This window comes from Flavobacterium crocinum (genome assembly GCF_003122385.1).
Taxonomy (GTDB): Bacteria; Bacteroidota; Bacteroidia; order Flavobacteriales; family Flavobacteriaceae; genus Flavobacterium; species Flavobacterium crocinum.
Window position 1 is genome coordinate 4,959,743 of sequence record NZ_CP029255.1, and the last position, 115,343, is coordinate 5,075,085.

87 protein-coding genes, 1 tRNA gene and 1 pseudogene (2 of these 89 running past the window's edge) are annotated in these 115,343 nt (G+C 34.2%); 48 read left to right on the plus strand and 41 right to left on the minus strand.

What is annotated here, in order from left to right; genetic code table 11:
- The 3 genes from HYN56_RS21125 to HYN56_RS21135 all read left to right on the plus strand — a co-directional run.
- Positions 1–301, plus strand: the 3' end of a protein-coding gene (locus HYN56_RS21125; RefSeq protein WP_109194007.1) for an efflux RND transporter periplasmic adaptor subunit. It extends 788 nt beyond the left edge of the window; only the last 301 of its 1,089 coding nucleotides appear in the window; its start codon lies beyond the left edge, outside the window; its stop codon occupies positions 299–301.
- Between the two features lie 33 nt (positions 302–334).
- Positions 335–3,439: an efflux RND transporter permease subunit gene (locus tag HYN56_RS21130; protein ID WP_109194008.1), complete on the plus strand. Its 3,105-nt coding sequence runs from the start codon at positions 335–337 to the stop codon at positions 3,437–3,439.
- A gap of 201 nt (positions 3,440–3,640) precedes the next feature.
- Positions 3,641–4,063, plus strand: a complete 423-nt coding sequence (locus tag HYN56_RS21135) for a hypothetical protein (protein ID WP_109194009.1) — start codon at positions 3,641–3,643, stop codon at positions 4,061–4,063.
- A gap of 30 nt (positions 4,064–4,093) precedes the next feature.
- Here the strand turns inward: HYN56_RS21135 and HYN56_RS21140 are convergent, their stop codons facing one another.
- The gene (locus HYN56_RS21140; protein ID WP_109194010.1) at positions 4,094–4,906 is read right to left on the minus strand and encodes a mechanosensitive ion channel family protein; all 813 of its coding nucleotides are present in this window, start codon (positions 4,904–4,906) and stop codon (positions 4,094–4,096) included.
- 239 nt (positions 4,907–5,145) lie between these two features.
- Between HYN56_RS21140 and HYN56_RS21145 the strand changes: the two genes are divergently transcribed.
- The 8 genes from HYN56_RS21145 to HYN56_RS21180 all read left to right on the plus strand — a co-directional run bounded on the left by HYN56_RS21145 (position 5,146) and on the right by HYN56_RS21180 (position 10,770).
- Positions 5,146–5,613 (plus strand): hypothetical protein, encoded by a 468-nt coding sequence (locus HYN56_RS21145; RefSeq protein ID WP_146194624.1) that lies wholly within the window; start codon positions 5,146–5,148, stop codon positions 5,611–5,613.
- Between the two features lie 353 nt (positions 5,614–5,966).
- Positions 5,967–6,311: a hypothetical protein gene (locus HYN56_RS21150; RefSeq protein ID WP_109194012.1), complete on the plus strand. Its 345-nt coding sequence runs from the start codon at positions 5,967–5,969 to the stop codon at positions 6,309–6,311.
- A gap of 245 nt (positions 6,312–6,556) precedes the next feature.
- Positions 6,557–7,111: a LemA family protein gene (locus HYN56_RS21155; RefSeq protein WP_109194013.1), complete on the plus strand. Its 555-nt coding sequence runs from the start codon at positions 6,557–6,559 to the stop codon at positions 7,109–7,111.
- Positions 7,111–8,064: a DUF3137 domain-containing protein gene (locus HYN56_RS21160; protein WP_109194014.1), complete on the plus strand. Its 954-nt coding sequence runs from the start codon at positions 7,111–7,113 to the stop codon at positions 8,062–8,064. Before HYN56_RS21155 ends, HYN56_RS21160 begins: the two co-directional genes overlap by 1 nt.
- Positions 8,065–8,096: 32 nt before the next feature.
- On the plus strand, positions 8,097–9,017 hold the full coding sequence (locus HYN56_RS21165) for a hypothetical protein (RefSeq protein ID WP_109194015.1): 921 nt from the start codon (positions 8,097–8,099) through the stop codon (positions 9,015–9,017).
- A 134-nt stretch (positions 9,018–9,151) separates the two neighbouring features.
- Positions 9,152–9,736, plus strand: a complete 585-nt coding sequence (locus tag HYN56_RS21170) for a hypothetical protein (RefSeq protein WP_146194625.1) — start codon at positions 9,152–9,154, stop codon at positions 9,734–9,736.
- 77 nt (positions 9,737–9,813) lie between these two features.
- Positions 9,814–10,317 carry a hypothetical protein gene (locus HYN56_RS21175; protein ID WP_109194017.1) on the plus strand — a complete coding sequence of 168 codons (504 nt, stop codon included), beginning with the start codon at positions 9,814–9,816 and terminating at the stop codon, positions 10,315–10,317.
- 108 nt (positions 10,318–10,425) lie between these two features.
- Complete coding sequence (locus tag HYN56_RS21180; RefSeq protein WP_109194018.1) at positions 10,426–10,770, plus strand: hypothetical protein; 345 nt, start codon at positions 10,426–10,428, stop codon at positions 10,768–10,770.
- A 2-nt stretch (positions 10,771–10,772) separates the two neighbouring features.
- Here HYN56_RS21180 and HYN56_RS21185 read toward each other — a convergent pair whose 3' ends face one another.
- On the minus strand, positions 10,773–11,210 hold the full coding sequence (locus HYN56_RS21185) for a cupin domain-containing protein (RefSeq protein WP_109194019.1): 438 nt from the start codon (positions 11,208–11,210) through the stop codon (positions 10,773–10,775).
- Between the two features lie 1,583 nt (positions 11,211–12,793).
- On the opposite strand from HYN56_RS21185, the gene HYN56_RS21190 reads away from it, so the two are divergent.
- The 17 genes from HYN56_RS21190 to HYN56_RS21270 all read left to right on the plus strand — a co-directional run bounded on the left by HYN56_RS21190 (position 12,794) and on the right by HYN56_RS21270 (position 33,758).
- Positions 12,794–13,387: a TetR/AcrR family transcriptional regulator gene (locus tag HYN56_RS21190; protein ID WP_109194020.1), complete on the plus strand. Its 594-nt coding sequence runs from the start codon at positions 12,794–12,796 to the stop codon at positions 13,385–13,387.
- 246 nt (positions 13,388–13,633) lie between these two features.
- Positions 13,634–14,851 carry an efflux RND transporter periplasmic adaptor subunit gene (locus HYN56_RS21195; RefSeq protein ID WP_109194895.1) on the plus strand — a complete coding sequence of 406 codons (1,218 nt, stop codon included), beginning with the start codon at positions 13,634–13,636 and terminating at the stop codon, positions 14,849–14,851.
- 12 nt (positions 14,852–14,863) lie between these two features.
- Positions 14,864–18,028 (plus strand): efflux RND transporter permease subunit, encoded by a 3,165-nt coding sequence (locus HYN56_RS21200; protein ID WP_109194021.1) that lies wholly within the window; start codon positions 14,864–14,866, stop codon positions 18,026–18,028.
- A gap of 317 nt (positions 18,029–18,345) precedes the next feature.
- Positions 18,346–19,764 carry a TolC family protein gene (locus tag HYN56_RS21205; protein WP_109194022.1) on the plus strand — a complete coding sequence of 473 codons (1,419 nt, stop codon included), beginning with the start codon at positions 18,346–18,348 and terminating at the stop codon, positions 19,762–19,764.
- Positions 19,765–20,141: 377 nt separating this feature from the next.
- Positions 20,142–20,747: a Crp/Fnr family transcriptional regulator gene (locus HYN56_RS21210; protein WP_109194023.1), complete on the plus strand. Its 606-nt coding sequence runs from the start codon at positions 20,142–20,144 to the stop codon at positions 20,745–20,747.
- A 71-nt stretch (positions 20,748–20,818) separates the two neighbouring features.
- Positions 20,819–21,550: a GNAT family N-acetyltransferase gene (locus tag HYN56_RS21215; protein WP_109194024.1), complete on the plus strand. Its 732-nt coding sequence runs from the start codon at positions 20,819–20,821 to the stop codon at positions 21,548–21,550.
- 385 nt (positions 21,551–21,935) lie between these two features.
- Entirely contained in the window at positions 21,936–22,316 is a 381-nt protein-coding gene (locus tag HYN56_RS21220; protein WP_109194025.1) for a DoxX family protein, read from the plus strand.
- A 12-nt stretch (positions 22,317–22,328) separates the two neighbouring features.
- The gene (locus tag HYN56_RS21225) at positions 22,329–22,538 is read left to right on the plus strand and encodes a hypothetical protein (RefSeq protein WP_109194026.1); all 210 of its coding nucleotides are present in this window, start codon (positions 22,329–22,331) and stop codon (positions 22,536–22,538) included.
- Between the two features lie 176 nt (positions 22,539–22,714).
- Positions 22,715–23,224, plus strand: a complete 510-nt coding sequence (locus tag HYN56_RS21230) for a DinB family protein (protein ID WP_109194896.1) — start codon at positions 22,715–22,717, stop codon at positions 23,222–23,224.
- 28 nt (positions 23,225–23,252) lie between these two features.
- Positions 23,253–23,720 carry a DUF1440 domain-containing protein gene (locus HYN56_RS21235; protein ID WP_109194027.1) on the plus strand — a complete coding sequence of 156 codons (468 nt, stop codon included), beginning with the start codon at positions 23,253–23,255 and terminating at the stop codon, positions 23,718–23,720.
- 351 nt (positions 23,721–24,071) lie between these two features.
- Complete coding sequence (locus tag HYN56_RS21240; RefSeq protein WP_109194028.1) at positions 24,072–26,342, plus strand: glycosyltransferase; 2,271 nt, start codon at positions 24,072–24,074, stop codon at positions 26,340–26,342.
- 255 nt (positions 26,343–26,597) lie between these two features.
- Complete coding sequence (locus HYN56_RS21245) at positions 26,598–27,356, plus strand: MlaE family ABC transporter permease (RefSeq protein ID WP_109194029.1); 759 nt, start codon at positions 26,598–26,600, stop codon at positions 27,354–27,356.
- 2 nt (positions 27,357–27,358) lie between these two features.
- Positions 27,359–28,138, plus strand: a complete 780-nt coding sequence (locus HYN56_RS21250; RefSeq protein WP_109194030.1) for an ABC transporter ATP-binding protein — start codon at positions 27,359–27,361, stop codon at positions 28,136–28,138.
- Between the two features lie 22 nt (positions 28,139–28,160).
- Positions 28,161–29,006 carry an MlaD family protein gene (locus tag HYN56_RS21255; RefSeq protein WP_109194031.1) on the plus strand — a complete coding sequence of 282 codons (846 nt, stop codon included), beginning with the start codon at positions 28,161–28,163 and terminating at the stop codon, positions 29,004–29,006.
- 194 nt (positions 29,007–29,200) lie between these two features.
- On the plus strand, positions 29,201–32,023 hold the full coding sequence (locus HYN56_RS21260; RefSeq protein WP_109194032.1) for an AsmA family protein: 2,823 nt from the start codon (positions 29,201–29,203) through the stop codon (positions 32,021–32,023).
- Between the two features lie 2 nt (positions 32,024–32,025).
- The gene (locus tag HYN56_RS21265) at positions 32,026–32,562 is read left to right on the plus strand and encodes a low affinity iron permease family protein (RefSeq protein WP_109194033.1); all 537 of its coding nucleotides are present in this window, start codon (positions 32,026–32,028) and stop codon (positions 32,560–32,562) included.
- Entirely contained in the window at positions 32,559–33,758 is a 1,200-nt protein-coding gene (locus HYN56_RS21270) for an NAD(P)/FAD-dependent oxidoreductase (RefSeq protein WP_109194034.1), read from the plus strand. Before HYN56_RS21265 ends, HYN56_RS21270 begins: the two co-directional genes overlap by 4 nt.
- A gap of 77 nt (positions 33,759–33,835) precedes the next feature.
- Here the strand turns inward: HYN56_RS21270 and HYN56_RS21275 are convergent, their stop codons facing one another.
- Positions 33,836–34,789 (minus strand): bifunctional helix-turn-helix transcriptional regulator/GNAT family N-acetyltransferase, encoded by a 954-nt coding sequence (locus tag HYN56_RS21275; protein WP_109194035.1) that lies wholly within the window; start codon positions 34,787–34,789, stop codon positions 33,836–33,838.
- Positions 34,790–35,013: 224 nt separating this feature from the next.
- Complete coding sequence (locus HYN56_RS21280) at positions 35,014–36,039, minus strand: helix-turn-helix domain-containing protein (protein ID WP_109194036.1); 1,026 nt, start codon at positions 36,037–36,039, stop codon at positions 35,014–35,016.
- A 193-nt stretch (positions 36,040–36,232) separates the two neighbouring features.
- Between HYN56_RS21280 and HYN56_RS21285 the strand changes: the two genes are divergently transcribed.
- Positions 36,233–36,718, plus strand: coding sequence for a DNA-deoxyinosine glycosylase (locus HYN56_RS21285; protein WP_109194037.1), 486 nt, complete (start codon positions 36,233–36,235; stop codon positions 36,716–36,718).
- A gap of 297 nt (positions 36,719–37,015) precedes the next feature.
- Complete coding sequence (locus HYN56_RS21290; RefSeq protein WP_109194038.1) at positions 37,016–37,450, plus strand: DUF6526 family protein; 435 nt, start codon at positions 37,016–37,018, stop codon at positions 37,448–37,450.
- Between the two features lie 153 nt (positions 37,451–37,603).
- Here the strand turns inward: HYN56_RS21290 and HYN56_RS21295 are convergent, their stop codons facing one another.
- The 3 genes from HYN56_RS21295 to HYN56_RS21305 all read right to left on the minus strand — a co-directional run bounded on the left by HYN56_RS21295 (position 37,604) and on the right by HYN56_RS21305 (position 40,919).
- Entirely contained in the window at positions 37,604–38,770 is a 1,167-nt protein-coding gene (locus HYN56_RS21295; protein WP_109194039.1) for a hypothetical protein, read from the minus strand.
- 191 nt (positions 38,771–38,961) lie between these two features.
- Positions 38,962–40,380 (minus strand): MATE family efflux transporter, encoded by a 1,419-nt coding sequence (locus HYN56_RS21300; RefSeq protein ID WP_109194040.1) that lies wholly within the window; start codon positions 40,378–40,380, stop codon positions 38,962–38,964.
- Between the two features lie 62 nt (positions 40,381–40,442).
- Positions 40,443–40,919 carry a MarR family winged helix-turn-helix transcriptional regulator gene (locus HYN56_RS21305; RefSeq protein ID WP_109194041.1) on the minus strand — a complete coding sequence of 159 codons (477 nt, stop codon included), beginning with the start codon at positions 40,917–40,919 and terminating at the stop codon, positions 40,443–40,445.
- Positions 40,920–41,092: 173 nt separating this feature from the next.
- Between HYN56_RS21305 and HYN56_RS21310 the strand changes: the two genes are divergently transcribed.
- Positions 41,093–42,007, plus strand: a complete 915-nt coding sequence (locus HYN56_RS21310) for a hypothetical protein (RefSeq protein ID WP_109194042.1) — start codon at positions 41,093–41,095, stop codon at positions 42,005–42,007.
- A gap of 404 nt (positions 42,008–42,411) precedes the next feature.
- Here the strand turns inward: HYN56_RS21310 and HYN56_RS21315 are convergent, their stop codons facing one another.
- The 6 genes from HYN56_RS21315 to HYN56_RS21340 form a co-directional block, all read right to left on the minus strand.
- Positions 42,412–44,430, minus strand: coding sequence for a glycoside hydrolase family 97 protein (locus HYN56_RS21315; protein ID WP_109194043.1), 2,019 nt, complete (start codon positions 44,428–44,430; stop codon positions 42,412–42,414).
- A gap of 25 nt (positions 44,431–44,455) precedes the next feature.
- Positions 44,456–45,700, minus strand: a complete 1,245-nt coding sequence (locus HYN56_RS21320) for a glycoside hydrolase family 71/99-like protein (RefSeq protein ID WP_109194044.1) — start codon at positions 45,698–45,700, stop codon at positions 44,456–44,458.
- Between the two features lie 280 nt (positions 45,701–45,980).
- Positions 45,981–47,492, minus strand: coding sequence for a RagB/SusD family nutrient uptake outer membrane protein (locus HYN56_RS21325; protein WP_109194045.1), 1,512 nt, complete (start codon positions 47,490–47,492; stop codon positions 45,981–45,983).
- 27 nt (positions 47,493–47,519) lie between these two features.
- Positions 47,520–50,537, minus strand: coding sequence for a SusC/RagA family TonB-linked outer membrane protein (locus tag HYN56_RS21330; protein WP_240622608.1), 3,018 nt, complete (start codon positions 50,535–50,537; stop codon positions 47,520–47,522).
- 122 nt (positions 50,538–50,659) lie between these two features.
- Entirely contained in the window at positions 50,660–51,742 is a 1,083-nt protein-coding gene (locus HYN56_RS21335; protein WP_109194046.1) for a hypothetical protein, read from the minus strand.
- An 8-nt stretch (positions 51,743–51,750) separates the two neighbouring features.
- Positions 51,751–52,272, minus strand: a complete 522-nt coding sequence (locus tag HYN56_RS21340; RefSeq protein ID WP_109194047.1) for a DUF5004 domain-containing protein — start codon at positions 52,270–52,272, stop codon at positions 51,751–51,753.
- Positions 52,273–52,753: 481 nt separating this feature from the next.
- On the opposite strand from HYN56_RS21340, the gene HYN56_RS21345 reads away from it, so the two are divergent.
- Positions 52,754–54,352, plus strand: coding sequence for a DUF6377 domain-containing protein (locus HYN56_RS21345; RefSeq protein ID WP_109194048.1), 1,599 nt, complete (start codon positions 52,754–52,756; stop codon positions 54,350–54,352).
- A 168-nt stretch (positions 54,353–54,520) separates the two neighbouring features.
- Here the strand turns inward: HYN56_RS21345 and HYN56_RS21350 are convergent, their stop codons facing one another.
- The 9 genes from HYN56_RS21350 to HYN56_RS21385 all read right to left on the minus strand — a co-directional run bounded on the left by HYN56_RS21350 (position 54,521) and on the right by HYN56_RS21385 (position 63,121).
- A complete protein-coding gene (locus HYN56_RS21350) occupies positions 54,521–55,744 on the minus strand; it encodes a sterol desaturase family protein (protein ID WP_109194049.1) in 1,224 nt (407 codons plus the stop codon).
- 123 nt (positions 55,745–55,867) lie between these two features.
- Positions 55,868–57,154, minus strand: a complete 1,287-nt coding sequence (locus HYN56_RS21355) for a Glu/Leu/Phe/Val family dehydrogenase (protein ID WP_205727638.1) — start codon at positions 57,152–57,154, stop codon at positions 55,868–55,870.
- 453 nt (positions 57,155–57,607) lie between these two features.
- Entirely contained in the window at positions 57,608–58,462 is an 855-nt protein-coding gene (locus HYN56_RS21360) for a DMT family transporter (protein ID WP_109194051.1), read from the minus strand.
- Between the two features lie 413 nt (positions 58,463–58,875).
- Complete coding sequence (locus HYN56_RS21365) at positions 58,876–60,339, minus strand: magnesium chelatase (RefSeq protein ID WP_109194052.1); 1,464 nt, start codon at positions 60,337–60,339, stop codon at positions 58,876–58,878.
- 153 nt (positions 60,340–60,492) lie between these two features.
- Positions 60,493–61,611: a vWA domain-containing protein gene (locus tag HYN56_RS21370; protein ID WP_109194053.1), complete on the minus strand. Its 1,119-nt coding sequence runs from the start codon at positions 61,609–61,611 to the stop codon at positions 60,493–60,495.
- A 106-nt stretch (positions 61,612–61,717) separates the two neighbouring features.
- Complete coding sequence (locus HYN56_RS21375; protein ID WP_240622609.1) at positions 61,718–62,116, minus strand: YchJ family protein; 399 nt, start codon at positions 62,114–62,116, stop codon at positions 61,718–61,720.
- Complete coding sequence (locus tag HYN56_RS21380) at positions 62,088–62,321, minus strand: hypothetical protein (protein WP_057116258.1); 234 nt, start codon at positions 62,319–62,321, stop codon at positions 62,088–62,090. Before HYN56_RS21380 ends, HYN56_RS21375 begins: the two co-directional genes overlap by 29 nt.
- 117 nt (positions 62,322–62,438) lie before the next feature.
- Complete coding sequence (locus HYN56_RS25115; protein ID WP_167398337.1) at positions 62,439–62,579, minus strand: hypothetical protein; 141 nt, start codon at positions 62,577–62,579, stop codon at positions 62,439–62,441.
- The gene (locus tag HYN56_RS21385; RefSeq protein WP_109194055.1) at positions 62,579–63,121 is read right to left on the minus strand and encodes a hypothetical protein; all 543 of its coding nucleotides are present in this window, start codon (positions 63,119–63,121) and stop codon (positions 62,579–62,581) included. Before HYN56_RS21385 ends, HYN56_RS25115 begins: the two co-directional genes overlap by 1 nt.
- An 85-nt stretch (positions 63,122–63,206) precedes the next feature.
- Between HYN56_RS21385 and HYN56_RS21390 the strand changes: the two genes are divergently transcribed.
- The 6 genes and pseudogenes from HYN56_RS21390 to HYN56_RS21415 all read left to right on the plus strand — a co-directional run bounded on the left by HYN56_RS21390 (position 63,207) and on the right by HYN56_RS21415 (position 67,733).
- Entirely contained in the window at positions 63,207–63,452 is a 246-nt protein-coding gene (locus HYN56_RS21390; RefSeq protein ID WP_109194056.1) for a hypothetical protein, read from the plus strand.
- A gap of 371 nt (positions 63,453–63,823) precedes the next feature.
- Entirely contained in the window at positions 63,824–64,264 is a 441-nt protein-coding gene (locus tag HYN56_RS21395) for a KTSC domain-containing protein (protein ID WP_012026316.1), read from the plus strand.
- Positions 64,265–64,525: 261 nt separating this feature from the next.
- Complete coding sequence (locus HYN56_RS21400) at positions 64,526–65,287, plus strand: DUF4369 domain-containing protein (protein ID WP_109194057.1); 762 nt, start codon at positions 64,526–64,528, stop codon at positions 65,285–65,287.
- A gap of 18 nt (positions 65,288–65,305) precedes the next feature.
- Positions 65,306–65,692, plus strand: a pseudogene (locus tag HYN56_RS21405) (peroxiredoxin family protein); the annotation flags it as partial.
- 485 nt (positions 65,693–66,177) lie between these two features.
- A tRNA-Tyr gene (locus HYN56_RS21410) sits at positions 66,178–66,258 on the plus strand.
- A gap of 188 nt (positions 66,259–66,446) precedes the next feature.
- Positions 66,447–67,733, plus strand: coding sequence for an MFS transporter (locus HYN56_RS21415; protein ID WP_109194059.1), 1,287 nt, complete (start codon positions 66,447–66,449; stop codon positions 67,731–67,733).
- Positions 67,734–67,968: 235 nt separating this feature from the next.
- Here the strand turns inward: HYN56_RS21415 and HYN56_RS21420 are convergent, their stop codons facing one another.
- A complete protein-coding gene (locus tag HYN56_RS21420) occupies positions 67,969–68,739 on the minus strand; it encodes a DUF2490 domain-containing protein (protein WP_109194060.1) in 771 nt (256 codons plus the stop codon).
- 9 nt (positions 68,740–68,748) lie between these two features.
- Positions 68,749–69,468 (minus strand): carbonic anhydrase family protein, encoded by a 720-nt coding sequence (locus tag HYN56_RS21425; RefSeq protein WP_240622610.1) that lies wholly within the window; start codon positions 69,466–69,468, stop codon positions 68,749–68,751.
- Positions 69,469–69,938: 470 nt separating this feature from the next.
- Between HYN56_RS21425 and HYN56_RS21430 the strand changes: the two genes are divergently transcribed.
- The gene (locus HYN56_RS21430) at positions 69,939–70,517 is read left to right on the plus strand and encodes a TetR/AcrR family transcriptional regulator (protein WP_109194061.1); all 579 of its coding nucleotides are present in this window, start codon (positions 69,939–69,941) and stop codon (positions 70,515–70,517) included.
- A gap of 58 nt (positions 70,518–70,575) precedes the next feature.
- The gene (locus tag HYN56_RS21435; RefSeq protein ID WP_109194062.1) at positions 70,576–71,367 is read left to right on the plus strand and encodes a glucose 1-dehydrogenase; all 792 of its coding nucleotides are present in this window, start codon (positions 70,576–70,578) and stop codon (positions 71,365–71,367) included.
- A 128-nt stretch (positions 71,368–71,495) separates the two neighbouring features.
- On the opposite strand, the gene HYN56_RS21440 is transcribed toward HYN56_RS21435, so the two are convergent.
- The 3 genes from HYN56_RS21440 to HYN56_RS21450 all read right to left on the minus strand — a co-directional run bounded on the left by HYN56_RS21440 (position 71,496) and on the right by HYN56_RS21450 (position 75,955).
- Entirely contained in the window at positions 71,496–72,551 is a 1,056-nt protein-coding gene (locus tag HYN56_RS21440) for a hypothetical protein (RefSeq protein ID WP_109194063.1), read from the minus strand.
- 220 nt (positions 72,552–72,771) lie between these two features.
- The gene (locus HYN56_RS21445; protein WP_109194064.1) at positions 72,772–74,289 is read right to left on the minus strand and encodes a carbohydrate-binding domain-containing protein; all 1,518 of its coding nucleotides are present in this window, start codon (positions 74,287–74,289) and stop codon (positions 72,772–72,774) included.
- A 196-nt stretch (positions 74,290–74,485) separates the two neighbouring features.
- Entirely contained in the window at positions 74,486–75,955 is a 1,470-nt protein-coding gene (locus HYN56_RS21450; protein ID WP_109194065.1) for a M28 family peptidase, read from the minus strand.
- Between the two features lie 341 nt (positions 75,956–76,296).
- On the opposite strand from HYN56_RS21450, the gene HYN56_RS21455 reads away from it, so the two are divergent.
- The 8 genes from HYN56_RS21455 to HYN56_RS21495 all read left to right on the plus strand — a co-directional run bounded on the left by HYN56_RS21455 (position 76,297) and on the right by HYN56_RS21495 (position 90,147).
- A complete protein-coding gene (locus tag HYN56_RS21455) occupies positions 76,297–76,884 on the plus strand; it encodes an RNA polymerase sigma factor (protein WP_109194066.1) in 588 nt (195 codons plus the stop codon).
- Positions 76,885–77,120: 236 nt separating this feature from the next.
- Entirely contained in the window at positions 77,121–78,161 is a 1,041-nt protein-coding gene (locus tag HYN56_RS21460) for a FecR family protein (protein WP_109194067.1), read from the plus strand.
- 260 nt (positions 78,162–78,421) lie between these two features.
- On the plus strand, positions 78,422–81,838 hold the full coding sequence (locus HYN56_RS21465; RefSeq protein WP_109194068.1) for a TonB-dependent receptor: 3,417 nt from the start codon (positions 78,422–78,424) through the stop codon (positions 81,836–81,838).
- A 10-nt stretch (positions 81,839–81,848) separates the two neighbouring features.
- Positions 81,849–83,219, plus strand: coding sequence for a RagB/SusD family nutrient uptake outer membrane protein (locus tag HYN56_RS21470; protein WP_109194069.1), 1,371 nt, complete (start codon positions 81,849–81,851; stop codon positions 83,217–83,219).
- A 63-nt stretch (positions 83,220–83,282) separates the two neighbouring features.
- Positions 83,283–84,233 (plus strand): ABC transporter ATP-binding protein, encoded by a 951-nt coding sequence (locus HYN56_RS21475; protein ID WP_109194070.1) that lies wholly within the window; start codon positions 83,283–83,285, stop codon positions 84,231–84,233.
- A gap of 15 nt (positions 84,234–84,248) precedes the next feature.
- A complete protein-coding gene (locus HYN56_RS21480; protein WP_109194071.1) occupies positions 84,249–86,510 on the plus strand; it encodes a Gldg family protein in 2,262 nt (753 codons plus the stop codon).
- Between the two features lie 11 nt (positions 86,511–86,521).
- Complete coding sequence (locus HYN56_RS21485; RefSeq protein WP_109194072.1) at positions 86,522–89,335, plus strand: M16 family metallopeptidase; 2,814 nt, start codon at positions 86,522–86,524, stop codon at positions 89,333–89,335.
- Positions 89,336–89,565: 230 nt separating this feature from the next.
- Complete coding sequence (locus tag HYN56_RS21495) at positions 89,566–90,147, plus strand: tetratricopeptide repeat protein (RefSeq protein WP_109194074.1); 582 nt, start codon at positions 89,566–89,568, stop codon at positions 90,145–90,147.
- 132 nt (positions 90,148–90,279) lie between these two features.
- Here the strand turns inward: HYN56_RS21495 and HYN56_RS21500 are convergent, their stop codons facing one another.
- The 14 genes from HYN56_RS21500 to HYN56_RS21565 all read right to left on the minus strand — a co-directional run.
- On the minus strand, positions 90,280–90,519 hold the full coding sequence (locus tag HYN56_RS21500; RefSeq protein WP_240622611.1) for a hypothetical protein: 240 nt from the start codon (positions 90,517–90,519) through the stop codon (positions 90,280–90,282).
- A 330-nt stretch (positions 90,520–90,849) separates the two neighbouring features.
- Positions 90,850–92,967, minus strand: coding sequence for a cation:proton antiporter (locus HYN56_RS21505; protein ID WP_109194076.1), 2,118 nt, complete (start codon positions 92,965–92,967; stop codon positions 90,850–90,852).
- Between the two features lie 3 nt (positions 92,968–92,970).
- Complete coding sequence (locus HYN56_RS21510) at positions 92,971–93,546, minus strand: hypothetical protein (protein ID WP_109194077.1); 576 nt, start codon at positions 93,544–93,546, stop codon at positions 92,971–92,973.
- A 192-nt stretch (positions 93,547–93,738) separates the two neighbouring features.
- Positions 93,739–94,341 carry a murein L,D-transpeptidase catalytic domain-containing protein gene (locus HYN56_RS21515; protein WP_109194078.1) on the minus strand — a complete coding sequence of 201 codons (603 nt, stop codon included), beginning with the start codon at positions 94,339–94,341 and terminating at the stop codon, positions 93,739–93,741.
- A 308-nt stretch (positions 94,342–94,649) separates the two neighbouring features.
- On the minus strand, positions 94,650–97,118 hold the full coding sequence (locus tag HYN56_RS21520; RefSeq protein WP_109194079.1) for a glycoside hydrolase family 95 protein: 2,469 nt from the start codon (positions 97,116–97,118) through the stop codon (positions 94,650–94,652).
- Between the two features lie 152 nt (positions 97,119–97,270).
- Positions 97,271–99,250, minus strand: coding sequence for an alpha-L-arabinofuranosidase C-terminal domain-containing protein (locus HYN56_RS21525; protein ID WP_109194080.1), 1,980 nt, complete (start codon positions 99,248–99,250; stop codon positions 97,271–97,273).
- A 126-nt stretch (positions 99,251–99,376) separates the two neighbouring features.
- Positions 99,377–100,816: a glycoside hydrolase family 28 protein gene (locus HYN56_RS21530; RefSeq protein ID WP_109194081.1), complete on the minus strand. Its 1,440-nt coding sequence runs from the start codon at positions 100,814–100,816 to the stop codon at positions 99,377–99,379.
- A gap of 205 nt (positions 100,817–101,021) precedes the next feature.
- Entirely contained in the window at positions 101,022–102,551 is a 1,530-nt protein-coding gene (locus tag HYN56_RS21535; RefSeq protein ID WP_109194082.1) for a glycoside hydrolase family 28 protein, read from the minus strand.
- 204 nt (positions 102,552–102,755) lie between these two features.
- Positions 102,756–104,393, minus strand: a complete 1,638-nt coding sequence (locus HYN56_RS21540) for a sodium/sugar symporter (RefSeq protein WP_109194083.1) — start codon at positions 104,391–104,393, stop codon at positions 102,756–102,758.
- A 223-nt stretch (positions 104,394–104,616) separates the two neighbouring features.
- Complete coding sequence (locus HYN56_RS21545; RefSeq protein WP_109194084.1) at positions 104,617–105,759, minus strand: acyltransferase family protein; 1,143 nt, start codon at positions 105,757–105,759, stop codon at positions 104,617–104,619.
- A gap of 166 nt (positions 105,760–105,925) precedes the next feature.
- A complete protein-coding gene (locus tag HYN56_RS21550) occupies positions 105,926–109,060 on the minus strand; it encodes a glycoside hydrolase family 2 TIM barrel-domain containing protein (RefSeq protein ID WP_109194085.1) in 3,135 nt (1,044 codons plus the stop codon).
- A 300-nt stretch (positions 109,061–109,360) separates the two neighbouring features.
- Complete coding sequence (locus tag HYN56_RS21555) at positions 109,361–110,248, minus strand: inositol oxygenase family protein (protein ID WP_109194086.1); 888 nt, start codon at positions 110,246–110,248, stop codon at positions 109,361–109,363.
- A 993-nt stretch (positions 110,249–111,241) separates the two neighbouring features.
- Positions 111,242–115,276 (minus strand): hybrid sensor histidine kinase/response regulator transcription factor, encoded by a 4,035-nt coding sequence (locus HYN56_RS21560; protein WP_109194087.1) that lies wholly within the window; start codon positions 115,274–115,276, stop codon positions 111,242–111,244.
- A 52-nt stretch (positions 115,277–115,328) separates the two neighbouring features.
- Positions 115,329–115,343 carry the final stretch of a metallophosphoesterase family protein gene (locus tag HYN56_RS21565; protein ID WP_109194088.1) on the minus strand. It continues 1,815 nt past the right edge of the window, so the window shows 15 of its 1,830 coding nt (coding positions 1,816–1,830); the start codon falls outside the window, past its right edge; the stop codon is at positions 115,329–115,331.

A 115,343-nucleotide genomic window follows, 5' to 3' on the forward strand; every position in this document is an offset into this window, starting at 1 on the left:
GAAAGCCCGAATTGTAATGGAAAACAAAAACTTAAAGCTAAAACCCGGAATGACTGCTGATATCACAATCGACAAAAGTCTGGGCGGCGAAATGTTAGAAGCTGTTCCTGCAAAAGCAGTAATTTTTGATAACAACCGCGATCATATTTTAATTTATAAAAACGACTGCACAATCGAAACCAGAGAAATTAATCCGGTTATTAAAAACAACAACTGGGTTTATTTTAAAGACGGAGTTAAAGAAGGCGAAATGGTGATTACCAAAAATCAGCTTTTGATTCACGAACGATTAAAAAACTAATTATCTGTCATACAGATAAACACAATACAAGACATGAAAAAATTTGTACAAGGTTTAGTTGCTTTCTCGCTAAAAAACTCCCTCATTGTTTTTTTCCTGACAGCTATATTGCTAGTTGCCGGTATAGTGAGTTATATTCATACACCAATTGAAGCCTTTCCCGATGTAACCAATACAAGGGCAAGAATTATTACACAATGGCCGGGAAGAAGTGCCGAAGAAGTAGAAAAATTCATTACGCTTCCCATTTCCAAACAAATGAACACCATTCCGAAAAAAGCCGAAGTACGTTCTATTTCACTTTTTGGATTATCGGTTGTAACGGTATTATTTAATGATGGCGTAGAGGATTTTTACGCACAGCAATATGCCTCCAACCGTCTTAACGGGCTCGATCTTCCGGAAGGTGCCGATGTAGAAATCGATCCGCCGTCCGGGGCAACGGGCGAGATATTTAGATATGTAATCAAAAGTGATCTGCCAATCAAGGAAATCAAAGCCATTCAGGATTGGGTTATTGAAAGAGAATTAATTGCTGTTCCCGGAGTTGCCGATGTGGTAAGTTTTGGAGGTGAAGAAAAAATGTTCGAAATCAAAATTAATCCAACACAGTTAGAAAATTATAATCTTTCGGCTTTAGATGTTTACGAAGCCGTTTCAAAAAGTAATATCAATGTTGGCGGAGATGTCATTCAGCGTGGCGATCAGGCTTATGTTGTTCGTGGTGTGGGATTAATTAATAAAGTCGAGGATATTGGCAATATTTTAATCGAAACCAAAGGCGGAGCTCCCGTTTTAGTAAAACACGTAGCCGAAGTTTCGGTTTCCGCAAAACCAAGATTAGGACAAGTTGGCTTAGATGGAAATGATGATGTGGTTGAAGGAATTGTAGTCATGCTTCGCGGAGAAAATCCGGGTGAAGTAATCAAAAAACTTAAAGAACGTTTAACCGAACTTAACGAAAGAGTTTTACCCGATAATGTAAAAATAGTTCCGTTTATCGATCGTACTGAATTGGTTAATACAACTGTAAAGACGGTTTCCAAAAACCTTGTGGAAGGTATTTTACTGGTATCGCTAATTGTGTTTATTTTTCTTTACAACTGGAGAACATCTTTGATTGTGGCATCTGTAATTCCGCTTTCGTTTTTATTTGCCATTGTTATGCTTCGAATTCAGGGACTGCCGGCGAATTTAATTTCGATGGGAGCTTTAGATTTTGGATTATTGCTCGAAGGAACGCTCGTTATTGTCGAACAGGTCTTTGTCTCGCTCGAAAAGAAAGCGCATAAAGTAGGAATGGAACGCTTTAACAATATGAGTAAAATGGGATTGATCAAAAAAAGTGTCGGCAGTGTAGCGACCTATATTTTCTTTGCCTTAATCATTTTGATTGTCGCGTTAATGCCTATTTTCTCTTTCACGAAAGTGGAAGGAAAAATGTTTTCTCCCCTCGCCTTTACCTTAAGTTATGCGTTGTTAGGATCATTGCTTTTGTCTCTTACGTACGTTCCTGCAATGTGTAAAGTCATGCTGACCAAAAACATTGTCGAGAAAGAAAATATGATTTCGCGTTTTTTTAGAGAAAATCTTTTTAAACTGTTTCAATGGAGTACCAAACATCGTAAAACTACTTTTTATGCATTTTTGGCATTATTAACGATTTGCTGTGCAAGGTTTGCTTTTTACGGATCAGAATTTATTCCTAAACTGAATGAAGGAGCTATATATGTAAGAGCGACATTGCCAAACAGCATCAATCTTGATGAATCAGTGCGATTGACGAAGGAAATGAAAGCCAAAATCAGGAAGTTTGAAGAAGTAAAATTCGTGCTTTCGCAAACCGGAAGACCAAACGACGGAACAGATCCAACCGGATTTTTCAATATCGAATTCCATATCGAATTAAAACATAAAGACGAATGGAAACACAATATCAGCAAAGAGGAATTAATTGCCGAAATCAAAAAAGTACTGGATGTATATCCCGGAATTGCCTTTGGTTTCAGCCAGCCTATTCAGGATAATGTAGAAGAATATGTTGCCGGAGTCAAAAGTCCGCTGGCTATAAAGATTTTTGGAAGTGATCTTTTTCAGTTGGAAGAAATGGCAGCAAAAGTGGCCAATTCAATTAAAGATGTAAAAGGAATTGAAGATATTAATGTCTACAAAAATATTGGTTTGCCTGAATTAAGAATTCAGCTTGACGATGAAAAAATGGCGCGTTATGCCGTTACCACTGCCGATGCGCAGGCCGTTATCAGAATGACGATTGGCGGACAGGCAGCAACCAAATTTTATGACGACGAAAAGATATTCGACATCACTTTACGTTTTGAAAAAGAATATCGTGATTCTAAAGAAAAAATTGAAGGTATTCTTATTCCAACCCTAAATGGCAAAAAAGTACCTTTAAAAGAAATTGCAACGGTAGATTACAAAACAGGTCCAACTTTTATTTATCGTGAAGGAAACAGCCGTTATATTGCCGTAGGTTTCAGTATTCAGGGACGAGATTTAGGAAGCACGATTGACGAAGCTCAGAAAAAAGTAGCTGCCGAAGTAAAACTTCCTAAAGAAAACGTCATGAAATGGGCAGGAGAATTTGAAAGTAAAGAAAGAGCCACCAAACAATTAGCCATGATTATACCTGTTGTTTTGGTATTAATTTTATGTCTGCTGTATTTCAACTTTGGAAATTTCAAAGATACCATGATAGCTGTAACGGCAATGCCTTATGCTTTTATCGGCGGATTCCTTTCTCTTTGGGTAACAGGTACTGTTTTCGGAATTTCGGCGGGAATCGGTTTTATTATTCTATTTGGAGTGAGCGCGATTGACAGTATTGTCCTCATTGGAATGATTAGAGAAAATATGCGAAGCGGAATGCATTTAAGAGATGCCATTTCAAACGGAATTCACAGTAGAATTCGTCCTATTGTGATGATTGCCCTTATGGGATCTTTAGGATTACTTCCTGCTGCTTTGTCAACCGGAATGGGTTCTGAAGTGCAAAAACCATTAGCTATTATGATTGTGGGCGGTTTAATAACGTGTATGATTTTATCACTTACCGTTTTACCACAAGTATTCTATTGGTTTTACCGCAAAAAAGACCCAAGCAACTCAGAATCTTAATCTTACTTCTGTATAAATTTAAAAAAAGCACCTTTAGACATTTTGTTTAAAGGTGCTTTTATTGAAAATAAAACGAATCGAAAAAATACCTTATAATGATACAATTAAAATTTTTACAGGCAGAATATTTCAAAAACTCATTTTAATAAAACCCTGATTAAGCGATTTAAAACAATAGTATTCTTTTTAAATTTTCTTTTTATGAAACAGAAAGCCGACCATCAAAAAGCTGAAGACATATCAGAAACGGAGTTACTGCATCATGTCAGACTTAGTATCAATCCGAAATTCCAGGATTGGGTTTTGTTTAAAAACGGAACGTATATCATTTTTGAACAAGTCAATGAAATTTCCAGTCTGGAAAGTGAAGCTCTAAAACTTATACATGAGTTTGGTCCTGTTTGCAAAGGAGAACGATCTGAAGATTTTGATGTCACCGATCTAAAAAATACAGAAGGCTGGATTGTTTCCGGATATGGTTACGGAATATACACTTATGTAAGTCCGCAGGAAATAAAATCAAAAAAAACAAATACTACAATTGGTTTATTTGGTCGCGGAAAAAGAGATTTGGACAGCAAAAATCCTGTTATAATACATATAAATAGAAAATTGAAGTCGTAAATAAATTTCATAAATATTTAAAATCAAACATTATTTAAGAACAAACCCATTTTCTTTCAAAGTATTCAAAACTTCCGCAATAATTTTAGAACGGCATTCTGAGTTTTTGTTGTTTGGTCCCGTTTTTACCCAATACCGAATGTTAAGCTGAATAACGCCTGCTGCCGCAACATCTGTAATAACAGCGGAATCTGCGTAGTCTTTATCGGTAACATCTTCGTTTTTGTGGAGGACTTCTTTTACGAGTTCAATGGCACGATTGTAATCGGAACCATATTCAAGTCCAACAGTAAAAGTCTGGAGTAAAAATCCGGCACTGTTGTAATTGATGAGCGTATTTTTAATTAAAAGCGCGTTGGGAATGTAAATGATTTTAGAATCGCTTTTTACTTCGGTATCACGTAGATTCAGGTTGATGACTTCGCCTTTTACACCGTTGCTTTCTATAATATCGCCAATATTAAAAGGACGTTTAAAAGCCAGCAGAATTCCAGCAAGAAAATTTTCACCAATGTCTTTAAGCGCAAAACCAATTACAAAAGCTGAGATTCCCGCGCCGGCAAGCATGCTTTGCGCCACTCCGTCAAGACCAATAATTTTAAACATAAACAAAACTCCTATAATAATCAAAACCGATTTGATTAAACGGGCAATAAAAACAGCCAAAAGTCGGTCGTGCATTTTGGCTTTGAGTCGGTTTCCCGCAAAAATACCAATGCGGGTCGCAATAAACCAAGAGACAAGAATGACAACAATGGCCAGAATAAATTTTGGCGTAAGATCAACAATACTGTAATAATAATTTTCTAAATGTTTAAAAACGTCCTGAACAAAATCTTCCATAATAATCGGCGTAAAATGTAACTCTTTAAAATTAAGTTTTCAAAAACAGAACTATTTACAGGATCTGCATGGATTTTTATAAAATCTGATGTAGCAGTTTATGCGAGATAATTTATCTGACCATTCTAAAATTTAAACTTTTTATATTGTTTTTATAACTTTTAAGAGCCATTGTATCAATATTTTAAAACCTAATTTTACAGAATTCGTAAATTATAGAGTACTTTAAAATAATGCTTATGGAAACGATACAAAAAGTTATTGAATTACTATCCAAAAAATACAAAGCACGTATTTCTATTCTTAGCAACAATCTGGATGGCAGATTTAATTCTATGCTGGATACTAAAAACGGTACCATGTTTTCTGTTTCTTTTGATTCTTTGTATGTTTTCAAAGATTCTAATAATAATTTCTGGTCGACTACACCAAGGTCATTTGTTTATAATGACAAAAAATATTATCCAAAAGCAGGACAAGAATACACAAGACATGACGGTATTAAATACACTTTTACTACCCGAGAAGAAGTTCTGGAAAAAGCAATGGCCTATTTTGAAAAATTTATTGATCCGAACTACGGAATTAAAATTGTAAACCAAAAGCTCTTTTTTTATGAAGGACGCGACAAAACAGAAGTTTTGAACCTGCAAAAGTTTAAATCGCGACTGTTTGGCAAAATTGATACTTACATTTCATTTAATTAAAAATATACTGGTAAACGTTTACCAGTAAAGAAACTAAAAGGAAGCAGTTTTGAAACGAAATAACCTGCGTTTTGCTTTTATTTTAGTAATTACTTCAACTGTACGCATTCTTCTGAATGCCGCATTTTAAAATTTTGATTTGGTTTTAAAATGCAAAATTACAATTTACTCAAAGGACAACACACTTATATAGTCGTTGTCCTTTTTTATTATAATTATTCTTAAAGCCTAAAAATACAAGCGTTACTTCTTAAAAAAAAGCTTATTTTAATACAAAAAAAACTTTTAGTGGCTAAAACGATAAATTTCGTAACTTTAATTTTACTGTTTCAAAGACAAAAAATCCACATGTTATGCCACTAACAAAAAAAATTACAGACTTATTGTCTAAAAAATACAATTCAAATATTAGTATTTTAGGCACTTACACCAGCAGTAAATACACTTCTATTCTGGATAATGATAACGGAACAATCTTTATTGTATCGGATTCTGATTTATACTCTTTTAAAGATCAGGACAGCAATCTCTGGGTAAACGTTACAGATTCTTTTCATGCAAACGGACAAGAACATCAGCCTGAACACGGGAAATCGTACACACTCGATCACGGAGTACAATACAGTTTTACAACAAAAGAAGCCATTGTAGAAATGGCTGCCGACTATTTCGACAAACACCAAAACGATATCGTCTAAAACGAATAACATCTTATTTCTAAACAAATAGTCCCGATAGCTATTGAGACTATCAAAATTTCTATTTTCTATAATCTATTCTCTATAATCTATTCTCTATAATCTATTCTCTATAATCTATTCTCTATCATCTATTCTCTATCATCTATTTTCTATTCCCACAACCTATATTTCCTACAAAAAAAGAGTCAGACTTATTTCCTTTTATATATATTTGCTTCCTAACCAATTAATATTTTTAAGTTATGATTATTGTTATAATACTTGTTGTATTCCTCTTTATTGGCGTATTAATTTATAATTCGCTTATCGGAAAAAAGAATCAGGTTACTAATGTTTTTTCGGCAATAGATGTTATGCTGAAAAAACGTTTCGATTTAATTCCGAATCTTGTTGAAGTAGTAAAACAATACACCAATTACGAACAAAGTACTTTAACTAAAATCACAGAATTGCGTGCGCAAGCCAATTCCGGTTCTTTAACTGAAACTGAAAAAGCTGCTCTGGATACTCAATTAAGTACCGCTGTAAAAGGTTTGATGGTAACCATAGAAAATTACCCTGACTTAAAAGCCAACACCAACTTCCTGAATCTACAATCGACCTGGACCGAAAGCGAAGAACAAATCGCGGCGGCAAGAAGAACTTATAACGCAGCCGTAACCGATTATAACAATGCTATTATGATGTTTCCCGGAAATATGTTCGCAGGAATGCTGAATTATACCAAAATCGATGTTTTGGAAACATCGGAAGAAGAACGTAAAAATATTAGTGCAAAAGAGCTTTTTAATAGTTAATGGGTTCTGAAAATACTACCAAAACCTTGCGGGATGTTTTAAACACTTTAGAAACGGACCGAAAAAAAATAGCCGAAACCTACAAGACCACTTACATACTATTTGGTCTTGCAGGGATTATTTTAATTGTTGGTTTTCTTATCCGTTTTCCCGCTTTAGCCGTATTTGGCGCCCTTGTTCCTGCTATTATCGGCATTGTAATGTATTACAGAATAGGAGACGATGCCAATGCGTACAAAGCTGCTTATAAAACCAATGTGGTCGGATCGGCATTAAAAGAGATTAACCAAACTTTGACGATTACGCCTCAAAGCGGATTACCACATTATGAGTTTGTAAGTTCAGAACTTTTTACAATCCGACCGGATCGTTACAAGACACAAGATCTGATAGAAGGAAAAGTCGATAAAACTTCTTTTTGGTTCTCTGAAGTCCATGCCGAATACAAAACCGAAACACGCACCAAAAACGGAACCCGAACAGAATGGCATACCATTTTTGAGGGAATTATTTTCGTAGCCGATTTTAATAAAAACTTTAATGTTTCGACCGTTGTGCGTCCAAAAGGCATTGGTGACGCTATTGGTTCCTGGTTTTCTAAAAACGTTTTCAGTTTTGGAAACTCTGAGTTAGTTACCTTAGAGAACAACGTTTTTGACGATATCTTTGTTACTTATTCTAAAAATCAGATTGAGGCAAGATATATCTTAACGCCCGCCATGATGGAAAGAATACTGGATTTAAACAAAAAATCCGACGATACGATTTCGATCTCTTTTATACATTCTAAAATGTATATCGCCTTTCCGTTATCTCATAATTACTTTGAACCTCCTATTCACTCTTCGCTTTTAGATCCCGATTTATTGACCAGCGATCTTTCGCTTGTGCGGTTTATGCAGGATATTGTTCAGGAACTGGATTTGAATACGAGGATTTGGGGAAAGGAATAGATTCTTAAAACTATAATAATTCAAAGAAGCTTATGAAAAAAATTATACTCTTACTACTTCTTGCACTTTTTTTCTCTTGTAATCAAGATCCTAAAAATGAGAAATATGAAAATAAATCTGTTGAAAATAAATATTCCTTACTAATTCCTGAAACACTTTCGCAAACAGATCAATTAAATAGTATTGCTTCAATACAATTTCAAAGTACTGAACAGGATTTTTACATTATGGTAATTGAGGAAGTCAAAGATAATTTTGCAAAAGCTATTCAGGAAAAAAAAGCTAATATAACTCCGGATCTTGAGGGTTATTATAATGTCATTACAAAACATTTTGAAGAAATAACAAAGGATTTTAAAATTTATGATTTAGAAAAAAAGAGAATTAATTCTTCTAATGCCATTGTTTTTTCCATGTCAGGAATAAACGATGATTATCCTGTTTTTTATCGATATGCCATCATCGAAAGTGATAAAACATTTTATCAGATAATGTCCTGGACCAATACTTCACAAGAAAAAAAGTATATCGACAGAATGAATAAAATTATTGATTCATTTGATATTGAAGAAGCTAATTATTCAAAAAAAAGTCATCTTGCTAAAGACAAAACAAAAGAGAATTCCGGAAAAATGAGCACTTCAAAACTTGATAAAGAAATTCAAGCAATTGCTAATCTTTACAGACCGGAAATGATGAAGCAGGAAAAAATTGAAATAAAAAACGGGAAAAGCAACTATCAGTATACGCTGTTTAACAGTGATTTACTAGATAACGATTTAAAAAACACAAAAAACTATTCCAGAACTATAGCCGGCATTTATTACAGCTTTTTAAAAAGGATAAATTCTCCTTTTAGTTACAATAAAATTATTATAAAAATAGTCCATCGAAATGGTGCAATTGATAATTTTGAATATTCTGAAAAAGACATGACAGAAATTGTAAAATGAAAATACAGGCTTATAATTAAGAACTTAACTAAACCTAATTTACAAATATGAGGGATGCCTACGATAAATTATTTGAACATATTGAAAAAGATCTTTTTTTTAAAAACAGTATAGATGATATTATTTATATCGAAATGGATAAGATTGATTCTAACTGGGATAATCTAAAAAAAGATGTTTTTGGAAATAATACAATTTATATCCGGGGATATGGTCGTGATGCACAAAAAACGAAATACTTTATTGCTCTTTATAAACATCTTTTTGGAAATGAAAAAATAATAAAAGACGCTACAAATAATGCTCAACCAACCAAACTAATTAAATGTCATACCAATTATTGCAAAAAAACTAAAGATGGAAAAAATGGAAAAGAACTGATAAGAAATTATCAAATTTCTCACCTTTTCGGAAGAACAAAAAATCCTCTTTTGTTTAATTGTGCCTGGAATATAGCATATATTCCTAAATATTTGGATCCATTTACTGGCCATGAGACACAAGGAGAATATAGTTCCGAATTTAAAGGATTACTTTTACCTGTATTAAAACAAAAATTTGATTTTTATATAAAAGATTACAATCAACTTATTGAAGATAAAGTTCTCAATAAAATTGATTATTCTTTAAAAGAAGTAAAAAAAGATTTTAAAATGAATAACACAGAATTTAAACGTTTTGAACAAGATGCAAAAAATGAACTGGCATTAATCCTCTAATATTTCTTCATTTATGTTCTCGATTATTCCAGATCGCTTAAAATAAGTTTATTCATGAAAAAACTAAATCTTATCTTTTGGTCATATTACTTGCTTCCTGCAGTAGCGATGAAAATCCGACACCAACTCCTGAGCCTTTAACTTTTGATGAAAATTTATTGCTCAAAACCTGGACTTATGATACTATATTATTTGAAGGAACTCTTTATGCTTACAATCATAATCCTGATTGTCAAAAGGATCGTTTTGTTTTTAGAAACAATGAAGGACAAGTGTATCAATATGATGAAGTATATTTTACCAATACTTATTGTACGGGTAATCAAACGATATTAACATGGAAACCTGTAGCTGATCATATTGATTTTTATTGGGATACAGTCAAAATCGACGAATATAAAATAATTTCTTTAACCAAAGATCATTTCACTTTTGCTATTGACAGAGATATGGATAATGATGGTAAAAAAGAACATTTAGTCGTAACTGCAATACCAGATGCAGCTTTTAATTCTTCTAAAATTACAAGCAACAAAAAATCAAACTTAAAAACATTTGCAATTAAATTACCTTTAAAATAGAGAGAAAATACAATCTGAACGTTAAAGACTTTATGGAAGTCATAATTATAATCAGAAAGATTAAAGACCAAACATATTCAAATTTTAATTAAGATAATTTTAAAAAAAATGAGCAGATTTAATTTTAGTAATAAAAAATTCGCACTAATTCAGAATTCAGATAACGGACAAGTAAATACTGAAACTGTTTTTAATTATAATCAGGAAGAAAATCTTGTAACTGCTGACTATTTTGGAGGAACAATCAAATACGGGAAAATTATTGCTGATTTAAAAGACAGTGAACTCCATATGCTTTATCAATGTCTAACGACAGATAACCAGCTAAAAGCCGGTAAAGCAATTGCACAAATTACGTTAACCGAAAACAACAAAATAAAATTATCCCTAGATTGGGAATGGTTGACAAATGGAAACGAAAAAGGAAAATCTGAATATATCGAAATTGATTAAAACTATCTCAAATCTTTTTTTATTACCAAATACTTTAAATCTGTCTTTCCTGCATTACTAATTCCGTGCTCCGCATTTGGAGGACAATAAAAACTAGTATTTGGGCCAGCTGTAACTTTTTCTCCGTTTAAGAAAAATTCAGCAGTTCCTTCTAAGATATAGAAGAATTCTTCTTCGGGATGATGATGTGGTGCGTGCGTTGATTTTCCAGGTTCAACAATACTCATCTTTAATGTGTTTTCCTGAGTAAAATCTTTATCTGCAAACCAATATTGATATCCTACTTTGGTTTTCTTTGCTTTGTCCAGTTCAAAATGATTGACACAGTTCTCGATTGTATATTGAGGCTGTGCAGTTTCCTTTTTGGTTTCTTGTGCAAAGGTTATTTGTTGCAAAAATAAAATTGCAAGGGTGGTTTTTATAGTAGTTAGTGTCTTCATTTTTTTTGTAATGTTACGAAAAATATCAATACGGCTAATTGCAACGATGTTTTTATGATAATAAAGAAGTAGAATTAAAAATGAAAATGTGTCGTTCCTATGGAACTCTCTCTCAAGATAACAATTACTCATCCAACGGATTGAAATCCGTTGCTACAATATATTTCATTCCTAACGGAATTTTTACCGCAAGAAAAAGCCATAGGCTCGACACATATGGTAGGGCTGGATTTTAATCCAGTTATTCAGAATCCAACCATTTAAAAAAGATCTATAGGATAAAACATATTTAGACGTATTTTAAATATGTGTCGTTCCTACGGAACTCTTTCATCATGACGATCACTCATTCAACGGATTAAAATCCGTTGCTACAATATATTTCATTCCTAACGGAATTTTTACCGCAAGAAAGAGCCATAGGCTCGACACATATGGTAGGGCTGGATTTTAATCCAGTTATTCAGAATCCAACCATTTAAAAAAGATCCAGAGGATCGAAACATATTTTAGAAACATTTTTATATGTGCCGTTCCTACGGAACTCTTTCATCATGACGATCACTCATCCAACGGATTAAAATCCGTTGCTACAATATCTCCCTTCCTAAAGGAATTTCCACAGCAATAAAGAGCCATTGGCTCGATACATATTGTAGGGCTGGATTTTAATCCAGTTATTCAGAATCCAACCATTTAAAAAAGATCCAGAGGATCGAAACATTTTTTAGAAACATTTTTATATGTGCCGTTCCTACGGAACTCTTTCATCATGACGATCACTCATCCAACGGATTAAAATCCGTTGCTACAATATCTTCCATTCCTAAAGGAATTTCCACAGCAATAAAGAGCCATTGGCTCGATACATATGGTAGGGCTGGATTTTAATCCAGTTATTCAGAATTCAACCATTTAAAAAAGATCCAGAGGATCGAAACATATTTTAGAAACATTTTTATATGTGCCATTCCTACGGAACTCTTTCATCATGACAATTATTCATTCAACGGATTGAAATCCGTTGCTACAATCTCTTCCATTCCTAACGGAATTTTTACCGCAAGAAAGAGCCATAGGCTCGACACATATTGTAGGGCTGGATTTTAATCCAGTTATTCAGAATCCAACCATTTAAAAAAGATCCAAAAGATCGAAACATATTTGATACGCATTTTTTATATGTGCCGTCCCTATGGAATTCTTTTATTTTAATAATTACTCATTCAACGGATTGAAATCCGTTGTTACAATATATCTCCATTCCTAAAGGAATTATTCGCACTAAACTTTGTCAAAGTTCTAATAAAAAATATACTTTCTCTCCTAGCCCTGATCGAAACGGCATCCTTTTGTGGTGGGGTTCACCACAAAAGATATAGTGGAGAGCAGGACAAAACGTTCTTAAAAACCGAAAAACATTCTGCTCCTGAAAAATATTAAAAGCAAAAACATCAGTAAAATCAAACCTTTTCAATCAATCTATGGTACGATAAGAAAATATTATGATAAATATATTTTGTAATTCGAAAAACCGCCATACATTTGCCTAACAGTGTTAAACGATTTAATACTTGAATACAATGGCTAGCAAAGATCGAATTTTAAGACAAAAAGAAGAGACAAGAAATAATATTCTTGGCGCTGCTTATGATATCGTAAAAGATGAAGGCTGGAATGGTTTGAGTATGCGTAAAATTGCCGACAGAATCGAATATACTGCTCCTATTATTTATGAATATTTCTCGAATAAAGAAGCAATTTTAGAAGAACTGACCGGTAAAGGTTTCGTTAAACTGACTAAAGAGTTACAGACTGCAATAGACAAGTTTGAAAAACCCGAAGATCAATTGGAAGCCATGTGGATGACTTACTGGGACTTCGCTTTTACTAATACTGAAATGTATCAACTGATGTTTGGTGTTCAAATGACTTGCTGTGCACAACGATGTTCGGCTCAGGAGGGACCTTACAAATTATTTACTCAGGTAATTGCTGAAGTAATGAAAGACAGCAATCCGAGTCAAGATATCATAAAACAAAAGTACTTCACTTTCTTTTCTGTTATTCATGGTTTAATTGCCATCAACATCATTAACAAAAGTGATATTTTAGAAACAATTAATGCTCAAATTTTGAAAGATGCCATTGGTGGTATCATCAAATCCATACAATAAAAAAATTTTCAATTTTACTTAACAGTGTAAAATGATTTAAACGGGATAACATAGAATCCTTTTTTTTATAACTTTCACTTAACACTGTTAGAAAATTTAATTAAAGTAATAAAACTCTTTTTTTAGACTTTTACTTAACACCGTTAAATATTTTAATACTGATTTAAGAACAGAATTGAAAATGATTAAAGTTTGGAGTTTGTGCACTTTTACTTAACAATGTTAGATAATTTAATTCAATTAAATATGAATCCCGAGAATGCCAGAATGCCCAAAGAATTAATCCGAGAAAATGTTCAACCAATTAAAACCACAATGAAAATGAAAAATGTAATTATAACCAGTTTTATTCTGGCCCTAGTACTAAGCAGCTGTGCTGATAAAAATCAGGCGCCAACTGCTCCGCCTCCACCGGTTTTACCAGTATTGGCTATCACGAGTGCAAACACTACTACAGACAATGAATATCCTGCTTCTATACAAGGAACTGTTGACGTTGAGATTCGTCCGCAGGTAAGCGGAAACCTTGACAGAATTTTTGTCGACGAAGGGGCTTATGTAAGCAAAGGACAGACTTTATTTAAAATCAATGAGCGTCCGTTTCGTGAGCAGTTAAACAATGCTTTGGCTAGTCTTCATGCAGCTGAAGCGGCTTTGATCAACGCCAACTTAGAAGTTGATAAACTGACTCCGCTTGTACAAAACAAAGTAGTTTCTGATTATCAGTTAAAAACAGCTAAAGCTTCTCAGAAAATCGCAGCAGCGAATATCGAACAGGCAAAAGCGATGGTTGGTTCTGCAAAAATCAACTTAGGATATACAAATGTAACAGCTCCAGTAAGCGGCTACATTGGAAGATTGCCTAAAAAACAAGGAAGTTTAGTTTCTGCTTCAGATATTGAGCCTTTAACTACACTTTCAGATGTTCACGAAGTATTTGCTTATTTCTCTTTAAGTGAAACGGATTTCATCAACTTTAAATCGAAATACGCTGGAAACTCTTTAGGAGATAAAATCAAAAAACTGCCTCCGGTTAACTTGATTTTAGCTGATAATACTGATTATCCAAAAACCGGAAAAATCGATATGGTTGACGGTCAGTTTGATAAAACTACTGGTGCCATCACTCTTAGAGCGACTTTCCCAAATGCAAACGGAACGCTTCGTTCTGGAAACACAGGAAGAATCCGTTTAGGATTAAATCATGACGATGCGATTTTGGTTCCGCAGTCGGCTACAGTTGAAATGCAGGACAAAGTATTTGTATTTACTGTAGGCAAAGACAACAAAGTAACCAAAATGCCTATTACAGTTGTGGGTAAAAGCGGAACTAATTATTTAATTAAAGAAGGTGTAAAAACAGGCGACCAAATCGTATTAAGCGGTATTGACAAGCTTCAGGACGGACAAGCGATTCAGCCTGAAAAATCAACTAAAGTTGCCGAAGTAACTAATCAAAAATAATTCTAAAACACAATGTTCAAAATATTTATACAAAGACCTGTACTTGCAACCGTAATTTCCATTTTATTGGTCATTCTGGGGGTATTAGGTTTAACTAAACTGCCTTTACAACAGTTTCCTGATATTGCGCCTCCATCGGTTTTGGTAACGGCGGTATATCCGGGAGCCAACGCAGAAACGGTTTTACGTTCTGTGGCGCCTTCTCTGGAAGAGTCTATAAATGGTGTAGAAAACATGACTTATATGAGTTCTACTGCCAGTAACGATGGTACTTTGGCGATTACTGTTTTCTTTAAATTAGGAACAGATGCCGATCAGGCTGCGGTAAACGTGCAAAACCGTGTAGCACAAGCGACAAGCCAATTGCCTGCAGAGGTTGTACAGCAAGGTGTGATCACGGCAAAGCAACAGAACTCTTTCATCATGGCCATCGGTATGTACACGGATGATGAAGCAAAATACGATCAGACTTTTGTTGCCAACTATGCGCAAATTAATATTATTCCGGAATTAAAACGTATTCCGGGTGTAGGTTCTGCCAGTATTTTTGGTGGTGTAAAAGACTACTCTATGCGTGTTTGGTTAAACCCAACACAAATGGCAACTCATAATGTTACACCAAGTGAAGTTATGGGGGCAATTCAGGACAAAAGTTTGGAAGCGGCTCCGGGGAAATTTGGAGAGCGAAGCAAAGAAGTTTTTGAATACGTTATTAAATACAAAGGTAAACTTACTAAACCAGAAGATTATCAAAATATCGCGATTCGTTCCAACGCAGACGGTTCTGTTCTTCGTTTGAAAGATGTAGCGAGAGTTGAATTGGGTGCTTACTCTTACAACAGTTTAACTCGTCTGAATGGTAAAAAAGGAATTGTAATTGGTGTGATTCAGTTAGCAGGTTCTAACTCGAATGATATTCAGATTGCAATCAATAAAATGATGGAAAAAGCTTCTAAAGATTTTCCAAAAGGCATTAAACACAATATATTTTACAGTACAAAAGTTTCTCTTGATCAATCTATCGAACAAGTTGAACATACTTTGATCGAAGCTTTTATCCTTGTATTTATTGTGGTATTTATTTTCCTTCAGGATTTTAGATCAACTTTAATCCCGGCTATTGCTGTACCTGTAGCAATTTTAGGAACGTTCTTCTTCATGCAGTTATTCGGATTCTCGATCAACCTTTTGACGCTTTTCGCATTAATTCTGGCGATTGGTATTGTGGTCGATGATGCCATTGTGGTAGTCGAAGCGGTGCATGCGAAAATGGAGCATAAACGTTTGTCTCCAAAAATCGCAACCCATGAAGCAATGCACGAAATAACGGGTGCTATTATCTCGATTACGCTGGTAATGGCTGCTGTATTCCTGCCGGTTGGTTTTATGGAAGGCTCAACAGGAGTTTTCTATCGTCAGTTTGCCTTTACGATGGCAATCGCCATTGTAATTTCGGCTGTAAATGCCTTAACATTGAGTCCGGCTCTTGCTGCATTATTCTTAAAAGATAATCACGGATCTAACGATCACGATGCACCGTACAAGAAAAAAGGATTTAAAGAAAAATTCTTTACCGCTTTTAACAGCAGTTTTGAATCGTTGACAAATCGTTATACAGGCGGACTTAAATTCTTAATCAGAAGAAAATGGTTAAGTTTAGGCGGATTAGCATTAATTACTGCTGCCACTATTTTGATGGTAAAAACAACTCCTGCAGGGTTTATTCCAACAGAAGATCAAGGATTTATTGCGATTGCCGTAAATACGCCATCTGGAACATCTTTAGATGGAACGCAGAAAGTTATGACAGAAGCGGAGAATACTTTAAGAGGTTTAGACGCTTCAAGATTCGTAACAGCGATTTCAGGTTTCAACTTATTGACCAATTCAACAAGTCCATCTTCTGCGGTTGTATTCGTATTGCTTAAGCCAAACGAAGAACGCGGAGAAGTAAAAAACATTGACGAAATCATGAATCAGGTTCGCGGTAAACTTGGATCCATTTCAGGAGGAAGTTTCTTCGTATTCAGTTTCCCAACAGTTCCTGGATTTAGTAACGTTGAGGCTTTGGATTTGGTTCTTCAAGATAAAACGGGAGGAAAACTGGATAAATTCAGTGGAATCTCTCAGAATTTTATCGGCGAATTAATGAAGCGTCCGGAAATTGCAGTTGCCTTTACCTCTTTCAAAGCCGATTATCCACAATTGCAATTGGAAGTTAACGACGAAAAAGCAAATCAATTGGGAGTTAATGTAAAAGACATTTTACAAACCATGCAGGCTTATTTTGGTAGTGCTCAGGCATCAGACTTTAATCGATTTGGTAAATATTACCGTGTTGTAGTTCAAGCCGATATCGATGACAGAGCCGATCCAACTGCAATTGACAGAGTCTTTGTAAAAAACAAAACAGGCGAAATGGTGCCAATAAATACTTTAGTGAAACTAACCCGTATTTATGGTTCTGAAACCGCTTCCAGATACAATTTATTTAATTCAATTTCGATTAATGCCATTCCGAAACCTGGATTTAGTTCCGGAGATGCCATTAAAGCCATTGAAGAAGTAGCAGCACAACAATTACCTGCAGGTTACGGGTTTGAATTCTCGGGCCAAACTCGTGAGGAGATTTCTTCCGGAGGTCAGTCGGCTACAATTTTCTTACTGTGTTTGATATTCATTTATTTCCTACTTGCTGCACAGTATGAGAGTTATATCCTTCCTCTAGCGGTTATTTTATCAATCCCTGCAGGTATTTTTGGAGTATTCGTTGCTATTGGTTTAACTGGAATCGAAAACAATATTTATGTACAAGTTGCACTTGTCATGCTGATCGGACTGCTTGCTAAAAATGCCATTTTGATTGTGGAATTTGCGGCGCAGCGAAGAAGATCAGGACAAGGTTTAGTAGCAGCTTCAATCATGGCAGCAAAATTACGTTTGCGACCAATTATCATGACGTCTCTTGCTTTTGTGGTTGGTTTAGTACCAATGATGAGTGCCAAAGGTCCATCAGCACAAGGTAACCACTCCATCAGTATTGGGGCAGCCGGAGGTATGCTTTCAGGAGTAATTCTAGGTTTGTTTATCATTCCTGTTTTATTCATCATCTTCCAGCATTTACAAGAAAAAGTGAGCGGGAAACCAATCGCTGTAATTCATAACGAAGAAAAATAATAAATGGAAAACTATATAACGACAATCCTTGTAGCCATCATATTTGGCATCGGATATATATCATACAGAATCTCAAGAGATCTTGAAACCAGAAAAGATACTTGTACAGAGATATAATCTGTTGAGAAAAAAATTAAACACATACAAACATAGCTTTTTGTATCGAAAAAAGAGATTAGAAGAAACTAGTTTCAACACATAGAACTATATACATTTAAACAAGTGAAACGCCTTTTAAATCTGCAAAAAACTATGTCTCTATGTGTTTCAAAAAATTACACCCAAATGGGTTAAAGGAATTTTAATAAAAAGACTAAATGAAAAATCATATAACCAAAATCGTGACCTTCGCCATTCTGATCACGACTTTAATATCCTGTAAAGTCTCAAAGGATATTGAAACTCCAAAAGATGCATTTCCTGAGAATTTCAGGAATGCATCGGTTTCGAGTGATACAACAAGTATTGCCGATGTGGAGTGGAAAAACTTCTTTACAGAAAAAGATATTATAAAATTAATCGACAGTGCCGTTGCGAGAAACAACGACCTTCAGATTGCCGAAAAGAACATTGAAATTGCACAATACCGTTTTACACAATCCAAATGGGGAAATGTACCTCAGGTTAACTTATTTGTAAACGCAAGCACAAGCAATCCGTCAGACAATAGTTTTACGGGATTGAACTTAAATCAGGCAATTGGAGCTAAACATATTGACGACTATTCTGCTGGAGCTTCTCTTTCTTGGGAGGCTGATATTTGGGGAAAGATCAGAAACCAAAAGAAAGGGGCTTACGCAGGATATCTTCAGTCTGAAGAAGTAAAAAAAGCATTGCAGACTAATATTGTTGCCAATGTTTCAAGAGGATATTACAATCTTTTGATGCTGGATGCGCAATTGGATATTGCCAGACAAAATCTTCGTTTAAATGATAGTACAACCAATATTATCAAATTAAAATACGATGCTGGTCAGGTAACTACTTTAGCGATTCAACAATCGGAAGCACAAAAATTAAACTCCGCGCAATTGATTCCGTTATTGGAACAAAATATTGCGATTCAGGAAAATGCTTTAAGTGTTTTAACAGGTTCTTTTCCAAATTCTAAAGAAAGATCGGTTCGTTTAAGTGCACTTGAAGTAAAACACAATACAGCAATTGGAATTCCGTCTGCTTTAGTCAGCAGAAGACCAGATGTAAAAAGTGCCGAATTAGCCCTAAAAGTCGCAAACGCAAACGTAGGAATCACAAAAGCCGATTTATATCCAGCCTTAAGAATTACGGCTCAAGGTGGTGTAAATTCTTTTGAAACCAGCAATTGGTTCAACATTCCGGCTTCATTATTCGGAACTGTTGCGGGAGGCTTAACACAACCGCTTTTAAACAACAAAAGAGTGAGAACGCAATATAATATCGCTGTCGCAGAAAGAGAAAAGGCGGTTTTAGCTTTTAGACAACAAGTTCTAGTTGCGGTAAGCGAAGTTTCGGATGCTTTGGTTAAAGTAGAGAAATTACAGCAACAGGAAACGTTCTTAAAAGAAAAAGTAAAAACGCTACAACAAGCTATTAAAAATGCTAACCTTTTATTCAAAAACGGTATGGCAGAATATCTTGAAGTTTTAACCGCTCAGGCAAATTTATTGCAAAGCGAATTGGAACTTGCTGATATCAAAAGACAACAACTTACAGCCAACACAGATTTGTACCGCGCTCTTGGCGGAGGCTGGAAATAATACCCTTTACATTACCCGTTAATTATTTATTTTTTGAGAGGAGAACGCTGTGGAACTTAGGTTTCATGGCGTTTTTTGTTATTTAACCGCAAAGAACGCGAGGATTTACGCAAAGGGCGCAAAAGCTTTTTTTAGTTTCTCGCAAAGACGCAAAGTCGCAAAGGTTTGTTTTTCACGCAGATTTAAAAAGATTTTAGCAGATTTGCGCAGATCTTTTATTTATTATTAAAAAATAAATCTGCTTAAATCTGCAGAATCTGCGTGAAACAAATACTAAAAAAACTTTGCGCCTCTGCGACTTTGCGAGAGCTATTAAATCAGCTTGCACCAAACAAAAAACTTATCTAATTTTATTCTTTCGCAAAAGCAAAAATAAAATGACATCTGATCAACAGAAATACCTAAATCAATTAAAACAAACCATCAAAAGCTACTATCCTGTTTCTGAAAGTTCGTGGAAATTGATTGAGGAAATAGCAGTATTTCAAACCCTTAAAAAAGGAGAAATTATTCTGCAAAACGGAGAGATTGCCAAAAACCTTCATTTTATTGCAAAGGGAATTTTAAGGGCTTTTATAACCGATCAGCAGGGAAATTTCTATAATAAAAACCTTTTTATGGAAAATTATTTTGCGGGGTCTAAAGTTTCTTTGATGCTCCAAACTCCTTCTAATTTTACACTTGAAGCTTTGGAAGATTCCATTATAATCAACATCAACTATAAAAGATATATGGAGCTGATCTATCAAAACGACGATCTCAAAAACTTCTACATCGCTAAAATGGAAAAAAACTGGATTATCGAAAAAGAACAAAGAGAAGTTGCCTTGGTTATGCAAAATGCAACCGAAAGATATATCAGTCTTCTGGAAAAACATCCTAGCATTGCCGATCGTGTTCCGCTACTGCATATTGCCTCGCATTTAGGTATTACGCCAACACAGTTAAGCCGAATTAGAAAAAGTCTGGAAAAAGATTTGTAAATCAACATATGTAAAGGCTTTTCTGAAAGAACGGATTTATCTTTGTTCTACAATTTAAACTCGTCACAATAATGACCACTATAAACCTCATCAAAGACAATATTGACAATCTTACCACGCTGTGGAAAACGGTTGCAACTCCCCTTCTATCTTATCATAAAAATGATCCTTTTGAATTTTCTCAGATCAAAAACTCTGGCTGGCCCAATAGATTATGGTCTCGAGAAGATATTACCGAAGAAAATTTTCTGAAGATTCAGGAAATTATGGCGAAAAATCCAGGTTTGGTTGTTCCATACTGGGATATCTTTGGAAGTAATTCTAAAGATTTTTTTGAAAAAAACGGCTTTCATGTCCGCATTCAGCTTATAGCGATGGCACTAAAACTGGGAGAAAAAGTGCCGATTCAACACAATCTTAATTTCAAAAGAGTTTTAAATGAAGAAGATGCTAAAACCTGGTCTGATATTTATCCGTTGTCTTTTAGTTATAAAATCAGTAAAGAAACTTTGGTTGCTAATTACGAAAATGCAAAGTTTTATTTAGTTCATTTTGAAGGAAAAGCGATTGGAACCTTGACTCTTTTTCAAACAGAAAAAACGATGGGAATTCACGGTGTCGGCGTTATTCCGGAAATGCGCAAAAGAGGCTTTGCGGAAGAAATCATGAAATTTGCTATCAACGAAGCTATTGATGCTGATTGTGAATATGCACAACTGCAAGCTTCTGCTTTAGGAAAAGGCATTTATACGAGATTGGGTTTTGAGGATTTGTTTACGATTACGAATTATCAATTGGGGTAAATTCCAAATTTTAAAATCCAAATTCCAATTAAGCAGCTAATTAATTCTCTCTCAAAGACGCGAAGTCGCAAAATTTTATTTTTAAGCCACAGATTAAAAAAGATTAAAGGATTTTTTTCTCGCAGATTTGGCAGATTGAGCAGATTATTTATTTCTTGCTTAAAAATCTGCTCAATCTGCCAAATCTGCGAGAGCTAAAAAAACTTTTGCGCCTTCGCGTCTTTTTGAGAACTATTCTCAATCTAAAAATCTACTTTCTAAAATCTAAGAATTCAACAAATGTCCCAAATGCCCCCAAAATAGTCATAAATAGGTATTTTACAGAAAAATAAGAATAGTACATTTGTAATACATTAACTAATAACTATTTAAAAACAAATACCCAATGAAGACAACCAAAATCATTTTCTGGACTACTACTATCCTTATCTTTTTATTTGAAGGCGTTATGCCGGCTTTAACTTCTCAAACTGAATTAGCCAAAGAAGGAATCAGACATCTTGGTTATCCTGAATATTTCGGAAATGCATTAGTCGTGTTTAAAATTCTTGGCGTTTTAGCATTAATTATTCCGCAAGTTCCGGGGCGCATTAAAGAATGGGCTTATGCAGGATTTGCTTTTGATTTTATTTTTGCTTCCATAAGCCATTTTGCTGTGGACGGAATTGATTTTCAAGGCTTCTTCCCGCTTATTGTCCTTGCTATTTTAATTGTTTCTTATGTGACTTATCATAAAATACAGCGTTATAAAAATATAGCGCTCTAAAACTCAAACTTTATGATTGAAGTTTTTAAAACAAATGTTCAGGAAGAATCTCAATGCCAGATTATCATTGAGAAACTTCTTGAGCATTATCCCAACAGTTCAATCAACTTCGATTTAGAAGATTGTGACAAAATTTTACGTATTCATGCCAATGAAATTTCGAACACCAAAATCATTTCTGTTTTAAATTTTCACGGCTATTTTTGCGAAGTGCTTCCTTAAATTTTAACAGCTCACAAAACACTCATCTGTAGTATTTTAATATTTTTTATCGTATATTTGAAATACTATCATTCCCCTAATTCTATAAAATTTAATTGAACAAAAAATGTACTCTGGGTTCTTTAAACTCATGGTTTGCATTTGCTGTTGATTTTCTAATTTCTAAATTAAACAAGATGAAAAGTGCAGTCCAAAATACTATTTTAGAAACTTATAGTAAACTGAATGATATTCTTTCCGCATTTACAGAGGACGAAATTAATGTAGTTCCATTTGAAGGGAGCTGGACAGGCGGACAAACGGTACAACATATTATTTTAGCGTGTTCCGGTATTCCAAAGTTATTTGCCGGAAAAACAGAAAAAACAACTCGCAAACCCGACGAAAATGTTAAACAATTGGATGCCATCTTTCTTGATTTTAATACAAAATACCAATCTCCCGAAAATATAAAACCTCCCGAAATTGATTATGACAAAAACACTTTGTTGACTTCAGTAAAAAAAATACAAGATGACTTATTTGAAGCCGCAGAAAAATACGATTTAACACTGACTTGTCTGGATGCTCAAATTCCCGGTTTTGAAAATTTCACTATCTACGAATGGTTGCATTTTGCTATTGTGCATACCCAGAGACATACCAATCAGTTAAAGTCGATTTATGAAACTCTCAAGAAAAAATAAAACTAGCATTTAACTAAAACCCATTTTTATGAGATCAAAAGTTAAAACCATTGTTTCATCTGGTTTAGTAGCCGGTACCTTAGATATTACGGCAGCGATTTTAATTTATTCCGTGATTCTTCATAAAACAACAGCCGAAAAAATTCTGCGTTCGATTGCGAGCGGAATATTTAAAAAAGAAGCTTATACAAACGGATTAGAAATGACTTTTCTTGGATTGGGTTTACATTTTTTAATTGCCTTTATTTTTGCCTGGTTTTACTTTAAGATCTTTCCTTATATTCCGTTTTTTAAAATAAATACTTTCTTATCCGGAATCACTTATGGTTTCTTTATCTGGGTGGTAATGAATTTAATTGTACTTCCAATAGTTTTTCCGGTATTACCGGAAAAGAATTTAGATTTTGCTCTTCTACTTTCTATACTAATAGTTATTTTTTGTGTGGGAATTCCAATAGCTTTTATAACACGTAAATATTATGCGAAATGGTACTAAAATCTTAAAAAAAAATCATTTTCTCAACTTCTCTAATTCTTACAAATAGCATTTCTAGCAAAAGCGTGTTTTTTTAACATAAATTATTGCAAAACACCTGTTTTATAAGCACTTTCAGTATTATTCCCAATACTTACAGAATTACCATGTTTACCCTTTTGAGTTAATTTTTTGATCGATTGGATTAAAACTCGCTATAGTCCTAAAGTAATTTTAGATAAAATTTTTTACAACGCTTGAAAAAGCAAAAAACTGTATTAATTGTATATCTAAATATGGCGCTGCCAATAATACTATTGTGGCGGCATTAAGAACCTCAACGTGTTATTAACCGAACAAAAATTAGTCCTCATGAAAACAATATCAAATAAATCAAAAATAGTTTTTTTATCCACTTTTCCGCCAACACAATGCGGCATAGCCACCTATACTCAGGATACCATTAAAGGAATCACAGATGTTTACGGTAAATCCATTCAATGCGAAATATGCGAACTTGTCGATAAGCCAAAAGAACATAAAACACAGGCATTTACTTTAAACACAAAAAATAGAGAAGAGTATGTTAAAGTAGCGGAAGAAATTAATGAGGACGAAGCGGTAAAATTAGTTCACATTCAGCATGAATTTGGATTGTTTTCCGGGAATTACGGAGATCATCTTTTAGATTTTTTAAATGCAATAAAAAAACCGGTTACCTATACTTTTCATAGTGTAATTCCTAATCCGAATGACGAATTAAGAACATTTGTAAAACTGCTTTTGACTTATAGCAATTCAGTTTTTGTAATGACCAACAAGTCCAAAGAAATATTAATTACCGATTACGAAATTGATGAAAAAATAATTACTTGTGTACCACACGGAACTCATATTGTTGTTTATGAAACTCCGGAAACGGCAAAAGAAAGATTGAATATTCAGGACAGATTGGTATTATCTACTTTCGGACTTTTAGGCGAAGGAAAAAATATAGAAACAGGATTGCAGGCACTTCCTAAAATCGTCGAAAAAGCACCAAATGCCTTGTATTTAATTATTGGCAAAACACATCCTAATTTAATTAAAGACGGGAAAGATCCTTATCGTGATACATTGGAAGGCATCGTTAAAGAATTAAAGCTTGAAAATAATGTTCGTTTTGTAAATCAATATTTAGATACTGATGAGCTTTTAGAGTATCTGAAAGCTACAGATATTTATATGTTTACTTCTAAAGACCCTAATCAGGCGGTTAGTGGCACTTTTTCTTATGCGATGGGTTGTGCTTGTCCAATTGTCGCTTCTAAAATTCCGCATACTAAAGAGGTGTTAACCGAAGATTCTGGAATTTTATGTGATATTGGAAATCCAGATCAATTTGCAGCAGCGGCGATTAAACTTATTGAAGATGAAAACTTAAGACATGAAATGGGGATTAACTCCTTTACTAAAATGAGAGCCTCTTCCTGGGAAAATGTTGCTATAACACAAGTGAATACTTATAAACAATTAATTGAAAATCCTTCAGAAATTAAATTTAGTTATCCGGATATTCAATTAAAACATATCAAAAGACTGACTACAGATTTGGGTATTATCCAGTTTAGTAAAATTTCTATTCCGGATTTGGATTCAGGTTACACATTAGATGACAATGCAAGAGCTTTAATTGCTTTTTGTATGCATTACAGACAAACTCAGGATAAAGAAGATCTGGGCTATATATTAATCTATTTGGATTTTATCTTACGCTGCCAACAGCCAAAAGGAGATTTCATCAATTATGTAGACCAGGAAAATCGCGAACATGTAGAACAAAATGCCGAAGTGAATTTAGAAGATTCCAATGCAAGAGCCATCTGGGCTTTAGGAACTGTAGTTTCGATTTCCGACATTCTTCCTGAAGCAATCTATAAAAAAGCAGCAAAATGTTTGTTACACTCTTTAAAATGGGCAGAAAATATTCAGTCTCCCCGTTCTATTGGTTTTGCTACAAAAGGTTTGTATCTGTATCATTCAACTATTCCGAATTTGTATGTGGCAGCCATTATTAGCAAACTGAATGCAAAATTACTGGCCAATTACGAAGATACTGCAACAGAAGACTGGCAATGGTTTGAAAATTATTTAACGTACGGAAACGGAATTCTTCCGGAATCTATGCTGTACGCCTATTTAATTACAGACAAACCTGTTTACAAAAAAGTAGCTTTAGATTCATTAGACTTCCTGATTTCTAAAACATTTGTCAATGGTAATTTCAAAGCTATATCCAATCAGAGCTGGCACCATAAAGGTTCTGAGCCACACGAATATGGAGAACAGCCAATTGATGTAACGTATACTATTCAGACTTTAAACGCTTTTTATCAGGCATTCAAAACTCCAGAATACAAAAAGAAAATGAAAGCAGCATTCAATTGGTTTTTAGGTAAAAACCATTTAAATCAGATTATGTATAATCCCGTAAGCGGCGGCGGTTATGACGGACTTGAAAAATACAATGTAAACCTGAATCAAGGCGCTGAATCAACAGTTTGTTATTTAACCGCCAGATTATTAATGGAAAAATTGGCTATGTCACAATCTAAAGTTATTCCGCTAATGAAAAGTCGTTCGGGAATTGCTATTAATTCATAAAACATAAAGAAGAAGCTAACCAAATACTTCTCTTTTAAAACCTGGAAAATCCCTTTCTTATTGAAAGGGATTTTTTGTTTACGAAAAAACGGAACGTCAAATCGCTACAATTATTATGTCTTTATGAAAATTATATAAGGCTATGTAAAATTTGTGTAAAATTTTTTAACAAGTATTGAGCTAACTTTCCTCTATAATTCAATAAGTCCGAAAAACTGTTAAATAATTGATTTTCATTTTAAACACATAAACATTTTGATTCTCAACCTAAAAAATACATTTGCCGAAATTGGAGAAACGACTTTGTTTGCTAAGAAGTTTTTTAAGGAGGTTTTTATTCCGCCTTACGAGACCAAAGAGTTTTTAAAACAATGTTATGTCATAGGCTATAAATCGCTTCCACTGGTTGCGATTACGGGTTTTATTATGGGTTTGGTACTTACGCTGCAGTCAAGACCAACTTTAGTAAAATTTGGTGCCGAAAGCTGGCTTCCGGGAATGGTCGCGCTTTCCTTAATTAGAGAAATTGCTCCGGTAATTACGGCCTTAATTTGCGCAGGAAAAATTTCATCGGGAATTGGTGCCGAATTAGGATCTATGAAAGTTACCGAACAGATAGATGCTATGGAAGTTTCAGCTGTTAATCCCTATAATTATTTAGTTGTAACGAGAGTATTAGCCTGTACTTTAATGGTGCCAATTTTAGTTTTTTTTGCTGATGCGGTCGGAATTATTGGCGGTTATGTCGGGATTAATATTCACGGCGATGTCAATTTTTACCGATATCTCACTCAGATTGTTCAGTCGTTGGAATTCTTAGATCTTTTTCCTGCAACTTTAAAAACATTCTTCTTCGGATTTTTTATCGGAATGATTGGATGTTATAAAGGATTTAATGCCTCAAACGGAACAGAAAGTGTTGGACAGGCTGCAAACTCTTCAGTGGTTACAGCATCATTAAGCATATTTATTATTGATATGGTAGCTGTTCAAATAACCGACTTATTCTTTTAGAAATGGAAAAGGAAAAATTACATAAAGAACCGAAGACAAAAGAAAAAAATCAGACTCCGATTATTGAAATTAAAGATCTGCACAAAACTTTTGGAAAAGATAATAAAATTCTGAAAGGCGTCAATCTGACTTTGAATAAAGGTGAAGACTTAGTGGTTTTAGGACGTTCAGGTTCTGGAAAATCGGTTACTATAAAATGTATCGTCGGTTTGATTGAACCTGATAAAGGCGAAATAAAAGTATTTAATGAAAACGTACTTCATATTTCCAAAAAGGAACTGAATGAAATCAGAGTCAGAATTGGGTTTCTTTTTCAAAGTGGTGCTTTATACGATTCAATGTCAGTTCGGGAAAATCTTTCTTTTACATTAACCAAGCATAAAAGAGATTTAAGTGCCGAAGAAATTGAAAATGAAGTAATGGAAGCACTTGAAAATGTTGGTCTGGCCGATGCTATAGACAAAATGCCTTCTGAACTTTCAGGCGGTATGAGAAAAAGAATCGGTTTGGCACGTACACTAATTCTAAAACCAGAAATCATTTTATACGACGAACCAACAACAGGTTTGGACACCATAACATCAAGAGAAATCAGCGAATTGATTTTGGATATCAAACACAAACAAAAAACATCGTCAATCATTATTACGCACGATATGGCTTGTGCAAAGTTAACAGCCGATAGAATTGTTGTTTTAAAAGACGGTGTAATTCATGCCGAAGGAACTTACGAAGAATTAGAAAAAGATGAAGACGAATGGGTACGCTCATTTTTTGAATAAAGCAAAATAAATAATAGAAATCATGGAAAAGCAATCGGGATATACTTGGAAATTAGGAATGTTTGTAACAATAGGTTTACTGCTTTTTATAATGGCCGTATATTTTATTGGAAAACAACAAAACCTCTTCGGTTCTACCTTTCATATCACTTCTCAGTTTAAAACAGTAAGCGGACTGGAGGTTGGAAATAATGTTCGTTTCTCCGGAATTAATGTTGGAACTGTCGAGCAGATTCAGTTAAAAAATGACTCAACTGTTTTAGTGGTTTTAGTAATGAAAGAAGATGTTCGAAAATTCATTAAAACCGATGCTACAGCCAGCATTGGTTCTGATGGTTTGATGGGAGACAAAGTTTTGACTATTTCTCCAGGAACAAAATCCACAAAAATTATAGAAGATAATGGACAACTTGCTTCAATCGACGGAATCGAAATGCACGATATTATGAAAAGCGTTAAAAAGAGCGTGGATAATATTGGTGTGATTTCAGACGAAATAGCCATTTTTAGCCATAGCATGAATAATGGAAACGGCGCTCTAGCCCGTCTGGTTAAAGATGATAAAATGGCAAACAGCGTTTCAAACACACTTTCCAATTTAGAGACGGGTACAAAAGGTTTTAGTGATAATATGGAAGCTGCAAAAAGCAATTTCCTGTTTAGAGGTTACTTCAAGAAAAAAGAAAAAGAAAAGGCTCAGAAACAAGAAGAAAGAAAAGAGAAAAAAGAAGAAGCCAAAGAAAAAGCCGCTAAAGAAAAAGAACAAAAAGATAAGGAACTGAAAGAGCAACAAGAAAAAGCTCAAAAGGAAAAAGAAGAAAAACAAAAGCAGGAAGAAGCCAAAAAAGCGGAAACCGAAAAAAAATAATCTTAGCTATAAAATTGGAATCTGGAATTTGAGGATTGAGATTTGGATTTTGGGATTCGGATTTTGGGATTCGGATTTTGGGATTTCATAACATTCATAACTCACAGTTCTATATTACAACTTTTGAGTTTAAAATTCTGACAAAAACACTATATTTTTAATATCTGTTTTTAGACAGCAAAAACTTACATTATATGCCTTTTACATTTAAACATACCGCCTTAAAATTTTTAAAGATTACCGGAATAACTATTGCGGTAATCTTGTTTTTGCTATTTATTATTCCGTTGTTGTTTCCCGGGAAAGTAGCTTCAGAAGTAAAGAAAATTGCAAACGAACGCCTGGACACTAAACTGGACTTTACAAAATCCAAGCTTTCCTTTTTTACTCATTTTCCGTCACTGACTGTTTCCTTAGATAATTTGTCTTTAACGGGTTCCAAACCTTTCAGTAATGATACCTTGTTAAAAGCAGATGAAGTGGCTTTCGGAATCAATTTAAAACGACTGATTTTTGATAATGAAGTAAAAATCAATAAACTTTATGTCTCTGATGCTTTAATCAACGTAATGGTTAACGAAAAAGGTCAGGCCAATTATAACATTTATGTTGCTCCGGAAGATCGTAAAAATGAAAAAGAAGATCCAAACGCTCCGGAGGAAGGAACTGCAATTCGACTAGAAAGAATTGACTTAAAAAACTGTCATGTAAAATACAACGATCGTTCGGCTAAGATTTTAGTCGATGCAAAAGGCTTTAATTATGTTGGAAAGGGAAACCTAAGCGAAGATATTTTCGATTTGGCTACAGATGCCAGAATTGACAACTTAGATTTCTTTTACGATAGAACAGGTTATTTAAGAAGAAAAAAAGTCCAAGCCGATTTAATTACCCGAATCAATACACATTCGCTTTCATTTATTCTTCAAAAAAACGAATTAAAAATCAATAAATTACCTTTAAAATTTACAGGTTTATTTACCATTTTAAGAGACGGATACAAAATCAATATTAAAGCCGCTTCAGAAAAAACTACGGTTAAAGATTTGTTGTCTGTAATGCCGCCGGAATATTTGACCTGGCTGGAGAAAACTGAAATTCAGGGAAGAAGTGATTTGGTATTGACTTTTAAAGGAGATTATAATGTTCCGAAAAAGCAAAAACCAAATTTAGCTTTTAATCTAAAAATTAATGACGGTTCGGTAAATTATAAAGATGCACCCGTTCCTTTAAAAAACTTTCAGATGGATTTAAATGCAATACTTCCATCGTTGGATACCGAACAACTATTGGTAAATCTTAGAACAATGAAATTTAAAGTAGGCGAAAAAGATTATTTCAATGCTTATTTACATAGTAAAGGTTTAAGTGAAATGAACATCAATGCCAGCGTAAAAGGTGCTTTGGATCTTGCTGTTGTTGATGCTGCTTTAGGACTAAACAGTATAGATTTAAAAGGAATTTTAAAAACAAATATACAAGCCCGAGGACTTTTTAGCACATCCAAAAAATTGTTTCCAAAAACCATTGGAGGTATTTCGTTACGCAACGGCTGGCTGAAAACCGAATATTATCCGAACCCAATTACCGATATTACTTTTGTCGCCAATATGCTAAACAAAGCAGGAACTTTTCAGGATTTGATTGTTTCTGTTGCTCCTGCCTCTTTTACTTTTGAAGGAAATCCGGTGTATGTAAATGCTACTCTATCTGATTTTAGCGATTTGGCTTATAATGCAAAAATCAAAGGCGAACTGAATGTGGGAAGAATTTATCAGGTTTTCTCCCAAAAAGGTCTGGATTTAACTGGTTATGCCAAAGCCGATCTTTCACTAAAAGGAAAACAAAGTTATGCCACAACCGGACAATATGATAAACTGGACAATAGAGGAACTATACTTCTAAAAAATATAAAAGCAACTTCAGAATTGTTTCCGAAAGCGTTTTTCATTAAAGAGGGAAATTTTCGCTTTCAAAACGAAAAAATGTGGTTTGAAAAATTTGATGCATCTTACGGAAAATCTGATTTTGCTATCAACGGCTATCTGTTGAATACCATAAATTACTTTTTAGAATCAAACGGAACGTTAAGTGGTAATTTCAACTTAAAGTCAAAACTGATAAACGTTGATGAATTTATGGCGCTTGAAGAGGGTGAAAATAAAGATAAAAAAGTGGAGATTGAATATGCCAAAGAAGATCACCCAAAAATGAGTGGCGTTGTTATGGTTCCTAAAAATCTCAATGTCTCTTTAACTACAAATGCAGACAAAATAGAATATAACAAACTGATTTTTAATAAATTATCAGGAAAAATAGGTGTTAAAAAAGAAGGATTTTACTTAGAAAATACTACCTTTAATATCATTGATTGTATTCTGGGAATTAATGCCTTTTATAAAGACGAATCGCCAACATCTGCACATTTTGATGCACATTTTACGGCTAAAGATTTTGATGTGCAAAGGGCTTACAAAGAAATTCCAATGTTTCATGATATGGTTACTGCTGCCGAAAAAGCACATGGAATTATTTCTGTCGATTATAAAATAAAAGGTGATCTGAACGGAAATATGGGGCCAATTTATGAATCTTTAGAAGGTGGCGGAACAATAAATTTACGCGATGTAAAAATTAAAGGCCTGAAATTATTTGACGGAATTAGTTCGAAAACAGGACAAAATGGTTTGAACAATCCTGATATGAAAGGGATTGAAATCAAATCGACAATAGATAAAAATTTAATCAATATTGAGCCATTCACCTTTTCTGTAGCCAGTTTTAGACCTACAATAAAAGGAACTACAAGCTTTGACGGACTTTTGGATCTTAGAATGCGTCTTGGACTTCCTCTTTGGGGAATTATCGGATTTCCGATTGTTGTTACGGGAACACATGAAGCTCCAAAAATTAAAATTTTCAGCAAAACCGGACAGGAAATTAATCCTGCAGTTTATGATGAAAAAAATAATAAAGTAATTCGAAAAGAAAAAGTCAGCAAACCTAAAACAAAATAGTAATGAAATCTGAAGCTCAGCATCATCATAATTCCTTTGAGAAATTTGCAACAAAAGTTTCCAAAGCTGCCGGAAGTACTACTGCCTTTATTGGTGCTTTTATTATTGTTGTTGCCTGGGCGGTTTCGGGACCTATTTTCGATTATTCTGAAACCTGGCAATTAGTTATCAATACGGGAACTACGATTATCACTTTTTTGATGGTGTTTTTAATTCAGAAAGCACAGAATAAAGATTCGCTTGCTATTCAGTTAAAATTAAATGAACTCGTTGCATCCAGTGAATCGTCCAGCAATAGTCTGGTTGATATTGAAAGTATGACCGAAGAAGAAATGATCATTATTCAGAAATATTATCATCGTTTGAGCGAACTGGCTAAAAAAGACGAAAGCATCAGAACGTCTCATTCTATTGCTGAAGCCCATGAACTTCATAATAGAAAACAGCAAAAGAGAAATAAACCTGCCACTAAAAAAAATATAAAAGATAATACCAAAAATACCACTAAAAACACCCCTAAAAACAACACCAAAAAATGAAATTAAGTTCTACCGAAACTTATTGGCCTCTAAAAGACGCTATGAAACATAGCTATCCCTCAATTGATTCTGATCTCAATACAGATATTTTAATCATTGGTGGAGGAATTACGGGAGCTTTAATGGCTTATAAACTAGTAAATGAAGGAAAAAGAATTATCCTTCTGGACCGGCGTGATGTCTGTGGAGGCAGCACGTCAGGAAGTACAGCATTGTTACAATATGAAATTGATGTCCCGTTACATCAATTAATTAAACTTCGAGGCGTAAAATGTGCCGTAGACAGTTATCAAAATGGTAAAAAAGCCATTTTTGATCTTCGCAACATTATTGACACTGTAGGTTCTAACTGCAACTTCGAATTCAAAAAAAGCATCTATTTTACAACACTGAAAAAAGATGTTCCTTATTTAAAGAATGAATTTAAAATAAGGAAACAACACGGATTTGAAGTTAGCTGGCTCAGCAGATTTGAATTGCAAAAAATGGGCTTAAACGCCATAGCAGCTATAGAATCTAAAACCGCTGCCGTAATGGATCCGTATAAATTGGCCACCGATTTACTGCATTACTGCCATCAAAAAGGCATGCAAATTTATGATCGAACCAATGTTACTTCCATACAACATCAAAAGGGTAAGATTATAGCTCATACCGATTCAAAAAATACGATAACAGCTTCTCATATCATACATTGTACGGGTTATGAAAGCACCGAAACCTTAACCGAAAAGGTAGTCGATTTAAAAAGCACTTATGTGATTACTTCTGAAAGTCAGCCTGATCTTCCGGAAAACTTTAAACATGCTATTTTTTGGGATACCGCATCGCCTTATCATTACATAAGAACTACCGAAGACAACCGCATTATTATGGGAGGTGGTGACGAAGATTTTAAAGACCCTAAAAAGAGAGATAAATTAATTCCGAAAAAAGAACAATATCTTCTCAAACAATTCTCTAAACGTTTTCCGGATCTCGATTTTAAAATTGATTATTCCTGGGCTGGAACCTTCGGAGAAACCAAAGACGGACTTCCCTATTTCGGAAAGCCCAATTCCAGACGAAACGAGCATTATATTTTGGGTTTCGGAGGCAACGGAATTACTTTCAGCGTTCTGGGAATGAATTCTATTCTGGATTCTCTTCACAATAAAAAGAATCAGGATTTGGAGTATTATAGGTTTGGAAGATAAAAAAAAGATACTGAGATGCTGAGATACTAAGATTCTAAGTTTTTTTTAGAGTCTTAGTATCTTAGAACCTTAGCAACTTAAGAAAGAACTAACTCCATCTGGATATTACATCTCTTATATGGTGTTTCTAAGCCAAATACTTTTTCAAAACCTAGTTTATAATACAGGTTTATAGCAGGTTTCAAAATGGTGTTACTCTCTAAATATATTTTTTTTGCTCCCATTTCTTTTGCTTTATCTGTAATTGCTTTTCCCAAAAGCCAGCCAATACTTTTTCCTTGCGCTCTGGGTGAAACAGCCATTTTTGCCATTTCGAAATCGTAATCCGGGTTTTCCATTTTAATAAGTGCACAAACACCTGCCGGTTCATTTTCATACAAAGCAACCAGGATTTTTCCGCCTTTATCAATGATGTATTCTTCAGGATTGTCCAATGCTTTATAATCAGATTCTTCCATTTCAAAATATTTCGAAATCCATTCTACGTTTAGAGCTCTGAATGCTTCCCTGTATTGAGAATCATATTCTACGATTTCTACATCTTTGCTTTCGCGAAGTTTCTTCTGATCGCTTACTCTTTTAAACATCGATTTTTGACTTAATAAAAACTCCCATTCGTCGAGCGCTGCCCAAAGATTATGTGTTGATTCTGAAATTAAACCGTCAATAGCAACATCAATATCTTTTAACTGCTGCTGAATTGTTTTAGAAAGCAAAATCCCTTTCGCAGTCAAAACCACATTGTTTCTTCTCTTATCATCAGTTTTTAAGCTTTCTTCTACTATTCCTGCTGCCGTCATTTCCTGAATTATTTTGCTTACAGAAGGCTGTGAATGACCAATTTCATTTGCAATTTCGGTTATAGTCAATTCTCTTTCTTCTGTCAAAACATAAAAAACAGGAAACCACTTCGGCACAAAATCAACGCCGTATAATTCATAAATTTTAGAAGCATCATCGGTTATTGCTGCTGTCATTAAACGCAAACGACTCCCCAAAGCCGCTTTACCCACTTTATCAAAAAATTCCATAACAATAATTAATTATATAACCAGTTATGTAAATGTATAATTTTTTTTAGATACTAAGCAACTAAGGTTCTAAGATTCTAAGTTTTTCAACTTAAAATTCTTAGAACCTCAGTGTTTATATATCATGCTTTAGAGCTAACGACTTTATATTTAATTCTGTAGTATTATTACAATTCAAAAAAACTTAGGATCTCAGCATCTTAGAACCTTAATAACTTTGGCGTTTACGCCGTAATAGCCAAAGAATTCAAATTAAACTTATACTCCTTTGGACTACAATTGAATTTTTGTTTGAAAATTTTAGAGAAATAACTTCTGCTGGTAAAACCAATGCAATACACAATTTCGGAAATATTCAAATCAGATGTTCTGATAAGGATTTCTGCTTTCAATACACGCATATGCGTGATGTAATCGTTGACAGTACGATTGTGAATCATTTTAAACCCTTCCTGAAGTTTGTTTGGAGACAAACCTGATTTTTTACTTAATGATTTTATTGAAAAAGCTTCTTCCGGACTTGTTTTGATAAACTCTGAAAGTTCTTTGATTTCTTCCATTTCTCTTAAAGTCAATCCGTTTGAATCGTTTGCAAAAGAATGCAAATCGTCTGAATGCTGCTGAATTTCCATCGCCAGAATAATTCTCATAATTCCTTCTTTCAATAAATTTCTAACAATTCCGGTTTGTGTAATTGAATTAAGCTGTTCGATTTTTTCGGCAATCTGCAAATTATACGAGCCAATATAAAAGAAATCCTGAACCAGATTATTCTCAAAAAAAGTATCCTTAACCTGCTGATTTAAAGAATGGGCCTGAGCTGTAGCATCAACCTGAGTTCCAACGATTATTAAGGTCAGTTTCGTTTTTTTTCCTTTTTCAAAAAATAAAACATTATCCTGGTTTTGTTTAGACGTTACAATGGCCGTCTGGAATGTTTTTAATTTTCGTTCCTCTCCATTCAGTCCAAAACTATGAGATAAATTTCCTTTAGAACAATAAGCAAAATAAATAGGAGACGATTTTACATTCAGAATATCCAGTCGCACATCTGTTGAAAATGTCATATCAAACTGCACATAAGAAATATTATCATTAAAGGAAGCACCTACAATTGAGCCTTCAGCAAAACTATTTTCTACTTCCAGTGAATATTCATCTAAATCAAAAGTTACCTTCCCGCCAAAATTAGCTTGAAGTTCATCAAATATATTTTGAGTTTGTTCTGTATTTATGGTAATAATTTTCATGGCTACGGAATTTAAATTCGACAATTTGCGAAACAGATTTTAAACAAATTACATCCTGATTCATTTCTAAAAATCTGTGATTCAAAGTTCGTTTAATCACAAATCAATAATGTTATATAATTTTCGCGTTTTGTTTTATAATTCCTTATTAATGATTATTTTAACTTAGCTCAAAAAATATCGATTACTTAATATGAAAAGTTTCTCTTTTGCTCCCATAAGTTCAAAAAATTCTAAAATACTCATCTTAGGCACAATGCCGGGAATAAAATCTTTGGAACTCAATCAATATTATGGACACAATCAAAATAACTTCTGGAAATTTTTATTTTCAATACTGAACGAAGAATTTTCATACGATTACGAAACAAGACAAAATTTATTGATCAAAAAAAATATTGCACTTTGGGATGTCTTACAATTTTGTGACCGGGTTGGAAGCTTAGACAGCGCCATCAAAAATGAAATAGCTAATGATTTTGAAAATTTTATGGAAAAACATCCTCATATAGATACTATTCTTTTTAATGGACAAAAAGCAGCAGCCTTTTTTAAGAAATATGTTCATTTAAATAAAGAATATAAAAAAATCACACTTCCGTCTACCAGTCCCGCCAATGCTGGCAAGGGTTTTCAGGACAAATTGAATGAGTGGAACATCATTAAAACCTTATTGTAACTGTTCTTTTTTTATAGAATTTAAATCCAAATATTGGAATCATGTAACTTTTTCCGATTAAAGTATAACAAATTACGACTACTCCTGAACTAATTTTACATCAAAGAAAAATAAGTCCTATTGAAGATTTGATTAACGAAGAGGGAAGGCTTTATTCTTACTAAAATTATTTAGAAAACTGTAAAAGGTTTATACTATAAAGAGAACATTGGTTATGTTAGTTTATTTTTGGGAAAAGGCTGCTCTATAATTTTATAGAGCAGCTTTGTTTTTTACAGTATCTTTAAAAGAAAAAACATGAAGATTCAGACCTATTACAATCATATAAGGTTTTACAAACCACACCATTTTATATATTATCCTGTTTTAATAGTATTCTTAATTTGCAGTATATATTTTGCGTTTACAACAGAAGATTATTTAATTTGGTCCTTTATAAGCGTTGCATTTATTTTCTTGTTTGCCGTTGCCTACATGCTTCGTCAACATTACGCATTGACCCTGCAAAACAGAATTGTACGTCTGGAAATGCGTTATCGCTATTTTACTTTAACCGGTAAAAGATTTGAAGAATTTGAATACAAATTAACAGACGATCAAATATTTGCTTTACGATTTGCTCCAGACAACGAATTGATTCCACTTATCGAAGACGCCCTGAAAAATGGCTTGAGCGGCAACGCTATCAAAAAAGCAATCGTACACTGGAAAGCCGATTATCATAGAGTTTAGCAATTTCAAAAATTAATGGTAAAAATCAATGGCAATGGCAATTACAAAAATCAATAGCAATACCAATGAGAACAACAAAATTTTTATTGTCATTGATTTTTGTCATTGCCATTGATTTTTATCATTGCTATTGATTTTTATCATTGCTATTTGTTATTGCAATTTCTTTTTATTGAAAATCAAGTAGAAAAGAAATAATAAAATCCAAACCGAAACAATTACTGCAAAGTATATGGCAATGATATTGGGATGAAGATAATTTGGCTCATAAAATAACCTCTCTAAAACGGAAAACTTTTCTGTTAAAGCCTTTCTGTCAAAAGTATTTCTTATGCCGCTTATAGGATCATCATGATTGTCTCTGAAGCGATAAATATCTTGTGTTAATTCTTTTGGAACTATAGTCGTCTCAATTTTATATTTTCTAAAAAGCGTATCTAATTTCTGGAACTCGTAAGTCAAAGAATCTTTTTTAGACTGATACAATAATTTATAGCGGTCTTTAGCCGACTGATATTGCTGTTTATAAACAGAATCTCCTTTAATTGGTTTAAACAATGATTTGTTCTGCAAAAAGATACAAATGTCGTCATCATGTTCCGGACGCACCTGAACACTTTTGAAAATAATTTCTGTACTATCCTTAATCACTTTTTTAGAAATGATTCTTTTGTATAATTCTTCTTTGTCAAAACCAAGAATATCTAAAATACTGTCTGTTTTATTGGTTGTTTTATCAAAAGTATTGGTTAAAGCTTTGATGGTATCGACACTGTAATAATTGGTTTCAATTATCGGATACTCTCCCGGGACAATTGTGTCTTCTTGTTTTATTACTGGATAAGGTTTTGGATATAATATGTTCTCGTAATTAAACAATTTCTCTGAACTGTAAGAAGTAAACCAATACAAAAACGGATTAAGAACATTCAACATTCTTTTGTCTTTATTTAAATCACTTTCAGACAATTCTGTTTTCAGTTTGGCATTCATACCAAAACTATAACTGATAAAAAAGGAAAATGTCAAAAATGAAATTACCAATAAACAGCCTGCAATCTGAAACAGACTTCCGCCTTTATAACTTTGTCTGGAATGATTTTTTATTAAAAAAATAAGAAAGAAAAGCAAAAACAAGCCACTCACAAAAAAGTGCGAAATCGAAACATCATCGTAAAATTTAAAACGGTAAAACTCTGTATATGTATCAATATTTGCTATTCCTTCAAAAGTAAAATAACCGTATAAAAAATAAACTAAATGAATTAAGGCTAAGAAAATTAAAGATTTTAAGAAATAACGTTTTAGATTTTGGGTCATTTTTTTTAAAGTTGATAAGGTTCTGAGATTCTAAGATACTAAGTTTTTTCTTAAAAGGGACAAAGGGACAGAGAAACAAAGGGACAAAGTTTTTTTTTGCTAAACCCTGAAAAAAAAAGACGCACTGCTGTGCGTCTCTACAAAACCTTTGTTTCTTTGTCACTCTGTACCTTTGTAACTCAAAACCAACCTTATTTAACCTCAAACCCTTCCTTTACGATTTCGCTATCTACTTTATCAATTAATTTGTTGATTTTTCCGGTTAGTTTTTCTTTTTTCCAATCGCCTTTTACATACATTACAACTGTAATTAAAGCTGTTACAACTGAAGCAATTGGGAAAGCCCACCAAATTCCGTGTTTTCCTAAAGGTGTGTTATGAGACAAAATAAAAGCCAATGGAAACTGAATTACCCATTGTGAAACCAAAGTCAGAATCATAGGAAGTTTAGTATTTCCAACGGCACGGAAAACACCGGTTAAACAAAGCTGTAATCCTAAAAATCCCCAGGAAAGACAGGTTATTCTCAGCAATTCTGTACCTCCTTCAATAACCGCCTGATCTCTTGGAACGAAAAAAGCAATTAAATAAGGTGCAAAAATGAAAGCTATAATTCCTAATCCCGTTAATAATCCAAAACCCAGATAAGCTCCCAGTTTTGAAATTTCGGCAGCGCGATCTACATTTCCGGCACCAATATTTTGTCCGACCAAAGTGGCAATTGCCATTGAAAGCCCTAAAGCCGGAATCAAAATTAGCTGAATTAAATTGGAACCTGCACCATACGAAGCTACAGTTGTTGTCCCAAAGCGAACTATCAGAAACGTGATTGCCATCATTCCTAAAGCACGCATAGATTGTTCTATAGAAGATGGAAATCCTATTTGGAAAGCTCTTTTAATATGATTCCAGTCCGGTTTGAAATCCTGAATCCTAAGATGAATTCCGTGTTTTCCTCTAAATAGGATCGCAAATCCAATAATAATCGCCAAAAGCTGAGTCGATAATGTCGCTAATGCTGCGCCTTTTACGCCCATTGCCGGAATAAAATTCCATCCATAAATAAACAACGGATCTAAAGCAAAGTTCAAAATTACCGTTCCCAAAACAATATAAACCGGTAACGTTACACGTCCAACTCCACGCATAATGGATTGGAAAATCATAAATCCAAAGCTAAAAACCAAACCTACAAACGCTACTCTCATAAATCCTAAAGCATCGATATAAACCTGAGGTTCGACTTTCAAAAGATATAAAAAGTATGGACTTAGAATATATCCAATAATAGACAATACAACCGAAACGATAATAACCATAGACAAAGTCTGCGCCGCCACATGATTGACCATTTCCTGATTTCCTGCGCCAAAATACTGTGCAATTAAAATAGATCCGGCAATGGCAAGTCCGGTTCCTAAAGCTATGGTTAAGAAGATTACCGGTGTACTCACAGAAACGGCAGCTACAGCATCTCCGCCCAAACGTCCAACCCAAAAAGCATCAACTAACTGATAAGCCGCCTGCAAAAGATTGGCAATCATAATTGGAACTGCCAGTTTTAATAGTGAAGAAAGAATTGGTCCTTCTAATAATTCGTTTTTTTTCATTTTCTGTTTAAAATAATCATTTAAAATAAGTTGACATATCAACTTTTAAATCTTAAAAAAAATTAAAGTGTTTCTAATTTGTCTGCGTAAAATCTCACTGCGTTCAAAGCTTCAATTCTTTCTTTTGGTGTAAATACAGACATCACCTCTTCTTCCGCCCTTTTCATAAGAGACCGAATACTTTTAGCCAAATTAACTCCTTCGTTCGTAAGACTTACGATATTCTTTCGTTTATCCGTTTTATCTTTTACAACCTCAACCAGATTCTTCTTTTCAAGAGCGTTAATACTTCTAAGAATCGAAGATTTATCACGCATCGTTTTGTCTGACAATTCTCTTTGTGAAAGGCTTTTTTGATTTAAAATCATTAAAAGCGGTAATTGTTCTAATTGCAATGTAATTCCTGCATCAGTCATTAACGCGTTTGTCCGTCTGAAAATTGCTCTTTTAATTCGATGAATCTGAAAGAAGAAACTATCTGATATTTCCTCTTTCCAAAAATTTGAAAAATTCTCTTTATTGGTCTGTGTTTTTTCCATGATGCAAATTTATGAAAAAGAGTGACATGTCAACTAATTTTAAACAAAATTTATATTTTACTGATTACCAAATACTTCAAAATAAATAATCTAGTTTAAAACCAAAATGAAAGAATATTTTCACTAACTTTAATTGTTAAAAATTGCCTAATAAAAATTAAAAAACTACTCTGATGAAACAATTATTTATTTTTTTGGTAATGACATTTTTTTGGATTCCGTTAAATGCTCAGACATTTGCAGAAAACACTTTAATTGAAAATTTAACGACTGTAAAAACTGAAAGTGAAAACTTTCAGGACAATTATGCAGATGATCTTCCGTGGCACGCAAGAAGATTTAAAGTAACAGCCGGAGTTTTTTTTCCTGTTAATAATACAGAAGTTAAAGTCGGTAGTAATAATGGTCAATTTGGAAATATAATTGATTTTGAAAAAGACCTTGGCTTTAACAAAAGTACAACTTCTTTTTTTGGTGCTTTTGAATGGAGAATTTCCCGAAGATCAAGACTTGGTGCAGAATATTATTATTTAAGTAGAAATTCTACTAAAACACTACAAAAAGAAATCGAATTTCGTGATCACGTATATCCTGTAGATGCTACAGTTTATGCATTCATGGACAATCATATCGGAAGAATTACTTATGGTTATGCATTTGTATCGAAACCTAAATATGAAATCGGAGCTCTTATTGGTGCACACGTTTTATTTGGCGATGTGGGAATAGGACTGGCTGGCGCAACAGCAAATTTAGAGGTTAAAGATAATTTTGGCTTTACTGCTCCTCTTCCGGATCTTGGTATTTGGGGAGAATTCGTATTAGGACGAAAAGTGGGTCTTTATGCTAACTTTAATTATTTTGCTATTAAAATCAATGATTTTGATGGAAGATTATTGAGTTACAATTTATCTATTTTGTATAATGTCTATCAAAACTTCAGCTTAATGGCGGGTTATACTGGACTAAATATTAGAGTGGATATGGAAAAAGAAAGACTAAATGGTTTCTTCAAATGGGGCTATAATGGTCCAACTTTAACCGCAACTTACAGCTTCGGTAATCATGTGAAGCTTTATAAGCATTAGTTTTTTTGAGTTGCTAAGATTCTAAGGTTCTATACTTTGAGTATATTTTTTTTACCTCAATCCTGATAACTGCTTTGCTATCGTTTTTTTTTACCGCAAAGCACGCAAAGATTTACGCAAAGTTTTTTTTAAAAGAAATATGTTTACCAACATAAAGTTCGCAAAGCTGTGTGTTGATATAGCTTTGCGAACTTAATATTATCAAAACATAACACACAGCAAAAATACCTTTGCGCTCTTTGCGGTAAAATTATGTTCAAAGCTAAGAAAACTTGAAACTTTAAACCTGAAACAAAAAACAAACCCGATAACTGCTCTGCTATCGGGTTTATTACCAAACTTAAACTACTTAACTCAAAAAACTCAGTATCTTAGAACCTTAGCATCTTAGAAACTGAAAAAACTTATTTCTCGATTGGAGAGAATTTTATTGCTGTTCCTCCGCCAGCAGCCAACTTAATGTTTAAAACGGTTTTGCTGTTTACTTTTTGTTTAGAGATTGCAACCGGATACGGATTGGTTTTATAATTGGCTCCTGCTCCGTCTGCATAGATTTCTGCTTCGTATTCTTTGTTTTGATCTAAGAATGATAAAGCTACTTTTAAGTTACGTGCATTTCTGTTTGTAATGGAACCTAAATACCAGTTTTTCTCATCCCAGTCTTTACGGGCAATTGTAGTGTATTCTCCAATTTTTGAATCTAAAACTTTAGTATCTGACCAAGTGCACGGAACATCTTTTATAAATTGAAATTCCGGTTTTCCTTCATAATTTTCAGGTAAATCTGAAGCCATTTGCAGCGGACTGAAAATAATAACATACAATGCCAATTGATTGGCCAAAGTTGTCTGCACTTTTGCTCCTGATGGTGTTTTATAATCAAAATTGAAATTCCCCGGAGTATAATCAAAAGGTCCGGAAAGCATTCTGGTAAAAGGCAAAGTCGTTAAATGCTCCGGAGTATTTCCTCCATCTACAGACCATGCATTGTATTCCTGTCCTCTTCCGCCTTCTTGTGACATAAAGTTTGGATAAGTACGCTGCAATCCCGTTCCTTTCATTGGTTCGTGATTATCAATCATAATATGATATTTGGCAGCCGTTTCGATTACTTTTCTGTAATGACGTGCCCCATACTGGCTGTCGTGCCATTCTTTTTTATCCAGATATTTATTTACGTAACCTGTTTTAACCGAATTCACTCCCATTTTCTGATACAATTTGAAAGCATCTTCCAGTTGATTTTCATAATTTTTAGTTGCTCCAGCCGTTTCGTGATGCCCGATTAAACGAACATTTTTCACAGCAGCATATTTTGTAATTTCTTCCAAATTAAAATCCGGATAGGCTTTTGTAAAACTAAAAGCAGAACCATCCGCAGTCCAGTCGCCATCCCAGCCTTCATTCCATCCTTCCACTAAAACACCGTCAAAACCATTTTTCGCAGCAAAATCGATGTATTCTTTTGTGTTTTTGGTTGTGGCACCATGTTTGGGTCCTTGACCCCAAGTGAATTTGTCCAAATGCATTCCCCACCAGATTCCAATATATTTTGAAGGCGTAATCCATGATAAATCTTCAATTTTTGAAGGTTCGTTTAGATTCAGCATAATAGTTGAAGTAGCTACTTCTCCCGGATTTTTACCTACCACAATTGTTCTCCAAGGCGTTTTAAAAGGCGTTTCTGCATATACTTTCACACCATCAGCCCAAGGCACCAAATCACTTTTATATTGTTTATCTGATGTTTTTAAAAGAGTCATTGAAGCGAAATCTGTTAAATTGGCTTCATGAATCGCTACGTACAATTTATCTTTGGTTTCAAAAGTTGCCGGTGTATTTATCGTATCTGTTTTACTCATTAACGTTTTACGATATTCACTTTCGTAATAACTGTTTTCGCGATGAACAGGAATCCACCAGACTTCATTATTATCTTTAAAAGTAAATTGTGTTACTTCATTTGAGATTTTGACTTTTCCTAAATTAGGCTGTTTCGGAAATTCGTATCGAAAACCTAAACCATCATCAAAAACCCTGAAAATAATATCAACCAATCGTTCCTCACCTTTTGCTTCTTTTAAATGGACAATCAGCTCATTATGATGATCTCTCACTTTTTTGAATTCACCCCAAGGCTGTTCCCATGTTTCATCTGCCGATTTTTCTTCTGTTGAAACGACTTCAAAACCGTCCGTCATTTTAGCTAATCCCTGAAACTCAAATCCCATTAATGAAGGCTCAATAACCGATTTTCCGTTAGAAGAAAAACTATATTGAGGCTGACCTGAAGGCGTTAATTCAAAAGTAAGTTCAGAGATCTTTTCAGGAGAACTGATTTTATATGTTTTTTTAGTACTGCAGGCAAAAATCAACAGGGATGCCAGCGCGACTATACAGTATCTATATTTATTGTTTTTCATTATGTAAATTGTATTAATTACAGCTTTATTTAATTTCGCTCATTATCTGTTTTGCTTTAGCAGACTGCATCGAAACAAAATAATTAAACGCTTGATCGAGTTTTTTCTGGGCATCGACATTACCTTTTTTCTGTACGCGTAAATCATACAATTTGCTGATATCGGGAAAAACATTTTCTGTACTTTTTACTCCGGCAAAAGCTTTTATTTTTTCGATATAGGAATATCCAAATTCAACAGTTGGTTCAAACATAGTTCCTTCTCCGAAATCATTCCACGTAATCAATTGAAGGTAATTGATATTGGCATTTTGTGCTAAAGCAAGCGTAGCATCTAAAGTTGCTCCATTGTTATGTTCGATTGTCCATCCAATTGCCGCTCCGCCTCCACCTTCAGCATAAAAATCTTTAAACCCAGGATAAGCGCTTCCCATTGCAACTCCCAATTTTGGTTTGGTATTGGTATAAAAATTAGTCAAATAACTATTGTCTTTATAAACCCATGCATACTCTCCCGCAGCATTATCCCCTGCTTTAGATGAATGATCCCAAAGGGTTAAAAATGTTGGTTTTGTAGTTAAAGTTCCGAATACATTCGTCCATTCAGCAGCAGTCTGTAGGACAATTGGACCAAAATTCATTAGAAGAGGTTTTCCATTAATTTTGATATAATTAGCATCAGTAAAATAATTATTTTGTACATAAGCTAAATCTGTTTTTGCCGCGCTGGTTACCGAAATTGCTTTTCCAGCATTGACTACATTGGTTAAAAATCGGTCTTCATAAACGATCGCATATTCTAAACCTACTTTATCCAGCATTGCAATTAACTGCTCTGTATTTTCTTTGACCATGCGGTAATCATTTACATCATAGGTGCCGTACCAATCGATCAGAATACCATCAATTCCTGAATATTTCATCAGTAATAAATGATTTTCTATCACATTTTTATCGCCTGAATGATAAGGCCCAATCAGCGGATAATAATAAGATGCAATTTCTCTACGGCCGTTTGCTCCTACATTGTTCGGATTTTTGTTGGCCATTGTCCAGTGATATCCCCATTTTTTATCGGCACTGCTTTCGTTGGTTTCAAACCACGGCATGTAATGCATATAAATTTTGGTACTGTTGGTTTTCTCAATCGCAACAGGTGCTGTTTTTTCCGGTTCTGTTGGTTTATCTGAGCCTTTGTCATCGCTGCTGCATCCGGCAACCATCACAATATTCATTAAACCAAAAACCAATGATGTGATATATCTTTTCATATTGTTGTGCTTTATATTTTGTTTTTGCCACAGATTATAAAAATTACAAGGATTTTATTCTTGGGTAATTTATTTCACGCAGATTTAAAAAAGATTTAAGCAGATTCTTTTTTATGATATTTAAATTTAAATCTGCTTTAATCTGCAGAATCTGCGTGAAATAAAATCACTTTTTAAATCCTAAAATTCAGTAATCAACCTTTTAGCATCTGTTGCAAAAAATTAAAAACATGTCAGCCTTCCACGACTAACCAACATGGAAGACTGACATTCTAGTAACCTAATTTGGATACCCAGGATTTTGTTTTAAGTTTTTATTTGTTGTTAAAACAGTGCTTGGAATTGGGAAAATCGCTCTGTATTTCTCTGTTGCTCCTTTTGACCACCAAGGCAGGAAGAATGTTCCGAAACGAATATTGTCTGTTCTTCTTCTTCCTTCGAAAGTGAACTCTTTCAACAATTCCTGATCAATAAAGGCCAAATCAATTGTTGTTGGCATTTCTTCTCCAGCGCGTGCAGTCACTTGTTGTACAAATGGTCTTGCCAAATCCGGAGAACCTAAACGCACATAACATTCTGCCTGCATCATTAAGATTTCTGAATAACGAATCAATACAAAATCGTGATCACGCTCCCATTGTTCTCCTGCTTTCATTTCGTATTTAGCCAAACGTACTCCTTCATTTTCTTTAGCATCTTCTAAACTTGTCAGATTCTCAGTATAAGTTAATGGCTCTCCATTATCCATAATAATTACAGAACCTGTTGCCAGATTGATCTGATCGCCTTCCAGCATACATTTTTTTCTTTTGTCTGTATCGGCGAAAGCAGAATAAACTCCAGGCTGCGCGCACATTCCGTTAGCACTCCATGGATAATTGTTTGGTATTGCGGAAATAGCCAGTTTTTGATTATAATGTGCAGACATTGAATTCATATAGTTTCCAACTGTTCCTGCTTTTGAATCGTAAGGAATAGCAAAAATAATTTCAGGCGAAGTCTGATTCTCTGTTATGAAATTGGCAAAGAAATCCGGTGTTAAACTATAACCTGTAACTTTCTGACAAGCATCTAAACAATCCTGCCAGCGTGCCACACCAATAAATGCTTCTGAATTAAGATATAATCTTGCCAGAATTGAATAAGCAACATTTCTGGTCAATTTAGAATATACCACATTTGGATTTAGATGCGGAATCGCATCTGTCAATTCTTTTTCAACAAAATCGTAAACCTGTTTTCTGGTTGAATTCGAAGGCAGATCTGTGTCTTCAAAATTGGTTACGATTGGCACATTTCCAAATAAATCCAAAAGATTGTAATAGTAATAAGCTCTAAGCGCTTTTAATTCGGCAAAAATGGGCTCTTTAGCTTTATCAGACAAAGAAGATTTATTTACCTGATAAATGATAGCATTAATCTTGGCAATTCCGGTATAATTGTAACGCCAGGCCGAAAGAATCATTCTGTTGTCTGCTTTCCAGGTATGTTTTTGCGCATCCTGATATTGACCTCCATCATACCAGTTGGTTCCTCTGGTTGGAATTGTAGCTTCGTCTGAAACTACTTCATTCAAAAAGAAAACATATTCGCAAGTTGGATAGTTGTTTGAAATTCCGTCGGCAAAACCTCTTAGAGATGAATAAGCTCCACCCACAAGTGCGTCAACTTCTTTGGTGGTATTTCCAAAATTTCCATCTTCAACTCTATCATACAACTGTTCATCCAAATCAGTACATGACACCGCAAAAAACATGCTTAAAAGTATGGCTGCTGTTATTTTGATTTTCATTTTTAATATTTTAGGTTATCAATTCGCTTAGTTATTCAGCGTAAAATTTAATCCAACAGAAATTGTTGTTGGTCTAGGATAATTGTTATATCTGTCAATTCCAGGAGCAGCCAATCCAGTTGTGTCCATAACTCCGGTCTGATTAATTCCGTCCTGAGCATTTAATCCAATCTCCGGATCTACACCTTTATAACTTGTGAATACAAAAAGGTTTTCTCCCATTACATAGAATCTTACTTTAGATTTTTTGTATTTCAATGGCAAAGTATACCCTAGAGATAAAGTTTGAATTCTAAAGAACGAAGCATCTTCTATCCAATAATCAGAATATTTTGGAGCAGAAGTGATACCGCTGCTTAAGAAATCATCCGGCACATTAAATGATGGTAATCTGTTAGGATCGTTTAACATCATGTTGGTTGCATTTAAAGCTTTTTGTCCAAACATTCCATATCCTGAAATTCCAAGATCAAAATTTCCATAAGTAAAATTCATCGCAAGACCTAAAGTTAAATCCGGCTGAATATTTCCTAAGTCTGTTTTATCAGCATCAACCAAAGCGCTTTCTTGTACAACCTGTCCAGAAGCATTGTAATATTGTATTTTACCATCCGCATCTAAACCTGCATTTCTGAATCCCCAGAAAGTCCCAACCGGATATCCTTCAGCAATAATCTGAGAATATTGTCCGGACATTCCAGCTAAACCATGTAAAGAACCACTGTAGATTACATCAGTTTTATAAGTTGGATTCGAAAGTTTTTCGATTTTCTGAACGTTATGTCCTAAAGTCAAATTGGCATTCCAGTTGAATTTATCTCCTTTAATGATATCTGCATTTAATGTCAATTCCACACCTTTGTTCGACATTTCACCTACGTTAGCCAACATAGTTCCCACTAAATACGGAGGCTGAGGCACTTCATAAGTGTACAATAAATCTTTTGTTGTTTTAGAATAATATTCGAAAGATCCTGTAATTCTGTTGAAAAGGCCGAAGTCAAAACCAACGTTAATTTGCTCTGTAGATTCCCATTTCAAATCAGGATTTGGGTTTTGTTTTGGCGAATAAGCCAAGCTCCATGTTTTAGTAACTGGATCGTAGTAACTGTCGTTTCCAACTCCTAAAATAGAAAGCGATTTGTACTCTCCAATTCCGTCCTGATTACCTGTAACTCCGTAACCCACTCTCAATTTCAAGTTGTCTAACCAGCCTTTTGAAGATTCCATAAAATCTTCGTTAGAAATTCTCCACGCTGCAGAAGCAGAAGGGAAAGTTCCCCACTTATTGTTTTCACCAAAACGGCTTGATCCGTCACGTCTTACAGTTGCGGTCAATAAATATTTACCATCGTAACCGTAGTTAGCACGAGCATAAAAAGAAACTAAATTTGATTTTCCTTTGTATGAATACACGTCTCCCAAACGATAATTGTAACCTGCTCCTAAATTATTGTAGCTGAAAGCATCTGTTACGAAACCGCCTCTTTGTGCTCCGAATCCTTCGTAGATATTTTCCAGATAAGAATATCCGGCTAAAGCGCTGATGTTATGTTTATCAATTATTTTACTGTAATTCACATAAAGTTCTCCTTGCGCATTGGTGTATTCTGCATAAGTTCTTTGTGCAAAACCACCTTCAGTCTGACCTTCCATAACGGCATAAGATGGTTTGTACGTTCCTCCTTTTACGGCATTGTGCTCTAACGAAATATTGGCTGTAGCCGTAAAATCGTTTAAGAATTTCACATCTGTTTTGAAATAACCTAAAAGTCTGTGTCTTTCATTATCAAATGTTCTGTTGGTTAAAATCTCCACAGGGTTTTGATAAATATTTCCTGTTACAGAAGAAAATGATCCATCTTCGTTGTAAACCGGAATTGTTGGATTTAAGTTATAAGCTCTTTCAAAAATTCTGTAATCAATTGGGTGCCATTTGTCGATATTCGCAAATAATCCCATATCAAATTTTACATCTTTGTTATCTCCAAGAAACTGATAAGCGCTAACATTTCCGCTGATTCTTTCCAATCCGGATTTTTTGATAACACCTTCATTATTTAAATATCCGATAGAAGTTCTAAAACCACTGTCTGCTTTACCGGAATTGATGCTTAAAGTATGAGATTGAGAAATCGCTGTCTGCTCGATTGCTTTCTGCCAATTGGTATTTCCACCGTAATCTACAGCATCTGCATTTCCTGTCTGACGAACATAACCTCTCCATTGATTGGCTGATAATAGATCTAAATTATCTGTTACGTAACCAATGCTTGATAAACCATTATAAGTTACAGAAACTCCTTTAGTTCCCGATTTAGTTGTAATCATAATTACCCCATTTGCTCCTCTGGAACCATAAATTGCTGTTGCAGAAGCATCTTTCAAAACGTCAACCGATTTAATATCTGCCGGCTGTACCACGTTGATATCTACACCTGCAATACCATCCACTACAATCAACGGACTATTGCTTGCCGTTAAAGAAGTTCCTCCACGAAGACGGATTGTAGAACCTGCTGCAGGATCTCCGGAAGGACGAATGATATTTAAACCTGCTACTTTTCCTTGTAAAACCTGCTCTGTAGAAGAAATAGTTCCTTTTACTAAATCATCGGCTCCAACAGTTGAAACAGCTCCGGTTAAATCTGATTTTTTTACTTTACCGTACCCTACAGAAACTACCTGAACTTCTGCCAGCGCGTAACCGTCATTTTGCAAACGCACATCGTAATTTGAAGTATTGGCAGTAATCTGAACTTTCTGTGTAGTGGCTCCAATAAAAGAAACTTCGATTGCACCTCCTACGGCTACCTGAAGACTAAATTTACCATCAAAATCTGTTGTAGTTCCGTTTTTTGTTCCTACTTCAATGATAGAAGCTCCCGGCAAAACGTTGCCTGTATTGTCGTAAACGGTTCCTGATATTTGTTTTTTCCCTTGTGCAAATAAACCAGCAGAAAGAAAAAGCATAAATATCATCAATACCGCTGCTTTAGCAGTCCACATTTGATGCAGGACGCTTTTTGTATTTTTACTATTCATATGAAACTATTTATTGTTTTTTTATATGTCATATGTAATTCGCATATCAACTATTGGTTTTACTACCAACTTTTCATTTATGCTCATTTCATTAGAATTGGTGTTTTAATTTAATAGTGAATTTATTTGTCTAAAGTCTTAAGCGGAATTGTAGTATCTGAAATCGTTTTGTCTTTATTGTCTTTTACCAAAACGTGGATTTCGCTTAAATTCGGAAGGCCGTTTAGTTCTGAAACTAAATTCACAAAGCCTTTAATTTCCGTTGTTCCTCCAGAAAACTCACCTGAGAATGTTTTTGTTCCTGCCGTGATTGTGTAAAGCAATTTGTTTACGCCCACTTCGTTATTTTTTCTAGACATCCCAAGAAAATCTTTCTGACTAATTTGCAATGGAAAAAAGCTGAAGCTTGGCGGCGGCGGCGGAATAAATTCTCCTGCATAAATAATCTGATCACCGGAATTTGTTGTCCAGTCTTTTGCTACCATCAGGAAAGTAATGTTTTCCATAACAAAACCTGCCGGCGGATTATAATACTGCTGCGGAATTAAATCCATTCTATAAAAACCATTTCCTAGATCTTTCAATTTTGTTTTTTCAGATACATCCGGAAGCCATGCCTGATACTCTTGTAAAACTGCCCAATTGTTTAGACCACTATGAAAATGAACACTTGGAACACCTGCAAAACCATCTTTTAAATTTGAATTGAATAAAATACTAACCGGTTTATCTATCAAAGGTTTTGACGGATACGATCTGATTAATTCATTTGCTGTATAAAAAGAAGAAAAATCAGTGTAAGGCATATTAGCTACATCACTTTGTTTCGATCCGTTAAAGTTTTTTAAACGAAACCAAAAGCCTGCACTTGCAGCAATTTCAGCCGGAGTTTTAGAAAAATAAACCGTTGGAGTTAAAGTAAAACTCCAGATTTTATTTCCTTCATATTTCAGTTTTGCAAAGCTCGAAGAATGTTCCCAGTTTCCTGCATCCGGTTCAGATGGAGACCAGATCCAGATGTATAAATCTTCTGTTTCTGCAAATGTAGTTCCTGATAAATCAAAATACCACGTAACTTGTTCATCATATTTGTACACAACAGGATACGATGACATTGGCCCTACAGCTCCGGCAGCCTCTTGTGCCTGAATAAAATTAGGAGCCATCAACAAGGCAAGTAAAATTGTATATATAAACTTTTTCATATTACTTTTTAATTAATAGCATTTAATTTAAAGATGTAAGACACAAATGGAGTACCGCCTGAAGAACGCACTAACTGAAGCTGCATTTCTTCATTTTTCCCAGGAACAGACATTAATCGAAGTTCATCTGTTTTCTGCGTTTTTTGTGCATCACTGTACAGATAGATTTTTGTTGCACGGTCATTTGTTTGTTGGAAATCTGAACTTAGTTCCCAATACCCTTTTGGAGCAAATAAAGGCGGAACATTTCCAGTTACTTCATAACTTGTTGGCCTGTTTTTTTCATCTACGTTAAAGTTGATTTTAAAATCTTCGTAGTTAAAATAAGTGCTCAAGTTTTCTTCACTCGGTTCGATCTTATTTGCTTTCGCAGTTTCATCGACCATTTTCAAATTTGCTAATTGCCAATTGCCATTTACTTTCTCATAAATAGTAATCGGATCTACGTAGCTTCCATCTTCTGTGTTGTCACAACTAAGTGCAAAAAAACACATTAAAAGAGCTAACCAATAAAAGCTTTTACATTTCATAAATTTTGGTTTTTGTTAGTTTGTTACCCCTTCAAAAGGATAGAGCGAAGCTAGAAGTTAAATAAATCTTAAAAAAAATATCTGAGAAAAATCAAGATAAAATCAGAAGAATAAAAATACTAACAATTTAAAAATCAATATTTTATAATTATTTTTACAAATAAAAAATCAAGATGCTGTTTAGATAAAAATCAGTACTTTTTTAATGGTTAAAATGACAATATGTAAAATATTTGGTATTATTTTTTCACTATACATATATATAACTGGTTTTTATTGTATAATTGCAAATAATTTACTCGTTTTTAACATTTACAGCTTATTTTTGCTTCAAAAAACTCCTTCTAAAGCGATGTTATTAAACAATTTACAAGATTCTAAGATTTTAGGTTTTATCTAATTTCAAACTTATTTTTAATTTTAAAAACGAATTAACTAACTATATCTATCAATCCATTTACTCTTAAACCAAAACCAAATCATGCGAAGAATATTGATACTGCTTTTCTTCATAGGAGGTTTTTCTCTAACTGCGAAAGAGACAAATCCTTATTTAGAAGAATTAGATCAGGTACTTTTAAAAAAAGACATCTATCTAAAAAAGAAATATCGAAAAATTGAAGTTTTAAAGAAAAATATAGCCAAGTTTACACTCAGTCAAAATAATGAAGAGTTATATAACTGTTATATGTCACTTTTTGATGAATACAAATCTTTTAAATACGACTCGGCCTATTACTATCTGGAACAATCTAAAATCAAAGCCAAAGTTTTAAAAGATCCTAAGTTTTTATCCAAAAGCCGAATTAAAGAAGGTTTCGTATTGCTTTCCTCCGGATTATTTAAAGAAGCCATTGATACTTTAAATGTTATTGATGATACTAAACTGGATCTCAAAAACAAATTCGAATATTATAATATAAAAGCCCGCGCTTATTATGATTTAGCCGATTACAACCGTGATCAGCGTTTTAATATTCATTATGTACAACAAGGAAATCATTTTCTGAAAAAGGCTTTAGAATTAATAGGAACCAATACTAACGAATATTGGGCTGCAGAAAGTTTGAAACGTCTTAAACAGCAAGACTGGCGTGGTGCCGAATTTGCATTTAGTTATTGGATTAATAACTATACTCTTCCTCCTGATTATTACGGAATTGCAACTTCTAGTCTTGGTTATATTTATTCGGAAAGAGGTTATACCAAAAAAGCTATTCAATATTTAGCACTGGCTGCAATCGCCGATGTCAAAAATGCGACTAAAGAAACCGTTGCACTTCGAAATTTAGCCAATGAGCTCTTTAAAATGGGGTATTTGGAGAAAGCCAATGAATATATCAATATTGCAATGGACGATGCGACTTTTTATAATGCCAGACATCGAAAAATTGAGATTTCATCGATTCTTCCAATTATAGAAAAAGCACAGTTAAACAATGTAAAAGACAAAAATGATAAACTGGAAAAGATCATTATTCTTTTAACCATTTTGACTGTTATCATATTTGTTTTCCTGGGAATTATCTTCAAACAATTAAAAGAGAAAAATAAAGCCCGTAAAACTATGGCGGAATCCTATTTAAAACTTCAGGAAATGAATGTAAGTTTAAGCGAAGCCAACGCCATTAAGGAGGAATATATTACGTATTTTATCAAGGCAACTTCGGTTTTCATTAATAAAATAGATCATATTCAGAAAAGTACGCTTCATAAAATCATCACTAAAAAAACAGATGAAGTTATTGCGAGTTTAAAACGTTATAATGTAAAAGAAGAAAGGGAAAATCTATTTCACCAATTTGATGAAATCTTCTTGAGATTGTTCCCAACTTTTGTAACGGAATTCAATAAATTGTTTCCAAACGATCATAAATGTATCGTCAAAAAAGGCGAACTTTTGAATACCGAATTACGAATTTTTGCTTTGTACAGATTAGGAATTCAGGACAGCAATCAAATGGCCGAATTCCTGGAACTTTCTGTGGCTACAATCTATACGTACAAAACCAGAATCAAAAGCAAATCTGATTTTAAAGATACTTTCGAGCAGAAAATTATGGAGATAAAGACTATTTAAGATGCTGAGATTCTAAGATGCTAAGGTTCTAAGATTTTTTCACAATCTTGTCATTTCGACGAAGGAGAAATCACACTAGAAATTCCGCAAAGAAATGTCTTCAAACTTTGTCGAATCCCGCGTGTGGTTTCTCCTTCGTCGCAATGACAAACTAACTTAAAAATATTTTTACTCAACAGGTTCCAACTGTAAAATGGTATTTTGATAAATGGTACTTAATGAGAATAATTGCTCTACGAAAATCATAATTGCGATTGGCACGAAGAAAAACACCAGCAAATCTTCTTCGTATAAAAAATAAGTAGAAATCATAGCAAGTCGTGCATATTCCAGATAATAAATCCATTTTCGTTGTTCTAATAAAGCACCACAGTTAATTAAAGTGAGAATAACCGACGAAAGCACAAATATCTTATCATAACTTTCTAAATAATCAAAGTAATACGTAAAAGCAGTTAGAATCAAAGTGCAGATTCCTAATTGTATATACAGGTAATTTTTAAATCGGAGTCTTTGATTTGGAGAGGCTTTATCTTGCAGAAAACGCTTTTCGAGAACTGGTCGAATATCCTGATCCATGTGTGCCGGACTTCCAAAAACGGCTTTCCATTTTGCTTTAAAGCCGCTGGAGCGTTTCCATAATTCGTAAATTTCAAAGTAATAATGAAAATGCTGCCACAAGAAACTATAACTTTTTAGCGGATGCGTTAAACCATATTTCGGTTTTTCTTCTTCGGTTTGAAAAGTTCCGAAAAGACGATCCCAAAAGGTAAACATATCGCCGTAATTTTTATCCAGATATTTTTCGTCAGAAGCATGATGAACACCATGAACAGAAGGCGTTACAAATATATATTCCAGCCATTTTATTTTACCAATTAATTGAGTATGTGTAAAGAAAGAATAAGCACCATGAACAATTAGCATTGTAATTACCATTGTGGGATGAAAACCAATTAAAGGTAAAACACACCAAAATCCTGTCCTGATTATGGCCTGGAAAGTTGTAATTCTGGCTGCTGCAGTAAAATTAAACTCTTCGCTGTGATGATGCACTATATGCGCTGCCCAGAAAAAATTCACTTCGTGTCCTAATCGATGATACCAGTACCAGACAAAATCTGTTGCAAGAATTAATGCAAACCAAATGAATGCATTTTTCGGAATTTCGAAAATCCTGTAATTATCATAAATAAAATAATACAGCTGATAAAAACTGGCTGCTATAAACAAGTTAATCAAACGCTCGGCAATTCCGATACTAATATTAGAAACAGAACTTTCATAATTAAAAATTTCAGGCCTTTTTTTGCGTTGAGCAAGCTTATATTCTAAAAATAAAAAAAGAAAAAAGGCCGGCATGGCGAAGGCTAGAAAATTAATGTTTTTCATCTTTTCAATACTTTATAATTGGAGATTTTAAATTAAACGAAAAGACACTTCCGTCAATTAAGCCTTTATAGGGAGAAAAAGCAAAATCAACGAAAATGATCTTTTACCAAGTAAACCTGATTATTAATTCTGTTTATATTGAGGAGCTTCCAACGCAATCTCTTTTACAGATTGTGTCTCGGCCACTTTTTTCAAAGCAATAATATAAGCAGCAATACGAGGCGTTACGTTGTGTTTTACTGCCACTCTAAAAACAGTATCGAAACCTTTCTCTAAAATATCCTCCAGACGTTTATTAATCTGGTGAATTCTCCAGGACTCCAAAAGTGAATTCTGAAGCCATTCGAAATAAGAAACGGTAACACCGCCCGCATTAGCCAAAATATCAGGAACAACTAATATATTTTTATCATGTAAAATCTGATCTGCATCTGAAGAAACCGGTCCATTGGCACCTTCAATAATAATTCTTGCTTTAATATCACCGGCATTCTTTTGCGTAATTACATCTTCCTTGGCTGCCGGAATCAACAAATCGGTTTCTAAAAGCAATAAATCTTCATGTTTAATCGCAACCGAATTTGGATAACCTTTTATCGTTTTGTTATTGAGATTGTAATACAAAATCAATTCTGGGATATTAATTCCATTCGGATTGTAAAAAGCTTCCGAAACATCACTCACCGCAATAATCTTTACCCCTTTTTCATATAAAAACAAAGCCGAATGCAGTCCAACATTTCCAAATCCCTGAATTACTGCGGTTGCTCTCGCAGGTCTGATTTTCAGTTTTTTAAGGGCCAAAAGACTAATAATACTTACCCCTCTTCCCGTTGCTTCGACTCTTCCTAAAGACCCTCCCGAATGAAGGTGTTTTCCTGTAACAACGGCATGAATTGGTCTTCCGTGCAATAGAGAAAACTCATCCATCAGCCAGCCCATTTCGTCCGGACCTGTTCCCATGTCTGGTGCCGGAACGTCTTTTTCCGGTCCGAAAATATCGGATAAAGCTTTGGTATAAGCTCTTGTAATTTTTTCTAATTCGGTTTTAGAATGTTTTCTCGGATCGCAAATAATGCCGCCTTTTGCTCCACCAAACGGAATTCCAGTTACAGCAGATTTCCAGGTCATCCAGGCGGCAAGTGCTTTTACTTCATCCAGATTTACAGCAGTATCATAACGAATTCCGCCTTTTGAAGGTCCTAAAGCCGTGTTGTGAATAACTCTGTAACCTTCAAAGTTTTGAACTTCTCCGTTATCCAAAGTAATAGAAAAGTTTACTGTAATCTGTTTTTCTGGTCGCTGCAGTTTTTGTTTGATAGAATCATCTAAATTCAAAATGTCTGCCGCTATATTAAATCGATCAATCATCGATTGAAAGGGATTGTGTTTTATAATTTCTGAACTCATACTATATAGTTTTAGGTTTGGGTTATCTTTTATATTTTATATTTATTCCTCTTCTTTCGAAGAATCTTCTTTTTCTGTTTTTAAGATTTACTGCAACACAGAATTTTTATCAAACCGCTGTGCATTAAAATCTTTCTGTTTCTATTGGTTCTCATATTTTCATTTTTTAATGATTCAAAAAAAAGCCTTTCATGGTGCAATGAAAGGCTAAAAAAAAAAATAACTAACAAGTACTTTCTCTATTAACGCCATTTCAAAACGTAGTTCATCATGCAGCACATCGCAAAGCTGCATTGGAAAGACGTCTTAATATTTCGGCTAAAGTTTTTCATTGTTGAAGCAAAGCTACAAATTAAATTTATAAATTCTATAGAATTAGTAGAATTTAATTTAATAAATTTACAATAAAATATAAAATCAACTGTAAATTAAAGGATTAGAGATTAAAAAAATTTACTGCAATTGCGATAAAAAGATAAAAACAATCGCAATTAAAGCCAAAAACAGTCCGAAGACATTAATTTTAGAAAGCTTTTCTTTGAAGAAATAAGCGCCAACTATCGTTCCTAAAACAATCACTCCCATATTCATTCCGGCAAAAACCGTTGACGGATTTTCAGCAAATGCTTTATGTGCTTTCAGGTAAAACAGAATGTTACAGAAATTGAAGATTCCGACCAAAATACCAAACGGAATATTTTTAGCTTCAAATTTCTCTTTATTGATTAAAAGTTTATACGCTACAATAGCTATAGAAACTGCAAAGGCAATTAGAAATACAAAAAACAAAGAGGTTGTATAAGGCACAACAGTGTACAATGCGATTTTCTTAAAAAGAATATCAACAATTCCGAAACCAAACAGTACCATTGCAGGATAAACCCATTTATTTTCCTGATTATCTGATGGCTTTCTTAGAATAAACAAAAGTGCCGCAAAACCAATTACAACTCCAATAACCTTATAAGTATTAAAAGCTTCATTAAACCACAACCAAGCTGCGAGAATCGGAATAAAAAGGGATAAACGCTGTGCAGCATCCGTTTTGGCAATTCCCATAAATTTTATCGAAAGTGCCAAAAATAAAAAGACAATTGGAAGCAAGATTCCAACAGCCGTGTAAATTTCTAAAGGAGCATTATTATCTAAAGCATTTAAATCAGGACTAAAAGTAAAATAACAAAGCGCTATTGCTGCAATGTAATTGAAAGAAATAATCTGAGAAGGATTGGCATTATATTTTCTGGAAATTTTGAAGATAACCCCAACAATAACACTGCATAAAATGCTTAGAATAAGAAATAACATAAATTTATATTTGAACTGTAAAAGTAATCTATTGTAAAATAAAATGGTCCAACCGGTTTTAAAAAACCAGCTAGACCAGATTAAGTTTTAATGCAAATTGAATAAAATTTAATTTAAACACATAGAAACATAGATTTAATTTGTCTGTAAGAAGGCGTTTCACTTGCATAAATACACATAGCTATTTCAAGGCCTACATCTTTTTACAAAGATTAACGAATTTCTATGAGCAGCTACTTGTGTCCTTCGACTTCGCTCAGGATGACAAACAACAATAAATCTATGTGTTAGAAACTAGTTTCTTTCAATTGTCTTTTTACTAATTTAAAAATCCTATGTTTCTATGCGTTTAAAAAAACAAACCCAACAGATTTTAATATCTGTCGGGTTCAACTTTATTATTAAATATAGTTTTAGAACTTACTAATATAACTTCCGTAAATATCCCTAAACTGATTTCCTTTGTCAAATCGGTCTTTGCTTAACTTTTTATATTCAACCAATCCCCAAAGAACAAATTCTTTCAAAAAGTAAAGATCTTCTTTTGCCGTTTGAGGCTGATATTTTTTAATTAAAACATCTAAAGGTGTTACTTCGTCCAGAATAGCTTTATATTCTTTGTCTGAAGCATCGTCTAATAATTCGAAACCACTTTCGGCAAAAAACCATTCCACTATATCAGAATATGGCGTTTTTTCGTCCGGTTTTTCTAATTTTTCAATTTTCGGAAAATATTCCGGAAACAAAGTTCGAATCGCAGAACCAATCAGCGTTTCTGCTACCACATCGGCTCCCTCCTGCTCTCCTTCATAAACCAATTCTACTTTTCCGGTAATAGCCGGAATAATTCCGATAAAATCGGATAAACGTAAAGTGGTTTTATCTGCTCCTGAAATTAAAGCGCGGCGTTCTGCTGTACTAATTAAATTCTCAAAAGCAGTAATACTCATTCTGGCACTTACGCCACTTTTATTATCGATGTATTCACTTTCACGGGCTTCAAAACTAATCTGCTCTAAAATATCTCTCGCCAGACTTGGAACATAAACAAGATTAGTTTGATTTTTATCCAGTTTAGATTCCTGTTCTGTAATCGTTCTGGCAATAGCAATAGTTTCAGGATAATGTGTCAGAATCTGAGAACCAATTCTATCTTTTAAAGGCGTTACAATACTTCCTCTATTCGTATAATCTTCCGGATTTGCTGTAAAAACAAACTGCATATCCAAAGGCATTCTCAATTTAAATCCTCTAATTTGAATGTCACCTTCCTGCAGAATATTGAATAATGCTACCTGAATTCTAGCTTGTAAATCCGGTAATTCATTAATCACAAAAATACAACGATTGGCTCTTGGAATCATTCCGAAATGAATTACGCGGTCATCTGCATACGATAACTTTAAATTTGCGGCTTTAATTGGGTCAACATCTCCAATTAAATCAGCAACCGTTACATCAGGAGTTGCCAGCTTTTCAAAGAAACGTTCGCTTCTGTGCAACCATGAAATTGGCGTTTCATCACCTTTTTCCGCAATTAAATCTTTTGCAAAACGAGAAATCGGATTTAACGGATCGTCATTGATTTCTGAACCTTCCACAAACGGAATATATTCATCCAACAATTCAACCATTTTGCGAGCTAAACGTGTTTTCGCCTGTCCGCGAAGTCCTAGTAAATTGATATTATGACGAGATAAAATAGCTCTTTCTAATTCGGGAATTACCGTATTCTCAAAACCATGAACCCCTTCAAAAACAGGTTTTCCGGATTTTATTTTTTCTCGAAGATTATTTCGCAATTCATCCTTAATGCTTGTACTCTTATATCCAGCGGCTTTTAACTGACCTAATGTCTTTATAGTATTTATTTCCATTTTATTGAAATATAGATTGTTTAATATTTTTAATGACAATGCATTGTGCCATTACTGTATGTAGACGCACTCCGATGCGTCTCTACGGTATACGTTCTGTTTATCATGTGCAAAGAAACCTTAGTATCTTAGAATCTTAGCAACTTAGAACCTTTATTTAATTCTCTTCTTCCTATTCGCTTCATAATCTTCAAAAATCATTTCACCCAAACCTTTCAGTCCAGTATAAAATGCTTTTCCCTGATTGGCTTCCGTAAACTGATTCACAAAACGCTGTAAATATGGATCTCTTGCAATCATAAAAGTAGTGATCGGAATATGAAGCTTTCTTGCCTGCTGCGCTTGTGTGTAACACTTATCCACAATATATTCATCCAAACCGTTACTATTCATATAATAAGAACCATCGCGTTCGCGAACGCAACTTGGTTTTCCGTCAGTAATCATGAAAATCTGTTTGTTCGTATTTCGTTTCCTGCGCAGAATATCCATTGCTAATTGCAAACCTGCAACGGTATTGGTATGATACGGTCCAACCTGCAAATACGGTAAATCTTTAATTGGAATTGTCCAGGCATCGTTACCAAAAACCAAAATATCTAACGTATCTTTTGGGTATCTTGTTGTAATTAGTTCCGCCAAAGCCATCGCAACTTTTTTCGCCGGCGTGATTCGGTCTTCGCCGTACAAAATCATACTGTGACTGATATCAATCATTAAAACCGTACTCATTTGTGCTTTGTACTGCGCATCTTCTACAATCAAATCATTTTCTGTCAGCATAAAATTATCTACGCCATTATTGACCTGAGCATTTCGAAGGCTTTCAGTTAATGAAATTCTTTCCAGGCTGTCGCCGAAATTATATTCGCGGAATTCGCCCGTATGTTCATCACCGCTTCCGGCATATTTGGTTTTATGATTTCCGCTTCCGGATTTTTTCAGATTTCCAAAAATCTGATCCAAAGCCTGCTGTCTGATCGCTCTTTCGGTTTTTGCAGTAATTCCAAAACCGGAACTTCCATCGCCTTTTACTTCATCTCTGATGTAACCTTTCTTTTTTAAATCTTCGATAAAATCGTCTATAGTGTAATTCTCGTCGGTTAGTTTGTATTCTTTATCCAGTTCCCTAAGCCAGTTTATAGCTTCATCAAAATCACCCGAAGTATGGGTGATCAACTCTTTAAAAATCGTAAAAAGTTTATCAAACGGAGACTGAAAAGGAGCTTCGTAAGTCTTAAAATAAAAGCCTTTTTTAAATTCGTTTTTCATAAATCTAAAATTACATCTTTTTAGAATTATGAAAAACGAATCGTTTATTAATTTTTAGTTAAAATATTCAACTAAAAACCGAAGTTAACAATGTTAGATATGTTAATTATTCAAACTTTCCATCCAAATAATACCAAGCTCCATTTTCGAATTTAAAAGCAGAAAATTCATAATGTGTCTGAGGTTTATTATCCGAATCCAAAAAGTAAGCTTTGAATTCTACAGTATTTTCAGTAAAACTCAGAATTTCCAGTTTCTCCCATTTATTAGAAACAGCCCATCTTAAAATTTCAGGTTTCGAATAGTATTTTCTTTCTGAAACATAAGTGGTTTCCATTAAATAATCGGCATTATGAGTTGCATAAGCAGAATATCTTGAGCGCATTAAACTTAATGCTGAAGGTGCTTTTTGACTTCCGTTTAAATACAATCCGCAGCAGCTTTCAAAAGGCAATCCTGTATCACAGAAACATTTTTTATTCTCCATCAACCGGTTCTTCTCCATTAATTTTTACATGAAGCTGGTTCAATAAAACCTGATAACGAGTGATCTCTCTCACTTCTTCATCTTCTTCAGCAAAATCAATCATTTCGTCCAATGTTTCACTTACTTCTAATAGTTTATTATTAGCTTCTCTGTCATTTTTTGCGGCGATTAAATCAATAATTTCTTGTACGCTCGCTTTTAAGGTTTCGAATTTACTATTCATATGGTTATTTTTTTTTAGCCGCGAATTACACTAATTTCCACTAATTTTTTATTTGCTATCGAACATAAGCTTTAAAAAAAATTCGTGCTAATTCGTGAAATTTGTGGCAACTAATATCTACTCTTTACTTTCGTTAAATTTCTTAACGATTTCTTTTAATTTTTCTTTTCGGGCAATTTCGGCTTGTTTTGCTTTTGCCTGGGCTTTGTGCAATTTATCGTTATGCTTTTTGATATTCTTTTCGTTATTGCGTCCCATTACACTTCTCTTTTAATTTGTTCTAAAGTTTTCTCTGTGAAAATCAATTCGTTGATAATTTGCTTTCGTAAATCATCAATATCTTCATAATCAAAATGTTTAGCCCAATTTGTCAACTGCTGCAGGTTTCTTATTTGTTTTAATCTTTTCGTAGTTTCCAAACTTGTTCTCAAAACCGCTTTCCCATCATATTGAGGATTATTTTTATGCTGATAATTGGCTAAATTATTTTCGAAATCGGCTTCTATATAATAGAGTTTATCCGTTGCATTATCCGGATAAAATTCAGTCCATTTGGCAAAACCAATCTTCGTTTTCGATTCGGTTTCGGGATCACGTGCAACTAAACGCCATTTGCTGTTTGCCAGCCTTCCCCAATGATTAGAAACGCGATACATTCCTTCTTCAGTATAATAATAAGTACTTCCGGCTTTACTTTCAAATTGTTTCTTTAATCCCTGAATCATTTCTGGAAGTACTTCATGAAATGCACAAAAGGTATTTTTAAAAGAATTTGGATGTGGCTTAAAGTTTTTTTGCATGCTGCAAATATACTGAGTTTGTACAGAACTCCGAAAACAATCCTTAATTGCTTACCTTTGTCTTTTAATTTTAAAACAGAGAATCATGTCTAAAGATGCACAACAAAAAATGCCGCAAAAAGGAGTTTATACCGGTATTATCGAAAAAGATGAAAACAACAATTATTTCTGCGGTGAATATCTTTTAGACTATAAAATGGTTCAGGCAAAGTTTAATGTCGGCGATTGGATTACTATAAAGTCAATTATAGAAAACCCAAGTGATATCAGCTACAAACAATATCCTAAGAAATCCAGAAACTTCGACAAAGCGAATCATAAGCCGGAATAAGTTATTTGTTTCAGTTTTGTTGGAACCTGGAATTTTACCGCAAAGAACGCTAAGGTTTTATTTATTGGAGATATAAACTGAAAATATTTAAGTTCGCAAAGCTTTGTCAACACAAAGCTTTGCGAACTTAATGTTTATAAACATATTACTCAAATAATTCTTTGTGAACTTTGCGTAAATCTTAGCGATTTTTGCGGTAGAAAAAATCTTCGCGCTGTTTGAAGTGAAAATAAACTTACGGTTAACTTTTTTCAATATTTTTTCTATCAAAACTGAAAAGTTAAAAAAAAGTGTACCTTTGCAAAAAATTTGTCGATTTGAACTAAAACAAAACGATTTCAAACTAATAGACAAGTAGTTACCTTTTATTTATGAAAAAAATAGTTGAATACCGCAAGTTACTAAACGTAGAAAAAACTGCAGAATTAAAAGATTTAAAAACAATTTATCGCAATGCGATGAAAGAATCTCATCCTGATAAATTCGTTGGAGATGAAGCTGGTCTTAAAGCTGCAGAAGAAAAAAGTAAAACGATTATCGAAGCTTACCACTTTTTAGTAAGTATTCACCCTGATACTATCAAACTTAATTTACCTGAGTACACAGAAACAATTTCAACTTGTTCTATCACAGATTTTAAATTTGTTGAAGGTCGTTTAATTATTGATTTTTCTAACGGAAGTGTTTACGAATACATTAGTGTTCCTAAAGCAACTTACGTAAAAATGGTAAATGCTGATTCTCCTGCAAGATTTGCAAAAAGACATATTTTAAATGCTTTTACCTGGAGAAAAAAAACAAATCAGGAATAGTAAAAAACACTATATTTTCTAAAAAAGCACTCTGTCAAACGAGTGCTTTTTTTGCGCCTGAAAATTTAAAATTTCAATATAGAGTATCTAATTAGGTTTCCAATTAAGAGTTTTAAATCAAATTAAGTCAACAAACACGCTGATTACAGGCATTTTAAACCAAAAAAAACTATAACAAAATTTTAGGTTACAAAATTCTGTATGTTTTATATTTTTAGATACTTTTGTTGCACAAATCAATTAACTAATTAATTTTTTATAATGAAAAAAATACTTTTTGTACTTACAGCTTCTGCAGCTATCATTTCTTGCAGCAAAGTTAAAGATGGAGAATACCTTATTACAGGTACAGCTACAGGGATTGAAAATGGAAAAACGATCATTTTACAAGGTGCAGATCCTGCTACAAAAATGCCTGTTTCTCTTGATACAGTAAAAGTTGAAAACGGAAAATTTGAAATAAAAGGAAAAGTAACTGAGCCAGCTTTCCATACATTAATTTTACAAGGAGCTAATAGTCCTATTCCATTAATTCTTGAAACTGGAGAAATTAAAGTTACTATTGATAAAGATAGTATCCACAAATCTAAAGTTTCAGGAACTTACAATAATGATGAGTATGTAACTTTTACTGAAGACATGAACAAAACTCAAAAAAGTTTGATCGATTTCCAGAAAAAGAACAATCAGAAAATGCAACAAGCGCAACAAGCTCAGGATACAGCCACTATCAACAGCTTGATGAAACAATACATGGAAATCCAAAAAGAAGTTGGAGAAAACAGCAAAAAGAAATTTTTAGCTTATGCTGAAAATCATCCAAAATCTTACATCACTGCTTTAATTGTTCAACAGATGTTGAATGATCCAGCTGCTGATACTAAAAAATTGGAGAGTATTTATAACTCTTTAGATGAGTCTGTAAAAAACACTACTCCTGGAAAAGAAATCAAAACCAGATTTGGACAAGCAAAAATGCCAACTGTTGGAGCTACAGCTGCACCAGTAGGTAGCGCTAAATGAAGAGCAGATTTTTCAGCTCCTAATCCGGAAGGAAAAGTAGTTTCGTTAAAACAAAGTTTAGGAAAAGTAACTATAGTAGATTTTTGGGCTTCATGGTGCGGACCATGCAGACAAGAAAATCCAAATGTGGTAGCTATCTATAAAGAATTACATTCAAAAGGTTTAAACATCGTTGGTGTTTCTTTAGATAAAGATGCTGCAAAATGGAAGGAAGCTATAGCAAAAGACGGATTAACCTGGACACACGTTTCAAATTTAAAATTTTGGGACGAACCAATTGCGAAACAATACAATGTTGAATCAATCCCTGCTACTTTCATTCTTGATGCATCAGGAAAAGTGGTTGCCCAGGATTTAAGAGGCCCGGAATTAAAAGCAAAAATTATAGAGCTTTTAGCTAAATAATACCTAAGTAATAGGAATAAAAAAATCTCCCTTGTGGAGATTTTTTTATTTTCCAGCATAACCGGTAGTAATAAATCAAATTTTATCAGACAGAAACAAAAGTCAGCTTAAAAAGAATTATTTACATAGTCAACTAAAACTTATTGCTATTTATTTAAAAATTCAGAATACGTTAATTGCAGACGATATTGAATCACTACTTTTCTCTGTACATTTACTCAAAGCACTCAATAAATGCAATGCCTGACGGCTTTTTAAAGAGCATCCCTAAAATAAATCCTTCCAATTCACCATAAAAATAATCTTACTTTTAAAAACACATTTAAAAAAAAGCATTTTAGTGATCTTTTATTTTATTCAATTCCAATGAATTAAAAAATAACTATAAAATAACTTTAAATTAAGTGTTGTTTTTGTTTGGAAATGTAGAAAGAGTTCCTATCTTTGCCACCGCTTAGAACAACAAAGCAAAACGCTAGAGAGTCGGGGAGATACTCAAGCGGCCAACGAGGGCAGACTGTAAATCTGCTGTGAAAACTTCGCAGGTTCGAATCCTGCTCTCCCCACGAAACCTGCAAATCTTTTGATTCGCAGGTTTTTTTTATTTTAATGCTTTTCATGTTTTTTAAAACCACCCAAAATCACGTCTTAACTAATTTATGGAGGCAGACTTTACAAACAGATTACCTGAAAAAACAATTCTTTCCTGTTGCGTTTGAATTCGTATATTCGGCCTTTATTTTGAAAAAAGAGAATGATTGCAAAATTGAATGAAAAAAAATCCTATCCATGGATTGTTGTTGGCTTACTATGGTTTGTTGCTTTACTGAATTATTTAGACAGACAAATGCTCTCCACTATGAAATCAGCAATGATGGATGACATTCCTGAATTGGCTAAAGCTGAAAATTTCGGTCTTTTAATGGCTATTTTTCTTTGGATATATGCACTTATGAGTCCTGTTTCTGGAATTATAGCGGATCGGTTTAACCGAAAAAGAATAATTATAGGAAGTCTTTTTATCTGGTCAGGGGTAACTATGGCAATGGGGTATGCCACAACTTTTAATCAAATTTATATTTTGCGCGGAATTATGGGTTTTAGCGAAGCTTTTTATATTCCGGCTGCACTATCCTTAATTACAGATTATCACCAGGAAAAAACACGCTCTTTTGCAATTGCAATTCATACTACCGGAATTTATCTGGGACAAGCACTCGGTGGATTTGGAGCCACTATTTCCAAGTATTTTTCCTGGCACTTTAGCTTTCACTCTGTGGGGCTTTTAGGTGTAGTTTATAGCTTAGTACTTATATTTTTTTTACGGGAAAAGAAAGCCTACTTTTTTGATCCTTCAAAAAAGTCATCTGTAAGTTATGAATTTAGGGAAATGTTCAAAGGATTGGGAATATTATTCGGTAATATCTCCTTTTGGGTTTTACTCTTTTATTTTGCTGCCCCCAGCTTACCGGGCTGGGCGGCCAAAAACTGGCTACCTTCCTTATTCACCGAAACTTTACATTTAGACATGTCGCTTGCAGGACCAATGGCAACAGTAACCATTTCGATGTCTTCCTTTTTTGGTGTTTTAATTGGTGGTGCCATTTCAGACAGATGGGTGATGCAACATCTTAAAGGACGAATTTACACTAGTGCTATTGGGTTATTCCTTACCATTCCGGCATTGTTTTTATTTGGCTACTGTTGCAGTACAGGGGCTATTATTTTTGGTGCTATCCTTTTTGGACTTGGGTTCGGGATATACGACACGAACAACATGCCGATTCTAAGCCAGTTTGTTGCGCCCCGATACCGGGCTACCGGATATGGAATTATGAATTTTGTAGGTATTTCGGCCGGAGCGGTCATCACCGAGTTTTTAGGAAAAGCTGCTGATAATGGAGGTATGAGACATGTTTTTGTACTTCTATTATTTGTAGTGGTTACTACTATCGTTTTACAACTGGTGACCCTGCATCCAAAAACTATAGATATGACCGAAGAAAATGACATTGCAGACAATAAACAGCTAAAATCCTGAAAAATTTGAAACTGGCTAAATTCTTGAGTGAGATTACTGAATCATGAATTTTGAAGTGGAAATCTATCAGCGCAAAATCGTAACGTACTAGTTTTTTTTAAAAAAAATTTAAAAGTGAAGAAAATATGGGTTCAGGATTTAAGGTTCGAATCCTGCAGTTCCTGAGAAACCTGCAAATGTTTTGATTCGCAGGTTTTTTCTTTTAGATTTTTCAAACTTTCTGAAATAAAAAAGATTAGAGCCTTAAATAAGCCGCTAACTGAATAATATTATTGTCGACATTGACATTTCTTCCGTTTATATACTGATACATATATCCTGCTTCTAAATCAAACTTTGGATTAAAACGCCATCCTAAAGACACATATGCCCTGTTTTGATCAAAAAATCCTCCATTTGTTAACGTTGGCGCATTATCCAGATTTACAAAAAGCTCATTTTGCAGTGATGCAAAAGCACCATTAGTAAAATCGTCGGTTTTGACTAATGGTAAAATTGCCCTGAGAAAATAACGCAAACGCAGAGAAAATTCAGAACCATCGTTTATCAATGATCCATTTTCAGGATAAGATTTTCCAATAAACCGCTCTTCCAGCCTTAAACGATGCTGCAATGAAGTAAAATAAGTGTCTTTAAATCTTTGATTATAAATAAACTGCTCCCATATACGATGTTCCGGAATCATATCAGATACCATTTCTATGACTCGTCTATTTTCTATATAAGCATATCCAATAGTAAGTATTGTATTTTTAGAAGCATGATAGTTTAATCCCGGTCGTATTATAAAACTCAGTAGATGCTCTATTTCATCGGCACTTCTAAGTTGCCCATCAAAATGAATACTTAACTTATCATTGAGTTTATAGGATGCAAAAACAGCACTCCATGCTGTAAAAGTATTATCTGTCTGAGCACATAATACTGTACTGTAAAAAAACAGTAAGGACAAAAGTGTTTTTGTACCTGTAAAACCAGATACGTAAGCATTAAAGAACCACCTCATATAAATTATCTACAAAAATTCTACTACACCTGTATGGAGATCATAATATCCTCCAATAATTTTTATCTCTCCTTTATCCTGCATTTCTTTAAGAATAGAACTTTTGGCTTTGATATTTTCAATAGTATTCAATACATTTTCCTTTGACACTGCCTCCACAAAATCCTGATTTTTTGAGTTTTTCTCTCCTTTAAAGTCCTTTACTCTTCCAATAGCCGGCTTAATATTGGCAAGCATTGGAGTAATATTACCCAGCTGAACATTATCTATTGCACCTTTAACAGCACCGCATGATTCATGCCCTAATACAAGAATAACTTTTGCTCCAGAGACTTTACATCCAAACTCAAGACTTCCTAAAATATCCGTATTAGAAAAATTACCTGCTACTCTTGCAACAAATATATCTCCAATACCTCGGTCAAACACATCCTCTACGGGTATACGACTGTCAAGACAAGATAATACAACCGCTTTTGGAAACTGCCCTTCAATAGCATTTCGTACCATAGAAGAGTGGTCACGTAAAGTAAGATTGTTATTGGTAAAACGTTTATTGCCTTCTTTAAGCGCTGTTATTACGGCGTCCGGAGTTAGTGCACTCTGTTCGGCAGCCGTCAAAACCTTTTCACGAAGAACAGGCTGGTTTGGCTCCGCCTTAACGTTCTCTGTAGCTTTCGTTTCATCTGCAGTTTGTGCAGTTTTGTCTTTACATGATAATAAGACCATGGAAATAACCATGCAGAAGATAATTTTTTTCATGGGTACTAATGTTTTAAGATTCATACTAAAATACCAAATAATTCCTTACAAAAAAACAATACAAACCACTTTAAATCAATAATTTACATTTTAAATTGATATTTAGCCTTATTTTTAATGACTACCCACAAATATTTTGTATTAAACTAAAAAACAGCAATTTACCCCTAATGTTTAATTACAAGCTGACTTGACAACTAGAGTTACTTTCAGCTTTTACATAAAAATTTAAGATACAATTTGTAAAATACAGGATCGAGGTTTGAGTTTGGAGATATTGAGGCAAGCTACAGATTTACCACAGAAAATTATAACCGATTAGTGACGATTTTTAGAAACCTTATTTCAACATCACTTAATATCTTACATTCCTTAAATAAAAGTTATAATTTGTAAGTAAATTTTTAAATGAAAAAGTATTCATTTAACTTTACTATATGAGACCTATAGATCCAGACAAAAGAGAAAAAATTTTAAAATCTGTATATACGCTTACCGGAAAACGCGGGTTAGCGAGTGTTAATATTTCAGGTATAAGCAAAACTGCCGGCATTGCAGCAGGAACACTCTATATCTATTTCAAAAATAAAGAAGAAGTTGTGCAACTCGCCTATGCTGCAGTGGAGGACAAAATGACGCATGCAATGTATTCCGGCTTTGATATTAATGCTCCCGTAAGACAGTCACTTAAGCAGATTTACATCAATATGCTCAACTACCGACTTAAAAATTACGACGAAACGGTATTCATAGACCAATACGTACAGTCCGGTTATATACAGATTAATTTTTCAAAACAGCTGGCTGAGTATGAAAAACAGAATAAACCTTTGTACGATTTATTAGAAAAGGGAAAACAGGAAGGAATTATAAAAGCAGTAGACGCCATTATACTTATCAGTTTTTTTGATGGTGCAGTACGCTCCTGCTCCACAGGAATCATCCAGAAGCTTTTTCCATTAAACCAAAAACTCATTGATGATTGTTTTGACATGGTATGGAGAGGCATGATTTAATTATTTTCAACTTTTAAATGAATATTTTTTCAATTAACATATTTTAATACTATTTATTATGAGCATTTTCAAAGACAAAACAATTATAATTACCGGAGCTGCAATGGGACTTGGACTAGCAGCAAGTAAAGCAGTAGCACAAAAAGGAGCTAATCTCTCTATTGTAGATTACAATTCAGAAGCACTCGAAAAAGCAAAAACAGAAATTCAGTCGGTCGCACCCAATTCGAAAATCATAACAATAGTCGCTGACGTTTCAGATGAACAGGCGGTTAAAAATTATGTAGACCAAACAGTTGCCGAATTTGGCCGTGTTGATGGATTCTATAATAATGCAGGTATTGAAGGCAAACAAGCGTCAATAGTTGACTATGATATCAATATATTTAAAAAAGTAATTGATATCAATCTTATGGGAGTATATTATGGTCTGAAATATGTAATACCGGTAATGCAGAAACAAGGAGGAGGAAAAATTGTAAACGTTGCTTCTGTTGGCGGAATCAGAGGTGTTCTTAATCAAATGCCGTACGTTGCAAGTAAGCACGCTGTTTCCGGTATGACCAAAAATGCCGCTATAGAATACGGCAAAGATGGTATCTATACCAACGCAATTGCACCTGGTGCTATCCTGACGCCAATGGTGGCAGAAGCTTTTAAACAGGTAAATCCCGCAGATCCGAAAGCAGCCGAAACGACATATGCACAACGAAATCCTACAAGAAAGTTAGGTAAACCCGAAGACGTAGGTAATCTGGTAGCTTTTCTGCTTAGCGATGAATGTCAGTATGTAAATGGGCAGACTATTGCAATTGACGGAGGAGAATCTAACCTTTATGGTAATTCTTAATTCAAGATTCTTTAATTAAAAAAGATTCAATAGAATATCTTATTATCTTTTTTTTTAAATTCTTCCATGCTTAAAATTATAATATAATTATTTCTGTAAAAAAGTCCTAATCAACGATTAGGACTTTTTTACAGACTATTAATCAAATACATCTTTCTTGCATCGGGAGCATAGAGGGCAAATCCAAACGGCGATTTGTAAAATTTTGAACCAACAGCAGCAACTGATGCTTTAGGTTCGCTGACATTATAAATTCGTGTTTGAAAACCGTCAAACTTTTCTTTTTCGATTACCATTTTGGAAACACTAAAAAGAAAAGATTTTTCTCCTAAGCTCGTCTTAAAAAAACCTGTACCACGCCATCCTGTAGCTTGTGTCACAGGTGCACCTCCTCCAATAACATGATAATATTTTATTTTATCTTCTTTGTGAAAATTTTCCAGTTCAACATCCTTTTCTAAGTTTGACTCTCCAATACCACTGTAATAAAGCTCTTTTTGGTAACGAGTTGCATTTTCTGAATCTTTTTCTGATTGATAAACTGCTGTTTTCTGCCATAAAACATTCCATTGCTTATTGATATAATAATAAAAAGCGTTGAAAAAAGTATTACCCTCTACATAAGAACGGATAAAATAATACTGACTTTCTTTTCTGATTTTTTCCTGAGCAATATTTAGTTGTTCATCAGGCATGGCAAAATCTGCATTATGTTCCTGAAATTTATTTTGTGTTGTACTTCCGTCAGAAGGCCAAGAGGTATAATAGGCCTCTTTTTGTTTGGTAGAAATCATAAAACCTTCGATTAATACTGTCCAAAATCCATCATATTTCACATATATAGAATCTGTAATCAATCCGTTTTTATCGATTTTATAATATTCTTTGTCACCTTTAGTGGTATCATCATTTCCTCTCTGACATCCAATAATTAGGTTGCCATTAACAGATTGATATGCCTTAATTGGATTGGGAGATGCTGAAAGTGAAATATCTGTACTACATATTTCCTTTACGGAAAAATCAGAATTTCGGTAAGCTGAAGAAATAGGCTGATAAGTTTGATATATTGATGGAATCGGCTCTGAATTCTGTTCATAAATTCCGGTATCTTTCTTTTTAAAATACCAAATCCCAACCGAAACAAATACAACTATAACAATAAACAATATCATTTTTTTCATTTTTCTAAAGAGTTAAAAAGAACGACTATGCCGCTTTGCGAAACCTGAAATCAAGCCAGTCGCTGCTAAAAAGGCTCTTCAAACAAATATAAAACAAATAAAAATTTATATATCAAAACTGTACTATAAGTTTATAAAAAGCAACAAGTCCATACCTTATCAGATATGGACTTGTTTTTTCAAAACTCAAAAATTTAATTAATTCAACTATATCTAATGTTTACGGCCTGCCAGGCCCTGTACTTCCTCCAATTTTTGTCACCATAGATGTCAGTGTAAAACTTGAAGATAATGTTGGATTGGAAAAAGTTCCCCCTAAATATAATCCATTAAATTCTGAAGCACCGGTCACGGCAGAAACTGTAACCAATTTATAGGTTTTACCAGAACTGAATTTACTACCCGACAATAATAATGTTGTAAAACTTACAGGCGACTTAAATGTCATAACTTCGGCATTATCACTATCTAAAACACTATATATCGTTCCCGAATTTCCAGCGCCCAAAATAGCAGAGGCCTGAGTAGATACCGTGGCAGTTGGCGAACTGGTGGCACCTCCGGCACCAATCAACAATCCTCCTGTAATTTTGAAGGTGTTATTATCACAATCAAAACCTTCTTCCGGACTTTTGGCTCCTATTGCAAAAACTTTTCCTCCGGTTACAGTAAGTGTGCCATTAGAATCGATTCCATCATTTGTAGTACTGTATGCTACAATATTTCCTCCATTGATATAGATTGCATCGGCTGCATTGATTGCATCATCGACAGCCTTAATGTAAATATCTCCATCGTTGATTGTCAATTTACTTTTACTCTCAATTCCTTCGCCGCCTTCTCCGGTTGTTGTAATGGTAATGGTTCCTCCATTAATAACAACATAAGGATCAATTGTATCGTCTGTATCGTATGAAGCCACTATTCCATCATCGGCAACATTAACCGTAATGGTTCCTGTATTGATAATAATGTGTCCTTCTTCAGCTTCAATTCCATCACTTGAAGCGGTTATATTCAAATTACCACCATCAATATAAACACCATCATTAGTATGAATACCATCTGAAGCGGCTTTAGTTACAGTAATTGTACCACTTTGAACACGAACATAGTCATCTGCAGCAATACCATGTTTATTGTTACCAACAATATTAAGCGTACCGCTACCTGAAAAAATAAGTTGTCCTTCACTAAAGAAAGTCCCTTTTTGATCTTCGGTAGATGTCGCATAAGTTGTTCCGTCCTCTAAGGTATTTGTTCCACTTAATACAATAAAAGCGCGTTTTCCCGACTGAATATTGATTGCCGGTCCATCATTGTTTTTGATAGATACGCCGTTTAGTGTCAGTTTATACTTCTTATCACTGTAGATTTTAAGCATTCCATTTGTAGTGGTACCGGATACTTCATAGGCAACTTCGGCAACCGTAGAGGTAACGGTAACATCTGCGCCAGAAGTTGCAATTGTTACTCCAGTTACGGCATTTTCTATCGTTGCACTTGTACCGTTGAATATTATTTTAACTGTGGCACTAAACGTTGAATTTGCTAATAAATCATCTGCACTCGCTCCGGTTTCTGATGATCCTTCTGCTGTTCCTTTCGTAGCCGTTGCACTAATTGTAACATCGCCATCTGTCGTAACTTCATCCTCCTTAGTATCATTATCTTTTGAACAGGATATTGCAAGAACGCTTAAAAAGAGACAGAAACGGAAATATGTTTGTACTTTCATATTATTTGATATTTATAAAGTTTGTACTTGTAAAAGAGCATCCGAATAAGGGCAAGAGCGAATAAAATGAAGAGTTATTTTTTATTCTAATAAACTCATGTACCAACACCCTGATGAATTTATAGTAGCAATAATATGTATATTCAGAAACTCTGACAATAAAATGCGGTAAACGCACATAATTTAGTGGTAAAAACTATTTTTCTGTTTTTTGTCTGATCACTTTTGGACGTTCCAACTCATTGGATAAAATCCAGCCCGTTCTGTAGATCCAATCTGTCATTTTATGCAATTTGACAAAATCAATATTTTCAGATTCATCCATTGGCGTATGATACTGACTGTGCAATACGCTTGTAAAAAAAACAGCCGGAATATTCCTTCTGGCATAAGGCAAATGATCTGATCTAAAATAAAAGAATTCAGGATGTTCCGGTCTGTCCCAAAGTTTATCCAGCTCGAATTTTGGTCCTTCATCATTGGCTTTTTTAGCCGCAGCTACCAAATCAGGCGAATTTTGATGCGGATCGCTTGAACCTAAAAGCGCTGCCTGATTGATATCATTTCTTCCTATCATATCGCCATTCAAAACAGCGATTATATCTTTTTCCGGCACTGTTGTATGTGAAGCGTACCAACTAGAACCTAACAATCCGCGTTCTTCTGAACCATGAAATACAAACAACGCCGATCTTTTTGCCGGTTGTTTCTTGTATGCTCTTGCAATAGCCAGCATTGCGACACAAGTACTGGCATTATCATCTGCTCCATTGTAAATAGAATCTTGTCCGTATTTCTGTCTTACGCCATCATGGTCTTGGTGTCCACTGAAAAGCACATATTCATTTTTTAATTTAGAATCAGTTCCTTCAATTTTTCCAACAACATTCACAGATGGATATTTATAAGTTTCTGAAACTACTTCGGCAGATAAAAACTCTTTTGTGTTTTTAAGAAATTCTAATTGGTCATTGTGCACCCAAAAAGCAGGCATTCTAGGCGGAACAGGCATTTTATCACGGTATCCTTCAATTCCGTAAACACCTCGTTTCATTTGAGGCTCCACTTCAGACCAGCTTTTTTCTCCCAATTCATCCGCTACAATAATAAGAGCTGCTGCGCCTTTATAAGATAAATCTTCGTAATATTTCTGTTTAACAAAACCGGGATAACGTCTCTCAAAAAGCGAAATATTATCTGAAATTCCCTCTTTAGATGCCAGAATTACAACGACTTTTCCTTTTACATCTGCTTTTCTGATTTCTTCAGCAGAAGCGTTACCTAAAAATAATATTGGAGCATCCACTTTCTTTGTGGTCGTTTCGGCAACAAGAACCTCATTCCATAATTTAAATTCTTTTGATCCGATTTTAAATTTGGCATTATTGGTAACCTGATGTCGGTATAAATCAAAAAACTGAAAAAAAGTACCATCGTCTCCTGCAGGTGACATTCCGGCTTCTTTGGCTTTTTCGGCCAGCCACATGGATACTTTTAATTCATCTAAAGTACCGGCCTCCCGACCATTAAAATGATCTCCCGCCATTTGGTACATATCTGTTTTGAGATCCTTTAAAGTAATCGCACTGACCAAAGGTTTTTTGATTGTCTGCGAAAAAATAATGTTACAGCTTAAGCTGAGTAATAAAAACAACTTCTTTTTCATAATTAAAAATCAAATTAAAGATTGAATAATTTTCTGATAAAAAAAGAAGGGCTTGAAAAAAAGACAAATCTATATTTTTTATAAATATACTTCAAAAAAGAATCAAATTTTAATTCTATTCTGCTCAATTTTCAATAAAAACAAGACTTAACCTACAATATAACAAACCGAGCAATAACACACTATTGAATCTTATGCAAAAGAGCCTTATTTATTTTTACGATAATTTATTATTTTAATGATAAAATGGTAAAACAACATTTTTCGGGGCTTGTTATCGATAAATAATCTTCATTTCAAAAAAAATAAATAATATTGCTGAATTGATTGTTACCAAAAATATGGCTCAAAATTCGAATATAGACGAAAAAAAACTTCTCCTTGAATTATCTCAGGGAAGTGAGCCTGCGTTTACCAATATGTACAATCAATATAAAAATAATGTCTATTCTACTGCATTACGAATTACAAAATCCAAAATTCAGGCAGAAGAAGCTGTTCAGGATATTTTTTTGAAAATATGGCAAAATCGTGAAAACTTAGCCGAAGTAACTCATTTTGAGAATTATCTTTATATTATTTCTCGCAACCATTTGTTCAATTCGATTAAAAAAATTGCCAGAGAAACCAGTCAAATAACTGAATTTAATCAAAAAGAAACTGGAATTATTGATACTGACAGCAATATCAAAGATGAGCAGTACAATACGATTTTAAATCAAATCGTTGAACAGCTGCCTCCTCAACAGCAAAAAGTCTATCAAATGGCCAAAAGAGACGGACTAAGTCATCAAAAAATTGGTGAAGATTTGGGTATCTCAACAGAGACTGTAAAAAAACACATGGCTCAGGCTTTGAAGTTTATACGTCTAAAAATTTCTCCGTACATGAATATGTTCATGTCATTGCTTCTTTTTTTAAAACTTTAGTCTAAAGACTTTTCTTGTAAAAAAGGTCTGATTCACTTTTTTTTACATTTTTTTTACATTTTTTTCACTTTCGACTACTCCCTCCCCTTTTTTAAATGGTCTTTATATAAAAGGACATTTAAAAACGTGTTCAATCCCTGAAATCAGAAGGGCTGAAAAAAAAAAAAAAAAAAAAAAAAAAAAAAAAACTCCAAACTATCATTTACAAACAAGTACTAATTTAATTAACGAGACAAATGCAGCAAAAAAAGTTCGAAGAGTTATTTGAAGGCTATCTGCAGAATAATCTGTCTGATGCTGAACAACAGCAAATGATGGAGATAATCCAACAGGGCAGGCATGATGATTTTCTTAAAGAAAAAATTCATGGTATGCTGAAAGGAGATTACGTTACAGATGTAATGGATAAAAAACAGAGTGATGATATACTGAAATACGTTCTGTCCCAACCACAAAACGAACCAAAAGTGGTGGAACTAAATCCGAAGAGAAGAAGAAAAGTAATTTTACAATCGCTTTTTGCAGCAGCCAGTATTGCTTTGTTGATTGCTTTAGGAAATTCATTATTCTTTAAACCAAAAACAGTTCTCCCAACTGTACCAGAAACTCCAGAAGTTGTAGCGCAAAATACCTTAATTGACTTTAGCGGCAAACAATTGGTTCATCTTCCTGATGGTAGTACAGTTCTTTTAAATGACAACAGTACCCTGAAATACGATCAAAATTCTTTTGATTCTAAAACTCGTGAAGTAACACTGACTGGAGAAGCTTTTTTTGACATTAAACACAATCCCGAAAAACCTTTTATTGTACATACCGGTAAAATTCAGACCAAAGTTTTGGGAACTGCTTTTAATATTAATGCACAAAATTCTTCAGACAATATCGAAGTTACCGTTGCAAGAGGTAAGGTTCAAGTTGGCGATATCGAAAAAGTATATGGCGTAATTACTCCAAATCAGCAGATTAAAGTAAACAAAAGTACTTTAAGCTTTGAACAAAATAATGTCAGCGCCGCTATTGTAACCGAATGGAAAAGCAATTACCTGATTCTGGACGATTTGAATATGGCTGAAGCTGTTTCTTTAATCTCTCAAAAATACAAAGTGCAGATTTTAATCTCGAATGAAAAAATTAAGAATTGCCGAATCACAGCGAGTTTCTTAAACGAAGAAGATTTAGATCATGTCCTGAAAGTAATTAGCAGTGTTATCGAAACAGAATATCGCTACAATAAAGCAGGCGCTGTTATTTTGGACGGAAAAGGCTGTGAATAAAGAAGCATAGAAAATAGAATACAGAAAATAGAATACAGAAAATAGAATACAGAAAATAGAATACAGAAAATAGAATACAGAAAATAGAGAAAAGATAAGACTGACTGACCTCCTACTTAGAAAGCTTTCGAAAATAAATATTAACCTTAAAACAAAGACCAATTAACCAAAAACCAAATTAAAAAGCCATCCAGCTCCTACACCAGATGGCTCAGATTTTTAACAATTAATCCAGTAACCATTAAAAAACAAGCAAATTTATGAAATTACGCTGTAAAACAACCATGTTTGACAGTGAAAAGAATTCGTCTTTTTTTCACTTGTCAAAAAAAACCATTATGATTATGCGAATCAGTTTATTCCACATTTTCTTACTGACCTGCGGTACTCATATGATATTCGCCACCGAAATGAGCGGTCAGAATTTAGAGTCTATATCTGTTGACATTGAATTACATAATCAGGATATTAAAACGCTTTTTAAAACTATCGAAAACAGAACAGGATTGCTGTTTGCCTATCAGCCACAGATCATAAAAGATTTCCCAAAAGTTACTACTCCGCGAGGGCGCAGAAGTGTAAGTGATATTCTGGATATTGTATTTCAGGGCAGTAATCTGGTATACAAACAGGTGGATAAAAATGTCGTGATTTATAAAAAAGAAGTTGCTAAAATTGCTGTAAATACCGAAAAAAAAGAAAATGCCGAAGACGTTACTATCATGCTTAACGGAAAAGTGCTGGACGAAAACGGACAGCCTCTTCCTGGTGTTTCTGTCGCCGTTGTAGGAGGCAATAAACAAGGAATATCTGATTTTGACGGACAGTTTTTTATCGAATTACCAAAAGGAAAACATATCTTAAAAATATCTTATTTAGGATACAAAACACAGGAAATTACCGTAGAAAACCAAACCACGGTTACCATTAAAATGCAACCCGATTTGGCAAAGTTAGATGAGGTTGTAATTATTGGATACGGTACAACAACAAAAAGAACTTCTACAGGATCTGTAGTTAAAATCACATCTGAAGACATTCAAAAACAACCTATAACTAATATTTTACAAAGTTTACAAGGAAGAACACCTGGTGTATTTGTATCTCAAACATCTGGTTATGCAGGGAGTGATATTAATATCAGTATTCGCGGAAGAAACTCTCTTGCTGCAGAGACTCTTCCTCTTTACATTGTAGATGGAGTTCCATATATTGGTGATGATATAAAAGAACAGGCACAACAAACGGGTGTAGGTACAAATAATCAACAGCCATATGCAATTAGAGGAGCACAAAAATCAACAAGCCCTTTAAACATTCTTAATCCTAATGACATTGAAAGTATTGAAATTCTTAAAGATGCAGATGCAACTGCAATTTATGGATCCAGAGGTGCAAATGGTGTAGTACTTATTACTACTAAAAAAGGTTCAGCAGGTAAAACAGAATTTACTATAGGTACTAACTCAGGAATTTCTCAAGTTGCCAATAGAGTTAGAACCTTAGATACCCCTGCTTATCTTAACATGTTACAAACTGCCTTAACGAATGCAAATGCAAATGCAAGTAACTCTAGTACCGGAATAGCTTTAACAAACTGGGATCCTAATCAATATACTAATTGGCAGGATTTATTAATTGGCGGATCGGCTAATTTCAATAATTATTCTGCAAGTTTAAAAGGTGGAAATGACACTACAAACTTTTTATTAAGTGCTGGTTATCATAATGAAACAACTGTTCTACCTGGAGATTTTGGCTACAATAAATTTTCCACCAATTTTAACATCAATCATTATACGTTAAACAAAAAACTGAAGATAGGAGCTTCTGTAATTTTTGCAACGGATAAAAATAAACTGCCATTTTTTGACATCGCAAGCTACGCAATAAGTACAGCTCCAAATCGTCCTATTTATAACGCAGATGGCTCTTTTTACTGGGCTTCTACTTATTTTAGTGATATCAACCCTCTGGCAGCATTAGGAAAAAGAGTTGAAGATAAAGGGACTAACTTAATTACAAGTTTTAGTGTAAACTATGAAATTGCAAAGGGATTATCTTTTAAAACTGATTTAGGATATGGAACTGCAGAAATGACTTCCGAGCAATATCAACCTGCTTCAGCCAGTAATTACGCTTATTATGATGCTCTCAAAATCAGTCTAAACTCATTAAGATCTTATGTTGTTTCGACTAACAATACTAATAATTTCACTATTGATCCTCAGTTGAATTATTCTACTTCATTGTGGAAAGGAAATCTTACTGCTTTAGTAGGTGGATCCTATCAAAAAAGAAGATCAGAAATGCCATCTTATGTAACTTCTTCTGTATATAGCGCTGACAACCTTATTGGTATTACTGGAACAGCTACAACTGTAAAAGTATATAACGGTTCCTCTGAATATAAATATATATCACTTTTTAGCAGGCTGAATTATAATGTTATGAATAAATATATTTTAAACATTAATTTTAGAAGAGATGGTTCTTCCCGCTTTGGAGCAAATAATAAATATGGAAATTTTGGTTCTATTGGTGCTGCATGGGTATTTACGGAAGAAGATTTCTTAAAAGACAACTCGTGGCTAAGTTTTGGTAAGCTTCGTTCAAGTTATGGAGAAGTGGGAAGTGATGGTATTGGAGATTACGGATATGCTGACACCTATTCTACAGGAACTTACGGAAACGGAAATGCTTCTATGTCAGCAACCCGAATTGCAAATCCGAATTATAGATGGGAAGTTTCTAAAAAATTTGAAGCTGCTATGGATCTAAATTTCTTAAATGACCGTATTTCTTTTACTGCCGCCTATTACAGAAACATTTCAGACAACCAATTGGTTAATTATACCCTTAGCCCACAAGCAGGATTTACAACTTATACCGCTAATTTAGGAGCAGCTGTTGAAAACAAAGGCTGGGAGTTTACACTTTCAACGACAAACGTTAAAACTCAAAACCTTAATTGGTCAACCTCTTTTAATATTTCAACTAATTCTAATAAATTATTATCATTTGATGGTATAAAAAATACTAGTTACTACTCACAATATGTTGTAGGAAGACCATTAAACAGTCAATATTTGTATAAATATACCGGCGTAGTAAATGGTGTACCACAATTTGAAGATGCCAATGGAGATGGCAAAATTTCTACTGGACTTTCTGATACTGGTGTTGGTGACAGACAATATTATGGACCAACATATCCGAAATATTATGGAGGGATTTCAAATTCAATTTCTTATAAAGCATTCTCGCTTGACTTTTTATTCCAATTTGTAAAACAATCCGGAAGAACTTTAATGTCAACTACAGGCATACAGCCAGGGTATCCATACGGACTTGCAAACTTTCAGGTAGATGAGTACAATGATTACTTAGCACAAGGTAATGTCTTAAGTTCTAATTACCTTTCGAGTTATGGTAATTATATAGCTTCAAATGCTACGTTTACTGATACTTCTTATATCAAACTTAAAAATGTAAGCGCTTCTTATGCTATTCCTTTAGATGAAAGCACGCGAAAATTTCTTAAAAATGCGCGTGTAACACTACAAGGACAAAATCTGATAACTTTTACGAAATACAAAGGATTTGATCCTGAAGCTCCAGGTTTGGTTTTACCTCCTTTGCGTACAATAACTTTAGGAACACAATTAACATTTTAAACCTAAAACCATGAAAAATAATTCAATAAAATACATCTATATATTTTCGTTTTTTCTTTTAATCGGTTTAACTGGCTGTGATGATATGCTTGAAGCTGAGCTGCCAATCAATGAATTGTCATCTGAAGTTGTGTATGCCTCCGATCCTACTGCAGAAGCCACCATAAACGGAATTTACCAAAGTATGGTAACAAATACTTATTATAACTCTTTACATACCATTCTTGGACAGACCTCAGATGAGTTAATTTTAAAAACACAGCTCAGCAATGTCTATACGACCAATGAAATGATTGATACAGACAGCTCTGCTGGGACAATGTGGACGGAGTTTTATAAAACAATTTATAATGCTAACAATGCCATAATTGGAATTAGCGGCAGTAAAACCCTTACCCCTACTAAAGCGAAACAATGGATAGCCGAAGCAAAATTTCTTCGTGCATATTCTTATTTCTATCTAACAAATCTATGGGGTGATGTGCCATTAGTTTTAACTACAAATATCGACGAAACATCGCTTGCTCCTCGTAATACTCAAACAGAGATTTACAATCAGATTATTCTTGATCTTAAAGAAGCTGCAACTGATCTTCCTGCTGATTTTTCTGGCTATAGTGCTATACGAGTTAGAGCTACAAAAGCAGCTGCCCAGGCTTTATTATCCAGAGTTTACTTGTACCTAGGAAACTGGACAGAGGCTTCAGATCTGGCAACTTTAGTAATTAACGATAGCAGCAATTATAAAATAATTACAGGATTGACAAGTACCAACAGCCCGTTTATTGCAGACAATAAAGAGGCTATTTTACAGATTCCTTATTCAAATGTTACTTATACTTATGAAGGCAGTGCATTGTTTTCATCTTCAGGAACATACATGTTAAGAAACGGAAACACACTATTTGAAACCGGTGATGCCCGAAAAACAAATTGGACTGGTACTACAGTTGCCGCAGATGGATTGACATATACAATTCCAAGAAAGTATAAAAATTCGTATACTACAACACCTGTAGAGCGTTCAACAATTCTTAGATTAGCAGAACTTTATCTGATAAGAGCCGAAGCCAGAGTAAAATTAAATGATATTACAGGCGCACAGCAAGATATCAATGTAATCAGAAACAGGGCTTTACTTGGCAACACTACCTTAACAGATTCTAATCAGTTACTGGAATTAATAGCTTTAGAAAGACAAAGAGAGCTATTTGCCGAAAATGGACACAGATGGTTCGATCTTAAAAGAACCGGAAAAATCGATGAAGTTCTAAGTACAACTCCGGGCAAAATATGGGCTTCAACAGACAGTCTATTCCCTATACCGGAAACAGCAAGACGCTCTAATCCTTTTTTAACTCAAAACTTAGGATATAATTAAATCATTTAAATAATTACTCAGGAATGTTTCATAAAAAAGCATTCCTGAGATTTTAAGAACACTATGGAAACAACCACAATTGTAAGAGTTGAGGACTTGTCGCATCAATACAGTAAGGATTGGGCAATTCAAAATATCAATTTCGAAATTAAAGAAAATAGGATTTTAGGCCTTTTAGGATCTAATGGAGCTGGAAAATCTACTACGATGAACATTCTTTGCGGCGTTCTAAACCAAACCAAAGGAAACATTTATATTGATGGAATTAACCTGAAAGAAAACCCCGTTGAAGCCAAAAAACTAATTGGTTTTTTACCTCAGACACCGCCGCTTCATTTGGATTTAACGGTTGATGAATATCTGATTCACTGTGCGCAATTAAGATTAGTTCCAAAAGAAAATCTTAGAAATGCGGTAGAAAAAGCAAAAGAAAAATGCGGGATTTCACACTTTAGCCACCGATTAATCAAAAACTTATCGGGAGGTTACAGACAACGTGTGGGAATTGCACAGGCCATTATTCATGAACCAAAATTGGTTGTTCTGGATGAGCCAACAAACGGATTAGATCCAAACCAGATTTTAGAAGTTCGAAATTTAATTAAGAAAATAGCACAAGACAAAGCCGTAATCTTTTCTTCACACATTCTTTCTGAAGTTCAGGCAACCTGCCAGGATATCAAAATGATTGAAAACGGACACATGGTTTTTTCTGATACGCTGGACGCTTTCAACAATTATATTGAGGCCGATAAACTGACAGCCAGTTTTGAAAATCCGCCGGCTGTTGATGCATTAAAAGAAATTCCGGAAATCACAGATGCGGTTTATCTGAGTCCTAAAAAAGTACAGATTACTTTCAGTGGTACACAGGAAGTTGCCGAAAAAATCGTCTCCCTAAGTGTTCAGAAAAACTGGAAACTTCGTGAAATTCAATTTGAAAAAGTTTCCCTGGACGAAATCTTTGCTCAATTGTCCAAAAAAGCCCCATCTAAAAACGCTATTCTTTCTTAAATAAAAAATATACAAATGAAAACAATATACAGAATTGCTAAAACAGAACTCAATACGATGTTCTACTCGCCTGTTGCCTGGGTGGTTTTAGTAATATTTTCAATCCAGTCAAGCTGGAAATTTTTCAACACCATCGAACGTTTCGAAAAAGCACAGAAAATTGGACAAAGTATGGACAATTTATCACAGATTGTTTTTTCCGGTTTCAGTGGGTTATATACAGAAATGCAAAATTATCTTTATCTGTATGTACCGCTTTTGACAATGGGATTAGTAAGCCGTGAAATTAACAGCGGTTCAATTAAATTACTTCTTTCTTCACCAATCAGAATTAAAGACATTGTATTGGGTAAATATTTAGCCATTGCTGCCTATTGCCTTTTATTCATTGCTATTTTAGGCTTACAGGTTGCTATCGCTTATTTTTCTATAGAAAACTTAGATCTTAAATTTGCCATTTCAGGACTAATCGGTTTGTATTTATTAGTTTGTACTTACGCAGCAATCGGACTTTTTATGTCTTGTCTGACTTCTTATCAGGTTGTAGCAGCCATTAGTACTTTGGTCGTTTTAGCTGGTTTAAATTTTATTGGAAAACTTTGGCAGGATGTCGAAATTGTAAAAGACATTACTTATTTCCTTTCAATCGCCGGACGTGCCAACGAAATGCTGGAAGGATTAATTATCAGTAAAGATGTATTATACTTTGTATTAGTAAGCAGTCTTTTTATTGTATTGAGTATTTATAAACTACAGACCGGAAGAGATGCTCAGACTGCCTCAAAAAGAGTTTTAAAATATACTTTATTAATCGCTACTGTATTATCTCTGGGTTATATTACTTCCAGAGCGCCGCTTACTTTCTATCACGATATGACTAGAAACAAAGACAACACATTAACCAAAAGCAGTTTAGATGTTGTTGATAAGATAGAAGGACCTGTTAAGATAACGACCTATGTTAACTTACTGGATATTAATTATTACATGGCAATGCCATATTCTCAAAATTCTGACATCGCGAGTTTTGCAAAATATACCCGTTTTTTGCCCCAAATAGAAATGGAGTACATTTATTATTACGACACTTCAACAAATGAAGCTTTGTATGCCCAAAATCCAGGGTTAAACGACAAACAGCTTGCCGAAAAAATGGTCGAGTCGCAGAATATGAAACTTAAAAAATTATATTCTCCAGCAGAAATCAAAAAAATTATCGATTTAGGACCAGAACAAAACAGAGTGGTCAGAACAGTAGAATATAACGGAAAGAAGACTTTCCTGAGAATGTTTGATGACTTATTTAAAGTACCATTTGAAAAAGAAATCTCCGCTTCATTAAAGCGCTTAGTTTCTAATCCTGTAAAAATTGTATTTGCAACTGGAAATATGGAACGCAGTATTGAAAAAAATGGAGATAAAAATTATAAAACCGGATTTAACGAAATAACATTCAGAAACTCTTTAATCAATCAGGGATTTGATGTTACTTCTGTTGATATTAATGCACAGAACATTCCTTCTGAAACTACTATTTTAATCATTGCAGATCCTAAAACACAATTAAGTCAGGGCGCTGTTGATCGTATTACTAAGTATATTGATGAAGGTAAAAACTTGATGCTTTTGGCAGAACCTGAAACGAATTCAGCTTTAGCTACAGTTACAGATAAACTAGGAATCGGATTTACAAAACAGACTTTGGTGCAGGAAAGTGAGACGAATTCACCTGATTTCTTAGTAACCGAACTTCAAAAAAATGTTGATTCTACTGTCATCAAATTAAGTAAAATTAATAATCCTATTCCGCTTTTAGGAAGCAGCGGTATTACTGTAACAAAAGAAGCAGGATTTAAAGTAACGCCATTATTAAAAACCAATAACCAGCCTGCATGGGAATCTCAGACAGGAATTACTTCAATTTCAGAAGACTTAAAGAAACAGCCTTCTTCAAAAGAAATTCCTCTTGTAACTGCTTTAACGAGAAACATTAATGGTAAAACACAAAAAATAATTGTTGCCGGAGATGCAGATTTTATGGGCAATGCCGAATTGAGTCGTGGCGGATCCGGAACTTTTCAATTTGTAACCGATATCTTCAGCTGGTTCAGCAATTATGAATTTCCAATTGATACAACTCGTCCTCAAAAAACCGATGATAAAATTACGGTAACTTCAAATCAGGTTTTCATCAATAAAATCTTATTTACCGCAATCTTTCCATTATTGATTATACTAGGTGGTGCGTTTCTACTTATTAGAAGAAATAGAAGATAAAACTCAAAAAAATGACTACTAAAAAAAATATCATTATTGCGATTATGGCCTTGTCTTTTCAAGGCGCATTTTCGCAGTTCAAAACCACAATTCCGCTGAATAAAAATGTTACAACCGGAAAATTAAAAAATGGACTAACGTATTATATTCTGCATAACGAAGAACCAAAAGACAGAGCCAGTTTTTACTTTGTTCAAAATGTCGGAGCTATTTTAGAAGATGACAATCAAAACGGATTAGCGCATTTTCTGGAACACATGGCGTTTAACGGAACCGAACATTTTAAAGGAAAAGGCATCATTAAAATGCTGGAAAAAAATGGCGTAAGTTTCGGAAAAGACATCAATGCCTATACAGCGCAGGACGAAACGGTTTACAACATCAGTACTGTTCCTGTAACTAATGAAAAACTAATCGATTCTACGCTTTGGGTGTTACACGACTGGTCGGGTTCTCTTTCTTTAACCAATGAAGAAATTGATGCCGAAAGAGGCGTTATCCGTGAAGAATGGAGAACGCGCCGTACAAGTGATTTTCGTCTCAAAATGCAGACTGATCCTGTTTTATACAAAGGTTCAAAATACAGCAAGAGAGATGTTATTGGTGATTTAAATATCATCAATAACTTCAAATATCCTGAATTGAGAAACTATTATAAAAAATGGTACAGACCCGATTTACAAGCCGTAATTATCGTGGGAGATATTGATGTAAAAGCAATGGAGCAAAAGGTAAAAGCTATCTTCTCCGGAATTCCGTTAGCTAAAAAAGCAGCGCCACGTACTTATTATGAAATTCCGAAACACGACGAATTGTATTTTGGAACTGCCTCTGATAAAGAAGCTTCTTCAACTGCGATTACGTTGCAATATGTTTTGGATGAGCCTTTGGTTAAAGACAGCATTTTGAGCCGTAAAAACGTAATGAATTCTTTTTACACCAGCATTCTAAACAATCGTTTTAAAGAATTGATTTTAAAAAATCAAAGTGCCGCCTTAGGTTTACAAACTTATTTTCAGCCGATTTCGAGATTAAATACTTCGTTTAATATTACGGCTGTAGCTAAAAAAGGAAAAACTCTCGAAGCTTTTGAAGATGCTTATACAGAAGCGGAACGCTTAAAACGTTTTGGAATTGCAAAGGCAGAATTAGACAGGACTAAAAAGCTTTTTATAAGTTCTTATGACGATTTCTTAAGCAATAAAGATAAAGTAGACAATGACAGTTGGTCGGAAAAACTGACAAATTATTTCCTGAAGGCAAAACCATTTCTTTCTGCCGAAGAGGATTACAAATTGATTGTAGGTATTATCAAAAGCATTACTTTAGAAGAAATAAACACTTACATCAAAACCATTCAGAAACCAACTAATCAAGTCGTTTTGGTTACAGGTTCTGATGAAGACAAAGTAAATTTCCCAACCAAAGATGCCGTGGTTCAGCTCATGAAAAAAGTCGAAAACAAGACTTTAGAGCCTTACACAAAAAAGGAAAATAATGAACCTTTGATTGCAAAAGAATTAAAACCTGCTGCAATTAAAAAAACATTTGAAGTTCCCGGAATTGCAGCTGCAAAAGGATATACTTTAGAAAATGGTGCTAATGTAATTGTACTTCCAACAACTTATTCTCAAGATCAGGTTGTCCTTACAGCATTTTCTAAAGGCGGTAAATCTTTAATTAAAACTGAAGATCTGGCTTCTGCTGAAATTGCAACAACAATTGCAAGATCATCTGGTTTAGGTAACTTCGATAATATAGCTTTAAAAGAAAAACTAACAGGCAAAGTAGCGCAGTCTGCTCCTTTTATTGGCGAAAACACACAAGGATTTCAGGGAAGTTCAAACAAAGCCGATTTCGAAACCATGCTGCAATTGCTGTATCTTTCTTTTGAGACGCCACGTTTTGATCCAAACATTTTTAACATCTTAAAAGAACAGTATAAAAATCGTTTAGAAACCATCAAAAAAGACAACGGAAACACGTTTAAAGATTCTGTTGCTTTAGCAAACTCTAATCATAATCCAAGAACTTTTGTTTTTAATGAAAAGTTCTTAGAAAACATCAATTTACAAAAAGCGGAAAACATTTACAGAGACCGAATTAAAAATGCCTCGGATTTCACTTTTGTTTTTGTTGGGAATATTCCGGATGGTGCTTTAGAAATGATTCAGAAATACATTGGAACCTTAAAATCAAATCCAGCTGTGAAAGAAACTTTCGCAGATCATAATATTGGTCCGAAGAAAGGAAAAACTGTGGTGCATTTCAAACGTCCAATGGAAGTGGTAAAAAGCACTGTTTACCTGAATCTTTCAGGAAAAACAGAATACAGTAAAGAAAATGCTATGACGATGTATATTATTGGCGAATTACTTTCTAAACGTTTTCTACAAACCATTAGAGAAGAAGAAGGCGGCAGTTACGGTGTAAACGTTGGCGGAAATCTGGAACTGATTCCAAAACCATCATTTAGCCTTGCTCTCACTTTTGATTGTAATCCTGATAAGCAGGAAAAATTAATGCAGATTGTCTGGAAAGAAATTAATGATTTAAAAACCAATCCAGTTAATGCAAATGATTTGGAAGACATTAAAAAAGCTTTATTGAAAAATCGGGAAGAATCGCTTAAAACGAACACTTTCTGGGCGACAACCTTATATAATTACAGTTTAAATCAGATTCCGTTTTCAACAGATGAAGAATATAAAAATCTAATTTCTAAAATTAATCAGAAAACTATTCAGCAGTTTAGTAAGCACGTTTTGGATAGTTCAAGTAGCGTCGAAGTTATTATGAGCCCTGAAAGCCAATCAGGAAAGTAAAACTTTAGAATACATTTTTATTTTATTAGTCATTAAAGGTTGTCTTTCCGGACAGCCTTTTTTGTTAATTTTTTATTCCATACCCCCTCTAAAACCATTTTAGTTCCTTTTTTTCGAGATAAAATAAGTTTTAAACAACTGTATATCAAAAAAATATTTAACTTTAGCCTTCCCTCATCTAGACTCAGATTTAAAATCTGAAACAGCCTGACCATCTAAATTTTTAAGATATGAAATGGTTTGTCAATTTAGGAATTCAATTTAAAAGCAAGGTTTCAGATCAAAATCCTGAACAAGATACTGCCGATTTGGAAAAAGGGAAATCACTTTTTCTGTCAAGTAAATTTGATGAAGCTTTGTATCATCTTGATAATGCATTAAATTCAGGCTTTAACAGTACCGTATATGAATTACGGGCACAATGTTTTCAAAAACTGAATTATCACTATAATGCAATTGAAGACTTTGATAAAGTTATTGAAGATAATCCTTTAGAGTTTTCGTACTACTACAGTCGTGCTGTTTCAAAAAATGCCGTTTTTGATATTGCCGGACAAATCGAGGATTTGCAAAATTGTATTTATTATTACAAGAAAAATAAAAACATAGAAAACAGTATTTTAAAAAATCTTGAAACTGATTTGATACTGGCAGGAAATTATGTTGAAGGAGTAAAAAGCACTATAACCGCTGTTCATAATATTTCTTACACCGAAATTAAAAACCTGATTAACGAATGTCTGCTTCAAATAAAAAGAATCCGAATTCGTACCAGAAGATTTAAAACACAAAAAGCTGATAGCATTTTTTAAGCAAGTAACACTCCATAAAAAAACCTGCCAATCTAACGTTCGTAGGTTTTTCTTTTCAGTACAAAAACTTTTTAGTTTTGCGATTTTTAATTCCAAAAATAATTGAACCTTTCCGAAATAAAGGAAAAATCCTTAACTGTTTCGGACTATATAAAAAAGTATTTCTTCTTCCAGTTCTTTAGATAAAATTTCACATTCCTGCTCTTTTATAAAATTCTTTTCCTTTTTTTTTCTATAATTTTCTCCATTTACCACATTACTACAGTAATTATCGCAAATCACTTTAAATTTTTCATCCATAAGATACATCTTGCGTATCGAATCAAAATATTCGGCAAACTTCATATTGTACAATTGATCAGGTAAAGACATAATCTTGAAATTTAAAAATTACTTTAATCAAAATCGAAACAGACTTCAAAAATTTTAAATCATTAATTATTTAGTTTGCTTTGACTGCCTGGGTTAAACTTTAAAACATTCTCAAAGTTATAACGCCAATCGATTTAAAATTATCCTGAACTCCTAAATTAGGTTTCAAATTATAATTTGAAACAAAGTTTCACTGTTTTGAATAAGATGTGAAACATTATTATACGAATGATTAAACTAACTCCGTTACTCTTATATGATTTGACAGCAAATAATAGTACACACCTGAATCCCAATTATAAAAAAAAGAGATTGTTTTACTTTTAAAGATTACTTAAAAATATTTCTGATTGCTTTTCCTATTTCAGCAAAATCATCATGGCTACTGACTGATCTTTTTTCAGTGTGATTTGTCGGCATTATAGAAAATGGATAGATAAGCATGTAATTATTGTCGTTGAATTTCTGATTCAAAAGATCCGGAATATCTCTCATTTGAGGAAAATAGGAATGCATTCCCTTGTCTCCCATCATAATAATCAGTCCTTCGTTTTCTTCGATACTAAATGCCGTTTGTTCTGCAAGTTGCCAGTTTACTAAAACCTCAAATGTAGCTTCTATAGGGGCTTTTTTAGCTATTCTTTTTAAAATATTCAACGTTTTCTCTTTTCCAAAAAAGCTCATTTTGGCTCCGGAATTTCTGCCAATATTCCATATTCTTAACATAGAATGAAAAAATCCCGGATCCATTTCGGCATCTGCAGGTATAAAAACCAAATATCTTTTAATGGTAGCCGCCGGCTGGACTGCATGGTAAACCATTAAGTTTATACTTTTATTTTTTAAATAACCATTATACAAATTATACACAAATGAAGCCGAAAAGCCTTTTCCGCCTTCAAGTCCAACAATAAGATCGGTAATTTCTTTTTCTTTTATAACATTACTAATTCCTCCTGCTGTATCATTATCATGGCGAGTTATGGGATGTAATACAACATCAGCAGCAGAAGCAGCTTTAACAGCTGTGTCCAGTATTTTTTCAGCATTTTTTACCGAAGATTCATTGGCATCCTCATTAATTACATTTACAGCATACAGCTCTTTATTTGTTGCTGTTTTTACCAATAAACCAAGATTTACCATTTTTTCTAAAGTCTCTTCATGATTAACAGCCAACAGAATATTTTCTTTTTCTTCACTGTTCCCGGACACTGTATTGTCTTTATCTGCCTGCGCTATACGTTGTGCACTTGCCATTGAGACAAACGAAGAAATGGTACAGGACACCAAAATAAGAAGAATGCTGCCGTTAAGTACATGTTCATTTAAAAGACGTATTGGTTCTCCGGCATCATTTTCTCCAATAATAATATTGTATCCAACCATAACAGAAGCCAGTGTAGCCGCAGCTGAAGCAGAACTCATCCCGAAAATCAGCTGTCCTTCATCATTCGTAAGCTTAAATGTTTTCTTTGTCAGCATCGCAGCCACATATTTCCCTCCAATAGATGCTACAAGCATAATAGCAGCTACCCACAATGTTTCCCAGCTTTGTATAAAGGCATTAAAATCAATCAACATTCCGACACTTATCAGGAAGAAAGGTATAAAAATGGCATTTCCGACAAACTCAACCCTGTTCATTAATGATGAAGTATGCGGAATTAATTTGTTTAATGCCAGTCCGGCAAAAAAAGCACCAATAATAGATTCAATACCCGCTATCTCTGCAAGAAGTGCTGCCAGATAAATCATGACAATTACAAAAAGATACTGGGATATTTTATCCTCAACATTTTTAAAAAACCATCGGGCGATTATAGGAAAAACAAGTAATACTATTAAAGTGAAAACTATCATGGAAACAGACAGTTTTACCCAAAAAGCAGTTCCTACTTCACCTTGCGACATTCCTACAATGGCGGCAAGGACTAAAAGAGAAAGTACATCTGTAATCATCGTGCCGCCAACTGTGATGTTTACCGAAAGGTTTTTAGCAATACCCAAACTGCTTACCATGGGATAAACAATTAAAGTATGAGATGAAAAAAGGCTGGCAAAAAGGATCGAAGTAAGAATTGAAAATCCCAGAATATAATAGCCTCCTAAAAGTCCCAGAATAAAAGGCACTGCAAATGTAAAAAGCGAAAAAATAATACTTTTCCATTTATTCTTTTTAAAATCGGCCATATCAATTTCCAGCCCTGCCAGAAACATAATATACAAAAGTCCCGTAGTTCCGGTAACCACTACACTACTATCTCTTGAAAGTACTCCAAAACCATTAGGACCAATTATTGCTCCGGCAATGATAAGTCCCAAAAGGTGTGGCACTTTAATTTTATTAAGTAAAAGCGGAATACATAAAATGATGATAATTTCAATTAGAAACTTCAACAATGGATCTTCAATAGGGAGGCTTATATGATGAATACTCAGCAACATAAATTATTTTTTATTGGATGGTGTAAGTTCAACCGAGAATTTTGCAGTACAGTTATCCTGACCTGTTATAGTCTGTGTACCTTTTATGATATTTTTTTTGATATCGTCCAGTACAACACTTACTTTAATTTTGTTTTTAGAAGAAGTTTCTTTTGCCGAATCGAGAACGATTTTGTTCTCCAGGTACTGTCCGGTAAAAACGCGTTTAATTTCATTATTGCTAATTACATTGGTATACATTCCTACAGAATCGGAAGTAAATTCCCAAATTTCATTTCGCTGATCACCAATAACATAATTGCTGCAATTAGATTCCTTGCAGATCATTTTACTGTTCCATCTGATTTTAAGGCTATCCGGCCATTCTTTTGCCTTTTGAAGTGTATCTTTTATAGTAGAAACAGAAAGCAGACTATCTTTAAATTTTAAGAGCTTATCATATTCTGCTTCTTTGTCCTGAAATTGTTTCTCGCGTTCTAAAAGCGCATTCTCACGAAGAATGAGTTCCTGTTCTTTTTTATTACTACAGGAAAATAAAACGGATACAAAAAATAGGAGAAAAAGCTTTCTTGAAGTCATAAGATTTGATTTTGGACTATACAAGATAAGCAGAAAAATTCTTTTAGGCGCCTAAAAACTGAGAAAAAAGAGATTTAATCTCTAATTAATAGGCTAACGTTCTGGCAAAAATGGTTTTGGAATAAAAAAAACAAGAACCAAAAATGGCTCTTGTTTTTAAAAAAGAGAAAATTCCCTCTTATTTTTTTATTTCTAATAATAAACAGAAAGCATTATTTTAGAATCTGAGTTTTCAATAAATTTATCCAGTCTTTTGAAAAATGCTTCACTTACCATTGGACAGCCATGACTGTTAATGATGTAATATTCTTTTTCATCATCCGGAACCTCTTTATAACAATGTAAAACTATAGCTCTTTTTTGTGCGTTGTTGTTGCTCTGGTCCATTCCGCTCAGTCTGTAAGCTTTTCCAAAAACTCCTTTATAAGGTTTTTCTACACCATAACGGCCTAATGAAGTGCAGTTGGAATTTGGCATATTGCTAAACTGTAGAATGTCACCTTTTATACCCGTTTCAGATCCGGATCCATGTGCAACAAGCCCCTGATCGATGATTTTTTCGTTTTCAAGATCGTAAACAAAAAAACGGTTTTTTCCCGATTTAATTTTCATGTCCACAAGAAAAGCAATTTTCTTGTTGTAGCCACGGTTTACAGAAACATAAGACTTAATCTCAGTTACATGTTCGTTAAGTCTTGCCAGTTCAATTTCATTTAAAATTTCTTTCTTGTTCGTAAGGTTGTAGGTTGTAAACGAACTTAAAGAAAAAAGCAGTGCTACAAAAAATATTCTCATAAGCAGGCCGTAAAATTATAGTTAACAACAGATTTGGGTGCTATGCCAAAAAATGATTTTATGTACCTCATCTTTGACTTTGCAAAATTATGCACAAATTTTACACAATTCCCATGTTTCAGGTGTTAAATATATTATAAATATTTGACTCTATGAACTTTACATTCATTTTTTTTATCTAAAAATGCCAAAAAATATATTTTTTAACGTTTTGGAAAGATTATAATTTTAATATAAGCAAAAAACCTTCCTTATTATCAATAATAAAAGGAAGGCTATTCGAGATTATTTTTTGTAGAAAGAGAACTTTACTGTAAAGGTACTATTGTATAAGATGCCCCTTTTTTTGTATCAAAAACCGCAGTATATCCAATAGTTGATTTCTCGCTTTTAACATTCAGTTTTTCAACCATAAAAGGTTCTGCCGATCTTATGGAACATTTCCCTCCAATCTGAGAAATTATTTTTGCCTGAGTCATTTTGCCGGCATTCCATTTTATATCAACCTTGAAATTACCTTTTGCAGTAATCCCTTTAATTTCGCCGTCTGTCCAGGAATCCGGAAGAGCCGGAAGCAGATGAATTTCTTTATTCTGACTCTGCATTAACATTTCGATTACGCCTGCAGTTCCTGCAAAATTTCCGTCAATCTGAAAAGGCGGATGCGCATCAAAAAGATTCGGATAACAGCCTCCATGTCTGCTATATTCTGTATTATTTTCTTTTGTTAATCTTAATTGATTTTTGAATAACTGATAGGCATGATTTCCGTCCAAAAGTCTTGCCCACATATTTACTTTCCATGCTAAGCTCCAGCCTGTTCCGTCATCACCTCTTAATTCTAAAGTTTTCTTCGCAGCGGCAGCTAATTCCGGTGTTTTGAGCGGTGAAATTAAATTAGCAGGATGCAATGCATAAAGATGTGAAGTATGTCTGTGATGAGGATCTTCTTCTTCAAAATCTTTATACCATTCTAATAATTGTCCTTTTTTTCCAATTTGAAAAGGAATCAGTTCGGTTGCTGCTTTGTTTACTTTTTCTCTGAAATCTGAATCTCTATTTAAAATTTTAGAAGCTTCGGCAGTATTTTCAAATAAATCTTTGATAATTCCAATATCCATTGTAGAAGCAGTTGTTACAGTACCTTTCTTTTTCCCTTCATAATAAAATATATTTTCAGGTGAAGTTGAAGGCATAGTAACCAAATAACCGCTTTTATCTTTCTGAAGCCAGTCTAAACTAAATTCTGCAGCACCTTTTATAATTGGATATACTTTCTTTAAATATTCCTTATCTCCTGTATATTCATAATGTTCCCATAAATGTCTGCTTAACCAGTTGGCTCCCATATACCAGTTGGCCCACATAGGATCTCCTTTTCCAAAATCGCCAACTGGATTGGTCATCGCCCAGATATCTGAGTTATGATGCAAAACCCAGCCGTTGGCATGATAATAACTTTTAGCTGTTTCGGCTCCGGTAACAGAAACATTCTTTATGAATTCGTCAAGTGGAAAAAACAATTCAGACAAACTTGCCGATTCAACAGGCCAATAATTCATCTGTAAATTAATATTTGTAGTGTAATTACTGCTCCAGGGTGCGCGGAGTTTGTTATTCCAGATTCCTTGTAAATTGGCAGGAGCATTGTGCGTACGGGAAGAAGAAATTAACAAATAACGTCCAAACTGAAAAAATAAAGCTTCCAATCCGGCATCTTTTTCTCCTTTTGCATATTTTTCTAATCTTATATCTGTAGGCAGATCAGATTTATTACTTTCTTTTTCATTTAGTTTGAAAGAAACTCTGTTAAAGAAATTCTGAAAATCTTCAATATGTTCTTTCAATAAACTATCGTATTTTTTAGCAGTCGCTTTTTTAATCGGAGCCTCAGCAAATTGATGTTCGTCTTTTCCTTCGCTGTCCGGACATTTATCAAATCCGTTGAAGCTTGTTGCTGCCGAAACAAAAAGCAAAATTTCTGAAGCGTTTTTAATCACCAATTTATTTCCATCGGCAATTATTTCTCCATCTTTTACAACTGGTTTAATAATCAGTTCAAAACGCATTCCTCTACATCCTGATAGATCTTCATAAACGATAGGATCTTTGTTATAATCAATATAATTAGGATCTGCATGAGATGGCGCTTTTCCTTTTAAAACCACTGATTGATTTTGTATTGCTTTTTCATTTCTCAAAAGACTCGAAGCATCAATTGTCAAAGAAAGTTTTTTCAGTTGATCTGCAGAAAGTTTAATCACAATACATTGAGCAGGTGCCGAAGCAAATATTTCTCTTTTATAATTTACGCCGTTTATGCTAAAATTTGTTGTAGTCACTCCGGTTTGTAAATCAAGACTTCTGTTATATGTAGCTGTTTTTTGTCCGCCGAAATCTTGTTTTAAAATAAGATCACCTAATGGCATAAAACTTTCGCTGTAAGGCCCCTGCATATTTTTAGTTAAAATATTGGCCTTTTCAAAATCTTCATTTGTCAACGCTTCTCTTATTAAAGCCAGATTATTAAAAGCATCTGGATTTACATTTTGCTGTACCGGCCCTCCACTCCATAAAGTGGCTTCATTGAGCTGAATTAATTCAGAATCCACTCTTCCAAAAACCATTGCACCGAGAGTACCATTTCCTATTGGTAAAGCTTCTGTCCATTCTACAGCTGGCTGCTTGTAATGCAGTTTTAAATCTTGCGAGTAAACAGAAAATGCTGTAAGCGTTAGCAATAATAAAAGGCTTTTTTTAAGAAGATGATATGGCATATATTTTATTTTTAAAGAATATTGCGAATTTAAAGATTGACTCTATATTTTTAAATTTAAGCAGAAACCTAACAGGTTTTAAAAACCTGTTAGGTTTAACTAAAAGAATACTAATATTTTACTTCAAATCTTTATTCGTTTAAATACTAATTTTAGATCGTTTTCAATTTCAAAACGGTAACTGAATAAGCAGGAAGATTCAATTGTTGTTTCCCTTTTGTAACTTTATATTCACTTTGTTTTGGAGTAATTTTTTTAGGTTCTGCAAACGTATTTTCATCTTGTAAATTTGTGCTTACCAGTGTAATCATACTTCCTTTTGATCCCAATTTTGCTCCTTTTAAATCAATACTTACTTCTGATGCCGTTTCAGCTGTATTTACCAGTTTCACAATAATTTCTTTACTGTTGACATCTTTTACCGCCGACGCATATAAATTATTCTGACCGATTAAAGCTTTTCCATCCTGAGTAATAGTCAACAAATCTGTTCCTTTATTTGTGGAGAATAATTGTTGTACATAATAGTTCGCAGAACCATACGACTGCAGATTATTAAACCAAATCATATCCGGTGTCCATTGCCAGGCATCTTCGTGAGCCATCAAAGGCGCATAAGACGTTAAATGAACAACTTCTGCATTTCTTTCCAATCCCGTCATAAAAGCGGCTTCAGAAAAAGCACATTCCCAATTGTTTCTATTATTTGGATTTGCTCCCGAAACACTCTGCGCTGCATATTCTCCCGCAAATATTTTTGGTCCTTTTCGATCATAATTATCATAACGTCCGGCATTTTCTCTAAACCATTGCGGACTTCTGTAATAATGCTCGTCTACTAATTCTGCATTCAGTTCTTTAAGCTCTTTCATAGCATAATCAAAATGCTCACCATCCGGAGAAGGACCGCTTCCTGATACGATAATGATATTTGGATATTTTGCCTTAATCGCTTTTTCAAAAACCTTGTATCTTTCAATATAATCTGTTCCCCATTGTTCGTTTCCTACGCCAATATATTTTAGGTTAAATGGTTTTGGATGCCCCATATCAGAACGGATTTTCCCCCAGGTTGTCGTAACTGCTCCATTAGCAAATTCAATTAAATCCAAAGCATCCTGAACATAAGGATCTAATTCGTTCATTGCAGCCAATTCTCCTGTATTGTATTGACATGCCATACCGCAGCTCAAAATCGGAAGCGGTTCTGCCCCAATATCTTCTGAAAGCTGGAAATACTCAAAAAATCCTAATCCGAAACTTTGAAAATAATCCGGTGTTAATTTATGGTTGAATTCAACATTCCAACGGTTCATCATGGTTTTTCTGTCTTCTACATTCCCAACCGATTTTTTCCATTGGTAACGATCTGACAAAGTTCTTCCTTCTACAATACAACCTCCCGGAAAACGTAAAAATCCTGGTTTTACATCATACAAAAGTTGTACAAGATCTTTACGAAGTCCGTTCTTTCTGTTCTTCCAGGTATCTTCAGGAAACAATGAAATCATATCCAAATCAATTGTTCCTGTTCCTTCAAAAGTGATTTTCAGCTTTGCTTTAGCTTCTGTCTGAGTTGCTGTAAATTGTGCCGTATAATTGGTCCAGTCAGTGGATTTTGGTACAATACTAGTTTCTCCAAGTACTTTTTGGTCTTTATCAATAAGCTGGAAAATAATCTTCTTGATTGCTCCGTTAGGATTGGCTGCTTTTAGTGAAAGATTGTATTTAGCATCTTTCTTCACTCCCATTCCTCTGAAACCTTCATTTATTAAAGCATACCCTTTGTCATTATTGATTTCAACTCTGCAAAAATTAGTATTATTTGCCGCTATGTTGATTGGTAATGCCATTCCGGATTCCTTATTCATGGAAGATCTGTTCGATTTAGGCTGCTCCCATCCCATTAAAGGTTTTTCAAATTCAAAAGATCTGTTTTTAATCATTTCGGCGTAAAGTCCGCCATCCGCTGCAAAATTGATGTCTTCAAAAAACAAACCGAACATCGTCGGCTGAATTTTAGTTATCGTTTTGGAAGCATCAACTTCTAAAGTCGCTTTTTGAGCATTTCCATAAATACTGCTTAATAACAAACTTCCTACGAATAATGTCGAAATTACATTTCTTTTCATTGTATTATTTTTATATTGAGAATATACTTGCAATATATTAATTAATCCTTGTAAAGCCTATGAAAAGTATCACGCTTCAAAGATTTATTGTGAATTTAACACTTATAGTTTTTTCACAAGAATAAATTACTTTTTAACTGCCTCATACTTATTTGGAAAAGCCGCTTCTCCATCTAAATTGACTACTTTTAAAACATCAACATTTTTACTTTCAACCGCATATTTAAAATAATCCGGTTTGTTTTTTCCCCATTGCACAGTACAATTCTGAACTTTTATGCTTTCGGCAGTGTCAAAATAAAATCCTGAAGTGCTTCCTTTTACAAAACCTTCAACATTTGCAGGTCTTCTATCATACAATCCACCAGGAAAAGAAGTTGTTTTATCCATAAAAACACTCACATTATCAAAAACAATATTCTTGATTTTGTCTTTTGATTCCCCGCTCACAAAAACACCATTTTCTCCTGTGCACTGAATATTAGTAAAATAAATATTTTTGATTTCTCCAACTTTCCCTTCTGTTGCTCCTTTTGGAAAACGCCAGTTCGCATCTTTATGATTCGCTTTTGCTCTGCTGAAAGCCGTTATGTAAATTGGTTCTGCTTTTCCCCACCAGGTATCTGTGTTTAATTTGCTTTCGATAATAATATTAGAGAAAATAACGTCGCTCACTGTTCCTTCGTCTCGATTTTGAATTCCTAATGCACGATTACTGTTTTTAATAATACAATTATTGAAAACCACCTGTCGAATCGCATCCATATTTTCTGAACCAATTTTAATAGCGCAGCTGCTGCTGGTCATAGTACAATTCGTTACCGTAATATTTTCGCAGGCACCAAATTCTTCAAATTCTCTTCTGTTTTTTAGGCAGATACAATCGTCCCCGCTTTCAATATAACAATCGCTGATTCTGACATTTTTAGAATGATCCAAATCGATTCCGTCACTGTTGCGGACTTTCAAGCTGTTCAATAAAGTAATTCCACTAATGACAACATCATTACAACCAATCAAATGAACTGTCCAATACGCCGAATTTCCGATATGAACATCTTTAATTCTGATATTTTTCCCGCCGATAATCGTTAATACGTGAGGTCTTGGGTCTAATACATTGAACGGTTTTAAAACATAAGCATCTTCCTCTTCTTCTCCCATAAATGAAATTCCGTTTCCATCTATTTTTCCGCTTCCGCTAATAGTAAAATCCTCTATATTTTCTCCGCCAATCCAAATTGTTCCTTCTCCCGGATTGGTTCTGAAAGCACTTTTGGTATAAAGCTTTTCGTCAGGACTTGCTAATAATTTAGCACCAGCTTCGATATGCAAATCTACTTTTGATTTTACATCAATTGGCCCGGCTAAAAAGGTAAATGGTGCCGGAATTAAAACTCTTCCACCCGTTTTAGTGCAGGCATCAATTGCTTTTTGAATGGCTGCTGCATCATTGGTTTTTCCGTCTCCTTTTGCTCCGTATTTTTTGACGTCGTAGATTTTCTGTGCAGAAACAGTTAACGAAAGGCAGAAAATGATGATTGCGATTATAGATTTCTTGTTCATGTTTTTTAATTTTTTTTATGCCGCAAAGGCGCAAAGACACTAAGTTTTTTTGTTTCACGCAGATTTAAAAAGATTTAAGCAGATTCTGCAGATTTTTTTTAAGAAATCAAATTAAATCTGCTAAAATCTGCAAGATCTGCGTGAAACAAAATTTCATAATCTGTGGCAAAAAAACTTTGCTTCTTTGCGACTTAGTGGCTAACCACTAATGTGCTGGTAATTCAAATTTATTTTGCTCTGGTTCGATTTTTCTTTTTGCAGCTTCGCTGTCCAAATTGCTGGATGAAACATCTTTAAAAACAATTTGATTGATTTTATCTGACGGAACATCAATCCCTTTCATGGTCAGATTTTTTACATCATCAAAAACGAAAGCAGGACGAAAATCTTCTTTATCTAAAATCAGTTTTATGTTTTTCATTTCGATTCCGTTTACGTGACGCACATAAAATCCCCAAGATGGCAGTTCTCCAAACATGGTAAATTCAGGATATCCGTTGCTGTTTTCTTTTACATCTTTTAATCGGCTTAAAGGATGATACGCCATTCCTTTTGAAGCTCTTCCCGGATAAACGATTTCTATGTTTTCTAAAGTCACATTTTCTATTGAATGTCCCGGAATTCCGGCAATAGAAGACGGAAACGGATTGTGGAAATAATCTACTTCCGGACCTCTCATATCGTAATCAATATCAGGACGGCCAAACGGAATCTGCGCTTTTACATTTTTAACCGATACATTTTTAATATAACCTGGTTTATCTCCATTTCTGTGACCTAAACGAATCAAGATTGCATTTCCAGTATTTACGGCAGTAATATCCGAAACTTTTATATTCTCTATCTCAGCTCCATCAACAGATTCAATCGCAACCGCCGATCTAAACGTATCAAAAACTTTAATGTTTTCGATTGTCACATTTTTGAAACTGCCATAAGAACCCGTTCCAAATTTTACCGCATTTGCACTTGATCTAATCGTACAATTTCCAATGTAAATATTGTTATTGTGTAATCCCGGCACTTCCGATTTTAAACAGATTCCATCATCTGCTGCGTTTACATTACAATTCGTAATTCGGGCATTTTCACAGCCGTCAAGGTCAATTCCGTCATTGTTCCAGTACGCACGGCTTTCCACTTTCATAAAATCAATGACCATGTTTTTGCATGCTCTAAAGCACATTGTCCAGCCCGGACTGTTTTTCAGTGTAATTTGCGTCATGGTAATCGAATCGCATTTTACAAACGAAATTAGTTTTCCTCTTCCGTCTTCAGGGCGCATTCTTCTGTAATTGTATTTCGGATCAATTCGAACTCCCGTATGATGCAGAGAATCAATTGCCAAAGCCAGTTCTCTTCCCTGTCCGTCAATTATTCCCTTTCCGTTTACCGCAATATTTTTGGATTCATTCGCAATAATAAAAGCTCTGATTCCTTCATATTTTGGATAATCTTCCGGATTGGTGCTTCCTAATAAAATGGCACCTTCTTCAAAAAACAATTCCACATCACTTTTTAAAACTACACTTCCGGATAAAAAAGTTCCTTTAGAAAAAAGAACTTTTCCGCCTTTACTTTTATTGGCTGCGTCAATTGCTTTTTGGATTGCTTTTGTATTCAAAGTTTTTCCATCTCCAACGGCACCGTATTTTTTAATATCAAATACTTTCTGTGCCGAAACAGTTAAGGAAACACAAAAAACAAACAGTACAAGTACAAAATTTCTTTTCATTTCTATTTTTTTTATGCTACAAAGACACTAAGTCACTAAGTGAAAATGAACCATATAAGTAATATAAGGTCAATGAAGACAAAACTTAAATTATCTTATATTACTTATATGGTTTAAAAAAAACTTTGCGCCTCTGCGAGCAATTTTCAATTTATTTTTTTATAATAAACTTTGAGCCTTTGTGCCTTCGCGGCAAAACAAAAACTACCAGAAAACGGTATATAAAGCAACCAAAATTCCACTGATAATAAAGGAACCAACGATAAACTCTGATGACACTTTGAACATCGATTTATCTACTTCTATTTTATGAATTTCAGCTTCTTCTTCAGAAACCGGTTTCGCTAAACTAATTCCCACCATTATCAATACGATGATAAAGAAAACAATAGTCATTCTGTCTAAGAAAGGATAATCCGGAAAAGCGCCTTCTGTCCACATTGGCAGGAATTTTAAGATCGCGGCAAGTGGAACCGTTAATAATGCGCCTGCCAAACCTGCCGCCGGAGTTGTTTTTTTCCAGAACATTCCCAGCAAAAAAATCGCTAAAACTCCCGGTGAAAAGAATCCCACATATTCTTGTATGAACTGATAAGCCTGATCTAATGATTTTAATGCCGGCGCTACAAAAGCAGCAATGATCATACAAACTACTACACACCATCTTCCGGTACGAACCAGTTTTTTTTCTGATGCCTGAGAATTAAAGTATTTTTTATAAATATCTAAAGAAAAAATAGTCGAAATACTATTGGCTTTTCCTGCTAAAGAAGCCACAATTGCTGCCGTTAAAGCTGCTAAAGCCACGCCTTTTAATCCCGCAGGCAATAAATTCATTAAAGTTGGATACGCCTGATCTGGTTTTAAAACTCCTGCGGCGTCCACCATTTCCTGCTGAAACATTCCATTTTCATGCATTACGAACATTGCGATACCTGGTAAAACAGCAATTATTGGAACTAATAATTTTAGGAAAGCAGCAAATAAAATTCCTTTTCGCGCCGTTTTCAAATCGGCACCTAAAGCTCTTTGAACAATATATTGATTACAGCCCCAATACGCCAGATTATTGATCAACATACCTCCCACTAAAACCGACATTCCCGGTAATTCAGTATAATGCGGATTGGATTCGTCTAAAATCATGTGTAAATGTCCTGGTGCTTCATCGGCAATAATGGCAAGTCCTTTTAAAATGTCTTTTCCAAAACCAAACTGATCTGAAAGTAAAGTCAATGCTAAATAAGTGGTAACTAATCCACCCAGAATTAAAACAATTACTTGAAACATATCAGTATACCCAATTACTTTCATGCCTCCTAAAGTCACAATTACAGAGAATAAACTCAGCGCTATAACACAAAACTGAAAACTTATCGGAGCAATAGAAGAAATCGCTAAAGCACCTAAATAAATGATTGATGTAAGATTGACAAATACATAAATCAACAACCAGATAATAGCCATAATGGTACTTACTGTTCCGCTATATCTTTTGGCCAAAAACTGAGGCATGGTAAAGATCTTATTTTTAAGATAAACCGGTAAAATAAACATTGCCACAATAATTAATGTGGCCGCCGACATCCATTCGTAAGAAGCAATCGCAAGTCCGATGGCAAAGCCTGAACCGCTCATACCAATAAAATGTTCTGCTGAAATATTAGAAGCAATCAACGAAGCTCCGATTGCCCACCACGTAAGTGAACCTTCGGCTAAAAAATATTCGTTGGAACTGGTTGCAGCTGTTTTTTTGCTTCTGTAAATATACATTCCATAAGCCGTGACTATGACAAAGTAAATAAAGAATACAATGTAATCTGCGGTTTGTAATACATTCATAATGTGTGGTTATTGTGTGGTTAGATAGTAAGATGTATTTTAAAAAATAGAGCTTAATAATTTTAAACACATAGAAACATAGCTTTAGAAACTCCATAAAGGCATTTCATTTGTAATAAACTCACATAGCTATGTTAGAAACTAGTTTCTTATTATTCTCTTTTTGATTTCAATATGTCATAAATGTCTATGTTTCTATGTGTTTCAAAAAATATTAAGTTTTCTAAATCTTGAGAAACCATTTCTTTTTATATAAAAAATAGAGTAACAAAAGCTGCACGACAGTTACAGACAAAGCTGTAAAAAAAGGCTGCCAGACAATTGATGTATATTGTATAAGTCCGCCAAAAACATAATCTGCCGTATGTTTAAAATCTACCGAACCTTCGGCTGCGATATAAATCAAAATAGAATTAGAACCAATTAAAACCAATGGGAATGCCCATTTTTGAAACCCTAATAAGTCAATTATTACATAGAAAAAGACAAAAAATAAAATACTGAATCCACCGACAAAACAAACAAAGGAACTTGTCCATAAATGCTTGTTGATTGGGAAATTAATATCCCAGATTAATCCAGCAATAATCAGAACCACCGCGGTTAAAGTCATTAAAAGCAGTTTTACTTTTATCGAAAAAGGACACTTTGCTTTTAAAAACGTTCCGATAAAAACACCTAATAAAGCTGTTGAAATTGCCGGAAGCGTAGAAAATATTCCTTCCGGATCATAAACGGTGCTGTGTAATCTTCCCGGTAAAAACAAACGGTCAATATAACCTTCCAGCGAACCTTCTTTGGTTAAAACCCCTGCTCCAAAATCAGGAACCGGAATCCATTTCATTGCCACATAATAGCCAATCAAAATTCCGAAGAACCAGATTAATTGTTTCTTGAAATCAAAATTTAAATAGATGATTCCGGCAAAAAACCAAGCCAATCCTATTCGGCCTAAAACACTTGCAAAACGAGTATGATCAAAACCATCAAAACGAAGCAATCCATTTACTATAAATCCTAAAACCAGTAAAATACAGGTTCTTCTTAACATTGATAAATAGATTTTACGCTTCTCGCCTGAAGGTAATTCCTGTGGTGTTTTTACTCCTGCCAAACTCATTTTCTTTTCGAAAGAGAAAGGCATCGAAACTCCGGCAACAAATAGAAAGACAGGAAAAATCATATCGTAAAATGTAATTCCATTCCATTCCGCATGATGCAGCTGTGAAGACATCCAGATAAAAATAGGAATTGGCGCTGCTTTGGCCAGAGCATGAATAATATGTTCGCCGCTCATAATCCAAAACATAACAAATCCGCGAAGCACATCTAAAGAGATTAGTCTTCCATTTGTAGGGTTACTCATTTTATTTAGTATTCAGTGGTCAATAGTTAGTGGTCAGTGGTCAGGTTTTAAGTGGTCAGTCTTACGGAAGTGTTCAGTGGTCAGATTTTTAGTAATCAGTTTAGTTTGTTTTTATCAACAAACTGTGGCAAAAACTGAACACTAAAAATCTGAATACTGAAGACTTTTAAAAAATTGGTTTAATAACAAATCCGTAGTTATACTCACTTTTTGTTAATTGATATTGCTCATGAGGCGGTAATCCCCAGCTGTTGTCTCCTCCTAGGCCTCGCTGTGTTAAGTCGACACAAACTACAACTTCATTTCTTGGAGTAATGTCGCTGGAGTGAATGTTCTTTTTAGAAATTCCTCCGTCAAAATCACTCGGATAATTATTCAAAGTACTTATACCTAAAGGTTGCAGACCTTTTATTTCCAAGCCATTTCCTGAATTGCTTGACAGTTTAAACCAGCGTATATCGATCTTGTATCCATTTTCTTGTGGGCGTGTATAAGGCACATATTGGTCTGCAACTTTACTAGTATAAATTCCTTTGAAGGATGCTGTTTTTCTGTCCGGATAATTTTCTAAAGGGCCTCTTCCGTAATAATCCAGATTTTCTAAGCTATTTTTTAAAGTAAAAATCATTCCGAAACGAGGTAATTCCGGAACCGGATTTGCTCCTTTTTTATAAGCAACCTGTATCTCTAAATCTCCATTATTTCCTAATGCATATTTGATCGTATAATCAGAAGCAACATCATTTAGTTTTAATTTCGCGATGATGTATTTTTTACCATTTTCTTCGGTTTGCTGAATACTTTCCAACGAAGTGTTTTTTCCAGCTGTTCTCCAAACATTAGTTCTAATCTGCATTTTATTTCCAATGTCATTATCCGTTGGTGCTCTCCAGAAATTCGGTTCCGGATATTGTTTGAAATATTCTTCGCCTTTTACACTGTAATACGAAATCAATCCAGTCGATTTGCTGATTTTAACTGTAACATTATCTGAAGTCAGCACAAAATGGTCTTTGTCATCCTGAACTTTTGCAGCACTTGTTTTTTCTGATTTTTCGAAATATTTTCCGTCTTCAATTACAAATTGTTCTTTGGCAATTTCAAAGTTTTTAGGCAATAATTCTGAACCTTCTTTTGTGTTAGCAAAAACATTCAGTAAATATTCTGTTCCTTCTTTCGATTCTATTTTTGGTAAATCAAGCTTGAATGTTTTTTTTGTTTTTGGATCCAAAGCAACATTGATTGTTCCTTCTTTGATCACTTTACCATTTTCTAAAACTTCATATCTGAAATTGTATTTATTCAGGTTTGTAAATCCGAAATCATTATTAATTTCAATTACGCCGTTTTTAATGTCAACTGCTTTGAATAAAATATTCTGATATACTTTTTTTACTTCAAAAGCTCCAACATGCGGTGTTCTGTCTGGATAAACTAATCCGTTATGGCAGAAATTTTCATCGTTTAGATAATTCTGGCTTCCCATATCACCACCGTAAGTCCAATATTTACGACCCGCTTCATCAACTCCGTAAAATCCCTGATCTACCCAATCCCAGATAAATCCACCCTGCATATTTTTGCTTCCGCGAATGATATCCCAATATTCCTGAAAATTTCCGCTGCTGTTTCCCATAGCATGCGAATACTCACACATAATATACGGACGACTCACTTCTTTTCTTGCCGCATATTCTTTCATATATTCAATTGTTGGATACATTGGGCAGACGATATCTGTGTTTTCGTTTTCTTTTGCCTGCTCAAATTGAACCAAACGGGAATTATCTCTCTTTTTGATCCATTTATAGGCTTCATGAAAAACAGGCCCATTGGCACTTTCATTTCCTAGTGACCAGATAATTACCGATGGCATGTTTTTATCTCTTTCTACCAAGCTGTAAATTCGGTCTAAATGTGCTTCTCTCCATTCCGGAAGATGGCCCGGATTCGTTTTTGGATTCATCCAGATTAAAGGCTGTCCCTCTACTCCCATTCCATGGCTTTCTATATTGGCTTCATCCACCAAAAACAAACCGTATTTATTACATAATTTTACCCATCGAATATTGTTTGGATAGTGACTGCAGCGAACCGAATTAATATTCAGCTGTTTCATCATTTTGATGTCTTTCATCATCGTAGCTTCATCCTGATAATGTCCCGTTTCTGGATTATGCTCATGAATATTGACACCATGAACCATCAATCGGACACCGTTTACCAGTAATTGTCCGCCTTTTAATTCTACTTTTCTAAATCCGATTTGAGTGCCAACCGTTTCTACAATTTCTCCTTTTGCATTTTTTAAGGTCAGAACCAACGTATATAAATTCGGCGTTTCACTGCTCCATAATTTCGGACTTGAAACAGACTGAGAAAAATTAATATTCTGAATTTTTGATGCTTCAAAATTGACATTGAATTCTTTACTGAAAACATTTTTACCAGAAGCATCTACCAATTTGGCAACCAGCTTTTGGTTGTTAATCGTTTTTGAAGTCAGATTTTTTAGACTTACATCAACACTTAAACTTCCATTTTTATATTTCGCATCTAAATCTGGTTTCGCAAAGAAATCTGAAATACGAACATCTTCAGTGCTATACAAATACACATTTCTGTCAATCCCTGAAAGTCTCCACATGTCCTGATCTTCCAGATAGGAACCATCACTCCATCTGTACACTTCTACAGCCAGGTCATTTTTTCCTGGTTTTAAATATTTGGAAATATCAAATTCTGCCGGACTTTTGGTATTTTCCGTATAACCAACTTTTTCGCCGTTGACCCAAATATACATAGCCGCTGTTCCTGCTTCGAAATGAAGAAAAACGTGTCGGTTTTTCCAGTTTTCAGGCAGTACAAAATCTCTTTTATAAGACCCAACCGGATTATCCCAATGATTAATGAAAGGCGGATTTTTCTCAAACGGATAAGTAATATTGGTGTAAATTGGAACACCATATCCGTTTAGTTCCCAATTGGAAGGCACTTGAAGGTCTTTCCAATGCAGTGTACTGAAATCTGTTTTATAAAAATCTTTCGGACGTTCGTCTGGTGTTGGCGACCAGGAAAACTTCCATGTTCCGTTTAGAGAAAAATACCACGGAGAATTTTCATATTTATCCATTATGGCAGAAGTTTCATCTGCATAAGGAAGAAAAGCAGCGCGGGCTGGTTCTCTGTTAATTTGAAATACCTCAGGATTTTCCCAATCGTTACGTTCTTTTTCCTGAGCCGAAATAACCGCCGAGAAAAGCAGTAAAAGGCTTATAAAAAATATTTTGGTTTTCTGCATTATTTTGGTTTTAGATAGCTGGTAATTATTTTTTTTTCAATACATAGAAACATAGTTTTCCTTCTTAAAGAGGTTAATGAAAGAAACTCGTTTCTAACATATAGCCCAAAGTTTGTCATTCCGAGGAACGAGGAATCTTCGCAAGTAGCTCTACAAAGATTGTGGATTATGATTGAGGAGTTTCTCGCGAAGATTCCTCGTTCCTCGGAATGACAAGATTGTGTGTAATATCTTTATTCAAACAAATGAAACACCTTTTCTCAATTTGAATAACTATTTTTCTATGTATTTATATCACTTTTAAAACTTCAATTTTTCTGGCAAATATTTAGCAACTAATTCTTTATAATATGGAAGCAATGCTTTTACATCTGGTTTAACTGGAGCTTTAGTGTACAAATCATACGGATTGAACTTTCTAACCCAATCAAACATTTCGATATCTTTTTCATTCATTAAATGTGCATAAGCATTTTCTTTATGCTGCGAATAAAAAGAGTGGTAACGAATCATATACAAAGCTGGATCTGGCAGATAATCTTTCATAATCTGATACAGATATTCGTCATGCCCCCAGCTCATTTTTACATTATCCAGTCCGCAGTTTTGGGTGTAGATTCCTAATTTGGTATTGAATCTTTCGTCTGTATAATCCGGATTTTCTTTAAAGAATTCTGAATACACAATTTTATCTGAGTAAGCACAGCCTACCGGAAATGTATCTCCAACCACAGCCCATTGCGGTTCTCCAAACAAACATAAAACTTTACCCAAATCGTGAATAAAACCTGTCAGTACAAACCAATCCGGATGACCATCGGCACGAATGGCCTCTGAAGTCTGTAAAAGGTGTTGTGTCTGATCTAAGTCAATATCTGGGTCGCTGTCGTCTACAAGTGTGTTCAAAAACTCAACAGCTTCCCAGATTGACATTTCTTTTCTATTAAATTGCAGAAATTCCTGTTCTTTACTGCATACAAAGTCATAAGTTTGATAGGTATGGTTAATTCTGTAAAACTCCTTAACCGTTTCTACTCTTTCTGAATCGACATAATTCCTGAATTCTTCTTTCTGCTTTTCTTTTACCTCTTCATTTTCTTCAGAAGGATCAGGATATCGCATTAACAAATCATCTTCCCACTCATCTAAATTTTTCAACGGATTGTCTGTGTCTATATGCTTTTTCATAATGGTTAATAGTTAAAAGTTACAAGACAAAAATAGAATTACATATTCCTTTCAAAATGGATTAATACATCAAAAACATGGATAAATTTGATTATTGTAGGATTTTTGTATTAAAAAACAAAAGAACTAGCTAAAAATTAAATTGGACTGAAAGTCCAACAGCACCAAAGTAGTGCAACTCACTACGCATTAGAATGAGAATGAATAACACCCTGAAAGGGTGAAAGCAGCAAAGTAGTGCAACGCACTGCGAATTATGATGATGATGAATAGCACCCTGAAAGGGTAAAAGCACAACTGTGCGTATATAACAACTCAATACCTAGAATATGCTTTCGCCCTTTCAGGGCTGAATTCCATGTCGTGTATTCCATTCTTCCGTAGTGCGATGCACTACTTTGATGCTTTTGGCTCTTTCAGAGCTGGATTGTAAAAATTTGTGAATTGCTGTGTCTGACCATGATAGATATAGCCCGTGTTTTCAACCACAGGGATATCACGGAACATCATGAGAAAAATTAGATTATGGAATAGACATTGTCGATATACGTTACGTTCCCGTGGTTTAAACCAAGGGCTATATTATAATGTTGACTGCAGAAACGATAAGATTATAAATTTGTCTTTCAAATATAGCCTGTGGTTTCAACCACAGGGACATCGCGGAGCATCATGAGAAAAATTAGATTATGGATATGCATTGTCGATATACGTTACGTTCCCGTGGTTGAAACCACGGGCTATATTATAATGTTGACTGCAGAAATGATAAGATTATAAATTTGTATTTCAAATATAGCCTGTGGTTTCAACCACAGGGACATCGCGGAGCATCATGAGAAAAATCAGATTATGGATATGCATTGTCGATATACCTTACGTTCCCGTGGTTGAAACCACGGGCTATGTTTATCAAAATAATTCGTAAAAATTGGTGTAATTAGTGGCGAAAAAAAATCTTTTTTAATCTCCTTAATCTGTGGCGAAAAAAAACTAATTAATAATCTTACTAGGAGGAAAACCAAACTGCTTCTTAAAACATCTACTAAAATAAAGCGGGTCATTAAACCCAACTAAATTCGTCACTTCCGAAACATTGTATTTCTTGGTTTTAAGCAGTTCTGCTGATTTTTTCAATCGAATCGTTCTGATAAATTCATTTGGTGCCAAATCCGTTAATTCTTTAATTTTTCTATACAATTTCGAAGAACTTACGCCCAGTTTATCACAAAGAAAATCAGTTGAAAGATCGACTTCACTTAGATTATCGTTGATTAGATTCGTCACTTTTTCCATAAATTCTTCATCGATTGGAGAATGTGTCAGCATACTGACTTTGCTTTCCACTTCGCCAGAGAATTTCTGTTTCAGTTCTAATCTCGATTTAATCATGTTTTCAATAACCGTTTTCAGCAATAAAGGCTCAAAAGGTTTTACCAAATAACCGTCAGCTCCTGTGTCATAGCCTTTTACTTTATCCATATTTTCAGAAAGAGCCGTTAGCATCACGACTGGAATATGACTGATAAATTCATCATTTTTGAGTTCACGGCAAAATTCCAATCCGTCCATGACTGGCATCATGACATCGGTAACGCATAAGATTGGTTTAATTTGTCGGCAGATTTTTAAACCTTCCATTCCATTTTCGGCCTCATAAACTTTGTAGTAATCAGACAAATAATCCACCAGATATTTTCTAAGTTCGTTATTGTCTTCGATTACTAGTATTTTTTCTTTTAAATCGGTGTTCTGAATAATTTTCTTCGCCTGTTTTTCAGGAATCAGCATACTTAAATTGTCGTTTTTAAGCGCATATTCAAATACTTCTTTATGTTCGTAAGATTCACGACCAATTGGAATTTCAACTCTAAAAGTACTTCCTTTTCCTGGGGTACTTTCGACAGAAATCGTTCCTTTATGAATGGCAACTAAAGATTTTACCAAAGACAAACCAATCCCAGATCCAGTATTATTGGCTTTACTGTTGGTCGCCTGATAAAATCGTTTAAAAATTTTCTCCTGACTTTTTACGGGAATTCCAATTCCGTCATCCGTTACCTCAATCACTAAAATATCCTCAACCGTGTCTTTCAATCTTACATCCAAATCTACGTTTCCGTTTTTGTTGGTAAATTTTAAAGCATTCGATAAAAGGTTGTACAGAATCTTATCGTATTTATCATTGTCCAGCCAGCCGTTTATTTCATCATCTTCTGTAATAAAATTGAGCTTAATCTTTTTATTATAAGCCATTTCTTTGAAAGAATCGAAGATGTTTTTTGAGTACGCTAAAATATCCGTTTTAGTCACTTTCAGTTTCAATTCCCCTGATTGTGCTTTTCTAAAATCCAAAACCTGATTTACCAGATTCAATAATCTGCTGGCATTTTGATAAATTAAATTGTATCTGCTTTTTTCATAATCCGTTGCATTACTGCTTTCATCTAAAAGCTGTTTAGCAGGACCTAAAATCAATGTTAACGGCGTTCTTAATTCATGCGAAATATTCGTAAAAAAACGGAGTTTTTCGTTATTCAGCTTGATGTCGTGTTCTCTGTTTACTTTCTCCGTAAGCAGTTCTTGTTTTAAACGAATTCGGTTTTTGATTTCTTTTCTGATGAAATAGAAAATCCCAAACAAAATCGCAAAAAACATCAAAAACGATGTTGGTGTCAACCAGAACGGAGGCAGAATTTTTATTTTATACGAAACCGTTTTACTCCAATATCCATCGCTGTTGCTCGATCTGATTTTAAAAGTATAATTTCCCGGATAAAGGTTGGTATATTGAACAATTCTCGAAGTACTGTTTGCCGTAATCCAATGTTTATCAAAACCTTCCAGCATGTATTGAAACTTATTTAGTTTTTCATTTGCAAAAGACGGAGCCGAAAACTGAAGAGAAAAATTTCGGTTTTTATGGCTTAATTCTATTTCTTTTCCATAATTCAGATCTTTTGAAAGCGGAATTTCTCCATTGATTTCCATTTCAGGAAAGACCTCTTCATTCTGAATTTTAAACTCAGAAATCACAGGCAATGGCGACCAATTATTTCTTTTCATTGCCGGTGGCGAAAAAGAAATAATTCCGTTTTTACCTCCCAGAAAAATATTAGAATTATTAAAATAGAAGAAACCACTTGAACTAAAAACATCTAGTCTGTTACCGCTGTTTACATGATAAATGCTGATATCTTTTAAATTTGATTTTACAAAAGCAATATTATTATTGTTGATGTTCAGCCAAAGATTTCCATTGGCATCAGATAAAATATCGGTGATCCATTTTCCTGAAAGTTCTTTTAGATTTTTTACAGGCTCAAATTCATTCTTTTTCGGATTAAACAGACACAATCCGAAACGCGTTGAAGCCCAGATTTTTCCTTTTACATCTACTAAAACATCACTAACATTTTCATCATGAGGCACTCCTTTTTCTTTGACAAAAAGTGATGAATACGTTTCTATTTTTCCTGAAATAATATTGTACTTTACAACTCCGGTTTCAGTCGCAAACCATACATTGTTTTTAGCATCTCTCTCGATAGCATTAATCTGAAAATCAGGTAAAAGTTTACTGGAAGTTTCTACTTGGAGTGTTTTAGTATTTAAAATTACAGCTCCTTCTCCAAAAGACCCCACAATTATTTTATCCTCTGCAATTTTTCGAAAAGCAAAAACAGGCGATTTTTCAAATCCTGCCTTTATTTCCCTCGAAGAATTATTCATGTAATTGTACACCAGAATGTTTCCGTCCCACAGTCCGCAATAAAAAATTCTTCCATCATCAGAATAAATACTGGCGATATCTTTTCCGGTATTGTGTAAGGGAGTTGAGCCTTTAATATTCGAAATATAAAGGCCGTTATGATAGGTCGCCACAATTACTTTTTCATCGTAAGTCTTAGCAAAACCACGAATTCTGGGTGCCTGATTGCCAATAGAACGTGAAATATCTTTGTTTAAAGTAAACTGATTTTCATACGGATCGTATTTGTCCAAACCATCTTCAGTTCCAATCCATAAGACTCCGGATTTATCAAAATAAAGGGATGCAATTAAATTATCGACAAGCGAAGTATCATCAGACAAAATTGAATAATACCATTTGTAATTGCCACTTTGAATGTCTTCCAGCTGATCGCAGACCAATAATCCGCCCAAAGTTCCAACCCAGTATTTTCCATCAGGAGCTTGTGCAACGGATAGAAAATAAGGGCCTAAAGCTCCTCTAACCTGCTTGTTATCAATATATAAATTAACAAATTGGTTTCTGGATTTATCTAGTTTATACAATCCTTCGCGAGTACCAATAAAAATATCCGACTTGGCATCTTCGTAAATAAAGTTGATGTATGGATTTTTGATGCTCGAATTTGGAACAGAAAGTGTATAGGTGTTAATCCGTACAATCGCGCCTTTTGTGTCCATTGTAATTTTGGCCAAACCCGACTTTTCGTAGCTTCCCACCCAGACATTGCCTTTTTTATCTTCGAAAATTTCTTTAACGTAATCAAAACCTTTAAGCTTAATTTTATCAAATCGGTTTTCTTTCAGAGAAAATAAATAGGCTCCTTTAGTCTTAGTACCTACCCAAACTCTGTTGAATTTATCTACATGAACTGATCTCACTTCATCATCGGGAAGGCTGTTTGGATCGCCTTTTTTATGAAAAAAAGTAGTAAAAACATGGGTATCCATCTGAAAAAGCGTCAATCCTTTTCGGGTTCCAATCCATAACTGATTGGCTTTTTCGTCCAGTTCTAAAGCTGTGATATCGTCATTGTATAATTTATTTTTTCCAGGTGTAGAACTCATGTAGTTTTTGAACTGATAACCGTCAAAACGATTTAATCCAGAGAACGTTCCAAACCACATGAAACCTTTTTTGTCCTGTACAATATGACGTACCGAATTATGAGACAACCCATTATTATCATTATAATGCGTAAATTTTATATTCTGTGAATAAGAATTATAAAAAAAGGCAATAAATAAAAATAATATAGGGTATTTTGGTTTCATGAAAATAAATTATAAATGCAATTTAATCTTTTTGATTTAATAAATATCAAAATTATTTAACAGATAA

Bases quoted from the DNA above. Each gene is read 5' to 3' on its own strand.
- HYN56_RS21185 (WP_109194019.1), bottom strand. From the start codon at position 11,210: ATGAAGACACTAACTACTATAAAAACCACCCTTGCAATTTTATTTTTG.
- HYN56_RS21540 (WP_109194083.1), bottom strand. From the start codon at position 104,393: ATGAATGTATTACAAACCGCAGATTACATTGTATTCTTTATTTACTTT.
- HYN56_RS21475 (WP_109194070.1), top strand. From the start codon at position 83,283: ATGGAAACAACCACAATTGTAAGAGTTGAGGACTTGTCGCATCAATAC.
- HYN56_RS21155 (WP_109194013.1), top strand. From the start codon at position 6,557: ATGATTATTGTTATAATACTTGTTGTATTCCTCTTTATTGGCGTATTA.
- HYN56_RS21220 (WP_109194025.1), top strand. From the start codon at position 21,936: ATGAAGACAACCAAAATCATTTTCTGGACTACTACTATCCTTATCTTT.
- HYN56_RS21295 (WP_109194039.1), bottom strand. From the start codon at position 38,770: ATGACCCAAAATCTAAAACGTTATTTCTTAAAATCTTTAATTTTCTTA.
- HYN56_RS21315 (WP_109194043.1), bottom strand. From the start codon at position 44,430: ATGAAAAACAATAAATATAGATACTGTATAGTCGCGCTGGCATCCCTG.
- HYN56_RS21535 (WP_109194082.1), bottom strand. From the start codon at position 102,551: ATGAAAAGAAATTTTGTACTTGTACTGTTTGTTTTTTGTGTTTCCTTA.
- HYN56_RS21260 (WP_109194032.1), top strand. From the start codon at position 29,201: ATGCCTTTTACATTTAAACATACCGCCTTAAAATTTTTAAAGATTACC.
- HYN56_RS21425 (WP_240622610.1), bottom strand. From the start codon at position 69,468: ATGGTCTTATTATCATGTAAAGACAAAACTGCACAAACTGCAGATGAA.
- HYN56_RS21130 (WP_109194008.1), top strand. From the start codon at position 335: ATGAAAAAATTTGTACAAGGTTTAGTTGCTTTCTCGCTAAAAAACTCC.
- HYN56_RS21495 (WP_109194074.1), top strand. From the start codon at position 89,566: ATGAAATGGTTTGTCAATTTAGGAATTCAATTTAAAAGCAAGGTTTCA.
- HYN56_RS21150 (WP_109194012.1), top strand. From the start codon at position 5,967: ATGCCACTAACAAAAAAAATTACAGACTTATTGTCTAAAAAATACAAT.
- HYN56_RS21415 (WP_109194059.1), top strand. From the start codon at position 66,447: ATGATTGCAAAATTGAATGAAAAAAAATCCTATCCATGGATTGTTGTT.
- HYN56_RS21515 (WP_109194078.1), bottom strand. From the start codon at position 94,341: ATGAGAATATTTTTTGTAGCACTGCTTTTTTCTTTAAGTTCGTTTACA.
- HYN56_RS21140 (WP_109194010.1), bottom strand. From the start codon at position 4,906: ATGGAAGATTTTGTTCAGGACGTTTTTAAACATTTAGAAAATTATTAT.
- HYN56_RS21190 (WP_109194020.1), top strand. From the start codon at position 12,794: ATGGCTAGCAAAGATCGAATTTTAAGACAAAAAGAAGAGACAAGAAAT.
- HYN56_RS21395 (WP_012026316.1), top strand. From the start codon at position 63,824: ATGAAAAAAATAGTTGAATACCGCAAGTTACTAAACGTAGAAAAAACT.
- HYN56_RS21235 (WP_109194027.1), top strand. From the start codon at position 23,253: ATGAGATCAAAAGTTAAAACCATTGTTTCATCTGGTTTAGTAGCCGGT.
- HYN56_RS21170 (WP_146194625.1), top strand. From the start codon at position 9,152: ATGGATAAGATTGATTCTAACTGGGATAATCTAAAAAAAGATGTTTTT.
- HYN56_RS21485 (WP_109194072.1), top strand. From the start codon at position 86,522: ATGACTACTAAAAAAAATATCATTATTGCGATTATGGCCTTGTCTTTT.
- HYN56_RS21435 (WP_109194062.1), top strand. From the start codon at position 70,576: ATGAGCATTTTCAAAGACAAAACAATTATAATTACCGGAGCTGCAATG.
- HYN56_RS21240 (WP_109194028.1), top strand. From the start codon at position 24,072: ATGAAAACAATATCAAATAAATCAAAAATAGTTTTTTTATCCACTTTT.
- HYN56_RS21230 (WP_109194896.1), top strand. From the start codon at position 22,715: ATGAAAAGTGCAGTCCAAAATACTATTTTAGAAACTTATAGTAAACTG.
- HYN56_RS21135 (WP_109194009.1), top strand. From the start codon at position 3,641: ATGAAACAGAAAGCCGACCATCAAAAAGCTGAAGACATATCAGAAACG.
- HYN56_RS21350 (WP_109194049.1), bottom strand. From the start codon at position 55,744: ATGAAAAACATTAATTTTCTAGCCTTCGCCATGCCGGCCTTTTTTCTT.
- HYN56_RS21440 (WP_109194063.1), bottom strand. From the start codon at position 72,551: ATGAAAAAAATGATATTGTTTATTGTTATAGTTGTATTTGTTTCGGTT.
- HYN56_RS21430 (WP_109194061.1), top strand. From the start codon at position 69,939: ATGAGACCTATAGATCCAGACAAAAGAGAAAAAATTTTAAAATCTGTA.
- HYN56_RS21555 (WP_109194086.1), bottom strand. From the start codon at position 110,248: ATGAAAAAGCATATAGACACAGACAATCCGTTGAAAAATTTAGATGAG.
- HYN56_RS21205 (WP_109194022.1), top strand. From the start codon at position 18,346: ATGAAAAATCATATAACCAAAATCGTGACCTTCGCCATTCTGATCACG.
- HYN56_RS21550 (WP_109194085.1), bottom strand. From the start codon at position 109,060: ATGCAGAAAACCAAAATATTTTTTATAAGCCTTTTACTGCTTTTCTCG.
- HYN56_RS21165 (WP_109194015.1), top strand. From the start codon at position 8,097: ATGAAAAAAATTATACTCTTACTACTTCTTGCACTTTTTTTCTCTTGT.
- HYN56_RS21500 (WP_240622611.1), bottom strand. From the start codon at position 90,519: ATGTCTTTACCTGATCAATTGTACAATATGAAGTTTGCCGAATATTTT.
- HYN56_RS21505 (WP_109194076.1), bottom strand. From the start codon at position 92,967: ATGTTGCTGAGTATTCATCATATAAGCCTCCCTATTGAAGATCCATTG.
- HYN56_RS21380 (WP_057116258.1), bottom strand. From the start codon at position 62,321: ATGAATAGTAAATTCGAAACCTTAAAAGCGAGCGTACAAGAAATTATT.
- HYN56_RS21160 (WP_109194014.1), top strand. From the start codon at position 7,111: ATGGGTTCTGAAAATACTACCAAAACCTTGCGGGATGTTTTAAACACT.
- HYN56_RS21280 (WP_109194036.1), bottom strand. From the start codon at position 36,039: ATGAAAATTATTACCATAAATACAGAACAAACTCAAAATATATTTGAT.
- HYN56_RS21330 (WP_240622608.1), bottom strand. From the start codon at position 50,537: ATGAATAGTAAAAATACAAAAAGCGTCCTGCATCAAATGTGGACTGCT.
- HYN56_RS21305 (WP_109194041.1), bottom strand. From the start codon at position 40,919: ATGGAAAAAACACAGACCAATAAAGAGAATTTTTCAAATTTTTGGAAA.
- HYN56_RS21210 (WP_109194023.1), top strand. From the start codon at position 20,142: ATGACATCTGATCAACAGAAATACCTAAATCAATTAAAACAAACCATC.
- HYN56_RS21525 (WP_109194080.1), bottom strand. From the start codon at position 99,250: ATGAAAAGAAATGTAATTTCGACATTATTCGTAGGAAGTTTGTTATTA.
- HYN56_RS21290 (WP_109194038.1), top strand. From the start codon at position 37,016: ATGAAGATTCAGACCTATTACAATCATATAAGGTTTTACAAACCACAC.
- HYN56_RS21285 (WP_109194037.1), top strand. From the start codon at position 36,233: ATGAAAAGTTTCTCTTTTGCTCCCATAAGTTCAAAAAATTCTAAAATA.
- HYN56_RS21385 (WP_109194055.1), bottom strand. From the start codon at position 63,121: ATGCAAAAAAACTTTAAGCCACATCCAAATTCTTTTAAAAATACCTTT.
- HYN56_RS21520 (WP_109194079.1), bottom strand. From the start codon at position 97,118: ATGCCATATCATCTTCTTAAAAAAAGCCTTTTATTATTGCTAACGCTT.
- HYN56_RS21465 (WP_109194068.1), top strand. From the start codon at position 78,422: ATGAAATTACGCTGTAAAACAACCATGTTTGACAGTGAAAAGAATTCG.
- HYN56_RS21480 (WP_109194071.1), top strand. From the start codon at position 84,249: ATGAAAACAATATACAGAATTGCTAAAACAGAACTCAATACGATGTTC.
- HYN56_RS21340 (WP_109194047.1), bottom strand. From the start codon at position 52,272: ATGAAATGTAAAAGCTTTTATTGGTTAGCTCTTTTAATGTGTTTTTTT.
- HYN56_RS21320 (WP_109194044.1), bottom strand. From the start codon at position 45,700: ATGAAAAGATATATCACATCATTGGTTTTTGGTTTAATGAATATTGTG.
- HYN56_RS21275 (WP_109194035.1), bottom strand. From the start codon at position 34,789: ATGGAATTTTTTGATAAAGTGGGTAAAGCGGCTTTGGGGAGTCGTTTG.
- HYN56_RS21545 (WP_109194084.1), bottom strand. From the start codon at position 105,759: ATGAGTAACCCTACAAATGGAAGACTAATCTCTTTAGATGTGCTTCGC.
- HYN56_RS21335 (WP_109194046.1), bottom strand. From the start codon at position 51,742: ATGAAAAAGTTTATATATACAATTTTACTTGCCTTGTTGATGGCTCCT.
- HYN56_RS21180 (WP_109194018.1), top strand. From the start codon at position 10,426: ATGAGCAGATTTAATTTTAGTAATAAAAAATTCGCACTAATTCAGAAT.
- HYN56_RS21360 (WP_109194051.1), bottom strand. From the start codon at position 58,462: ATGTTATTTCTTATTCTAAGCATTTTATGCAGTGTTATTGTTGGGGTT.
- HYN56_RS21195 (WP_109194895.1), top strand. From the start codon at position 13,634: ATGAATCCCGAGAATGCCAGAATGCCCAAAGAATTAATCCGAGAAAAT.
- HYN56_RS21355 (WP_205727638.1), bottom strand. From the start codon at position 57,154: ATGAGTTCAGAAATTATAAAACACAATCCCTTTCAATCGATGATTGAT.
- HYN56_RS21455 (WP_109194066.1), top strand. From the start codon at position 76,297: ATGGCTCAAAATTCGAATATAGACGAAAAAAAACTTCTCCTTGAATTA.
- HYN56_RS21270 (WP_109194034.1), top strand. From the start codon at position 32,559: ATGAAATTAAGTTCTACCGAAACTTATTGGCCTCTAAAAGACGCTATG.
- HYN56_RS21215 (WP_109194024.1), top strand. From the start codon at position 20,819: ATGACCACTATAAACCTCATCAAAGACAATATTGACAATCTTACCACG.
- HYN56_RS21390 (WP_109194056.1), top strand. From the start codon at position 63,207: ATGTCTAAAGATGCACAACAAAAAATGCCGCAAAAAGGAGTTTATACC.
- HYN56_RS21200 (WP_109194021.1), top strand. From the start codon at position 14,864: ATGTTCAAAATATTTATACAAAGACCTGTACTTGCAACCGTAATTTCC.
- HYN56_RS21560 (WP_109194087.1), bottom strand. From the start codon at position 115,276: ATGAAACCAAAATACCCTATATTATTTTTATTTATTGCCTTTTTTTAT.
- HYN56_RS21255 (WP_109194031.1), top strand. From the start codon at position 28,161: ATGGAAAAGCAATCGGGATATACTTGGAAATTAGGAATGTTTGTAACA.
- HYN56_RS21460 (WP_109194067.1), top strand. From the start codon at position 77,121: ATGCAGCAAAAAAAGTTCGAAGAGTTATTTGAAGGCTATCTGCAGAAT.
- HYN56_RS21300 (WP_109194040.1), bottom strand. From the start codon at position 40,380: ATGAAAAAAAACGAATTATTAGAAGGACCAATTCTTTCTTCACTATTA.
- HYN56_RS21325 (WP_109194045.1), bottom strand. From the start codon at position 47,492: ATGAAAATCAAAATAACAGCAGCCATACTTTTAAGCATGTTTTTTGCG.
- HYN56_RS21345 (WP_109194048.1), top strand. From the start codon at position 52,754: ATGCGAAGAATATTGATACTGCTTTTCTTCATAGGAGGTTTTTCTCTA.
- HYN56_RS25115 (WP_167398337.1), bottom strand. From the start codon at position 62,579: ATGGGACGCAATAACGAAAAGAATATCAAAAAGCATAACGATAAATTG.
- HYN56_RS21470 (WP_109194069.1), top strand. From the start codon at position 81,849: ATGAAAAATAATTCAATAAAATACATCTATATATTTTCGTTTTTTCTT.
- HYN56_RS21370 (WP_109194053.1), bottom strand. From the start codon at position 61,611: ATGAAAAACGAATTTAAAAAAGGCTTTTATTTTAAGACTTACGAAGCT.
- HYN56_RS21375 (WP_240622609.1), bottom strand. From the start codon at position 62,116: ATGGAGAAGAACCGGTTGATGGAGAATAAAAAATGTTTCTGTGATACA.
- HYN56_RS21365 (WP_109194052.1), bottom strand. From the start codon at position 60,339: ATGGAAATAAATACTATAAAGACATTAGGTCAGTTAAAAGCCGCTGGA.
- HYN56_RS21310 (WP_109194042.1), top strand. From the start codon at position 41,093: ATGAAACAATTATTTATTTTTTTGGTAATGACATTTTTTTGGATTCCG.
- HYN56_RS21250 (WP_109194030.1), top strand. From the start codon at position 27,359: ATGGAAAAGGAAAAATTACATAAAGAACCGAAGACAAAAGAAAAAAAT.
- HYN56_RS21225 (WP_109194026.1), top strand. From the start codon at position 22,329: ATGATTGAAGTTTTTAAAACAAATGTTCAGGAAGAATCTCAATGCCAG.
- HYN56_RS21530 (WP_109194081.1), bottom strand. From the start codon at position 100,816: ATGAACAAGAAATCTATAATCGCAATCATCATTTTCTGCCTTTCGTTA.
- HYN56_RS21400 (WP_109194057.1), top strand. From the start codon at position 64,526: ATGAAAAAAATACTTTTTGTACTTACAGCTTCTGCAGCTATCATTTCT.
- HYN56_RS21265 (WP_109194033.1), top strand. From the start codon at position 32,026: ATGAAATCTGAAGCTCAGCATCATCATAATTCCTTTGAGAAATTTGCA.
- HYN56_RS21445 (WP_109194064.1), bottom strand. From the start codon at position 74,289: ATGAAAGTACAAACATATTTCCGTTTCTGTCTCTTTTTAAGCGTTCTT.
- HYN56_RS21450 (WP_109194065.1), bottom strand. From the start codon at position 75,955: ATGAAAAAGAAGTTGTTTTTATTACTCAGCTTAAGCTGTAACATTATT.
- HYN56_RS21420 (WP_109194060.1), bottom strand. From the start codon at position 68,739: ATGAGGTGGTTCTTTAATGCTTACGTATCTGGTTTTACAGGTACAAAA.
- HYN56_RS21510 (WP_109194077.1), bottom strand. From the start codon at position 93,546: ATGACTTCAAGAAAGCTTTTTCTCCTATTTTTTGTATCCGTTTTATTT.
- HYN56_RS21145 (WP_146194624.1), top strand. From the start codon at position 5,146: ATGGAAACGATACAAAAAGTTATTGAATTACTATCCAAAAAATACAAA.